The sequence below is a fragment of the Candidatus Edwardsbacteria bacterium genome, assembly GCA_031082425.1.
GTDB lineage: Bacteria > Edwardsbacteria > AC1 > AC1 > EtOH8 > UBA2226.
This window is the reverse complement of the sequence record JAVHLB010000003.1, coordinates 1-114,706: the sequence shown is the minus strand read 5'-3', so window position 1 is coordinate 114,706 and position 114,706 is coordinate 1. Positions and strand designations below refer to the sequence as shown.

Here is a 114,706-nt window from a genome sequence, read left to right as displayed (position 1 = left end):
GACTATCAGCCCCAGCTTTTCGGCCTCTTCCCGGGCGGTCTCGAACACCACATGCAGCGGGGTGGTGTTGTAGTTGATGAGATTTATGGACACCTGGGCCTGCCGGTACTGCTCGATATACCAGCCGATGGCCCGCACCGCCTTGAGGCGGCCGGGGACCTTGACCGTGTTTCCCTTCTCGTCCTTGACCAGCTTGCCGGAGGCGTCCTTCTTAGCCCGGCCGCCCTCGCGGATGTTCAGGGCGATCTCGTTGGCCAGCTTTTTGTCCTTGGTGTTGACGTTGACGTTGTAGGCGATCAAAAATTCCCGGGCTCCCACCACGCTGGCCCCCCATTTGTGTTTGAACTTGGCCGGCCCGAAATCGGGCTTCCATTTGGGGTCCTTCAGTTTCTCCTCCAGCGCTTCGTATTCCCCGGTGCGGATATCGGCCAGGCTCTGGCGCTCGGGCGAAGCGGCGGCGAACTCGTAGAGGTAGACCGGGATATCCAGTTCCTCCCCCAGCCGCTTGCCCAGGTCTTTGGCGATCTGGACGCATTCTTCCATGGTCACTCCGGAGACCGGCACGAAGGGGCAGACGTCCATGGCCCCCATTCGGGGATGGGCCCCGCTGTGAGTGGACATGTCTATCAGCTCGTGGGCCTTCTTGGCCGCCTGAAAGGCGGCCTCCTTGACCCCTTCCGGTGTGCCCACCAGGGTGTAAACCGTGCGGTTGGTGTCGGCTCCGGGGTCGACGTCCAAAAGCTTGACGTCGGACACCGAACGGACGGCATCGGAAATGGCATCGATGATCTTACGGTCGCGGCCCTCGGAAAAATTAGGGACGCATTCTACCAGCTTGGTCATGTAGCCTCCTGCATATATATTGACATTAATTGTAATTAATCGACATTAGGCCTGTCTTTTGTGCCTGTGGCATTGATGTAATTGTTCAGTTTTATGGCCAGAGCTGTATGTCTCTTCAGGTATTCATCAAGTATTTGCTGGGATACATATCCGCGCTTATTGCTGAAAAGCATATGGGCTTTTGTCTCGTATAAGGAACCTCTGGCTATCCGGCAAAACTGTTTGTTCTCTTTGTAATGATATCTTCCGAAACCCTCGGCAATGTTACTGTAAACGGATGTCGCCGCTCTTCTGAGTTGCGATGTAAGATTATATTTCTCATCTTCCGGAAATTTGGCAGTAAGCTCATAAATCCAGTCAGCCAGGTCAACGGCCAATTGGTAAATTATCAAATCAGTAAAATCTTGTATCTTGCTCATCACAATAACCCAATGTCACCCAATGTCCATAAATGTCCATTTATTACCCCACAACGATCCGTCCCCTCTTGACCACCGTCTTGACGTAATTCACCCCGTAATGGTACGGAATATACCGGTAATTGGGAATATCCATGATCAGCAGGTCGGCCTGCTTGCCTTCCTCGATTGAGCCGATCCGGTCCCCGCGCTTGAGGGCGCAGGCCGCGTTGTAGGTTGCCGCGCAGATGGCCTCGGCCGGGGTCAGCCCCAGGTACAGGCAGGCCAGCCCGATGATGAACGGCAGGTTCTCGATGGTACAGGAGCCCGGGTTGTGGTCCGTTGCCAATGCCACCGGAATGCCCATCTCTATCATTTTCCTGGCCGGGGCGTAGTTCTTCTTGATGGTCAGACTGGTGCCCGGCAGCAGCACGGCGATGGTTCCGGCCTGTTTCATCAGTTCCAATCCGGTCTGCGAGGGGTAAAGCAGATGCTCGGCGCTGACAGCCTTGACCTTGCCGGCCGCCTCGGCCGCGCCGACAGAGGCCAGCTCGTCGGCGTGGATCTTGGGATACATTCCGTAATTGCTGGCGGCCTCCAGTATCTTTATGGCTTCTTCCGGGGTGAACACCCCCTGGTCGCAGAACACGTCGCAGAACTCGGCCAGTTTCATCTCGGCGATCTTGGGTATCATCTCCTCGCAGATCAGCCTGACGTATCCCGCCCGGTCCACTGTCCCTGGTCCCCGAGCTGAGTCGAGGGGCTGACTTCTGTATTCTTCCGGAAACTCATGCGCACCCATGAACGTTGGAACGACCTCTATAACCTGTAATTCATTTAGATCTTTCACAACCTCCAGTTGTTTGATCTCTGTCTTGGTCTCCAACCCATAGCCGCTTTTAGCCTCGACCGTGGTTGTTCCCCAAAGCAGCATCCGATCCAGGCGTCTCATGGCATCGCGTTTTAAGACCTCGCGGGAAGCCAGCCTGGTGGCTTTGACCGTGGAGCGTATTCCCCCGCCTTTGGCCGCGATCTCCTGGTAAGAGACGCCGGAGGCCCGCATCTCAAACTCGTCCTCCCGGGAGCCGCCGTAGACCAGGTGGGTGTGGCAGTCCACAAAGCCGGGCATGACCACTTGATTTTCGGCGTCGATGACCTTGGTGTGAGGCAGAAGTTTGAGCTTGGGTTTGAGGTCGGAGGTCTTGCCCACCGCCACGATCTTGTCGTTCTCGATGGCCACCAGGCCGTCCTCGATGATGCCGAGGTCGGACATGGCGGAGCCCACCCGACCTAACCCCTTCACCCCTTCCCTCGAGGGAAGGGGACGGGGGTTGGGTTTGCCCTCACCCCGTACCTCTCCAAATGAATTTGGAGAGGGAGAAAGCGTCAGCAGTTGGCCGATATGTTGAATGATGAGGTGCATTGGTTTTATTTGGCGGTTTTATAAAAACTCCATATAGAACTGTTGGTAACGCCCCCAAAACGATCCTTTGCCACAATCTTCCAATAATACGTTTTGGCATTGGTTATTGTACTTAAGGTATACTGTGATGAAGAAAGGTTGGATACCTGGAGTTTTACCGGAGGATTCAATGTATCTAAGTACATGTCGTATGACAGGGTATCATAGGGTATATCGGGATCAGTGCAATCCCAATCGAAATTTATCGGTGAGTAATAACAAGTGGAGCCGTCACTGGGATAAACATAATAATTTGAGAAGCTTGGGTTTGCGTTGATTATCGTAATTGAGGTTTGTGCTGACCAAAGACTGGTATCGCCATATATGTCCATGGCTTGAACACGAATGGGAAATGTGCCCAAGGCCTTAAAGGTGTGGGGCAATGCATAAGTGCTCCACCCATAATAATCATTGGTCCAAATCATCGGAGTACCATCGCTCCAATCAGCCCGGAAATAAAGCGGATCGCCGTCAGGATCTGAGCAGGTGAAATCGAATTCGTATGATTGATTCCGGAAACCGGTAGCGGGACCGATCGGAGTTGTCGGTTGGTTTGGCTTTGTATTGCCGGTGGCCGATGAACCGGTGGCAAATCTCCACACCGCAGACCAGGCCGAAGTCCCTATGGAATTGCTGGCATTGACCCTCCAGTAATAGGTGGTGGATTCGGCCAATGATGGGGACGCGAAACAATTGATATATAAACCGGCCTGACCGGCGGCCAATATCGTGAAGCTGCTGTCCTTTGCTATCTGTATGCAATAACTGGCGGCGCCGCTGCTGGGATTCCAATTGAAAGTCGGGCACAGCACGACCGATGAAACGGTATCGTGCGGGGTGACCAGCACTGGAACCGATGGAACCGCTGTCACCACGACCAGGGCTAAGTTTGCGTTGGTTATTTTTCCGGCATCGACCGTGACATTGGCCGTAGCGCTGGTATATCCGGATTTGGCAGCCAGCACCGTATATGCCCCGGCCTTGATTTCATCGATCTGGTAATAACCGTCGTCACCGGTTGTCACCGAACTGCTGGCCGGAGAGGTAGAGATCACAACGCCCGCAATCGCTCCGTTGGTGGCCGCATCGGAAATCTTGCCTTTGATGGTTCCGGTGCTTATCCCGGTTGGGTCTTTGCCGCAGCCCAATTGGAGGGCTATCATAAACGCGATGGCGATGAGGGAGAACTTTTTCATTGACGATCTCCTTTGGCTAAAGTTTGGTTGATACTAATAAAATTGAATAGCATAGCAGTTGGCCGATATGTTGGATGATGGGGTGCATTATAACTGGAAAATTCATTTCATCATCGGTATCTTGACCTTTTTCTTTTTCGCCACCTGCTTGGCAATGCCATATCCCGCGTCCACGTGGCGCAGAATGCCCATTCCCGGGTCGTTGGTCAGCACCCGCTCTATCCGCTTGGCCATCTCCTTGGTCCCGTCGGCCACCGTCACCTGGCCGGCGTGGATGGAATACCCTATCCCCACTCCCCCGCCGTGGTGGATGGAGACCCAGGAGGCCCCGGAAGCCACGTTGACCATGGCGTTCAGCAGCGGCCAGTCGGCGATGGCGTCACTGCCGTCCTTCATGGCCTCGGTCTCGCGGTTGGGCGAGGCCACCGAGCCGCAGTCCAGGTGGTCCCGGCCGATGACGATGGGAGCCTTGATCTTTCCCTTTTTCACCAGGTCGTTGAACAGCAGGCCGGCCTTGTCGCGTTCACCATATCCCAGCCAGCATATTCTGGCCGGCAGGCCCTGGAAATGCACTTTCTTCTGGGCCATCTTGATCCAGCGGGCCAGATGGGCATTCTTGGGGAAAAGCTTCAACACCGCTTCGTCGGTCACCGCGATATCCCTGGGGTCTCCGGACAGCGCCGCCCAGCGGAACGGCCCCTTGCCCTCGCAGAACAGGTCGCGGATGTACTCCGGCACGAATCCCGGCACGTCGAAGGCGTTCTTGACCCCGTGCTTCACCGCCTGGCCCCGGATATTGTTGCCGTAGTCGAAGGCGATGGCTCCCTGCTTCTGCATGTCCAGCATGGCCTGCATGTGGATGGCCATGGCCTCGTAGGATTTCCGCTTATAAGCTTCGGGATCGTTCTTTCTTAATTCGTTGGCCTGGGCCAGGGTCATCCGGTGCGGCACGTAGCCGTTCAGCTCGTCGTGGGCCGAGGTCTGGTCGGTGACCACGTCGGGGATCACGCCCCGCCGCACCAGTTCCGGATGCACCTCGGCGCAATTGCCCACCAGACCGATGGAAAGGGGCTCCCCCTTTTTTACATATTCGAAGACCAGCTTTAGGGCCTTGTCCAGATCATCCACCATCACATCGCAGTAACCGCTGTCCAAGCGCTTCTGGATTCGGGACGGGTCCACCTCCACGTCCAGGATCACGCCCTCATTCATGGTAACGGACAAGGGCTGGGCCCCGGACATCCCGCCCATGCCGCCGGTCAGCACCCACTTTCCCTTTAGAGTGCCGCCGAAATGTTTTTGAGCCAGGGCCCCGAAGGTCTCGTAAGTGCCTTGGAGAATGCCTTGGGTTCCGATGTATATCCAGCTGCCGGCGGTCATCTGGCCGTACATGATCAGGCCCAGCGCCTCCAGCTTGCGGAAATAATCCCAGTTGGCCCAATGGGGCACCAGGTTGGAGTTGGCGATCAGCACCCGGGGGCAATGGGGATGGGTCTGCAGGATGCCCACCGGCTTGCCGGACTGCACCAGCAGTGTCTCGTCCTCCTTAAGTTTCTTGAGGGACTTGATGATGGCCTGGTAGCAGTCCCAGTTGCGGGCCGCCCGGCCGTTGCCGCCGTAGACTATCAGGTCCTCCGGCCTCTCGGCCACCGCCGGGTCCAGGTTGTTCATCAGCATCCGCATGGCAGCTTCCTGCTGCCAGCCCTGGCAGGAGATCCTGGTGCCGTGGGGGGAATGGATCATCTTGGGCATTTATCTGGTCCTCGATCTATGTTACTTTATTGTCGGGGCAATTCATGAATTGCCCTTACGTGTTATTTCGTCTATGGCCTTCAGCCTGGCCAGCAGCGGCGGGTGGGAATAGTGGAAGATCACATATAACGGGTGCGGGAACAGATTGCTCAGGTTCTTCTGGCTTAATTTTATCAATGCCCCCTTCATATCCGCCGCTGAGGGGTTCAGTTTCAGTGAATAGGCATCGGATTGGTACTCATATCTGCGGGACAGCCAGTTCATGATCGGCGATAGCAGAAGATTCAGCGGCTCGAACAATATGGCCGCCACATACAATGCCACCCCGACCAGGGCCCCGTTGAAGCCTATCCTTTCGAAAAGATCCCCCAGGCCGATGGCGTTGTATATCCAGGGATGAACCAGTATCCGCGATGCCAAGAACAGCAAGATGCCGGAGAAAACCGATACGGTTAATATCAGCTTGAAAACGTGCTTCTCTTTCCAGTGCCCGATCTCGTGGCCCATCACCGACAAGAGTTCCTGGTGGCTGTAGCTTTTTACCATGGTATCATAAAACACTATCCGCCGGGTATTCCCCATTCCGGTGAAAAAGGCGTTGTCATGGGTGCTGCGCTTGGAGGCGTCCATCTGGAAGACCCCGGCCAGGGGGAAATCGGCTTTCTTTGCCATGTCGAGTATATTGTTCTTAAGCTCCTCGTCCTCCAGCGGCACGAACTTGTTGAACAGCGGCATCAAAACCACCGGCGACAGGAATATCATGAGGAAAGTGAATGCCACCACCAGTCCCCAGGCCGCCAGCCACCACCAGTTTCCCAGCCAGTTGATGAAAAGGTAGAAACCGGAGAACAGCAGGCCCATCAAAACGCCCGAGACCAGCAAACTCTTTACCTGATCCCCCAGCCAGGTCTTGATGGTGATGGTGGAAAACCCGTATTTCTTTTCCAACTTAAAATCGGAATAGAGCGAGGCTGGCAGGCCTGTAAGGTAGCCGATCAGCATCAAAATAAGCATTACCGCCAGGCCCTGCAGCAGCGGGGCGACTGCCAGCGCATCGGCCCATAGCGTTATCTGCGGTACTATCCCGGCGGCAAACAGAATTATCACCACCGCGGTTGACACGAACTCGCTCCCGTATCCCAGCCTGGTCTTGGCCCCGGTATACTCGGCGATCTGAGCCACCTTTGTGGCATCAAACAGATCCGAGACCTCCGGTGGCAGGCCCCTCTGGATGCTGGCGTTGAGGTGCGCCAGGTTCAACCCGGACAGCAGGCTGGAGACCAGGTAGCCGAAGACCAGGATGCCGATTATTAAAATCATATTTCAGATAATTGCCGTCAAGTTTTGTTGCATTAATTTCATAACCTCTCCCTTTCCCTCCCTTCGAGGGGAGGGAGGGAAAGGGTGGGGTTATTCCAGGCTCCCCACGGCCTTCTCCACTTCCTCCAGCACTTCTCCCGACCTGACCAGCTCCTTCATGGCGGTGTGGTCCTTGTATAGCGGCCGGTCGATCTCCAGGAAATCCACCTGTTTGCGGACGATCTCTTTGGCCTTGGCGGTGCCGGTTCCGAACTTGTAGTCGCGCAGATCCAGGGCCTGGGCGGCGGCCATCATTTCGATGCCCAATATGCCATAGGCGTTGTCCAGTATCTGGAAATTCTTGATGGCGGTGTTCATGCCCATGGAGACGAAATCCTCCTGGTCGGCCGCCGCCGGGATGGACTGGATCGAGGCCGGGGTGGAAAGGATCTTCTGCTCCACTATCAGGGTGTCGGCGGTGTACTGGGAAAGCATCAGTCCGGAGAACATTCCTCCGCTTTTGGTCAAAAATGCCGGCAGTCCCACGCTGAGGGCCGGGTTGTTGAGCCGGTTCATCCGGCGCTCGGACAGGGCGCTGACCATGGTGATGCAGTATCCGGCCATGTCCATCGGCACCCCCACCGGCGAACCCTGGAAATTGGCCCCGGACAGTTGGAGGTTCTCCTCCGGGAAGAAGATGGGATTGTCCCCCACCCCGTTCAGTTCGATCTCCACCTGGGACCGGGCGTAGGCCAAGGCATCGTGGGCCGCCCCGATCACCTGGGGGGTGGAGCGCATGGAATAGGCGTCCTGGACCTTGCACTTGACCCGGCCCTCGTTGAGGTCGCCGTCGGCCACCATCTTGCGGATGGCCGCCGCGCTGCGCACCGCACCCTTGAAGCCCCGGGCCTCGTGCAGTTTTGCGATGTACGGCTTCATGTTGGCTTTCAGGGCCTCCAGCGACATGGCGGCCGCGATCTCGGCCTGCTTAAGCCAGCGGTTGGCGTCATACAGGAAGATGGCGCTCATGGCGGTCAGCACGTTGGAGCCGTTGATGGTGCCCAGCCCGTCCCGGGCCTGCAGGCCGGGGATCTTGATGCCGGCCTGGTCCATGGCCTCTTTGCCCGGCAACAGCTGTCCCTGGTAATAGGCCTGGCCCTCTCCCAAAAGAAGCAGGGCTATCTGGGACATGGGCGCCAGGTCGCCGCAGGCACCGACCGAACCCTTCTGGCAGACATAAGGCGTGACCCCCTTGTTCAGCATCTCCACCAAGGTCAGAGTGATCTCGGGGCGGATGCCGGAGTTGCCGTGGGCGTGGACGTTGATCCGCCCGGCCATGGCGCCGCGAACATATTCGATGGGAGCCGGATCGCCGATCCCGGCGGCGTGATTGTATATCAGGTACTTTTGGAAATCCCTGACCTGGTCGTCGTTTAAAACTACTTCGGAGAATTCTCCGATCCCGGTGTTGACTCCGTACATGATCTCATGGGCTTCGATCTTCTTCTCCAGCATGGCCCGGCATTTCTTGATCCGTTCCAGGGCCTCGGGGGCCAGCTCCACCTTTTCGTTGTGCCGGGCGATCCTGACCATTTTTTCGATGGTCAAACCGGAACCGTTGAGTATGATGGACATTTTATTGTTCTCCTGCAATCTATTCTTTAAACTCATCCCCTCTCTCCCCTTCTCTTGCAATAGAAGTGGCAGGGGGTTGAGTTGGGTTATTTGAGTTTTCCTATGCTCTTCTCCACCGCTTCCAATAACGACCGGTCCAGGATCATGTCATTGATCGCTTCAATGTCCAGGTGAAACTCCCGGTCATGCTTGAACGCTTTCACTGCTGAACGAACGGCCGCATAGGCCGCCCCCACCCCCTTACCCGGTTTCAGCGGTTTGAGGAACTCCAGGCCCTGGGCGGCGGCCAGCAGTTCGCAGGCCAGCACATAGCGCACGTTGTCGCAGATCTGCCCGGCCTTGCGGGCTCCGATGGTGCCCATGGAGACATGGTCCTCCTGGTTGGCCGAGGTGGGGATGGAGTCCACCGAGGAGGGATGGGCCAGGACCTTGTTCTCGGAGACCAGAGAGGCGGCGGTGTTCTGGATTATCATCAGCCCGGAATTCAAGCCGCCCTGCTGGGTCAAAAAGCCCGGCAGGCCGGACAGCGAAGCGTCCAAAAGCCTGGCCAGACGGCGCTCGGAGATGTCGGCCAGTTCGGCCGCAGCGATGCCCAGGTAATCCATGGCCAGGGCCACCGGCTGCCCGTGGAAATTCCCGCCCGAGAGCACTTCGTGCTCTTTCACAAATACCAGTGGATTGTCGGTGACCGAGTTGATCTCCGTTTCCAGCACCTGGCGGACATGCATCAAAGCGGTCTTGGTGGCCCCGTGCACCTGGGGCATGCAGCGCAGGGAGTAGGGATCCTGCACCTTTTGACAATCCTTATGGGACTTTCTTATCTGACTGCCGGCCAGAAGCCTCCTGAGGTTCTCGGCAGATTCCTGCTGCCCGCGGTGCGGCCGCAAGGCATGGATCCGGGGGTCAAAGGCCTTGTCGGTGCCCCGCAGGGCCTCCAAAGACATGGCCCCGGCGATATCGGATATTTTGCAGAGTTTTACGGCCTCCAGCAGGTTCAGTATGCCCACCGCGGTCATCACCTCGGTGCCGTTGGTGATGGCCAGGCCCTCCTTGGCTTTGAGCACCAGCGGTCTCATTCCGGCCTTTTTCAGGGCCTCGGCGCCGCTGACTATCCGGCCCATATAAAAGGCCCGCCCCCGGCCGATCAGCACCAGCCCGATATGGGCCATGGGGGAAAGGTCCCCCGAGGCCCCCACCGAACCCTGCTGCGGGACCAGCGGGATGATGTCGTTGTTCAAAAGCCCCAATAGCTGCTGGACCACCACCGGCCGTACGCCGGAAGCCCCCTTGGCCAGCTGGTTGGCCTGCAGCAGCATGACGGCCCGAACCTGATAAGGCTGGAACAGCCGCCCTACCCCGGTGGCGTGGCTCCTGATAAGGTTCTCCTGGAGCTTGTCTATCTCTTCCAATGAGATCCTGACCTCGGCGAACTTGCCGAACCCGGTGGTGATGCCGTATACCGTCCGGTTCTCCTTGATGATCTTCTCCACCACCCTGCGTCCGGAATTGATACGGGCCAGCGCCTGCGGAGACAATGAAATGACCGCCGGCTCCAAGGCAATCTTCTCCAGTATTTCCGGCTTCAGGCTATTGCCGGCAAGGACAAGTCTTTGTTTCATAAGCATTTTACTGATATAGGTTAATTAATTATTTTAGCCCAAAGTCATCAAGAAGTCAAATAAAAAAGAGCCTCTCCCCGGGAGGCCCTTTTTAAAAAGACAACTCAAAAATCACTGATATATTGCCGATACTCGGGGTCGGTCTTCTCCTCGGAAGTTTTGGAATAAATCAGCTCGAATTTGCCAATTCCCGCCTTATCAAAGAAGATGAACTTCCTCCCGTTATCATAGCTCCAGATGTCATGAGGCCGGTTCTGGAGGGCGTTGGTGGTGATCTCCCGGTCGTCCCAGGGGCCGTATTTGATATAGATCCGTCCTCTTTCGGTCTGGCTGCCTTTAAGGCCGCCGGCAAAGTTTTCGGTAAAATTCTGATCGGCATATCTGCAGCGTTGGGCATGGGCGATCAGCGCCTCATTTTCTTTTGTTTCCGGAACCGGGTCGCGTTGTTTCCAGAATCTTCTCAACAATTCTTTTTTGCCGTTCTCATCAAGCTTGCTCAGCAGATCGATCTGTTGCTTGACCCCGATATGTTCTATCCGGGCGGAATAACCCCCGCCGTCCCGCTCCATCTGGGCGATCTCCCCGGCGATCTTCTCCTTTTCAGCCAGCATAACCATCCCGGGGTGGGTGATCTCAAAATTGACGTAGCTGCTGGCTAGGATCCTGGAACCCTCGATCAGCTGAGCCCGTAAACGATACCGTCCCTCCGGCAGATCGTCGATCCTCAGGCCTCCATAGTCGGACAGCGGGCCGGGGATCGCTGCAATCTCCTTGTGGCTGATGATCTTCTGGGCAGGGTCCTTTTCCGAAAAATATAAAACCCTAAGATACCTTTTGTTCAGAGTGTCGACAGCTGCCGCCAGGTTGTAGATCTCATAATAATAATACAATTCATCGTCAAAGACCCTGCTGGGCCAGGGTTTTACCGTCAGTGACCCTTTTTTAAACCGGCCCGGACTGGAGTCAACTGCGATGCCGGAGGACAGCTCTATATGGCTGAGGCCCAGATCCCCGTATCCCGGCACATCGAAAATAGTGTCCACCAGGCCCTGTTTTCCCCCGGCCAGGTCGGTGATGGTCATAAGCAAATTATAACTGCCTGGTTTCAGCCTCCGGGCCTCGACCTGGTCCAGCATCACCATATCCTTCTGCTTCAGCATCTGCTCGGTGGGCATGGGGGACAATGAATTCCAGCCTTCTCTCAGCACCAGGGTGCCTTTCTGGTCTTTAAGCAGTATCTCCGTCCGGAAGAGTGCCATTTTCCGCCCCAGGGTGTCCCTGGCCGTAAAGTCGCCGGCCCTTATGCTCCAGTAGATCTCCTGCCAGGTCTGGCCGCTGTCGCTGGCAAAGGACGCCCCATCCACCCAGAATTCCAGCGTTCCTTTGGATTTTAGGGGAAAGGCCCCGGCCAGGCCGGAAAAGAGAATCAGAACACCAGCGGCCCAGGCGGCAATTTTGATCTGCCTCATTTCTAGATCTCCTTGTTAGCGTAAACTATCCGGTAATCCCCGAACCCGTGGCGGTCCAGGAAAATTATCTTCAGCCCCTCCTGGTAATAATACCATGTCTCATAGGGCGGGGAATCGATTTCAAAGGGATGCTTCTCGGTCTCGTCGGGCTGTCCGTATTTAATGTATATCCGCCCCATGTCGGTTCTCCAGCCGGGCCTGATGCTGGAGCCGAAGTTGCTGTTGGCGTAGTTGATCTTCTCATAATAGGCATCGCGGTATTCGTTCTTGTCGGTGTCCGGAGTGGGATCGCGGGACTTCCAAAAGGTTTTCCACAGGCTGTCCCGCTGTTCGGGTCCGGCCTTCCTCAGACTGTCGAATTCGCTTCGCCTGGAAATATATTCCACCTGGGCGATCTTTTCCTCGAAATCGCCCCTGGTAAGCAAGGCCGGGTTCTGTACCATCACCTGATACTGGCTCTGCCATAGCAGGTTTTTTTTATGGTCGCTAATAACCAGGCCCAGCCGGTAGTTGCCGTCCGGAAAGCTGTCGACCGGGATGATCGTTCGGGCCTCGCGGCCAGGCCGATCGGTGATCCCCTGGGTCTTCTGCCAGACCGTCTTCTGGGTCCGGGGATCGCTGAGGCTGGCTTTCAAGTCCAGGCTGTCGGACCCTTGGTGATATAGATCCACCCGGAATATTATCGGCCCGGCGCCATCGCCGTATATCCGATTGGGCCAGGGGATCAGGCTGCCGTGGTAGTCGCGCTCAAACTTCACCCCGCCGATATAATTACCGCTGGAAAGGAACGGGACCGTCAACTGCTGGTCGAATTGGCCCATCCGGTCCGAATTTTCATCCCGGCAGGTTATCTTGGCCCGGTACCCGCCGGGGGGCAGCGGCAGGATCAGGGTGTCGGCCAAAATGCTGTCGCCTCTCTGCAGCTGGTGATAATTTGGGATCTTAACCGTCCTCTCCCAGCTATCGCCGGCTGTTTGCTGGCCGTCCTGGTCATAGATGATCACGGAGATGGCATAGCCCGCTTGGTAATTTTCCCCCTCGGCTATGAACTGCAGCTGGTCCATGGCCAGCGAATAGGAGAATTCAATGTTGCTCCGCCCCAGGCTGTCCCGGAACAGGACCCTCTGCAGGTAGAATCTCAGGGATCCCTGGCTGGCCTCGGTGTACTCGGTCATCATCTCCGGCCGGCGGCCCATGGCCCCGGCAGATGGAACGGCAATGAACAGAGAACCAAGGAGGACCATGATATACTTGGGTTTTATTCTCATCGTTTCAGTTTAATTGATTTTGATCGTATTATCAAGTGCCGCCGGAGAATAATTTTTTGGCTTATTTTATCCGGGGCTTCAGCAGGAGGTAACAGATGAGGCCCAGAAGGACCGGCAATAAAACCAGCAGCAGGGGGTTGATCTCCCGGCTCTGGGCGGTCATCACCAGCCCGCCCCGGGCCGAAGCATCCATGGGCCGCAGCCAGACGACCCGGGAGCCCGATAACGAGTCCCCGTTGCTGGAATATACCTGCCCCGGCAGGGTCAGGCTGTTCTTGATCCAGGTGCCTCCGGCGGCCGGCAGGTTGCTGGTGTCCCGGCGGGGCAGGTAGCGTTCGTAATAGCTGTAATATATCCACCATTTGACGGCCCTCTTGGAGAAGATCACGGTGTCGGTTTGGCTGGAGAAATCATCCAAACGGGATGAACGGTAGGACCACACCAGCTCCAGCGATCCGTCCTCTCCCGGGATCTCCTGCTTGGAGACGGCGCTGACGCCTTTTTGCTTCTCCAGGTCCTGCCCGGGGAGATCGAACATTTTGGCCGAGGCCCCCGCCCGGTAAAACCTGGCCAGCATGGGCTCCAGTGTTATCCTATAGGTCCGGCTGCCCGAGAGGTCCCGGCCGGCCTTGGTCTGGACCTCCACCGAAACGCAGCCGGATAAAAAAAGCCAGCAGGAAAGGCCTGCCAGCAGACGGGAACAAAGGCGAACCTGTCTCATTCGCCTTTGTTCTTTATCAGTTTGAGCCGGAAGACATCCTCCCTCTCCCTCTGCTCCAGGACGCTTTTGATGTAGGCCATCTGGCGGTACAGCCGGGGGATCACGATCTGTTCCAGGGCGTTGACCCGGCGGGTGGTCTTCTTTATCTCCTGGCCCAGTTTTTTCAGGCGGGTCTCCCGCCCGGCCACCTCCACCAGCAGGTCGATCATCTCCTCGAAATTATCGGCGGTCTTTATCACCCGGCCCGGGGCGGTGGCGGCGTTGTACCCTCTCTGGAAGGGGTCCCTTTTCAGGCTATGGGCGGTGGAGACCTCGGGGATCTTGATGCCCCAGACGTTCTTCTCCGCCACCTGCAGCATCACCTGGCGCTTGCCGGCCAGGGCCGCCGATTCCAGCAGGGGCTTGCCCTCTATGGAGGCCGCAATGTTCAACTGATTGACGGCCTCCTGGGCCGCCGCGTTAAGCTTGTTGCGCGATTCCAGCGTGTTCCGGACCACGCCGAAGAACTCCGCCACCAGGGCGTCGCGTTTCTTCTTCAGCAGGTCCACCCCCTGTTTGGCCAATGATACCTGGGCCTTTCGGGCCAGCAGGTTCATCCTGGTTGGCGATACGTTTTCCATCTGATGCAAATTTTGCTTATAATTTCAAATTTTAGAACAAACCCTTTTTGCCGCCGAACAACGATCCCAGCACTCCCCTGATGATGGCCCTTCCCGCCTGGCTGGCGGCGGCCCGGGCGGCGCTTTTGACCATGGCCTCTCCCAGGCCCTGGCGCTGGCGGCCGGCCGGTTTTGTCCCCGGGGCAGGGGCCGCCTGCTGCACCCGCATGGCCTTGGCCTTCAGCATCTCATAGGCCGACTCCCGGTCGATGTCCTTTTCGTAATGGCCGAACAGCACCGAACCTTTTATCAACCGGTCCCTCTGTTCGGCGGTGATCGGACCGATCTGGCCGGAGGGTGGAAGGATCAGGGCCCGTTCCGCTATGGCCGGGCTGCCTTTTTCCTCCAAAAATGATATCAGGGCCTCGCCCACCTCCAGCTGGGTGATGGCCTGTTCGATGTCCAGCTTGGGGTTCAGGCGGAAGGTCTGGGCCGCGGCCCTGATCGCTTTCTGGTCGTTGGCGCTGAAGGCCCTTAAGGCATGCTGCACCCGGTTGCCCAGCTGGCCCAGGATCTGGTCGGGGAGGTCGCTGGAATTCTGGGTGATGAAATAAACCCCCACCCCCTTGGAGCGGATCAGCCGCACCACCTGCTCGATCTTCTCCAACAGGGCCTCCGGGGCGTCGTTGAACAACAGGTGGGCCTCGTCAAAGAAAAAGACCAGTTTGGGTTTGGGCAGGTCGCCCACCTCGGGCAGCTGCTCAAACAGCTCCGACAGGATCCACAGCAAAAAGGTGGCGTAGGTTTTTGGCGAATTCATCAGCCGGTCGGCCGACAGGATGTTGACCACCCCCCGCCCCTGGGGATCGGTCTGGATGATATCGTCCAGATCGAGGGCCGGTTCGCCGAACAATTTATCGGCCCCCTGCTCCTCCAGGGCCAGCAAGGCCCGCTGGATGGCGCCGATGCTGGCCGCCGAGATCTTTCCGTATTCGGTGGTGAACTCCGAGGCGTGATCGCCGGCATATTGGAGCATGGACCGCAGGTCCTTCATGTCCAGCAGCAGCAGTCCGTCATCGTCGGCGATCCTGAACACCAGCGAAAGGACGCCGCTCTGGATCTCGTTCAGGTTCAACAGGCGGGACAGCAGCAGCGGGCCCATCTCCGACACCGTGGTCCTTACTGGATGGCCCGAGACTCCGAACACGTCCCAGCAAGCCACCGGGCTGGCCGAAAACTGGAATCCTTCCAGGCCGAGTTTTTTAAGCCGTTGGTCGATCTTGGGGTTCGAAGCTCCCGGCTGGCTGAGCCCCGCCAGGTCGCCCTTGACGTCGGCCATGAAGACCGGCACCCCGATCCGGCTGAAGCTCTGGGCCAGCACCTGCAGGGTGACGGTCTTGCCGGTGCCGGTGGCCCCGGCTATCAGGCCGTGGCGGTTGGCCATCTGGGGAAGCAGAAAAAGCTCTTTTTCCCCCTTGGCGACCAGGATGGGAGTTATGCTCATGGTCCGGTGCTGCGTTTATGATCTATGTTTTAAAATTCGAAGCCGGTCAGCTCTTGGTGCTTTTTGGCTACCTCCTGCCGCAATTTTTGGCGATAGGCGGAAGTGGTATCGGCCGGTTTTTTATTTGCTTCCAGCTTTTCAAATACGAAATCGCTGTCGGCCGAGGCAAAACTGTATTCCGGGTCAGCCCGATATTCATAGATGGTGGTCTTCCCCGGTAGTATTTCCGCTTCGACCAGGTTCCCGTTGGGATCCAATCCCCTGCCGTCAATGATGCTGGCTGTGATCCTGATGCTGTGCCGGCCGGCCGGAAGTTTTAACAGATAGAGAAAATGCTTGGGCAGGTTGTTGTATCTTTTCTTCACTTCCCTGATATTGGGCAGGAGGGAAAAATCCGTGCTATCCTTCATCGCCACCAGGGCGGTGAATCTGCCGCCGGCGTCCAGCGGCCGGCCGTCCAGCTGGAAGGTCACCGGCACGCTGTAGATGTTCATCAATAAAAGCAGGACCCCGCTGTCGGCCTCGGAAGATGATTGCTTGGGCTGGACCTGAACCTTGCCGGTGAGCACTATCTGATAGGTGCCGTCCTGCAGGTAGCCGATGTCCATGATCTGGAAACCGGGCAGCAGGACCGCCTTGGCGTTGGATTCTATGAAATCCTCCTGCAGAACGGCGTTCTTTACTGTTGACTTCGATTCCACCGTCACCCCGGCCTGCTCGATGGCCTGGCGCTTGGCGTCCAGCACCGCCTGCTTGTAATCCTGCTGGCGGGAGGTCTTCTTGCCGTCGTCCAGGCCCTTGATGGTGACGTCCAGGGTCTCGGCAGTAGCTGGAGAAACTAGTAGTAACACAGTAAAGATGTAAAAAATGCCGGCGCATATTGATATAAGATTTCTTCTCTTCATTAATTTCCTCATTACTAGAAATGGTATTGGTAACCTACGTTTATATCACCATTCACTTCATTTATATCAAAATAATATGGCGTTTCGGCATACATATTAAGCGTCTTGAGATCAAAACCGATAACACCCAACATTAAAGCCCTGCCCAAAATCAAGCATAATATGCCCAGAGGCCGCGAAGAAACCATTTTTGTGGTATCTACCTCGTTGCGCCAATAAAATGGTTTTATCGTTAAATACAAAGCGTCCAGATCCAATAAAATATACCCGATCCCCATGGTCCAAGTCGTGTTTTTGGGAATCATGGGATTGCTGTAACAATACATAATGCCTAAACCAGGATTCAGCATTGAAATTCCCAACGCCTTTGCGCTGGACTTTTTAGGCAAACGGCGATCAGTGATCGGACCCCTTTGTAAAAGGGAGATCTCCTGCTGCATCGCCGAGACAGTGATATATGCAAAGTCATTGGCCGGGGCCTTACCGCTATTACCGTAACCACCCCACTGCACAGCTTTTGATACCATTTTGAGACTGTCGCCGCTGCGGCGGGTTAAAAATCTTACTTCTCTCGTTGATTCAAAGGCATTTAGAGGCCATTGGGTAATCTGGTACACCGAGTCGTTTTGCTTCTCAGTTTGCAGCTTCAGGTTATTGGCCACGTGCACCAAGGCGCTATCGAATTCCGAAGAGGTACAAACCACTTCGCGGATTTGGGGCACAGGTGGTTTGATCCCAGCACACCCTACAAAAATCAAACAGATGGTTGCACAAACCGCAATAAGGATAACTCTACTTGTTTTCATTTTAACCACAACTGCATTACACAATTGAAACCCTAAAACGATTCTAGAATCACCGTTCTTCCCTGCCGTACATCTTCTCCATGGTCTCGCCGTGGTAATACTTGTGAATGTGGTCCTTGCTGATGCGTTTTAGCTCCTTGGCCGGCAGTTCGGACATCAGGTCCCAGCCGATCTGCAATGTCTCCTCGATGCTGCGGTCGGTCTGTCCCTGGTTGATCATCACCTTCTCGAAACCCTCGGCGAACTTGAGGTACTTGCGGTCGATCTCGGTAAGGGCCTCCTCGCCGATGATGGCCACCAGCTTGCGCAGGTCGCGGCCCGAGGCATAGGCGGCATACAGCTGGTTGGCCCACTCCCGGTGGTCCTTGCGGGTGTGACCCTCGCCGATGCCGTTGTTCATCAGGCGGGACAGCGAGGGCAGGGGATCGATGGGCGGGTAGCAGCCGATGCGGTGCAGCTGGCGGGACAGCACCAGCTGGCCCTCGGTGATGTATCCGGTCAGGTCGGCGATGGGGTGGGTGATGTCGTCGTCCGGCATGGTCAGGATGGGGATCTGGGTGATGGAACCCTTGCGCCCGTGGATGCGGCCGGCCCGCTCATAGATCTGGGCCAGGTCGGTGTACATGTAGCCGGGATAGCCGCGCCGCCCCGGGATCTCCTCGCGGGCGGTGCCCACCTCGCGCAGGGCTTCGCAGTAGTTGGTCATGTCGGTCAGGATCACCAGCACCTGCATGCCGTGGTCATAGGCCAGGTGCTCGGCGCAGGTCAGGGCGCAGCGCGGGGTCAGGATACGCTCGATGGTGGGATCGTCGGCCTTGTTCATGAAGACCACCGTCTTGGCCAGGGCCCCGGACTCCTCGAACTCGGTGATGAAGAAGGCCGCCTCGCGGGAGGTGATGCCCATGGCGGCGAACACCACCGCAAACTCCTCCTTGGCCCCCAGCACCTTGGCCTGCTTGACGATCTGGGCGGCGATCTCGTTGGCCGGCAGTCCGGCCCCGGAGAAGATGGGCAGTTTTTGGCCCCGCACCAGGGTGGCGAAGCCGTCGATGGTGGAGATACCGGTCTGGATGAACTCCTCCGGCTTGGCCCGGGAGGTCGGGTTCATGGGCTGACCGATGATCTCCAGCCGCTTCTCTGGGATGATGGGCGGCAGGCCGTCTATCGGCTCGCCCAGGCCGTTGAAGCGCCGGCCGATCATGTCGCGCGACACCGGAATCCGGGCCACGTCTTCTTTTAAGCTGACCGAGCTCTTGGCCAGGTCCAGCCCCCGGGTCTCCTCGAACACCTGGATCACGGCGTATTTCTCCGAGACCTCGATGGTCTGCCCGCCCTTTTTGCTGCCGTCGGGCAGTTCGATCTCCACTATGGACCCGTAGGACAGCCCCTTGGCGTTGTCCACGAACAGCAACGGCCCGGAGATGTAGGAAATGCTCTGGTATTTCTTGGTGGTTAAGTCCATGAATGCCTCGTAATTTTATATATCAATTTATTTTAACTTCTATTTAACGCGACACCATGAATGATATCGCTGGATATTCATCAAGGCTTATTCAAAGCCTTCCTTATTAGGCCGCACCGGCGGCCTTGTTGGTTGGCAAGCGATAGGTTTTCAACCTATCGCAATTAATCGTGAATGGAATCTACCCGTCGGCCTTGATCTGCTTCACTAATTCGGCCAGCACCTCCTCGGCCTTCTCGGCCGGCACCTGGCAGGTCCCAACCTTGTCATGCCCGCCGCCGCCGTACTTCAGCATCAGCGAGCCCACCTTGGTCTGGGAGGTCCGGTTGATGATGCTGTGCCCCACCGCGAACACCACGTTCTGCTTCTTGAGGCCCCACATCACCCGGATGGAGATGTTGATATTGGGGAACATCCCGTATTCCACGAAACGGTTGCCGCTGGGGATCTCCTCCATCTGGCGCAGGTCCACCACCAGCACCTTGTCCTCCACCCTGGAGTGGCCCTTGATCATTTCTTTGTACATCCACTCCGATTCGTGGTAGCGCTTGACCCGCTCCTTGACGTCCGGCTGCTCCAGGATCTCCTCGATGGGCATGGTCCGGCAGGATTCCATCAGGTCCTGCATCAGCTGCAGGTTGCTGATCCGGTAGTCGCTGTAGCGGCCCAGGCCGGTGCGGGGGTCCATCACCACCGCCAGCAGCAGCCAGCCCCGGGGCTCGGCCACCTCCTCGATGCTTAGGTCGCCGGAGTCGGACTTGTCCACCGCGGTCATCATCTCGGTGAAGCGGGGGAACTTGTCGGCCCCGCCGTAATGCTTGTAGATCACCCGGGCGCAGCTCTTCTCCGGGCTGGACCAGCCCTTGTAATCGGCCGGGAAGGCCTTGCGCTCCAGCTCGGACATGTGATGGTCGAACCACATCCCGCAGCCCTTGGCATAGGGCACGTTGGCCAGCACGTCGTCGGCCGTGACCTCGACCTTGCCGTCCTGGACGTCCTTGGGGTGGACGAACAGAATATTGTCGATGATGCCGGCCTCCTTCAACAGGACGCCGCAGATCAATCCATCGAAATCCGCTCTGGTTACTAGACGCATAATTCACCTATACTGTTATGTTTATTCTACTATCTATCATCCTGAGATTCCTGCGGTGCGCCACAGGCTGAAGGATGACAGTGTCACCCGTTCACCCTGCCAAGCGAAATTGCCCTCTCAGGGTGACATCTGATGGGAAGTCGATTATTTCCCGGCGAAGGTATCGGCCAGGCCGGCCATGAATTTATCCATATGGGCCTTGAATTCCTTCTGGGGAACCTCTTTGAACCGGGCGCACTGTTCTATCTGCTGGAGATTGAGAATATCGTTGATATGCATCTTGCCGTGGGAGATGGCCTTTTGGCACTCGTCGTACAGGGCCAGGATCCCTTTCAGCATCCAGTAGCCCTTGTCCAGCGAGCAGTGGCCGTCCACCTCGGAGAAGGCGTGCTGCTGCAGAAAATCCTCCCGCAGCATCTTGCCCACCTCGATGATCATCCGCTCGTTGTCCTGCAGGGCGTCCGGGCCCACCAGCTGGACCACCTCCTGCAGCTCGGCCTCCTTCTGCAGCAGCTCCATGGCCCGCCGGCGGACCAGGTCGTAGTCGCCCACCACGTTCTCCTTCAGCCAGCCGGTGAGCATCTCGGCGTACAGCGAATAGGACCGGTTCCAGTTGATGGCCGGAAAATGCCGGCGCTGGGCCAGGCTGGCATCCAGGGCCCAAAAAGTGCCCACGATCCGCAGGGTGCTCTGGGTGACCGGCTCGGAGAAATCGCCCCCCGGAGGCGACACCGCGCCCACCACGGTCACCGACCCGATGCGGCCGTCCGAGCCCAGGCACACCGTCCGGCCGGCCCTTTCGTAGAAGGCGGCCAGCTTGGAGGACAGGTAGGTGGGATAGCCCTCCTCGCCGGGCATCTCCTCCAGCCGGGAGGATATCTCGCGCAGGGCCTCGGCCCAGCGGCTGGTGGAGTCGGCCATCATGGCCACCGAGAAGCCCATGTCCCTAAAATATTCGGCCAGGGTGATGCCGGTGTAGATGGAGGCCTCCCGGGCCGCCACCGGCATGTTGGAGGTGTTGGCTATCAGCACCGTCCGTTCCATCAGAGGACGTCCGGTCTTGGGATCCTTCAATTCCGGGAATTCGGTCAGCACCTCGGTCATCTCGTTGCCCCGCTCGCCGCAGCCCACGTAGATGATCACCTGGGCGTTGGAGTGCTTGGCCAGGGTCTGCTGCACCACCGTCTTGCCGGAGCCGAAGGGCCCGGGGATGGCGGCGGTCCCGCCCATGGCCACCGGGAACAGGGTGTCCAATATCCGCTGGCCGGTGATGAACATCTCGTTGGGGTCCATCTTTTTCTTGAAGGGCCGCGGCTCGCGCACCGGCCAGGCATGCATCATCTGCAGCTTGGTGCCGTCATCCAGGGTGGCGATGTCGTCGGTCACGGTGTAATCGCCCTCTTTGACGATGTCCTTTATCTTCCCCGTGATCTTGGGCGGCACCATCACATTATGCACGAACCATTCGTTCTCCTGCACCCGGCCCAGCAGGTCGCCGCCGGAGACCTGGTCTCCCTTCTTGGCGGCCGGCTGGAAATGCCATTTCTTCTCCCGGTCCAGGCTGGGAACCTCCACCCCGCGGGCGATGAAGTCGCCCTCCATTTTCTTGATCTGATCCAGGGGACGCTGGATGCCGTCGAAGATGGCCTCCAGCAGGCCCGGCCCCAGCTCCACCATCAGCGGCTGGCCGGTGGTCTCCACCTTCTCGCCCACGAACAGGCCGGAGGTGTCCTCGTAGACCTGGATGAAGGCGGTGTCGCCGTCCAGCCGGATGATCTCGCCCACCAGCCCCAGCTTGCCCACCCTGACTATGTCGTACATCCGGGCGCCCATCATGCCCTTGGCAATGACCGCCGGCCCGGATATCTTCTGAATGATGCCCTGCATAAAAACTCCTGGAACGATTTATATAAAGATGTTATTTACTTGTTCGGTTAAAATTTATAATGTAATGTCCGGCGGACACCATTATACCACCACCAAATATTGACGGCAGAACTATCTATGGTCGTAAGGGTATCGGAAGCGGCAAGGACGCTAGTTGTTGTGTCAGAAACCCAGCTATCATAGGTCGTTCTAGTAAAAAGGCCTAAATAATATTCGTCACTCTGTGCCCCGGGCCCATTAGATGGCTCGGTTAATATCTTCCCGTTATTCAGATAAACTGTGAACTTATCCGAATCCGACCCTGATTTAATACCGGAATAATTCTGGATTTTATAAATTAAAGTTACATTTACTTGGCATTCATTATAATAGGCATTAATCGTATCCGTTAAGCTTACTTCTGTAAGCACAGGCTCACTTGTCGATTCTGTTGGCTTGCTGCATCCCCATATTGCAATCGATATAATAAGGGAAAGGCAATATTTTGCTAGCCGTTTCATCCTGTATGGAAACAATCTCTTTTCGATTAATTATAAAACCTTACTCCCAGCTCCAGCAATTTGTCCTTGGGCCTGACCTCCAGCTGATCCAGAATATTATAATTCATGAACAGCATCGACCCGCCGGCCCCCCGCCGGAAGTGGCCCTCCAGCCCCAGGACGTATGTCTGCAGAACATGGCCGTCCCGCCTCACGTTGGCATTGGCCAGCGTTTTTATATTGACCAGCCAGTCGCGGCTCCGGAAAAAGGCCCAGCGGTTCTCCTGGGTCAGTTCCCATCTATAATTATGTCCACCGCCCAGCACCGCCTCCGGCAGCAGACCGAAGGCCCTTTTGATATACAAGCCCAGCTTGGTGCTGTTGGATAACCGGTTGCCTTGGTCCCAGCTTCCCTCCGCGATCAGGCGACGGCGGTATTCTCCCAGGCGAAAATTATTGGAAAAGATCTCAAGGAACTCTTTGTTCCAGTATTCGGTGACCCCGTCGTTCCGATCGATATCGTGAAAACAAAAATGCTCCAGTCCGGCCCGGAGGTTGGCCTTTTTCAGCCGGATCTCCAGCGAAGGGGTAATCCCGTAGCGGACATCGCGGGGATCGAAGATCACCGCCCCGTCCTGGCGCCCCATGCCGGTCTTCATGTACAGGAACCAGTCGGAGTAGATCAGGCCGCGGTAGGAGAAGAACACGAACTCCAGGTCGGAATTGGTCTCGATGAAATAACGCCGGCGGTATTCGGCATCCTTGTGATTGGCAAAGGCCATCACGTCGCCCACCATATGATATTCCGGCATGAACTGGAACCGGTCCAGTACCCGCTCCAGCAGGTCCAGGCCGGGGACACTCTCGGCACAAACGGGATAAATAAAAATTATTAAAAGAACGAAAGACAAAATTATTTTCTTGAAGAAGCCTGACCGATAATTATCCGCGTTCATCCCTGCCCTAAAAAGATCATTTCAACTTAACGTAGAACCCGATGGCCTGCTTGACTAATTTGGAAAGATAGGCCTCGCCCGACTCCACCACCCCGCCCTGGGGAACCGGGAACGGCAAAATAACCGGCAGGGCCCGGCCCTTGATCAGGCGGTTGATGTCATCCCCCAGGTCCCCGCCCAGGTCCTCGTTGACCGCTATCATGCCGTAGCTGTCGCTCTTCATCAGCTCCAGCACCTTGCTGCGCATCTGGTGGATGTCGGCCACCTCATGGGTCTCTATGCCCGCCATCCGGAATCCGGTGGCGGTGCAGGGGTCGGTTATCACGGCCAATCTTTCCATCGCTTATTTTATCGCCTTCCTTATCTGTTCGGCCATCTCCCTGGCCTTCTCCGGCCCGGTGATCATCAGGGCCGCCTTCTCCAGGCCGGCGGCCAGCTTCTCCAGCTGCTCGGGCTGGGGGTTCTTCTCGTCCAGCCCGGCCTGCTTGACCTGAATCATCAGGGCGGTGTCGGCAAAGTCGGTCAGGTATTCGGAGGCTATCTTCCGCACCTTGCCCATCACATCCCCGGTCCCGGCAGCCGGCCCGGCCTCCGATGATGACAGGGCCCGATCCAGGAAACTCATTGCCGCGGGGATGTCCGGATTCTGGTCCAGCATCAGCCCGGCCTGCCCCTGTGAGGTTGTTTTAGTGACAAAGGTTCCGTTCCCGGCGCTGACCCACAGGGTGTCCAGCGAAGACAGTCCGACGATGTCGTATATCTGCTTGGCGAACTGGGTGCTCTGCAGGATGGCCGATTCATCCCCTCCCTGCTGCTGACACTTGCCTGATCCATCTATCACGAAGGCCGCCTTCTGCCCGGCCAGCTTGGTCTTTAAAGCGTCTTGTAAAGACATCACATCTTCCTCCTTACTTCGGCGGAGATGCTCTTCCAGTTGGCCTTGGGATCCAGTTCGCACAGGACGGTCTTATCGGGGGACATCACCATCAGCACCTGGCGGTCCTTCCCGCCGACCGCCACCTCTTTGACCTCCCCCAGGTTCAGATTGTTTGATATCACCGAAGCGGCGTTGGCCCAGAACTGCTCTATGTCCGAGGCCTTGTCGCCCAGCTTCCCCTTGGCCGAGCCGGACACCTGGCTGTCGCTGACGTAGACCGCAAAGCCCAGCACCCCTTTTATTCCGGTCAGATCTTCCATAATTACATCCCCCTTAAAATTTCAGGGCCCCGGCGGCTCATTTGACCAGATGGAGCCACTCGTACACCAGGAAATGCAGCCGGCCGATCAGCAGCGAGATGCGGGCCATCACGGTGTAGCCGAAGCTGGCCCCGAAGGCCACCATGATAAAGACCATTCCCAGCCGGGCCCCGTGCTTGACCAGGCCCTGGTGGGCGATGGAAAAATAAAAATAGACCAGGGTGGCGATCACCCCGATCACCATGATAACGTTGTTTACGGAGGTCAGCGGGACCAATGTGCCCTGGATCTGGGGCAGCAGGATCCCCTGGATCTGGCCGGTGATGCCCAGCCCGGCGGCGATCCCCACCGTCAGGGCGATGGACCAGCGGGACAGCCAGGAGATCTTGGGTATCCAGCGTGACAGCATGATCAGGCCGAAGACCGCCGGGATCAGTATGATCCAGCGCTCGGCCCCCTGCTCGGTGATGAACTTCTCGATCAGCAGCGGCTTGACGTCGAAATAAAAGACATACAGTATGGCGTAGGCGGCCGAGACCCCCACATAGAGGTGCTCGGCGAACTTGTAGAAGGGGTTGTCCTTATAGAGGAATGAGAATATGGCCAGGGTCAGCCCGGCCGCTATCCAGGTCCCGATTATCTGCATCATGCTTGTTTCCTCCTTCTGATCACGAAATAGCCCACATTGCCTATCAGGATGAACCCCAACAGCAGCAGATGGGCGTAAGACTGGGCCACCATCCCGGCGATGCCGGTCCCGGCGTGCTTGACCAGGGTCTCGTATTCGGCTGCCCCCTGCAGGCCGCCCACCAGGCCCTTGATCTGCTTGGCCTGCAGATAGTGGAACATGTCGGGGGCGATGACCCCGGTGGCCCCGACGATGATGTTGATCCCGTAGCGGGCCCCGGCGAACTGGATCCACTCATCGCCGGCCTGCCCGGCCTCCAGGCCCACCAGCAGGTCGATGTCGTTGTAGTTGTGGATGCCCTTCATCAGGGGGATTTCATCGACCGGCGTGCCCTTGTAGTCAGTGGCGAAGAAGTCGCGGATCTCCCGCCCCATCCCCACCATCTGGGCCCGGTATCCCGGGCGGTAGCCCAGGTTGACGTAATCCACCCCGTATCGGGCGGCGAACTGGGGGGCGATCTCGTTGAGGCCGATCTCGCCGAACGGCAGGCCCAGGGCCCACTGTCCCAGCAACACCACCTTGTGCTTCCGGGAAAAGGCGTGCCGCAAGGTGGCCAGCAGCATCGGCTGGATCTCGGGCGCCGAGGAGGCGTCGTAATCCACCGAGAAAAGGATCACCGAACCCTCCGGTAGTTTCTCGATGGAATCATAGGCCGCCTGGACCGGCTCCGAAACCCTTACCGGCAGGACCATTTTAAACATCACCGGGATCAGCACCACGATGAACAGCAACAGATAGATGATCCGGCTGTCTATATTGGCTATCTTTTCGAAGAACTTCATTTCACCATCTCCTTTATTACCTTATTTATGAAAGGTAGGTTCTTTCCAGTCCCAAAATGACCCGCAGCGACATGGCCACGGTGCCCAAGGCAATGCCGATAAAGATGCCCCTCTTGGCCGCCATCTGGGGAACCTCCATGATCCAGTCCTGCATTACCGGCAGTTTGTCCCAGATCTCGACACCCACCGGCACCCGGCCCAGCATCACGATGGCCGCCGTTATTAAAAGCAAGGTGGCTTCCAGGGAACGGGCCCGGAAGGCCCTGTAGGCGGCCGAGGCGATGAAGAAGGCCAGCAGGGAGAACATGGTGGCCTGCAGGGGAATGATGAAATAGGTGTAGACGTACATGAAGGATGACCCCAGACTCAGCAGGGATTCGCTGGTGGCCCAGGTGTAGATGCCGGCGATCAGGGTCCCCAAAAAACCGATGATCAGCACCAGGGCGAAGGGCCAGCCCGGGGCCTTGCGGACTATCTTCTGGATGTTGCTGCGCAGCAGGCTGTCCATTCCCAGCAGCATGGTGAAGCCCAGCACTATGGAATACCACAACAACAGCCTCTGCTGCATGGTCCCCAGCGGCTGGTGGGGGATGAAGAAGGTCACGATGATTATCAGCCCGGTGATGAAGGTTATGGCCAAAGGTATCTCTTTTTTCATTTTGTATCTCCTCTGCCGGAATCTAACCGGTTATGAACCAGTTCTTGACGGCCTGGAAGACGTTCATCATCCAGGGGTTTCCCGCATTGTTCAAAATATATCCCGCCGTGCCCCAGACGGCCATCAGGGCAAAGCCGATTATCAGAAAGGCCTTGACGAAATCCTCCCCCTTGAGGCTGCCCAGCAGCTGGGGATCTCTTTTGAGGTAGCAGGAGGCCGCCAGCATCTCCTCGCCGATCAGGGTGTAATCGCAGGAGGCGATGAAGAACGGCAGCTGGGTGATGGCGGTGGTGCCGGCTATCTGGATGGCCCCGATGGAATGGCCGGTCTCTGACATCAGCAGGGCCTCGGCGTAGAAATAGCCCATGAAGAACACCGCCCCCGGTTTCTGCCGGAGCATCATCCCGTCCACCCCGGCGGCGTAGCCGAACTGGTCGGAGGTCAGAAAGCTGACGTTGCCCTCCTTGTATAGGTCGGGCCGGCCCGGCTCGGAATAGGCCTGCTGCACGGTCTCCTGGGCGGCGGCCATCACCAGCGGGTCCCAGTTGGGGACCAGCAGTTCGGTGCCGTGCTGGGCGCAGCGCACCGCCACCTGGCGCAGGATGGCCAGGGCGGCCACCGTCACGATGTCCTTGATCTCGCCCAGGCCGAAGGAGAACATGATGGGTTTGCCCAGCTCGGTGGAACGGCCCACCGCCTCGTCGATGGCATCCAGCCCCTGGATCTTGCGGATGAACAGTTCCTCGCCCTTCTTGGCCCGCTCGATATACCAGATGATCAGGAAACAGAGGATGATGGTCAGTATCAGCACGTTGGTCCGGCTGCTGTCGAACCACTGGGCGGTGGCGGCGGCCGGGCCGGTCAGGACCGCATTCGAAGAATCCGGGAAGGCGACCGCCCGGACCTGGTAATAATAACTTTTATGGCTCTCGACATTGTCGCGGAAATCGTTCTTGCCGCAGATGACGAAGCCGGCCTCAACAAAGGGTCCTTTGTCATTCTCCGCCCGCAGGATCTGGTAGCCCTTGAAGACGGTGGCATCCCCCTGATCCTGGGGCGACCTTCCCCAGCTTACGGTGATGGAACTCCCCTCGTCGTTGGGAGTATCCACCGCCTTGACATCCACCGGCGGCTCCAGGGCCCGGGCCGGGGACAGCAGACAGGCCAGCGTCAGAACCATGAATAACTTTTTCATAGGACACCTATCTTTGTGTTTCCGTTTTATATCTGGTCCGGGGATATCTAGGCCGTCAACAGCTGATGTCTGATATCCTCGGCTGGGATCCCGTACTGCTTTCCCCGGGCGATAAGTTTCAAATTGGCCACTTCGAAATACTTCTGCCACAAAAAGCCCACCGCCACATCGATCCCCAGCGGATCCCCCCGGTAGGCCAGGGCCTTTTGGCGCCATTCCTCCCTGTCCAGCTTCTCCTCCCGCCCCCCCCGGCTATCGTCGGCCAGCAACAGCCGGTGCAGGTAAGTTCCCCGGATGGAGCGCAGGGCCTTTTTGGATTCCTTGGGATCCAGCAGGGCGGCGTATTTTTCCCGGGTCAGCAGCTTGCCGCCCGGCAGATAATTCCTGACCGCCTCCGGCAGACCGATCCCCTCCCGGGCCATCAGCCGCCGCAGCCCCTTGGCATTCAACAGGTCGATCTCCCGGCGCAGCAGTTCACGGACCAGGCTTTTGTTGTAATCCAGGCCGGCCAGGCCCTTCAAAGCCTGGCGGTAGAAGAACTGGTCCAGGGCCAGCTCCAGGCCGGCCAGTTGATGCTCCCTCTGGTATTCCGGCAGGGCCAGGGTGAGGGGCCCGGCCAGCTCCTCGCCCCAGGTGGCCAGGGTGTCGGCCAGCTCCCGAAGGTCGGCCTTCCGGCAGAGCTCTTTCAATTTCACCTTATCCAGGTTCCCGGCCGGCAGCACCGCCCGAAAAATTTCATCGCTGTCCCAGTGGTTATGAATGCCCCGGACAACAGCCTTGACATTTTCCAGGTCCCATCTCCGGAGGATGATGCCTATCAGTTTATTGGGGCCGCCATCGGAGATCTTCCGCATCAGCCGGGTCGAGGAATTGAAGTTGGCAGCCAGGGCCTCCTCGGCCGCCGCCAGCCCGGCAAACCGGGTTTGGGCCTCCTGCCACTCCTTGGAATAGGGGCTGGTGGCCAGCCACTTGGCAAAAGCGTTAAAATCGGGCAGGCCCAGCAGCTCCTCGTAGGCCCCCGGTTTCAATAGTCTGCTGTGCTGCCCTTTAAGCCTGGCGTTGATATATCCGTAATCGCTGGGCATCTGCTATCCCCACAATGTTTCAGAGATACGGGCCACCAGGGAGGGTCGGGCCCTTTCCAGCCGGTCGGAGAACCGGTTGAGAACCGAATGGCTGCCGCTTTTATCGCTCATGATGATCCCCTCGCTCACCTGGGGGTCCGGCCTCACCTCGGCCTTCAGCTTGGCGGCCTTCACCAGCTCCTGGACCACCTTCAGATCGCCCGGGCTGGTCAACACCACCGTTTCGCCGGGCAGATCCTCCGCCGCTTCCCGCAGCATACTCTTCAAGGCCTGGCGGTATCTCTCCGGCGGGGTTTTTTTGATCTTCTGGTAGGCCGATTGGAACACCCCGTCAATGATCCGGCTTTTAACCTCCAGCAGGATGGCCATGGCCTGAAGATTGGCGGCGCTGTCGGCCTTGGCCATTTCGGTCTTTTCCAGGGCCTGGTTGTCGGCCAAAGACCTCCGCTCCAGCTCCGCGGCCTGGGCCCGGGCCTGTTGGATTATCTCGCCGGCGCTTTTTTGCGAAGTCTCCAAGATCCTCTGGCGCTCGGCTTCGGCCTCCCGTTCGATGACTTTTATCAGTTCAGAATTCATTTTTACGGCATATAGTTGATTGTTGGATCATTTTTTACATTCAAAACCGCACTGCGGAGCAGGGGTCTCCATCGGAATGCCCAGTGAATCAAATATCCTTCCTTCCCTGCCGAGCAGGGAAGGAAGGATGCAACTATAACATCACGATTATCAAAAGGGCGATAACGAAACCGAGGATGATGATGGTCTCGGGCAAAGCCTCCAGGACGATCAGGGTTCCGCCCACTTCGGGCTTCTCGGCCAGAGCGCCGGATGCGGCGGCGCCGATACGGCTCTGGGCCAAGGCCGTGGCGAAAGCGGCAAACCCGATGGCCAGAGCGGCGCCCAGGGCCTTGTAGAGGGTAAGCATGTTATCCTTGGCCGCCGGGGCCTGCTGTGTGGCGGTTGCATCGGCCGCCGGAGCAGCGGCATCGGAAGCCAGGGCGATGGTTGCCCAGGGCAGGATCACAGCCAGCAGCAGAACGATAGCCAGAACTTTTTTCATTTAGTCACCTCCTATTGTTTTAAATGGTTTGTATGGTTTTCCGGGATTATCGAAATATTTGAATTTGGTGAAGAATTCCACGAATTGAAGACGGGCCGGCTGGACGATCGGGCTGATCAGCCCGATGGCGAAGAACAAAGGATGAAACACCAGCGCCGCCAGGACCGAGCCCAGTATCACCGCCCACAATTTTCCCGAGACCCCTATCAGGCTTCCCAGTTTATTGGCGGCAAACGCCAGGTAGACGGCGGAAAGACCGATGGCAAAAAGACGGGCATAGGAAAGGATGTTGCCCACCGCCCCGAAGATCTCAATGGGACCGGCCACCCCCACCAGATAGGCCATCATCCCGGTGCTGGCGGCAAATAGGATGATGCCCGGCAGCAGCAGGACTTTGGGCAAGATACCAATGAAACAGGCTATGATGCCGAAGATGCTCAAAAGCCCGGTCATGAAGGCTATCGGCTCCAGAATATGATGCCGGTCCTTTTGGCGGATACCGTTTACCAGGGCGATAATAAAACCGGTGAATACCTGTATCACGCCGAAAGCCAGGGATATCCCCAGCAGAAGGAAAACGGATCCTTTTTTCATGCGGTTGAAATTTTCCGTGATCGGCTGGATGATATGCAGATGCTCCCCCACCTCGCCGAACAGTTCGCCGAAGATCACTCCAAAAACGATGGTCCAAAATGAACAGAGGATAAAGATGGTGGACAGGGACCGGAAGATTTCTTTTTCCTTAAATTTGAAGAAGAAGAACAGGCTGAGCAGGCCCATTATGGCCCCGTATCCCACGTCGCCGATGATGAAGCCGAAATAGATGGGAAAGAAAATGGCGATGAACGGGGTGGGGTCTATCGAGCCGTACTGAGGCGGGGTAAATATGGAAAGCAACATCTCGAACGGTTTTACCAGCGGGTTGTTCTTCAGGATCACCGGGGTTTTGCCGCCGTCATGTGGCCCGATGGCCAGTTCCTTTATGCTTACCTTATCGGCGAAATTATCATGAAGCAGTTCTTTCAAAGTGGGCAGATCCTCGGCCGGCAGATATCCCTGAAGGTAAAAAGCCAGACGGCCCTCAGGCAGCTCCTCCTTGGCCTGCAGCCGGCCCAGTTCGTCCCGGACCATCCGGCGATAGGACTCGAATAACGGCCCCTCCTGGCCCGAGATGTCTTTTATCTTGTTATTGGTTTGTGCGATCAGCCCCGGCAGTTGGCGGCTTTTCTCCTTCAGCTGACTGACCGCCTCGGCCATGCCCAGCGAGGCCATCGCCGAGGGAAGTTTCAGTTCGTTGACCCCGGCCTTGGCGAACAAGCCCCGCACTTTTTCGGCATCGTTCACATGGAAAGCCACCAGCACCGCCATTTTGCTGTCGTCCAATTGGCGGCTGTAGAATTCGATCCGTCCCTCGGTCAGCTTTTTCAGCTCCTTGTGCAGGGCCTCTACCGCAGAGATCTCCGATACCCTGGCTATAAAGCCGAAGGCCTTTATCCTCCGGCTGGATTCCAGTTTTGACATCAGCGGGGACAGGGCCTCAAAGGCCGCCCGGTAATTTTCGACCAGCGCCAGTTCGTCGCCCAGATCCAGCTTCTGTTTTACCAGCTGGTTGATCTCGGCCCGCTGCACAATCAGGTCGGCCAGCAGCTTTTCCCAATCGGACGGCAGGGCGGTTTTGACCGGGCGCCCGTGGAATCCCATCAATGTCAGCAGACCGTCCAGTTCCTGCTGCAGCCGTTCCATGGTATGCTTCAATTGGGCCTCCTCGGCGTCAAGCTCGCCATGGCGGATCAGGCCCTGGGGCTTGGCCTGGGCAATATGCAGTCGGCCCATTTTGTGCAACGACCTTATCACTTCTGAGCTTATTATCTTCGGGCCCACTATCAGCACCCGGCTCATGGCGACGATCATCTATCCGTTCTCCGGGAAAACCTGTTTGATGATCAGCTCCACGGCCTGGTCCTGTTTGGCCGCAGCCTGCTGCTCCAGCCGGCCGGCCTGGGCGGCGGCCTGTTTCTTTTTCTGTTCTATGAGCTGCAGCGCTTTTTGGGCCGTCTCTTTTTTGCCGCTCAGGTTATTTTCATCCATGCGGGAGCGGGCGTTGTTTAAAATGGCGGAAGCCTCGGCTTTGGCTTTTTCGATTATTCGATCGGCCTCGGCTTTGGCTTCTTCGGTCTTCTGCTGAAGTTCCTGCTCCCTCTGTGCCAGGCTGCTGATTATCTGTTGTGCCTGATCCTGTTGGTCGTTATGCTTTTCCGATGACACAATCTGCTCCCGTTCAATATAAAATGTTTTTGAGTTCTTCGGAGGCCCTTCTCAGGAGCAGCCGGGCCATTCCCAGGTTTCCGGCCCCCTGCTGCATGACCACGCTCAGGTAGAAATCCGTCCCCACCATCTTGATCAGGACGGTCAGCTTTTCGGTGGCGATGGTCTGTTCGGAGATGCTCCCCAGCGAAAGGTTCTCGGCCGCCCGCCGGGAGGCGGACAGCATGGTGGCGAACTCGGCGTCGGCCAGGGTGGGATCCAGGTCCAGCCCGGATTGATGGAATGTTATCCCGATGCCGTCGGTCCCGGTAAGGCTGGCGCATAGGGCTCCCGGGATATTATCCACCAGTTCCTTCACTCTTTGTTCGTATCCCTGGGTCATGGTCTGCTCTCCCTCCCTAAGTTTTTTTTAACTGAACCGGATCAGAGACGGGCCTATTTTTTGAACAAGTTGCCGAAGATCCCCTTTTTGGTCTCCTTCTCCACAATGGCGTATCGCTGTCTGGCCTGGCTGTTATTGGGGTCCCACTTGAGGGCCTCCTTGTACTGCTCCTTGGCCTTCTCGGCCATTCCGGCCAGCTGGTAGATTATGCCCAGGCTCAGGTAATGCTCGGCGTTGTATATCTCCATCTGAATTGCCTTGTCGCAGTACATCTTGGCTTCCTCCAGCGGTCCGCCGGCCTTGATCACGGCTATCCCCAGCCGGTCGTAATAGATGGCCTTCTTGGGGTTGAGCTTGGCGGCCGCCCGGAAATACTCCACCGCCCGTTTGAATTCGTTGGCCTTGTAGGCCTCCACCCCGTGGCGGTAGGCCATGTCCGCTTGGTTGTCCTGGACCGAGTGGGCCTGGACCCCGGCGGCCTTTTCGGCCAGCATTTTATTGTACTGGGCCCGCCGGGCCTTGTCTATCAATGTATGGTAGGCCTCGTTGATGTCCTGGAAGGCGGAATTGGCCAGCCCCTCCTTTGATTCTGCGGGATTCTTGTCGGGATGATATTGCATGGCCAGCTTCCGGTAGGCTTGTTTTATCTCGGTCTCGCTGACCAGCCGGTCCACCCCCAATATGGAATAATAATCCTTCAGTTGGGTCATTTTTTAATTCTTCCTGGTTTTTTGGCGGTGGTTTTTTGACAGAGCCTTTCCAGGGTTTCGGCCGCCAGAATGTTCTTCGGCTCCAGCTTGGCGGCCTTTTTGCAGGCAGTCACTGCCTGGGCATTCCTTTCCAGCTTCTCGCTGACTATGCACAGGTTCAGCCAGGCCCGGGTGAAATGCGGGGCCAGCTTTACCGCCTGTTTTAGCAACCTGGCGGCTTTGCTCCATTCCCCGGTATGGGTGTAACACACCCCCAGCAGGTTGTAGATATCGGCATAGCCCGGTTTTAATTTTTTGGCCTGCAGGAAATACTTGACCGCCTCCTGGCAGCTATTGTCCCGCAATGCATCCTGGCCCAGCGCGCACAGGGTCTCGGCCCGGTCGGGCGATGTTTTGAAGGCCAGGTTGAAATCCTTGACTGCCTTGGCCAGGTTTCCCTGGTTGACCTCGGCCAGGGCTTTGTCGAACAGCTCCTGCTTGTAAAAGTGGGTCTTGGCTGATAACCCGATGAAAAGCTCCACGGCTTTTTCGTGTCGGCCCTGCTCTGCGGCCAGATAAGCCTGGGAAAGGATGGCCTCGATATAATTGGGATTGATCTCCAGGGCTTTTTTAAAGGAATTTTCGGCCAGCGGGTATTCATGCCGTCCGGCATAGATGCGGCCCAGGGACAGGTGAAGATCGGCGTATTTGGGGGCCAGCTTTATGGCCTCCTGATATTCCTCGATGGCCGCAATGGCATTGCCCTGCTTCCAGTAGAGCTTGGCCATGGCCACCCTGGCCTCGATGAGATAGAAGGTGACCACGTCGCTGCATTTATGGCCCACCGTCTGGTCGTGCTGCCGGATCATCTCCAGCGATTCGATGGTCTGATGATAATTGCCTTCGTTGAATGATTTCAGAGCCAGTTTGAGGAACTGGTTCAGGCAATGCTGATCTAAAATCTCCCTGACAAAAGCCATATGGCACCTGTTTGTTTATTTTTGAACGGTGGGGTTATGGAAGGATAATGAGAAGATTGATCATCTGGTGCCGGGAGGGGGAGTCGAACCCCCACAGCTTGCGCCATACGCACCTCAAACGTACGTGTCTACCAGTTCCACCATCCCGGCTGTTTTGCTGACTAAGGCAATATACCGATTATAGTTCCGCTTCCGGTCGGCAAGCTGTTATTTTAATCTAAATCCACCCATCTGTCAACAGAAAATTCCCGGGTGATGTCCCGGCCGCCGGCCAAATCGGTTATCTTGAATTGGGAGACATTGTCCAGGTTGTCCCGCTTCAGCCGGAGGTCGACCTTATACCGCTTTTTAACATCGTCGGCCAGCTTCCGCCCCTGTCGCTCCAGATAATCTATGAACAGGGGATGGGCCGACACCTCCAGCCGGCGGTTCCTGATGTTCCGGTCGGCCTGCAGGAACCAGCGCTCCAGCCTGGCGGCCATGGTCTCGGGCGACAGCACCCGCCCGGTGCCCTGGCAGGTGGGACAGCTGTGCGAGAAGGCCTGCCACAGGCTGGGCCGGACCCGTTTTCGGCTCATCTCCACCAAGCCCAGCGGTGAGATCTCGTAGACCTTGGGCTTGGAGCGGTCATCCTTGAGGGCCTCCTTCAGTTCGGCCAGCACCTTGCGGCGGTTGGCCTCCCGGTCCATGTCGATGAAATCTATCACGATGATGCCCCCGATGTCCCGCAGCCTCAGCTGACGGGCTATCTCCCGGGCCGCTTCGACGTTGACCCGGGTGATGGTGCCCTCGGCGTCCCGCTTGCCGGTGTACCGCCCGGAATTGACGTCCACCGTCACCAGGGCCTCGGTCTGCTCGATCACGATCCGTCCGCCGCTTTTCAGCCACACTTTCTGCTGCAGGGCTTTTTCGATCTGGGCCTCGATATCATAGGCCTCGAACAGCGGGATGTCCTCCCGGTACAACAGCAGGCGCTTCCTCAGGGCCGGGTCCAGGTTTTTGACGTATTCGGCTATCTGGTCGTGGGTCCGCTTGTCGTCCACCACCAGGCTGCCGATCTCCATGGCCGCCAGCTCCCGCAGGAAGCTGATCACCATGGGCGGCTCGGAATAAACCCGGGATGATATCTTGGCCTTGCGGTAATCCCGCTTGACCTGCTGCCAGGTCTTCAGCAGGATCTTCAGGTCCCGACCGAAGCCCTTCTCATCTTCGCCCTCGGCGGCGGTGCGGATCACCAGGCCGTAGCCCTGGGGCAGGTGTTTTAAAAATTCCTCCTTGAGCCGGCGTCGCTCGGCCCGGTCCTCCACCCGGCGGGAGACGCCCACCCTTTCCTCGTTGGGGACCAGAACGCAGAAACGCCCGGCAAAGGAGACATGGGAGGTAAGCCGGGGGCCCTTGCTGCCGATGGGCTCCTTGGAAACCTGGACCATCACCTCCTGGCCGCTTTTCAGGGCGTCCTCGATCCGCCGGGCGGGTTTGGCCTGGGACCGGTCATCCTGCTCCAGGTCGCCGGGATCGAAGGCGGTGTCGGAAAAGGCCAGGAACCCGCTCTTGCCGAAGCCGATGTCCACGAAGGCCGCCTGCAGGCCCGGCAGGACCTTCTCCACCCGGCCCTTGTAGATGTCCCCCACCATCCGCTGTTCGGCGCTGCGCTCCAGCCACAACTCCACCAGCCGCCCCTCTTCCAAAAGGGCGATCCTGGTTTCGTGGGTGGTGGTGTTGATGATGATATCTGTTGCCATGTTTTTCTTCCATTTCTTATTGTTTTATCTCGGCCGGATCTGATGATGTTCTAAAGCAGCCGAGTTTTTTGGTTTTTTATTTCCTTCAGAAGCAGGTCGATCCCCTTCAGGGTCAGCAGTTCATCAGCCCGGCATCCCCTGAACTCCGGAGCAAAACAGGAACCCAGCCCGCCGGTGAAAATCACCCGGGGATTGGGTTTGGCATCCCGGGATATCCGGCCGACCAGTTCTTTGATCATCCCCACGGTCCCCCAGTAAAGGCCTGACTGAATGCATTCCTCGGTATCCCGCCCCGCCGGCCGCGGTTTCTGTTTCAACTTGACCAACGGCAGGGCCGCAGTATGCTCGGTCAGGGCCCGGGCCATGATGCCGGGGCCGGGGGCGATGGCCCCGCCCAAATATTCTCCCTTGGCTGTGACCGCGTCCCAGGTGATGGCGGTCCCGATGTCCACCACCAGGGCCGGCCCTCCGTATAGCCGGTATGCCGCATAGGCGTTGATCAGCCGGTCGATCCCCAGCTTCCCTGGATTGCGGTAGCGGATATCCATCGTTTTAAGGTCCGAACAGGTGATCACCTTAAGCCGGATATCCGGCAGTCCGGTGAAGGCTTTGCGAACCCGGGCCGTAAGGGCCGGAGATACCGAGATCAGGCCGGCCCGGTCTATGGTATGCTGGCCGGCAAGTTTGCGGATAAAGGCGCCCAGCTTTGATGCGCTGGTATCCGGTCCGTAATGCAATGTCCCATCGGCCGCCGGCCGGCCGGTTCCGAAGACCACCGCCCGGATCTTGCTGTTGCCTATGTCCAGGCACAGGTTCATGGCTCCATCTCCATAACGGTCCCGGAACTGCATTTTACCGTCCGGCCCCGGTCATCGGCCAGCAGCAGGCCGCCGTCGCTGTCGAATCCGATCACCACTCCCTTCATCTGGGTGCTCAGGCCGTCCTGGACCCAGGCCCGTTTGCCCTTGAGGAAGAACCTTCCGGACAGCCTGTCGGCAAAAGCAGCCAAGCCCTGTTTGGCAAAGGTCCGGTAATCGTCCTCCAGTCGGGTTAAAAAGCCTATCAGCAGCTCCTCGCGGGAGCAGGTCATTCCGGCCTCCAGCAGCAGCGAGGAGGCAATACCCTTCAGTTCCGGCGGGACCGACTGGTTGTTGACGTTCAGGCCGATCCCGACGACGGCGTTATCTATCAGTCCGCCGTGGGACTGCATCTCGGTCAGTATCCCCCCCACCTTGCGGCTGTTGCAATACAGGTCGTTGGGCCATTTGACCGCTATCGGATTTTTGACGACCTCTTCTATCGCTTCCGCCGCCGAACATCCCAGGGCCAGGGTCAGGCCGGAAAGCTTGATGGACGGCAGTTTGGGCTTCAGCAGCAGAGAGAGATACAGCCCCGGCCCCGGCGGCGAGTACCAGCTGTTGCCCTGCCGGCCCCGCCCGGCGGTCTGCTGTTCGGCGATCACCACGGTGCCCTGCCCGGCGAAACCCTTTGATAGCTCCGCCAGGTGGTTGCTGGTGGAATCCAGCCGTTCGAAATAGAAAAGCTTCCGGCCGAATTCGCTGGTCTTTAGGTTCTTTTGGATGTAGCTTATATCGAGGTTTTTCATATCTTATCAATGTTCAGAATGTAATTAATGATACATCAAATCGGATATTTTATCAATAAAAAACCCTCTCCAGATTAATTTGGAGAGGGTCAGCGTGTTCGTCCGGCCAGGCTTCTACTTCACTTCGTCAATGAACGAAGTATCAAACCCGTCGCGTTTCAGCTGATTCAAAAGATCCAGTTTGTCCATGGATTTTATGTAGGCGTCCTTGGGCTCCACCTGCTTCTTCTTGACGAAATCCATAAGGGACTCGTTCAACATCACCATCCCCATCTTGCGGTTGGTCTGGATGATGGACGGCAGCTGGTAGGTCTTGCCCTCCCGGATCAGGTTGGATACCGCCGGGATCCCTAGCAGCACCTCCATGGCGGCCACCCGGCCACCCCCGATCTTCTTGCACAGGGTCTGGGCTACCACCCCCTTCAGGGATTCGGACAGCATAACCCGGATCTGCTCCTGGCGATCGGGCGGGAATTGTTCTATCACCCGGTCCACGGTGCTGGCGGCGGTGGAGGTGTGCAGGGTGCCGAACACCAGATGCCCGGTCTCGGCGGTCTCGATGGCTATGGAGATGGTCTCCAGATCGCGCATCTCGCCCACCAACACGATGTCCGGGTCCTCCCGCAGGGCCGCCCGCAGGGCGTTCTTGAAGGAGTCGGTGTGGCTGCCGATCTCCCGCTGGTTGACCAGGCACTTCTTGTTCTCATGGACGAACTCGATGGGGTCCTCCAGGGTGATTATATGGTCGCTCCGGGTGCGGTTGATCAGGTCCACCAGGGCGCATAGGGTGGTGGACTTGCCGGACCCGGTGGGCCCGGTCACCAGCACCAAACCCTTGGAGAGGTAGCACAGATTCTGGATGGCATGGGAGAGATTCAGATCATCCACTGTCACGGTCTTGGTCGGGATCACCCGCAGCACCCCTCCCATCCCCCGGCGGTCGGAGAAATAATTCACCCGGAACCTGGCCAGCCCTGGGATCTCGTAGGCGAAATCGGTGTCGTTGTGCTCCTCATACTGCTGGCGATATCTGGCCCCGGCTATTTCCAACAGGATCCGCCGGGTGTCGGCTGGGGACAATGCCGGGTATTCCTGCAGTTTTCTGATCTCTCCGTCAATGCGGACGCAGGGTTTCTCGCCGGCCGACAGGTGCAGGTCCGAGCCCTTGCGTTCCACCAGCAGATGCAGGAATTTGTCTATCTCGGCCGGTTTGTACGTTCCGCCGGCCGGGGTCGCCGGAGTAGATGCCGGCGCGCCGGCGGCCTGGGCGGCTGCCGGGGCTTCTTGGTGCGGGGCGGCGGCACCGGCCGGCAGGAACACCGCCTTTATGCTGTGGCCCTGCATGCTTACCGTTCCCCGGTATTCGCCCAGCCCCGGGCTCTTGTAGGTGAATTCCACCGTCGGCTGGTCCATCAGCTTTTCCCGCTCGACCGGGGACATGATCTCCGACAGCAATCCCATCACCTCCTGGTTTGAAAACTTCTGCTTGGAGACGGCCTGGATGCCGGATGCTGTTTTGAACTGCGGCTCCGATTCGCTGGCCAGGTAAAATTCGGTGGCCCGGTGATCGTTCATCGCCTTGAAAAATACGTCTATCTTTGCCATTCTTATCTCCCTGGTATTACATAACTGATGTGTCGGCGGTTGACTATATGGGCGGTATGATCGGTGACCAGCAAAAAGAATCTCTCGCTCTGGTTTAAAAAATCTATGGTCCGGGATTTCTCCGGCGGCAGATCGATGTAAGCCTTCCCGCTCAGCTTGAAATTATCGTTGAACACCGCCGTCATCGGCTCCTCCTTGATTCCCATGGCCTCCCGCTCCAGGTCGGCGGCCTCCACCTCCAGGGCCACCGACACCTCCATGATCCTGGCCTTGTTGATGATGTTGATGGAGGGGGCGGTGGCCACCTTGAGCACGAAGAATTCCTCCGGCTCATTCATGAAGTCCAGCACCGTCTCCTGGCCGACATGGTTCTTGGCCATCAGGCTTAAAAAAAGATCCCCTTTGATCACCTGCTGATCCCGGCATCGCATGGTGACCGTGACCTGTTTTTTCTCCACTACTAGGTGTTGCATCATATCTTCCCCTTAAGGATTTTACGAGTTCATCCAGTTCCAAGTATTGCTCTCGGAACGCTCCAGCCAGTCCCCGCTGCTGGTCAGGTAGGCATAGACATTGGACAGCGCCTCGTAGTGCTTGGTCTCCTCCTCCAGCAGCCGCTTGAAAAATTCCTTCTCCGGGCCGTCCAACGCGGCGGAGAAGAATTTCTGGTACATCTTATAGCTGTACCATTCCATGTCCATGGCCACTTTCAGGCCCGAGACATTGTCCGGTTTCTCCCGGGGTTTGCTGTGATTGATCCGGGCGAAGACCTTCTTCATCTCGGCCTCCAGGTAGCCGATCTTCTTTCCCTTGGGCTCGGGCCAGGCCTGCCCCTGGGTGATGGCCGAGTAGATCTCGTTTATCCGGCCGATGTGCTCCACCTCCTGCATGGCCAGCTGGTCGAACAGCCTCTTGGCCAGGATGTTGCCGGTCTTCTCCGACATCTTCAGGTAGAAGGCGGTCCCCTTTCGCTCCAGCTTCAGTGCGGCCTGCAGGGCTTTGGGCATGGATTTTTTTTTGATTTTCATATCCTTTTCCTTTTCAATAATCCGCCTGGTTGTCGTAGCCCCGGCTCTCCCAGAAACCGCGATAGGTGGAATCGCTGGAGACCTGGATCCGTTTCAGCCACTTAACCCACTTGTATCCCAGCTTGTCCTCGGCTATCAGCTGAAAGGGAAAGCCCGACCGGGCGGTTAGGGTTTGGTTGTTTATCTTGTGGGCCAGCAGGAGCTTTTTGTCCAGCACGGTCCTCAGCGGCAGGGAAGAGCTGTATCCGTCGGCGGCATGGAAGATCAGGATGTTGGCCCCCGGCCGGACAACTGCCAGTTTTAAAATATCCTCCACCAGCACCCCCTCGAAAAGCCCCTGGGCGCTCCATCCCTCGACACAGTGCAGGGTAATCAGTTTTTGATACCGTTCCATCCCCAGCACCTGGTGATAACTCAATTCCTGTTTGGCCGACACCAGGCCGTCGATTATCAGGCGGTATTTGACGGTATCCACCTCCTGCGGCCCCTGAATGGAGTTGTCCCGCAGCTTCTCGAAATCGGTCAGCCGCTGGCCCTGGTATTTTTTTATCCCCACCCGCCCCAGGTCCCGGGCCTTCTGCAAAGCCGTTCGATTGCTGTCATCGGCCGATGAAGAGCAACCGGAGACTGTCAGCAACACAACCCCCAGAAGAATGGCCGAGGACTTTATGATACCCATGGGGCCCTCCGTCAGAACCTATGATACAATAATTGGCCGCAGTAGTCAATTGAAAACCCTGGGAAATAGGTTCAGCCCGTCAGATGGTTGATCCCAGGCTCTCGATCTTCATCAGCAGTTCGGACTGCCCCTCCGAAGTGTTGACATCGGCCACGGTGAACAGGGGATCCAGTTTTTTCACCGCATCCAGCGAGGCGCCAAAGCTGCCCAGTTTATAGTAACATTCGGCCAGCAGCAGGTTCAGTTCTTGGTAATCCATTATCTGATCGGCCGACAATAAATACCTGTGGGAAAATTTCCACAAGCTGTCCGAGGCCAGCACCAGGCTGTCGTTCTGGACGGCCGCCTGGCAGCTGTCAAATGAGGCGTATACGAAGGCCAGCCCGGCCCTCATCTCGTTGTTGGACGCCTGCCTGGACAGGCCGCTGTTGAAGCTGGTCAGGGCTTCGTTCTTATAACCCAAAATGCCCTGGCACCAGCCGGTGCCGTTATAGGCATCAACCAAAGAGGCGTCCTTGGACTTGGCCTGCTGGAAACTGCTCAGAGCGGCGGAGAAACTGCCGGCGTTGAAATATGTCCAGCCCTGGGATAGCAGCTGGGCGGCTGTCAACTCGGGCTCCGGTGCGGTGGTCTCCTTGCTGCACCCCAGAATCGCTGCCGTCAGCGCCGCCAATGAATATATCAGGATCTTCTTCATCATCATCTCCTTATTTCACCAATACCATCCGGCCGGTTTGATCGGGGGAAGCGCCACTCACCCTGTAATAATATATGCCCGGGGCCGCCTGGCGTCCGTTGCCGTCCCGGCCATCCCAACTGAAATCATGATCCCCGGCCGGCCGGTATCCCCGGAAGACCTGGTTTACTTGCTGCCCCAAGATATTGTATATCGAGATACTGATGGTCCCCTGGTGCTTGATCTGGTATCTGACCCTGACCGTTGAGCGGAAGGGGTTGGGCCAGACGGCAGGGTTTGCCGCATCCTTGAACTCCGCCAGGGCCGGATTGCCGGCATCCCAGGACAGAGCATAGATCCCCAGGCTATTTATGGACCCAATGACCTTATGGCCTTTTTTATCGATCTGCCCCGGCAGGTATTCCCAGGCGCCGTCTTTCAATTGATGGAGGCCCAGACGCAATTCGTCCCTTTCGCCAAGGGAGGCGTGATCATAGGATAATTCCAGGATCGCCGGTTTCAGCAGAAACATCCCGGCCGGCCCGATCTGAACCGGGTTCATTATCAAAGTGCCGGGAGGGCTGCCTGCCTGGGGTTCGAATATTGCCAGATACAGGTCCCGGGCCAGGGCCCCGGCCGGGAGGTTCAGCGTAATGGGGGCGGATCTGGGGCTGACTGTATTGCCCGCAGTTTTGGCCGCCACCACCTCAAAAAACCGGTCGCCGCTGCGCCAGGTTCCTCCGGAATCCACTGCGGCCAGATGCAGATGGTGCTGGCCTTCTGTTTTGAGCTGGTATTCGCATTTATATGTCCAATCGGATATCTTGGCAAAGCCTAGGGTCTCCACCTGGGCCGAGACCGTCATCAAGGCGGTATCCAGGGCCGGAGTTGATGGCATGAGATTGCCGGAGACCGCCGCCAGATTCAGGTACTGGGTGAAGGCCGGATTCTGCATTATCCCGATGTTGAAATCGGACCCGCCACCTGGGATGACGTACATGTTGCAGCCCATGGCGGCCGAGGCGGCAGAGATGCCCATCACGGCGATCCCCGAACGGGTGCTGTTGTTGTTCAGATACGATACCGGATAGCCGGTTCCCAGGCTGTCGAAATCGGCCTGGGTGGCCGAACTCCAGAGGTCCACCGCCTCGCCGTAATTGGCCCCGATCCACAGTTCGGAGCTGTAGCCCAGGGCTCCGATATCGGTCTCCTCCAGGGCCACCCCGTAGGGGCGGTTCTGTGAGGTGCCATTGGTGGAGTTTCTATTAACCTGATTGCTAGAAAAATATGTGCCACTGGTATATAAACTGTCGATATGATAGATCGCCAGGCCCTGGGATAGCAGATTGGCGTCCCAGGCCACTCCGCTGAACGGCCCGGCGGCAGTCTTCCAGCGATTCTCCACTAGCCAGAACTGCATGGTCCCCTCGCTGCCCATTTGGGCCAGATGGTAGGAGCTGTTGCTGGCCGTGGCCAAAGTGTTGTTGACGGTAACTGTGCCGTTGGTTTTGATCATCACCGGAGCCAGCCAGCCCAAAAATCTCTTGCACCAAACATCAAGGCTGACCGGAGTGGCCCCGCTATTGTAATCGCCGCCCCAGGAGCCGGCCGCCATCAGGGAAAAAAGCCCCAGTCCGCTGCCGGAGATGCTGAAGCCGCCGGTATCATAAAGGTCCGGCAATCCCAGGGCATGACCGAATTCGTGAGCAAATACACCAGCGCCGATCATCTCGGTAGTTGATCCGTTTCCGTCGGCATAATTGGTCCGCTCCGGCATGATGATATATTTGTCGAGCCTGACCGGATTGCCGGTATAGGTGCTGATATCGTTGGTAACATAATAGGTTCCACCAGTCCAGCCCGTTAGCTGAAAACTGTGCGACCAGATAGGATCGCTGCCCCCCTCCTCGCCCCCTTTTCCTGCATGAACCACCCATAGCACATCCACATAACCGTCGTGATTCAGGTCGTAATCCGGCGAGGAAAAATCGAAAACGGAATCGGCCCTGTCCAGGGTCCGCAGGATGAATTCATAGGTATTCCTGGTGGTCCCATCGGTCAGCCCATTGGTCCCGTTGCCGTAATAGCTGACGAAATTGCTACTGCTTGCCCAATCGGCCACGCTGCCGGAACAGCTCACGACTCCGTAGGACATGTCACGGTAATAATTGTTGACCGATTTCACTCCGGCTGCCGAACTGAATAGCATCGACTGGAAATCGCCGGAGCTGTGAATATTGACCAGCCCAGGGAAATATCCCATCACCACCGGATAACTGCGACTGCCGCTGATCTTGGCCGCGGCATCCTTGGTCCACAGCTGCTGGATCAGGCCGTCCCGCGGACTATCCAGCCCCTTGAGCCGCAGGGCCGCCAGCGAGGCCGGCTCGCTCACCCCGGGACGGGGGGGCATGGCCCCGGCCGTGACTGCCAGCAGGGCCCCCAGGATCAGGCCGTATAAGATCTCAGTTCTCATCGGTCCCCTCCCGGCCGATGATCTCCTCGGCCTTCTCCACCCGGAGGATCAATTTTCCGCTCTGGTCCTCCAGCCGCCCGGTCAGCCGCATCCTCCTGTCCAGAAAATCGGACATCACTTTGGGCCGGCGGGCCCGGTTGGGACCCGGCCGGGGCGGAGGCACCTCCAGGGGGGCCCAGGCGGCCACCGCGATCTCCCCCCCTTTATTTCCGGTCAGGACCAGCCTCAGGTCGGTGAAATAATTGCCGCCGGCATTTTTCAGGACCCCTTCGGTTTCCAGCAGCCGATCCGAAAATTTTGCGGGATCTTTGGCAATCACTTCAATTTCAACCTTGAGAGATGTTCCCGCCGGAACAACAGTTTTCTGGTGACAGCAGGAAGCGACCGATAACGCCAACCAGATGGCCGCCAGGCTGGTGATTTTTGACATCATTTTCCCCCGATCAATGAAATTGAACGTTCTTCCGAAAACAGACGGAACGAGGTTGGATGTTCCAACCTCGTTCCGTCAAAATCGGTTAAAAAGACTTGGCTATGGCGAAGATATTTTTCAGCTTGTCGTTGGTGTCCCGCAGGCGGGTGGAGAGGGTTTTTATGAATACCGCCATCAGCTTGTAGGCCATCTCCTTTTCCTCGGCCATCAGTTTTTTGAAATCCCGCTTGTAGATGGCCAGCAGCCTTACCTCGCCCTCGTGGGCGATGGCCGCCGCCGAGCGGGGAAAATCGTCGATCAGGGCCATCTCTCCGAAATAATCCCCCGGCCGCAGGATCTTCAGCGCCTCTTCCCCAACCCCCGGGACCATGGTGGATATCCGGACCTGCCCCTGGTCGACGATGTAGAGGGCGTCTCCTATCTCGCCCTCCTGGAAGACGGCGGTCTCCTTTTCGTAGGTTTTCTCATAGGCCAGGGTCAGGATCTTCTCCAGCTCCGGCTGGGTCAGATCGTTGAACAGGTATACTTTCTTGAGCAGATCGGGGTTTTTATTGGATGCTCCCATTTTGCTGCCTTCCCGCCCGTCTGGGCAAATCATTCCATCCTCTGAATATCCAGAGCCCGGTTGACATCATCGTTGGTGATATACCCCAGATCGACCAGACACTCCCCCAATCGCTTGGCGGAATTATCCATCTGGCTCCGTCTGGCCTGGTTGATCTGCTCCAGCGAGACATGGCCCAGGGAAACCATTATTTCTCCGATCATTTTTTTCTGTCCCATTTTCTTGAACTATCCTATGTCAGTTCAACAATGGTCACCTGGTGGGGACCTGTTTGATGAGCCGGATCTTCTCCCCCGCCACAATATCCTCCACCTTGGAATTGGTGATCACCGCGGCCGAGGTGTTGTTCCGGGCCGATAACACCTGCAGCTGTCCGATTATAAGTTCGGGAAGGATGTTTTTACCGCCCCGGTCGGGATCGCTGGCCTTGGTTCCGGAGCGGTATATCTCGAAAACGTCGCCCGGCATGATCCCGTTGGCCAGCCCCTGGTCGATATATACCACCTTGTACTCGGTGGCGGTGGCGTTGGTCTGCTTGAAAGCCACGATGCATCCCTGGTTGGATTTTTGCACCGGCAACGGGGACACATCCTTGGGAACTATTATCTGGACATAAGGCCGGAAGGCCTCCTTGCGGGAAATGCCGTCATAGGTCTTTACCAGTTTGGCCCGGGAGGTTTTCTCCTCGACATCCGTCACCTCCAGAACGCCCACTATATTGATGACCCTGCCCAGGCTCTTTCCGTTCTGGGGGTGCTTCACCTTCTGCCCCACCCGGTACAGGGCGTGCTTGTCGCCCGGCTTGGCTCCGTCGCGCGATCCCAGGTTGATATACACCGGATCGTTGACCATCATGGCTTCGATATCCTTGCGGTCGCTGCCGATGATATGGCCGGTGGGCTTGTCCATCTCATCGCTGATGAAGCCGGCCTCGAAAGCCATCAGCTCCGACACCACCGGGGTCGGTCTTTTAACATAGCCCATGGCCTGGGTTTTTCTTACCGCGACCGCCGGGGCCTCCTTGGCCGGCTCCGGCTCATAGGCCATCTCCTCGGCCGGAGCCTCCTCCTGTGGCGCTGCCTCGGCCGGCATCTCTGGTTGGGCGGCTGCAGTGTCGGGCGCGGTCACCTGGCCCGAAAGGGTCTGGGGAGGGATCACCAGGTCCTGGCCGGGATAGATCCAGTGGGGATCGGCGACGATCTCCTTGTTGGCCTCCCAGATCAGGGGCCAGGAGAAGGAATTCTGAAAATACCTCCCGGCCAGCTCCCACAGGGTTTCCCCCTCCACCACTTTATGGACCAGGTTGCCCTGCTGGGCGGAAATGATCCCGGCGCTGAAAAGAAACCCGGCTATAACCAGCAACGCCAACATTGACCTGTTCTTAAACATGCTCCGCTCCTTTTCCAAATAAGTTTATTTTTTCTCGTTCTGGGAGGTCGCCCGGACGAACTTCATGCGCAGATCGTACAGCAGCTCGTCCAGCAGCCTGGATTCATCCGATGTAAGGTTTCCGGCGGTCTTTTTCTGCAGTGCCCCCAGGGTGTCGATATTGTGTTTGGCCAGCTCCAGGTTGACTGTGGTCTTCTGGTTTGTGGGGTCTGGCACCTGCCCCAAATTTACCATCGCCGATGTGGCCAGCATGTAGAAAAGGGATTCTATGCTGGCCGGCGGCAGCGGTTGTTTAATTTCATCAGCCATAATGCTTTACCTCTATGCTATCTTATACTTTTACCATATTTTTACCCAAAAAGCAATATTTTTTTTAAAAAAACTTGCAACCCGTGTGCGATTAGTAGTAGAATAACATAAACTTGCCGACAGGATAAGGTTATATGAATAAAAATATCAATTGGGTGGAGATCGACTGGCCGGCATTGCTGGGAAATATCCGGGCTTTCCGAAAGCTGCTGGGACCGCAGGCCAAATTCATGCCGGTGATAAAATCCAACGCCTACGGGCATGGCCTGCCGGAAGTGGCGTCAATACTGGCCGGATCGAAGCTGGTGGACTGGCTGGGGCTGAATTCTTTGGATGAGGCGGTGGCCTTGAGAGAACGGGGTATCATAAAACCGTTGTTGCTGCTGGGCTATGTGCCCTCAAGCCGCCTGACCGAAGCGGCCAGGAACGATGTCCGTCTGACGGTATATAACAAGGAGACCGTCCTGGCTCTGGCAAAAATAAAAAGCAAGAAAAAGATCCCCCTCCACATAAAGCTGGAGACCGGCACCCACCGCCAGGGAGTCGGCTTGGATGAGGCCGTAAAGTTGGCCAGGTTGATAAAAAAATACCCTCACCTTTTATTGGAGGGCTATTCCACCCACTTCGCCAACATAGAGGACACCACCGACCGGAGCTATCCCGATTTCCAAAAGGAGAATTACCAGAGGATGATCGCCCGGCTGGAAAAGCTGGGACACGCCGCTCCGGTGAATCATGTGGCCTGCACCGCAGCCGCTCTGATATTCCCCGACACCCATAAGAATCTGGCCCGGATCGGCATCGGCCTCTACGGGCTGTGGCCCTCCCGGGAGACCATGCTGGCCGTCCGGGACCTCGATCCCCGGTTTGGCCTTGCGCCGGTGCTGTCCTGGAAGACCCGGGTGGCCCAGATCAAGACCGTCCCCTCCGGCTCGTTCATCAGCTACGGCTGCACCTACCGCACCACCCGAAAGACCGGGCTGGCGGTCCTGCCGGTCGGTTATTACGACGGGTACGACAGCAGGCTCTCCAACACCGCCCATGTGCTGATCAAGGGAAAACGGGCCCCCATCAGGGGGCGGGTGTGCATGAACCTCTGCCTGGCCGACATCACCGACATCCCGGGGGTCAAGCTGGAGGATGAAGTGGTGCTGCTGGGAAGGCAGGGCCAGGAGCATATATCAGCCGAACAGCTGGCCCAGTGGATCGGCACCATCAATTACGAAGTGGTCACCAGGATCAACCCCCTGCTGCCCAGGATAATAGTTAACAGGTAAAGGTATCAAATGCAAATCAAAAATAAAACCAACACTAACCGTAAACCGATCAACAGTAAACCACACACTAAAAAGAACTTCGATGACCTGATCTCCCTGTTCGCCCGCCTGCGGGCGCCGGGCGGCTGTCCCTGGGACCGGGCCCAGGACCACCGCACCCTGAAGCCTTACATCATCGAGGAGGCCTATGAGGTGGTGGAGGCCATCGAGGAGGAGGATCCCAAAAAGATGCGGGAGGAACTGGGCGATCTGCTGGGTCAGGTGATCTTCCATGCCCAGATAGCCCGGGAGGCCGGGTTGTTCGGCATCCAAGAGGTGATCGCCGGGCAGATGGAGAAGATGACCCGCCGCCATCCCCATATATTCGCCAAGACCAAGGTTAAGGACGCCGCCGAGGTCCTGCTCAACTGGGAGGAGATAAAGTACCGGGAAAAGAAGCAGGACCGCCCCTCGGCCCTGGACGGGGTGCCCAAGCATCTGCCGGCCCTGCTCAAGGCCCATAGGATACAGGACAAGGCCGCCCGGCTGGGCTTCGACTGGGAGCATATTGACGGGGCCTTCGCCAAGCTGGAGGAGGAGCTGGAGGAATTCTCCCGGGCCTATGCCGGGGGGCGTAAGAAGGAGATCACCGATGAATTGGGGGATATTCTTTTCACCCTGGTGAATCTCTCCCGCTTTCTCAATGTGGATCCCGAAGGGGCTTTGCGGGGGACCATAGACAAGTTCACCTCCCGTTTCCAGCACATCGAAAGGTCCCTGAAAAAATCCAGGAAGTCCTTCAAGGATGTATCGCTGGACGAGATGGAGGCCCTCTGGCAGCAGTCCAAGAAAAGAAACCTTGGCAAAAGATCGAGAAAAAATAACCGGCTAAAATAATTCATTTTATCTGTAGGGGCGATCCAAGAATCGCCCCTTTCCCTTAGGCAAAAAAAAGACCCGCATTACTGCGGGTCTTTTTTTGGGTCGGGTATGCCGGTTATTCGACCACGTTGATCTCTATGCGGCGGTTCTCGGCCCGACCAGCCTTGGTCTTGTTGCTGGCAATAGGCATGTCCTCGCCGTAACCCTTGGCGGTCATCTGGCACTTGACATTCTGGGTGACCAGCCAGGCCACCACGGCATCGGCCCTGGCCTGGGACAGCTTGCGGTTGACGATGCCGGATCCCAGGGCGTCGGTGTGTCCGCCGATCTCGACCTTCATGTCCGGGTTGTCCAACAGCACCTTCAGCAGGGGCTGGAGGGCGGTCTCGATGGCCGGGGTGATGTCTGCTTTGCCCGAGGCAAAATTGATGTTGCTGAAGGTGAATTTCTCTTTCTTCTTCACCATTCCGGTGTTCTGGGCCACCGGTTTGCCGTCCTTGGCCACTACGTTGAAGTTGGCATTGTTGTAGCCCTCGGCCACGGCGCTGACTGCGTAGGTGCCGGGCTCAAGAATGGCCTTGTAGTTGCCGTTGGCGTCGGCGGTGGCGGTGACGGTGGTCTTCTGGCTCTTGAAGGTCAGCACGGCGGGAACCGGGTTGCTGCTCTTGTAGTCGATGATGGTGCCGGTGATCTCGCTGGGCGGAATGGGCTTGAGCTCCAGGGTGAAGTCCTGCATGGCAGGAACCTTCTTGTTCTTCTTGCTTAGCATGATGGAGGCCTGCTTGGCGATGTAGCCCTTGGCGTCGGCCTTGATCTCCACCGGGGCTTTGTCGATCAGCACTCCGCTGAGGGTGTAGGCGCCGGTGGCCGGGTCGGTGTTGGCGGTGATGCCGCCGGCCATGACCATGGCGGCCAGGCCCTTGCCGGCCTTGTCGGTGACCTTGCCGGAGATGATAGCGGTGGCCGGGACCTTGGGACCAAGGTTGCACTTGGTGTAGGCCAGGCCCATGAACACCTGCCAGTCCAACTGGCGGGTCATGGTCGGATTCAGGATGGTGGAGTCGTCGGTCTGCATGTTCATTTCGCCGCCCAGATCCATCTTGACGGAACCGAAGTCGAAGCGCAGTCCGCCGGTGACCCAGAAGGGATTGTTCATGATGCCGCGGCTGATGCTGTCAAACCCGGTGTCGGTAACCTGCAGGTATTTGCTGGTGTCGATGCCGGCCTTGCCGGTGACTTCCAGGAACGGGGTCACCATCCCGGCGTTGTAGGACAGGCCCAGACCGAACGGGATCCCGATGTTCGGATAGATCCTGTTGACGCCATCACCGAAATCATACTTGTCCAGGTTCATGGCCATGCCCAGGTTGAGGTGGGCCTTGAAGTTGCCGGCGTTGTAACCGGGGATCAGGGTGAAATGGATCGCGCCGGTCGGTGTGTAATTGGAATCCTTCTCCCAAGCCTCATCGACCCAGGCATAATATCCGCTGAACTTCTTGTTCCAGCGGTAGTCGTATCCCAGATAGGCGCCCATGTTGAAGCCCTCTCCCCGCAGGAAGGTGGCCTTCAGGCCGATCCGGGTGTCCTTGGAGCCGCTTCTCCAGGCGGAGGTGTCCGGGGTGGTCATGGACCACTGATTGAAAGTGTAGGTCGGGGCGATCGACAGCTCCAGCATGTCGTTGAAGGCAAGGTTGCCCATGGGAACCATATCGATGTTCATCCAGGAAAAGTTGGTGTCATAATCGCCCATGGAGAGGAACCCGCGAAAACCGATCCCGAAGCTCATCGGGCCGCAGTTGTCGGGAGCTATGGTCCTTACCAGACCGGTGCTTCCGTACATCGAGGGGGTTGCCATAGCCAGACCGGCTACCATCATCAGAACCGCGAATACCGATACAATTCGCTTCATTTTGTTTGACCTCCTAAATTGTGTTGGTTAATTTAGATTAGCTTCATTTGATACACCCGGCACAACAATATATGGTGCCGTTTGTTTAGGGAAACACTATTGTTCAGTGAATTAAGATAACCCTACAGAATTAGGAATACCGGTCCCTCACCTCCTTAAAGCTTGAATATATTTAAAATATATTTCATCAGGTCTTAATTCAGGGCTAATAATAGCAATTTACCAGGCCGGTTGTCAAGTGCTTTTTATTTTTTTTTATCCTTGGCGCCCAACGGCTTGGTTCGAGATCACACCGGGCACCGATCAAGGGGAAACACCAAACCGCTGGATCCAAGGTGGTGGCACGGCACAAAAAATGGCGTCCCCAACCCCGATTCCATCGGGGTGCCGCATTCCTCAGTTCAAGGTGGTGGCACGGCACAAAAAATGGCGTCCCCAACGGGATTCGAACCCGTGCCGCCACCTTGAAAGAGTGGTGACCTAACCGCTAGTCGATGGGGACATCATTTTGTGACTGGACTATTTTACGTGGCTGTGGATGTACAGCCGGCGGAACTGCTCGTTGTCAACGATCGCCCGGTTGATCAGGAAATAGGTCTCCAGGTTCTCGTTGGTGGACTGGATCCGGTCGCACAGGATCTCGGAGATGGCCAGCAGCATCCGGGCGGAGAGCTGGGGCTCCTTCATCAGCAGCCTCTGGAACTCCTCCTTGGACAGGGCATAGATCTCGCTGTCGATGGCGGCGGTGGCGGTGGCGGTGCGGGGTTTGTCGGTGATCAGGGCCATCTCCCCGAAGAAGGAGCTCTCCCCCAGTTCGGCCAGCACCAGCTTGGATTCGTTTCGCTTGATGCTGATCTCCACCTCTCCGCTGGTGATCAGGTACATCTCGTTGCCGGCGCTTCCCTCCTGGAATATCGCCGTGTCCTTGGCAACCTTGCGCTTCTCCAGCTTGCTCTCCAGGGATTCCAGCTCGGCGGGCGAGAGGTATTTGAACAGGACTACCTTTTTCAAAACATCCTGAGGCGCCATTTTACACCTCCATATATAGATTATTGATGACCGAAGTGGTGAGCCAGATGGGAATCGAACCCATGACTCCCGCCTTAAAAGGGCGGTGCTCTGCCGGCTGAGCTACTGGCTCTCTTTCAAAATATCACGCTTTTGAAGGAATTTGTTAATTTTACAATAAAAGACCCATCAGGTCAAGCAAATAAAGTGACCAACCTAGGCCCGGAAGATGGTGGCCTCGCGATCCGGGCCCACCGAGACGATGGAGATCTTGGCCCCGGTGAGCTTTTCGATGGTCTGCAGGTATCTTTTGGCGTTGGCCGGCAGTTTGGCGTAGCTGCGGACCCCGCCGGTGGGCTGGTCCCAGCCCGGCAGGGTGAGGTATCTCACCCGGCAGCGGGCCAGCTCCTCGGTGGTCCAGGGATAGCCCCCGCCCTTGATCCCGTAGGAGACCGCTATCTTGATCTGCTTGATCCCGTCCAGCACGTCCAATTTGGTCACCGCCAGCTGGTCCGCCCCGTTGACCTGCACTGCCCGCTTGATCATCACCGCATCGAACCAGCCGCAGCGTCGGGGGCGGCCGGTGGTCCGGCCGAACTCATCGCCGGCCTTTCGCCGGATGAAATCGGCCATCTTTGGATCGAACTCGGCCGGGAAGGGTCCGTTCCCCACCCTGGTGGTGTAGGCCTTGGCCACCAGAAGGACGCTGCCTACCGCTGCCGGTCCGATGCCCAGCCCGGTGCAGGTCCCTCCCGATATGGTGGAGGACGAGGTGACGAAGGGATAGGTGCCGAAATCGATGTCCAGAAAAGTGCCCTGGGCCCCTTCGAACAGCACCTTTTTGCCTGCCGCGATCAATTGGTTCAGCAGCAGGGAGACGTCGGCCGTATAGGGCTTGAGCAGGGCCGGATATTTGCGGTATTCCTTGATGATGGCGTCATGGGATGCCGGCGAAGCCCGGTAATAATTTTTTAGCAGGAAATTCTTTTCCCTGAGGTTCTCTTTGAGTTTCTGGGCGAAAACATCGAACTGAAGAAGGTCCCCCAGCCTGATGCCCAGACGGCCAACCTTGTCGATGTAGCTGGGGCCGATGCCGCGGCCGGTGGTTCCGATGGCGCCGGCGCCCTGCGATTCCCGGGCCCGGTCCAGCATCTTGTGATAGGGCATGGTCAGGTTGCACAGCGGGCTGATCTTCAGCCGGCCCTCGACCCTGATGCCCTGGGACCTCACCTGGGCGATCTCCTCCATCAGGCTCTGGGGGTCCAGCACCACGCCGTTGCCGATGAAGCACGGCTTTTGGGGATGGACGATGCCCGACGGCAGCAGATGCAGCACGAATTCCCGGCCATTGGCCTTGACGGTATGCCCGGCGTTGGCCCCGCCCTGGAAACGTGCCACCGCATCGGCCTGCCGGGCCAGCAGGTCGACGATCTTGCCCTTGCCCTCGTCCCCCCACTGGGCCCCGATGACCACGGTGTTCTTCTTCATTATATATTCCTTTGTCTGATGTTTCAAAAGCGCTTCAGATCCGCAAGCAAATTGGACAGGATCAACATGATTCAATTGTGGTACCAAGGGCAGTCATTCCTGCGCTTCATTGCATTCAGTGCGGACTCCGGCAGGGATCCGGAAAGACAAAATACCGGATTCCGGGTCAAGCCCGGAATGACAATTAAAGTCCCGAATCAGGCGGCCGCCTCCTGCTCGTCCTTCATGATGTACCGCGGCGGCTGCTTGCCCACCACCACCTCCCGCCCGATGATGCACTTGGCGATGTTCTTGTTGGATGGCAGCTGGTACATGATGTCCAGCATGGTCCCCTCCAGAACCGCCCGCAGGCCCCGGGCCCCGGTGTTGCGCTTCAGGGCCTCCTCGGACACCGCCTCCAGGGCCTCGGGCAGGAACTCCAGCTCCACCCCCTCCAGGCTGAAGTAGGTCTGGTACTGCTTGACCAAGGCATTCTTGGGCTTGGTCAGGATATCGATCATGGCGTCCTTGTCCAGGTCGTTCAGGGTGCAGATCACCGGCAGGCGCCCGATCAGCTCCGGGATCAGCCCGAACTTCAGCAGGTCGTCCGGCTGGACCTTGGCCAGCACCTCTCCGATGGGCACCTTGCCCTTCTCCCGCAGCTCGGCCCCGAAGCCCAGGCTCTTGGTCCCTATCCGGGAGCTGATGATCTTCTCCAGCCCGTCGAAGGTCCCGCCGCAGACGAACAGGATGTTCTTGGTGTTCACCGGCACCAAGGGCTGTTCGGGATGCTTCCGGCCGCCCTGGGGCGGCACGTGGGCCAGGGTGCCCTCCAGGATCTTGAGCAGGGCCTGCTGGACCCCCTCGCCGGAGACGTCGCGGGTGATGGAGGGCCCCTCGGACTTGCGGGTGATCTTGTCTATCTCGTCGATGTAGACGATGCCGATCTCGGTCTTCTTCAGGTCGTAGTTGGCCGACTGCAGCAGCCGCACCAGGATGTTCTCCACGTCCTCGCCCACGTATCCGGCCTCGGTCAGGGTGGTGGCGTCGGCGATGGCGAACGGCACCTTCAGCAGGCGGGCCATGGTCTGGGCCAGCATGGTCTTTCCGGTGCCGGTGGGCCCGATCACCAGGATGTTGCTCTTGTCCAGCTCCACCTCGGGATTGGTGCCGGCGCAGAGTATCCTCTTGTAGTGATTGTAGACCGCCACCGCCAGGGCCTTTTTGGCCCGGTCCTGCCCGATGACGTACTCGTCCAGCACCGCCTTGATCTCCACCGGAATGGGCAGTTCCTCCTTGGTGAGAAAACCGTTGATCTTCTTCTCCTTGCTCAGGATGTCGCTGCAGATTATGGCGCAATCACCGCAGATGGCGGCCTCCCGGCCGTCTATCAGGTGCGCCACCTCGCTGGCGGCCCGTCCGCAGAAGGAACAGCGGTTATGCTGGGAAGTGGTCTTGTCCATGGCCATGGGATCACCTCGCAATTATATTCCAATTTTTATTTCTTGCCGTTTAATATGTTTTACCACAGAGACACTGAATTTACCAAAATGGAGTTAAGCCGCAACCACCGGATCGAAAACATTTATATATTTCAGGACTTCCGTATTTCAGCGGTCAGTTTGATGTCTATCTCTTCTTGTCGTTTGAATTATTGCCGCACTCGCCGCCCGTTCCCCGCAGTATCTCGATGGCATGGGGCAGCACCGGCAGGATCACCTCCAGGTTCTCTTTCACCGCCCTGACGCTGCCGGGCAGGTTGATGATAAGGGTCCGGCCCCGGATGCCGGCCGCCGCCCGGGAGATCATGGCCATCGGGGTCTTGCCCAAAGAGGCCGCCCGCATGGCCTCGGGGATGCCCGGCACCGGGCGGTCTATCACCTCCAGGGTGGCCTCGGGAGTGACGTCCCGCGGGGAAAAGCCGGTGCCCCCGGTGGTCAGGATCAGGTCGCAGCAGGCCTTGTCGGCGTGGTGTATCAGCCTTTCGGCGATCAGTATCCGCTCATCGGGGATGATCTCGGCGGCCGCGATCTCGGCGTCCAGCGATGCCAGCATTTCTTTGATGGCCGGGCCGGAGAGATCCTCCCGCTGTCCGGCCGCGCCTTTATCGCTGATGGTAAGAACAGAAATTTTAAATTTTAAATTTTGCATTTTAAATTTCAAAATTGATTTGATCGCCGGTTTTTATCTCTCCCCCTTTTATCACCCTGGCAAACACGCCCTCCCGTGGCATCACGCAGTCGCCCACCTGCTGTTTTATGGCGCAGCCGTCATGGCACTCCTTGCCGATCTGGGTTATCTCCAAGATTATCTCCGACCCGATCTTCAGCCTCTGCCCGATCTTCAAACATTTCAGATCAATGCCCTCAATGGTCAGGTTCTCGGCAAAATCCCCGGGGTGCAGTTCCACCCCCCTGCCCCGCATCTTGTCCACGCTATCCGCCGCCAACAGGCTCACCTGGCGGTGCCAGTCCCCGGCATGGGCATCGCCCACTATCCCGTGGTTCTCTTTAAGGACGGCGGTTTGAACCCTGGTCTTCTTCTCCCCCTTGCGAGTGCTGATATTTATGGATAATATTTTGCCCATATTCCTTAAATTCCCCTCTAATTAAGAGGGGTCAGGGGTGTGTTATTTCCCCTCTAACAAGAGGGGTCAGGGGTGTGTCCCTCCCCTCTAAAAAGAGGGGAACAAGAGGTGTGTCCAACTATGTACTGCTTGATCACATTCAACACCGAATCGATATCGTGAAAAATCTCTCCATCCTTAAAGCGCAAAACGGTTATGCCTAAATCTTCAATATAGTCTTGCTTTTTATGATCCTTTTTTACAACCTCCTCAAATCTATGGGTATATCCGTCGACTTCAATTGCCAAATTCAGTTTGGGACAGAAAAAATCTGCAATATAATTACCAATCGGTTTCTGTCGGTGAAAATCATAGCCCATTATTTTTTTGTCTCGGAGATGCATCCATAGCCTGATTTCCGCTTTTGTGCTGTTATTTCGCAGCTGACGGGCTTTCTCTTTAAGGTTGGCATTGTAATATATTCTCATGGATACACCCCTAAATCCCCTCTTAATAGAGGGGATTTTCATCTCTTCCAATCCCCGCTCTTCCCGCCCCGCTTCACCAGCAGTTTGACATCCGAGATCACCATCCCCTTGTCCGCCGCCTTGGCCATGTCGTAGATGGTCAGGCAGGCCACCGCCGCCGCGGTCAGGGCCTCCATCTCCACCCCGGTGCGGTCGGCACAGCACACAGTGCTGGTTACTTCAACCAATGATTTTATTTTATTCACCCGGCACTCGACATCCACCTGGGTCAGCCCCAGCGGGTGGCACAGCGGGATCAGCTCATGGGCCCGCTTGGCAGCCTGGATCCCGGCGATCCTGGCCACGCCCAGCACATCGCCCTTGGCGATGCGATTTTTTATGATCAGATCGAGGGTGGCCGGCTTCATCTTCACCCGGCCGGAGGCCGCGGCCATCCGTCGGGTCCTTTCTTTTTCGGTGACGTCCACCATCCGGGCCCGGCCATTGGAGCCAACATGAGTCAATTTGACAATACCTTTGATTTTTGATTCTTCATTTTTCATTTTTCATCATCCTCCCACCTCGGCCATATGCCGGGTATTGTCCGAGAATCCCTGGTCCATCTTATGGGCCTTGGGTTTCAGCCGCATGGCCTCATAAAAAACCCGGCGCAGTTCGTTGCCGGCGTGCCCGGCCCGAACCGGGACCTTGATGTTGACCTCGTACTTGGAGGCCAGGCAAGGCTTCAGGAAGCCGTCGGCCGTCAGGCGCAGACGGTTGCAGCCGCGGCAGAAGGAATGCGACAGGGGGGAAATAAAACCCAGGGTGGCCGGGCTGCCCACTATCTGATATTCCTCGGCGACCGAATTTTTCAAAGGAGGCAGCGAAACGATGGCGGTGATTTTTGATATCCGCTCTATCAGCTGCTTTGAATTCAGCTGTTTGCCCTTCTCCCAAAATTTATTGCCCACCGGCATGAATTCGATGAACCGAAGCTGTATCGGCTTGTCCATGGCGTATTTGACGAAGTCCTCCACCTCGTCGTCATTATAGCCGGCTATCGCCACCACATTGAGCTTCACCTGTTCAAAGCCCGCCGTCAGGGCCTTCTCGAACCCCTCCTTGGCCTGCTGCCACTGGTCGCTGCCGGTCATCTGTTTGAACCTTTCGGGCTTAAGGGTGTCCAGGCTGACGTTGACCCGCTTGATGCCGGCCTGCTTCAGTTCCCGGGCCAGGGGCCCCAGCAAAATGCCGTTGCTGGTCAGGGCCAGGTCCTTGAGGCCCTCGATGGCCGCCAGTTTTTTCACCAGCTCCGGAAAGCCCTTTCGCAACAGGGGTTCGCCGCCGGTCAGGCGCACCTTGTTGATGCCCAGCTCCACCCCGGCCCGGACGATGGTCTCGATCTCCTCGAAGCTCAGCATATCATCGTGCTTTTTCAACGATACGCCATCCTGGGGGATGCAGTAGCGGCAACGCAGGTTGCAGCGGTCGGTGACCGACACCCGGAGATAGTTCACTTTTCTGCCGAATTGGTCTGATAGCATCTGTCTGAAAATTCCTGAAGGTATTTATTTATTGAAACTGATCTTGAGGCTGACGATCTCCGGGCTGTTCCCGATCCGCACCGGCGGCCCCCAGGTGCCGGCCCCGCTGGAGATATAATAATGGGTGCTTCCTTTTCTCAGATATCCCCAGCTTTTTTCATAGACCCGGTTGGTGATGAGGTTCAGCGGCCACAGCTGTCCGTGATGGGTGTGGCCCGACAGCTGAAGGTCGATGCCGTTGGACACGGCATCTTCCAGAGCGAAGGGCTGGTGGTCCAGCAGGATCACCGGCAAATTTTGATCGAGGCCGGAGAGGATATCTTTCAACGGCTTTCTGGGGCTTCCGTCGAACCTGGCCCCGCTGCGGTCCTTGCGTCCCACTATCCATAGAGCATCGGCGATCAGCACCTTGTCATCCATCAGCATTTTTATGCCGTGGGCCTCCAGGTATTCCCCCGCCTTCTTGACCCCGCCGATATATTCGTGGTTTCCGGTGATGCCGATCACACCGTAGCGGGCCTGTATTTCCTTGAGCCTCTGGCCCATGTCCCCGCGGATCACCGGCCCGATGTCCTCGTCCACGATGTCCCCGGCCAGGATCACCAGGTCCGGCTCGGTGGCGTTGATCTTGTCCACCAGCCTTCCCAGCCGCCCGTTGCCGATGATGGTGCCCAGATGGATGTCCGAGGCCATGGTAATGTTCAATTCTTTGAGCTGCCCGGCATTTTTCGGGATATTCAGTTCCAGCTTCTTGACCCGGACATTGCAGGCGTTTAAGAACCCGGCCAGGGTGATGATCAGTATCAGCCCGGCAACAGCAATGAATGTCCACAATTTTCCGGCGATACCGGTCAGCAGAAACTGGAGTGTCTTAACCTTAAACAGATTTGCCGCCAAGAGCAGGATATCGGACAGCACCGAGGCCAGAAAGCCGTACAGCATCACCGCCAGCCATAACGAGCCCGTCCATACCAAAATATCGGTAAAAACGCTGCTGCCTGCCCTCTCCAAGAATCGTCCGGCTATGAACGACAGGGCAAGGGCGATGAAGACCACCCCATAGGCCAGCCGCCATTCCCGGCGGACGCCGTCCAGTGACTGCCACCCCTTGGAAAAGATATAGAAATTGACCAGGGCGTAGATCAGGATGGCCAGGGAGATGAATATGAAGATCATGAAAGAACGCATGGCAGAATCAGCCGCCGGTTATCAGATGGATGGCCTGGACGTCGTCGCCCTGGTTGACGGCTGTTTTATCGTAATCCTCGCCGGGAACGTATTTGTCGTTGACCCTGACGATGATGGCGTGAAATATGTAATTCTTTTCCTTTAACAGCAGGGCCACGGTCAGCCCCGGATGCCAGGGATGGTCCTGCCCGTTGACCTTCAGCATCTTTCCCCTTTGGGTTGTTTTATATTCAAAAGATTTTGTTTTTCCTGTTCGACGAAGCTCTGGATCCTGGGATCCGGCCCCAGCAGGATCTCCAGCGCCTGGTTGGCCTCCATGCAGGCGGCCAGGCCCACCCGGGGAGCCATCAGGCCCATGCCCGGCCCGGCCTCGCTGACCTCGTCGCCGCAGATGTGGATATTTCCCACTTTCCGGGTCCTTAAAAGATTGTTGTCGCCCCAGCCGGCCATGCCGTTGCCGATCACCAGGGGCTTGTCCGGCATCTGTTTCTGGACCGCCTCGGCCAGCATCAGCTTCTGGTCGGCCAGGTCGAAGGCTTCAACGATAATATCGGCCGTTTTATAAAGATGGGCTACATTATCCGGGGTGATGCGCACCTGATGGCATTCCACCTCGGCAAAGGGATTGGCCTTTTGGATGATCTCCTTAAGGGCCTCCACCTTGGGCTGGCCGATGTGCTCCACGAAATACTGCTGGCGGTTCAGGTTGGACGGCTCCACCACATCGAAATCGGCGATGATCAGTTTGCCGATCCCCGCCCGGGCCAGGGCCACGGCGGCGGTGGATCCCAGCCCGCCGCACCCGGCGATGCCCACCGTGGCGTTCTTCAGCCGCTCGTGGACCCCGGGAGTGTGCCGGGCCATCAGCAGATGCTCCAGCTCCTCGCGTTTGGGCATCTCGCCCTTTTTGATCAGCACCAGCCGGTCGCCGTCCTCCAGCCTGACGTCCCGGCCGCAGGGGAATCCGTTGCGGATGAACAGATCGGCGTTGTTCTTGTAAAGCCGGGCGGCATCGGACACCAGCGAACCGGAAGCTATCTCCTGGGCTATTTCGTTGACGAGGATCTTCATACTATCACTTCCCAATAATTATCCTCTCTCCTTTCGGGGGAGAGGCTGGAGAGGGGTCAAAACAATTTCACTTTCTTATTTCCCTTTACCACCCGGCCGATCACATACGGTTTGGTCGTTTTAAACGGTTTCAACGTTTCGTTCGCATCCCTCTCGGCCACTATCAAAACAAATCCTATCCCCATGTTGAACGTCCGGTACATGTCGTCCTGCGGAACCTTGCCCTTCTTTTGCAGAAGGTCGAATATCGGCAGGACCGGCCAGGAGCCGAGAGAGATCTCCACCCCGCATTTCTCCGGCAGGACCCGGGGGATGTTGTCCAAAAACCCGCCGCCGGTGATATGGGCCATACCCTTGATCAGACCCTTGTCCAACAGCGGAGAGACCGCCCCCAGGAAGGACGGATGGACCTTGAGCATGGCCTCGCCCGCGGTGGACTTTATTTCCGGAAGATAGGTATTGGTCTGGTATCGGCATTTTTCAAAGAGGATCTTGCGGGCCAGCGAATAGCCGTTGGTCTGCAGTCCGTTGGTGGACAGGCCTATCACCAGGTCTCCGGGCTTGATGCTCCTTCCGGTGATCAGCTTCTTCTTCTCCACCACCCCCACGATGAACCCCGCCAGGTCGTAATCGCCGATGGCATACATGCCGGGCATCTCGGCGGTCTCCCCGCCGATCAGCGAACAGCCGTTCTCCTGGCAGGCCTTGGCAAAGCCCTTTACCACCTGCTCCAGGATCCTGGGATCCAGCCGCCCGAAGGCGGCGTAATCCATGAAGAACAGCGGCCGTGCTCCCTGCACCAGGATGTCGTTGACGCAGTGGTTGACCAGGTCCTGGCCCACCGTGTCGTGCCTGTTGGCCATCAGGGCCACTTTGAGCTTGGTGCCCACCCCGTCGCAGGAGGAGACCAGCACCGGTTCCCGGTAGCCCTTCAGCGAGCCGTCGAACAGGGCGCCGAAGCCGCCGATGTCGGTCAGCACGTTCCTGGTGAAGGTGGAGCGGACCAGTTTTTTTATCCTTTGGACCGATTCGGTCCCGGCGTCGATGTTGACGCCCGCATCTTTGTAGCGCATGGTTCCCTTCTTGTCTTTTCCGAGTAAAATGAAATTCAGTTATTTGCCCGCCAGCACCAGCAAATTGTCCTGGTCATCCTGGTTGTCCTTTACCTCCCGAACCTCTTGCTTCAAGATATTAAAACCTTCTTTTTCCAATTCCTTTATAATATCCCCGGGCTTCCCTAAATACCTGTTTACTATCCCGTTGAACATCAGGAGCCGCGTTTCCGGATCAAAAGCTTCCCTTATCTCCGAGATTCTCGGTTCACCGCACATGGTGCATACGTAAAAGACACCCTTTGGCTTCAGCACCCGGTAAGTTTCCTTGAGAACCTTAGCCCTGTCCCCGCCGATGATGCAGTGAAGGCAGTGTCCGTCGATCACGATGTCAAACTCCTCGTCTTTCCATCTTCCCAGGTTCGTAACATCACCGACTTCAAAATCCGCTTTAATGCCTGCCTTGAGAGCCTTCTCTCTGGCCCACTCGACGGCTGTTGGAGCAATGTCAATACCCGATACTTGATATCCTTTTTCCGCAAATAACAGGGCCACATCCCCGGCCCCGCAGCCCAGCTCCAGAACTTTTCCCGCCTTGGGAAAATCGGCTGAAGTGATCAAGCCGAGTATTTCCGCCCGCCATTCGCTCCAGTCCTTGTCATCATTCCAACCATTCAAACCCTTAGCCTTCTTCCGTTGGTACTGGGCTTCGTGTTGAAAGTAATCTGGGTTATGATTCATATATCGACCTCACATCTTCTCCGGGGCGCTGACCCCCAAAAGCCCCAGCCCGTTGGCGAACACTATCCGGGCGGCGTCGCACAGGTCCAGCCGGGCCTGGGTCAGGCCGGCGTCGTCGGTGACCACCCGGTGCTGATGATAAAAAGCATGGAACACCCCGGCCAGATCCTGAAGGTAGGTCGGCAGGCGGTGCGGCTCCCGGGCCAGGGCCGCCCCCAGCACCACCTCGGGAAACTCCAGCAGGGTTTTGATAAGGTTTATCTCCTCCTTCTCCTTGAGCAGACTCAGATCGCTCTTGGCCCGGGCGATGCCCTTCTCCCGGGCATGGTCGATGATGCTGCAGATCCGGGCATGGGCGTACTGAACGTAGAACACCGGATTCTCGTCCGAGTGCTTGCGGGCCAGGTCCAGGTCGAAATCGAACTGGCTCTCGCTGCGCCGCATCAGAAAGAAATACCGCATCACGTCCGGCCCCACCTCGTCCCGCAGTTCGTCCAGGGTGACGATCACCCCGCTGCGCTTGGAGAACTTGACCTCCCGGCCCTCCTCGATCAGGCGGACCATCTGCATCAGGATGAACTCCAGCGAATCCGGATCGTGCCCCAGGGCCTTAGCGGCGCCCTTCATGCGGGGAACGTCCCCGTGGTGGTCGGCCCCCCAGACGTAGATCAGCCTTTTGAACCCCCGGCCGAACTTGTTCAGCATGTAGGCGATGTCGGCCGCAAAGTAGGTGTGCTCGCCGGTGGATTTTATCACCACCCGGTCCTTCTCGTCGCCAAACTCGCTGGCCTTGAAGAACTGCGCCCCGTCCTGATCGTAGAGATAGCCCTTCTTCTTCAGTTCTTCCAATGATCTGCTGATGGCCCCGGATCCCACCAGGCCGACCTCGGAGAACCATTCATCGAACTCCACCTTCAGGTCTTTTAACGACAGCTTCAGGTTCTCCAGCATGCCGTCCCGCGAGATCCTGGTGGCCTCGGACAGCAGTTGGTCGGGCGGAAGGGCCTTTAGCCGGTCACCCTGCTCGGAATCCAGCCGGGCGGCGAAATCCTTGAGGTACTCGCCCTGATATCCCCCCTCGGGAAACTCAAAGGACCGGCCCCAGATCTGATTCAAGCGGGCCAGCACCGAGCGGCCCAGCTTGTCGATCTGGTTGCCGGCGTCGTTTATGTAATACTCCCTATGGACCTGGTAGCCCACGCACTGCAACAGCCGGGTGATGGCATCGCCCACGAAGGCTCCCCTTCCGTGGCCCACGTGCAGGGGCCCGGTGGGATTGACCGAGACGAACTCCACCTGTACCTTTTCCCCTTTCCCGTGGTCGCAGCAGCCGAAGGAATTCTTCCTGTCCAGCAGGGTCACCAGCTCGCTGTACAGCCAGCCGGAGGCCAGCTTGAAATTTATGAAGCCCGGCCCGGCCACCTCGGTCTGGGACACCAGCTCGGGATCAAGCTTCAGCGAGGCCGTGATCCTGTCGGCCAGCTTCCGGGGATTCTCCTTCAGGCTCTTGGACAGGTTCAGGGCGATATTGGTGGACCAATCGCCATGTCCATCCTGCTTGGGCTTCTCCAGCCCGATCTCAGCCAGCGGGATATTAACCCCCAGAATCTGTTCGATGGTTTGGGATATGTTCTTGCGCAGGTAGTCTTTTATCATAAAATATAGCAACCTCTCCCTTCCCTGGCGGGGAAGGGTCGGGGTTAGGTCACTCCTTTATTTCTTCCCTGGGGGCGTCGCCCCACAGGGCTTCCAGGTTGTAATAATCGCGCACCCGGGGCTGCATGATATGCACCACCACGTCCACGTAATCCATCAGCAGCCAGGAGGCGGTCTTTTCGCCCTCGATGTGCAGGGCCTTAATGCCCTTGGGCTGCAGGCCCTCCTCGATGGCCCGGCGGATGGCCCGGATCTGGATGTCGGTGGCGCCGGAGGCGATCACGAAAAAGTCCGCGGCGGTGGAAAGCCCCCTGACGTCCAGCACCGTCACATCGAAGGCCTTCTTGTTGAGGGTCAGCTGGGCGATCTCCCTGGCCAGCAGCTGGCCGGGGCCGGCGACCAGAACCTTGGCCGGGGTTTTGATTTTGGGCGCCGCCGGTTTCTTCCGGGCCAGGCTCTTGGCCTTGGCGGTGCCGGGTTTGATCCTGGACCTTGCTGCAGGCCTCTTCTTCAAGACATCAGAAGCTGATGCCGAGGAAGCCTTTTTTCTTTTCTTTAAGATGATCTTGGCCAATTATTACTGTGACCTCCAATAATGATGTTGGTTCTATTTGGGGTATTATGTTTTTGCATCTGAGCTCCTTGGCCACCAGAATGGCGTTGCTCTGTCCGTCGTCGGCCCGGTCCACCACCACCGTCTCCGGGAAGCTGTCGTTCTCGGCGTTGGCGATGTCCACCACGTCGAAGCCGCTTTTGCGCAGCTGCTGGGCCACTTCCTGTCCCAGGCCGCTTTTCTTGGTCCCGTTGAGCACCTCAACCCGGATCTGGGCCTTTCTCTGCTTGAGATCGGCCTGCCGGTTCTGCCGCCATCGCAGATAGACCGAACCGCCGATGACCGCCAGTACGATGATCAGGAATATCACCGCCAGTGGCAGGTATTTGTTGCGGCCGGTCTTGGCCGGGCGATTTTTAAAATCAACCGGAGACATTTATAACCTTTATTTCCTTTCAAGCATTTTGAACATTTGTCTTAAGATATTTTTCGCACTCCACCAACTCCTCCGGGGTGTTGATGCCCAGCACCTCCCGGCTGTCCTCGACGATCTGGGCCGCGATCTTCATCCCTTTTGCTCTGAATATCCCGATCACGTCGGTCAGATAATATTCGCCCTGCTTGTTATTGGGCTTTAACTGTGAGAGGGCCTCTACCAACTTCTGATTTTCAAAGGAATAGATGGCGGGGTTGATCTCCCTGACCGCCAGCTCTTCCGGCGATGCGTCCCTGGCCTCCACGATCTTGGTTACGGAGCCGCCGGCATCCCGGATCACCCGGCCGTAACCACCCGGCTGGTCGATGATCGTGCTTAGCATGGTGCAGGCGTTGCGCTCTTCCCGGTGTTTTTTGAGCAATGAGATGATGGTGGCCGGCTTGATCAGCGGCACGTCGCCGTAGAGCACCAGCAGTTCGCCGGCGAATTTTTCGATGATGGGCAGGGCCTGCATCACCGCGTGGCCGGTGCCCTTCTGTTCGGGCTGAAGCACGAACTCGACTTTGAGATCATTCAGCGCTTCTCTGACCTTATCGGCCTGGTGGCCGACGATGACCACGGTCCGGGCCACCCCGGCCTTCTGGGCCGAGCGCACCACGTGCTCCACCAGCGGCTTTCCGCACAGGGGATGCAGCACCTTGGCCAGGCCGGACTTCATCCTGGTTCCCTGGCCCGCCGCCAGTATCAGGCAGATGCAGTCTCTCATAGCTTGGTCTTTTTGGCGATGCGGTTCCTGTCGTCCACGCAAACGATCTTCGGTTTGTGCTTCCTGGCCTCGGCGTCCTCCTTGTAGCAGGAGGAGATGATGATGATCTTGTCGCCGGCCAAGCCCAGCCGCGCCGCCGCCCCGTTGAGGGTGATGGTGCCGGACCTCTTGGGGGCCTTGATGACATAGGTCTCGAAGCGGTTCCCGTTGTTGATATTCACCACCTGCACGATCTCGTTGGGCAGGATGTCGGCCGCTTCCATCAGCAGTTCGTCGACGGCGATGGAGCCGGAGTAGTGCAGGTTGGCCCCGCTTAGGGTGGCGCGGTGGATCTTGGATTTGCAGAGAATGCGGAACATGGGTGCCTTTCTATGTTATAAGCAATTATATTATGACTTGAAATATTACTTCGTAGACAATATTTTTGTTATGCTGTAATAAATCCAACACAATATGCTAACAAACAGTATCATAGAAATAATGTATAAGTTCATTTCGACAGAAGGTTTTTGCTGTAGGGTTTTTTGAAATAATAACGCCAATGAATCTATAACCATGCCTATGACAAGTAATATCATGGGGATTTTATAGTTAATTTTAATTTCGTTGATTGCTTTTATGCTATCAAACCATTTTTGGTAATGATGAATTTCAGTAAAACCACTAGTATTAGTTTTCATTTCTTTTTTAATATCAATAAATTTTTGCTTATCTTCAATATTACTTTCATCAAATTTAGTAACTGCAATAATATTACCTTGCGAAGAAGCAATGAAGTTTTTGCATGTTTCAATTATTTGGCTGCTCATTTGTATTTTGAAAACAATAAACAGACCATATATTGAAAATATCGCAGCTTTTACTTGAATTAAAGAACTGTAGAAATAAAAACCAGTGCTATCAGAACCGTTATTAAAAAGCCAAATCATTTTATCACCGTATTATCAATTAGGCGAGCATTGGGAAATTTGATAGCAATTGCGATCAGAGTATTACCCTGAATTAGTTTTACAGGTTTTAAAGATACGTTATCGACGATCTCGATATAATCTATCTCCCCCAGCGGCGCATCACGATACAACAACTTGACCATCTCCGCCTTTACTGCCTTTACCACCTTTACCCCGTTTCTTACTTTTAGTTGCGCCAAGTATAGCGCCCTGCTCAGAGCCACCGCCTGCTTCCTTTCCTCCAATGTCAGATACGCATTGCGCGAGCTCATGGCCAGGCCGTCCGCTTCCCGGACTATCGGCCCGCCGAGGATCTTCACCGGCAGGTCCAGGTCCTTTGTCATCTGCCTGATCACCGCCAGCTGCTGGGCGTCCTTCTGCCCGAAGACCGCCGCGTCCGGCTGGACGATGTTGAACAGTTTGCTTACCACCGTGGCCACGCCCCTGAAATGTCCGGGTCGCGAGGCCCCGCATAACCCTAGGGTCAACCCTTCGACATTAATAAATGTGGAAAAACCTTCGGGATAGACTTCTTTGACATTTGGGGAAAAGATCAGATCGGCCCCGGCGGACTGGCAGAGCGCGGCATCCTTCTTCAGGTTCCGGGGATATTTCTTGTAATCCTCCTTGGGGCCGAACTGGGTGGGATTCACAAAAATAGAAACCACCACAAAGTCCGAATTCTTCCTGGCCAGCCGTATCAGTGACAGATGCCCGTGGTGCAACGCCCCCATGGTGGGCACAAAGCCTATCCGCTTGCCCCGCTTCTTCTGCAGAGCAATGATCTGTCTGACTTGTTTTATGGTTTTAATTATCTTCATAAAATTTAACCGCGAAGACGCTAAGTTCGCTAAGGTTTCTTATACTTATAGGTTATTGACAATACGTTTGATGCCATCTTTCATGATCGTTACGTTCCAATTAAATAAAAAACCTAAGTTCATCCCGCTTAGTTTCAGATAAGTCAACAACTGGGCCTGGTGTATTGGCATTATTTTTTCAACTGTTTTATTTTCAATTACTATTAACCCATCTACCACAATATCCATTCTATAACCCGCATCGATCTTCATCCCATCATACGTTACAGGCATTGCCACCTCAGAATCCACCTTCAGCCCTCTTTTCTTTAACTCATATATCAAACATTGCTGGTAGGCTGATTCCAACAGACCTGGCCCAAGCGCCTTGTGCACCTTGATGGCTGCATCAACTATCTCACTGGCAATTTATTCTATGTCCATAGCTATTTTTCCGTGCCATTATTATTAAATACTTCGCGGCCTTTGCGTCTTTGCGGTTCAGTTAGACCTATTCCTCCGAGAAACTCTCCTCCATGTTCGGAAAACTCTTCCCCTTGACATCCCCGATGTACCCCTTGAACGCCTGCCTCATGTCCTTGGCTATGTGAGCATACTGCCGCACGAACTTGGGGACAAAGTCCTCGAACCGCCCGTCCATGTCGTCCACCACCAGGATCTGCCCGTCGCAGTGCGGCCCGGCCCCTATGCCGATGGTGGGGATGCTGAGTTCCTGGCTGACCTTCTGGGCCACCTGGTGGGGGATCTTCTCCAGCACTATGGCGAAACAGCCGGCGCTCTCCAGGGCCTTGGCCGCCGCCAGCAGGCGCTCGGCCGACTCCTTGTCCTTGGCCTGCAGCTGGTAGCCCCCGAACTTGTGGATGGACTGGGGGGTCAGCCCCAGGTGGCCCATCACCGGGATGCCGCGCTCCACCAGGTTCTTGACGATGGGGGCCGCCACCCGGCCGCCCTCGATCTTGACCGCCTCGGCCCCCGATTCCTTGAGGAACCGGCCGGCGTTGTAGGCCGCGTCGGCGATGGAGGTCTGGTAGGAAAGGAACGGCATGTCGGCCACCACCATGGCCCGCTTGACCCCGCGCTTGACCGCGGCGGTATGGTACAGCATGGCCTCCATGGTGATCGGCAGGGTGTTCTCGTAGCCGGCGAAGACCATGGCCGCCGAGTCGCCCACCAGGATCAGGTCTATCCCGCACTCATCCAGCAGCCGGGCGGTAAGAAAATCGTAGGCCGTCAGGCTGGCTATCTTCTCGCCCTTCTGCTTCATTTTAAGCAGTGTCCGGGTGGTTACTTTATCGGTATTCATCTGTCTTACCACCTTAAATGTTATTTCGTTTCTGATTTCGGCCTAAATACAAATATGTCATTCAATTACGAAACCAAAACCCCTAGCAAGAATACACCAAAACGACATAAAAATCAAGCAAAAAAGCCCCTGGGGAAAAGCCCGGGAGATTTTTACTTTTCGTTTTTTCTTGACTTTAAAATATAAGATGGTATCATTGAACTGTATGAAATTAGCACAGATTTTTCCCTATCTGTCCCACCTTTCCCTGACCCCCAGGCAGATAGCCGGCTTCAACCGGATGATAACCCGCGGCACCGCCTATGCCGGAAGGCTGACCGCCCAGGAGAGGGCGATCCTGATCCGCCTGTTGCGCGAGGAGGATGTGCTGCCCGGGATGTCCCATGTGATCACCGAGAAAGTATCGGCGGAAAAGGGCAATAACGACCTGCCGTCTCTGTTGTTCGGAGTGCTGGCCCCTGACTGGGCCGGGCTGGCTGACGCCTGCCTGGGGACGGTGCATGAGGCTGGCCTGAACATTGCCTATACCCACGGCTTTATTCTGCGGAGAAACCGGGAGAAACTGGGGGTGGTGTTGATGGAGGTGGAACTGCCCCCCCATTTGACCCAGAAGGCCCTGGATATAGCCCGGGCCAAGATCCAGGAAAGGCTGAGCATCATCGCCTCCGAGGATGCCGCCAAACGGACCCTTCAGCGTCAGGAGGCCAGGAGGCTCTACGCATTCACCACCGTCACCGACCTGCTGCGGGGCAAACTGTCGGCCGATGACCTGAAGGAGATCATGGGCGACGGCGGCGAGGCCCTCAAGTTTTTCATGTCGCGGCATGAATCATACATCAATCAGCGCACTCTGGGATCCATTGCCGATCAGATCCTGGGAAATTATGTCATGAAGAAGAGCATCCGGTCCGGGCATTCTTCGCTGGAAATTTCTTTCCAACAGGTGCCATACAACAGCAAGACCCTGAACGGAGTGACGGTCATCACCAAGGAACAGAGCATCACCTTCGAACGATTGATGAGACTGATAAATGAGCTGGTACCCCAGAACCACCGCTATGACGATTATGCCTACTTCACCGCCGACAAATTATCCGTCTTTCATGTGGAGATGACCAACCAGCAGGACCAGCCGATAGTCCTGGATCTTCAGGACAAACTGGCTGAAGCTATCCGGGAGATCCCGTCGCAAAAGGAGACTCTGGGCCCCACCCCGGGGGTGGAGCTGATCCGCCGCAAGATAGTTCCGCTGATGATAGACGAGGAAAAGGATATCAAGATCCCCCAGGGCTATATCCACCCCCATGCCCCGGATCATTTCAAGGCTATAATCGTGGCCTCCGGCAACGACAAGGGCTTCGGGCTGGAAGTGGTGGGGGCCCTGACCTCGGTGCCGGGATTCTCGGCCGCCATGCCGGATAAGCCCAACATCATGACCAATATTCAGAACGGCAAGGAGCACCAGCAGGAGATATCCATCATTGATATCTGGATCGACCGCAGGACCCTGTTCGGGATCAAGCGGGAGAATTGGAACGACGAGGAGATCTACAACCGGATCGAACAGGCCATCAAGACCATCCCTGGGTTCGGTCCCAAGCTCCGGATATTCGACCGCACCAGCCGGGCCCTGCGCCAGATGCGCCTGAAGGCTGTCTCCGAACTGGCTGAAAAACTGAACATCCCGGGTGATCAAATAAAATCCCTCTTCTACAGCATCGGCGACCGATGCCTGCTCAACCCGGAGGTCACCAACGATGCCATCTTCGCCCAGGTCAAGCTGGAGTATCAGGCCCATAACCAGCTTCTCTCCGGGCGGCCGATCTCCGTTATTTTTAAGCAGATGAAACTGACCGATAACGATCCCAGTTTCACGGCCCTGGCCGTGGCCTTCAGGTACAATCAGGACCGGCTTAAGGGGATATTTGAGGCCGTAAAAAAATACCAGGCCAACTCCGTCTGCCGGACAGATTTTGAGGATATCACCCTGCTGCTTTTCAACCTCACCTCCGGCTCCGCCCCACTGAAGCCGGCCCAGATCGAAAGCCTGAGCTCTGTTCTGGAGGGGCTGGCCTAGCATGAACCAGTTCATCACCTTTGACCTCTGGGAGACCCTGATCGCCGATTCGCCGGAACTGGACGGCAGCCGGGCCGAATATCGGGTAAAAAACATTCATTCTCTGCTGTCGCAAATGCAGCCCGGGATAGATATCAATGACATATACCGGGCCCACGAAAAAACCTGGCAGGAATGTTCGGTCTTATGGGAAAAAGCCCGGGACCTGGCCTTTCCCGACCAGGTCCGGCTTTTTGTTGGGCTGATAGGCGGCAATTTATTGACCACACTGAACCAACGCGATTTCCAGACGATTGCAGAGGCTTACTCCGGAGCCGTCCTTCAATTCCGGCCCCGGCTGATCGCAGGCGCCCGGGAGACATTGGCCCAGCTGGCTTACCGGGGTTGCAAGATGGGACTGATCTGTAATACCGGAAGGACTCCCGGGTTCATATTGAGAAAGCTGCTTGAAGATTATGATATATTAAGATACTTTAATAGCGCCCTGTTCTCAGACGAGACCATCATCCGCAAGCCCGACGCCGCAATTTTTGAAACGGCCCTCCGGGAGCTGGGGGCCGATAGGGGGCAGACGGTACATGTGGGGGACAGCTGGGAGAATGACATCCTGGGAGCCCGGGCCTCCGGGATCAGGACGGTTTGGGTCTCCCCTCAAGGCCAGGGACCGGGTGGTTGCCCGGTTATCAAAAGCGTTGCCGAACTGCCGGAGGCTTTGGATAAAATCTGAACGATCAATAAAAAAAGCCCGGTCCTTTTGGGACCGGGCTTTTAAAATCCTGGATCATTTTTTTGCCGTCTCCTCGGGCAAAGACTGATTGAGCTTTGCCATCAATTCATCGACATCAATGCCATGGGCTGCCGCCCCCTGCTCCACCGTCTCCCGATAAGCCACGTTGCAGCCGATGCAAAAAAGTCCATGCTCGAAAAATACCTTTATGCTTTGGGGATATTTATTGACCACATCCATGATGGTCATATCCCTGGTTATCTTTTCCATCATCTCTCATCCCTTAAATATTCTTAAGTTTTGAATGGTATAATAAAATGTCCTGATTGTCAAGGGTTAAATCAAACATAAAAGCGACAGCCGCAAACTGGCTGTCGCTTTTTTAATACTGTTCCCTATTGCTTTTTCATGGGCTGGCCGCAGCACTCCTTGGGAAGGCTGGATGTCTGGCCGCATTTTTCGCATTTATAGGTCAGCTTGCTTCCGCAACCGCAGGAATTGCACATCTTCAATCTCCTTTTTTCTATTATTGTTTGACTTTTCAATTCGGCATTCAATTATCCCCCCAAAATCCCGCTTTGTCAAGCCCCTCCTGTTTTCAGACCATTCAATCCCAATAATCTATCCCCCGCGTCAAGCTACCACCCTGATCCTTCCCGGCTGGCCATATTCCGGGCCCACCAGGATGGCCCCCAAACGTTTCATGGTTTCCAGGTATTCCACCGCCTGGTGGGTTATGCGCTCGCCGGGAACGATCACCGGGATCCCCGGCGGATAAACGGTGAAGAACTCGGTGGATATCTCGCCCACCGCCTCTTTCAGCTTGACCATCTTATAGGTCGAGAAGAAAGCTTCGCGCGGGGTCAGCGACATGGCCGGGTAATTGGAGGGGAATTGGATATCCAGTTTTTGCAGCGGGCCGCGGCCATACTGCGACGAGGCCATGGCCTTCAGGGCCCGCAGCAGCCGGTCGGCCTCGGGCTTCCCGTCGGCTATGGAGAATATGAACGCCACATGGTCCCAGTCGGCCATCTCGGCCTGGATGTTGTATCTCTCGTTCAGTATCCTGCTGGCCTGATAACCGGTAAGTCCCAGCTTGTCCACGAACACGATCAGCTTGGTGGGATCAAGTTTGAACGGTTTGACGTCCTCCGGATTCAGGCAGTACAGCCCCTTTATTTTGTTTATGGAATTGCGCAGTTTGACCGAGATGGCGATGGACCTTTCCAAAAGCTCCTGCCCATTGATGGCCATCTGGCGCCGGGCCAGGTCCAGCGAGGTCATCAGCAGATATGACGGGCTGGTGCTCTGGGTAAGCAACAAGACCTCCTCCAGGTCCCGGATATCGATGTTGGGGCCCTTGACGTGCAGCATGGAGGCCTGGGTCAGCCCCGATATTATTTTGTGCGAACTCTCCACGCAGATATCGGCTCCCGCCTCCATGGCCGAAACAGGCAATGCGGGATGAAATAACAGGTGCGGGCCGTGGGCCTGGTCCACCATCACTATCCGGTCGTTGAGATGGGAGAGCTTGACGATCTTCCCCAGGTCGCAGCAGATGCCGTGATAGGTGGGCGAGGAGACGAATACCGCCCGGGCGCCGGGGTTTTTGATCAGGGCCTTTTCCACCGCCTGGGGCGAGACGTTCATAATAAGGCCCCATTCCCGGTTGACCTCGGGATGGATGTAGATGGGCAGGGCCCCGGACATGATCAGCCCGGATATCACCGATTTGTGGGTATGGCGGGGAACAATGATCTTGTCGCCGGGAAACAGCACCCCCATCAGCATGCTCAAATTGCCGCCGGTGGAACCGTTGATCAGAAAATAGCTTCTATCGGCATGATAGGCCCCTGCCGCCAAAGCCTGGGCCTGCTTGATGACCCCGGTGGGGTGGAACAGGCAGTCGGTCTCGGGCAGCACCGTCAGGTCCATTCTGAAGATATCATCGCCCACCAGCCGGCGCCAGGCCTTATCGATCCCCCGGCCTTGTTTGTGGCCGGGAGTGTGGAACGGCACCTTGGGCTGTTTGATGTATGAGGCCAGGGCTTCGAACAGCGGCGCCCGGCTTTGGGGCGAATTATGGGGCGATGGACGGTGCTTCATCAGTATCTTAGTGATTTAAAGGTTAGGCGAACTTGGCGGTCAGCAGGTTCTTATCGGTTATCACCCTCTGCTGTTTATCGAAATCTTTACGCAGGAACTTCGGCAGGGCGAACATGCTTAAATGGGTGATGCCGTCATAGTAATCCAGTTTTTTTAGCCCCCGTTTTTTAATCAGGGCATCGATCTGGTCCGGGGAATAGACCAATGGGTCGGCGCCTTTGGAGCCCAGGATGAAACCCCAGGGCAGGCCGAATGAGGGGATTATCACCTGGTATATCCTGGTGACCGGGAAGGCGCTGGAGATGGTGCGGGCGACGGCGGTCAGCATCTGGGTGTCGCCGCTGCGGGTGGTGCCGGCCTGCAGGGTGATCAGGCCCTGAGGCGAAAGCCGCCGGTTCAGCAGTTGGTAGAACTCCCGGGTGTAAAGCTTGAACGAAGGCCCGCCCTCTATGGGCTCGGTCAGGTCGATGATTATCACATCGAAGGTCTCCCGGGTCTTCTGCAGGTAGGCCCGGGCATCCATATAATGCACCTTGGAGCGGCGGTCCTTGAAAGCCCCCCCGGCCCACTGCGGCAGCTCCTTCCGGCAGAACTCCACCAGCTGCTGGTCGATGTCCACCATCACCACCTGCTTGACCGATTTGTGCTTTAGGATGTCGCGCAGGGTCTCGCCCTCGCCGCCGCCCACGATCATCACCTTTTGGGGGTCGGGATGCAGCAACAGAGGGGGGTGCACCAGCGCCTCATGGTAGATGAAAGAATCGCGCTCCGAACTCTGCATCCTTTCGTCAAGGAACAGACAGCGCCCGTAATTATATGTATCGACGATGTCTATCTTCTGGTATTTGGTCTGGGTGCTGACCACCGTTTTTTTAACACCGTGCAGATGCATCTCGTCCATCCAGTGTTCAAGGTAATAATTGCTGACCGTCATTTTTCTCCTCCGTTTTGCAGTCTGTTTGGGGAATGTTTACCTTGATCATTATACAATAAACCCCGGTATTTATTCAATCCATAAAACCATATCCATGAAAATGCGGCCCCGGAATGATGGGGCCGCATTGAATAAACCGGCCGGGTCAGAACATAGTGATGAATTTTTCGACCAGAACGGGATCGAACTGGGTCCCGGCAAATTTTTTAAGTTCGGCAACAGACTCTCCATGGCTCATGGCCTTGCTATGGGGCCTATCGCTGGTCATGGCCTCGTAGGCTTCGGCTATGGCCAGCATCCTGCATTCCAGCGGAATGTCCCCGCCGGACAAACCCAGGGGATATCCCTGCCCATTCCACCATTCATGGTGTTTCAGAACCAGATCGGCAACCGGGATCAGATCCGAAGAGAACCGGGCCACATGATAGCCTATCTCGCAATGCCTTTTCATTTCGGCCAGCTCCTGAGGATCCAGCGATTGGGATTTCAACAGTATCTTATCCGATATCCCGATCTTGCCGATATCGCAAAAATTGGCCAACAGCTTCATTTCTTTTATATCGATCTCCGACAGTCCCATGGCCATGGCAAAATGGGTGATCAGATTTTCCAGGCGGATTATCCTTCCCCCGGAGATCACGCCACGGGTCTTTAAGGCTTTGATGAAATTCTGTATCAACAGATCATGATTATCCTGCTTCTGGCGGTACATGATGTTGTCAGCTTCCTTGAAAAGGTCGGTGATGCCCACATTAGCATGGCTGCGTAAAGTATGGCCTATCGATATGCTTAAGGGAAGTTCGGGGTTCTCGGCATTATAGGTGCGGATGGTATGCTTTATCCGGTGACAGATGCCGTCCAGGTCGGCCTGGTTGATATTGGGCAGCAACACCGCAAATTCATCCCCGCCCAGCCTGGCTACCAGATCTCCCCTCCGGCAGGCGTCCCGGATGATGCCCGAAACTGCCATCAGCAGTCCGTCCCCGGTCTTGTGGCCCATAATATCGTTGACCAGCTTCAGGCCGTCCACATCGCACATGATCATGCCCACCGACTCGATCCGTTCCAAATCCAAGCGGCGCATCTCCTCCTCGAAGAAAGCCCGGTTATAGAGCCCGGTCAGGGGATCGTGCAGGCTGATATATTTGAGCTGGTCCTCGGCCTTGCGCCGCTGCAGGGCGACCGAGGCCTGGTTGGAGAAAGTTTCCATCAGGCTGACATTAAAAGGCGGGGCCTGGCTGGGCGATAATATGGCGATATTGCCGAACAGCTCCTCGCTATGGCACAATCCTATGGTGAAAATGTTTTTTAGGGACAGCAGGGATTCGATCTTGCTGCACACCTTTTTGGATATTTTCTTATAGGTAAGGTTATGGAGATCTATCGGTGCATCGACCACCTCGCCGGAGAGATACGCCTCCTTCGCTTCCCGGCTGAGCTTGAAGTCCATGCCTACCGGGTCTGCTTTGATAAGTTTCAAAACGGCATGGTAGTGTTCCTCTATCCCTAGGATATATTTTACCCGAAGCATGTCCGACGATTCGCTATAGGAGCTTACTATCACCATCGAGCTTCCGGCTATCGATTTCACCTTCTCGGCAATATACTTGAACAGATCCTGCTCAACCGGCATCCTGACAAAGTCCATGGCCGTTTTGGACAGGAAATCCAGATCGCCGGAGTATTTGCGCTGTTTTTCCTCCGCCCTCTTCCGGTCGGTGACCTTCCTCACTATGGCGATGATCTGTGAAGCCGACAGGGGCAGCAGCCGGGCCTCGTAGAAGTCCTGCTCACCATCCTTGGTCAGGGAATACTCGGTGACGGTCAGCAGGCCTTTCTCCCTTACCTCACGCAGGGCCTGCCCGACGATCCCGGCGGCTGGTTCCGGCAGGATCTCCCCGATCTTCTTGCCCAGAAATCTCTCGGGCGGCACCAGCAGGTCCGAAAGCCGGCTGGTGTTGTAGTCCAGGATGGTGCCCTCATTATCCAGCAGGAAGAACATGTCTGGCAGGGCTTCAAATATGGCCTTAAGCTCCTGATGGGCCTTGCGGAGGGCCTCCTCGGCCGCTTTTCTGTCGGTAATATCCCTGGCGTTTATCACGATCCCGGAGACCTCGGGGTCGTTCAGCATATTGTTGGCAATGGCTTCGAAAGATCGCCAGCTCCCGTTCTTGTGCCTGGCCCTTACTTCGAAGGCCGGAGAAGCGCCGGGGATCTTTTTCCTTTGCTCCAGGATGCCGCCTATGCCATCGGCATCGTCGGGGTGGATGAAGTCCCGCCCCCCTTTGCCCAGGTATTCGTCAGGCTTATAGCCCAGAATGTTTTCTATCGAAGGTGAGCCGTATTCAAAGACCCCGTTGCTGCCGATAACCAGAATTATATCCGATCCGTTCTCGATCAAGAACCTGAAGTGCTTTTCTTTATCCTTCAGCCGGGAAATATTTTTATGCTTCTCCAGTGCTATCTCGATTGCCGCGACCAGTTCCCGCTCTTCAAACGGTTTGATGAGATATCCGTAGGGCTCGGTTTTTTTAGCCCTGGACAATGTATCGGGATCGGCATAAGCCGTCAAAAATACCACCGGAATATTAAGAAGGGTATGGATTGCATCTGCCGCTGAGATACCATCCATACCCCCTTTTAATACTATATCCATCAACACCAGATCCGGCAGGATATTTTTGGCTTTTTCCACAGCCTCTTCGCCGGAGGTTACTAAATCCAGCACATTGTAGCCCAGAATTTTCAATCGTTTCTCGATATCGGAAGCTACAATTCGCTCATCCTCCACCACCATTATCTGAGCTTTGGGCATAGCTGTCTGCCTTAAATTTTTGTGGTTTTAGATATAACTATCTACAATCTAGTTATTGTTTTATATATCATACTGATATGAATATCAATCCTTATTGATAATTATAAGTTCGTAAAATACAATGAAACAATCAGTTAACCTGCCAAGCAATATTTGGGAAATATAAATATATAATCACCAAACTTATAATATATGCATATTTAATACCTAGGCAGCTATTTATTGCTCCGTCCGCTTAGGATCTCTTCTACCCTTTTGACTAATTCTGGCGGGGAGAACGGCTTGCAAATGTAATCGACAGCGTTCTCCTTGATGGCGGCCATGCGGTCGCCGAAATCTGTTTTGGCCGTCAGCATGGCAATAGGGATGGTGGAGGAGAAATCCATGATCTTCAGGATCTTGATCAGTTCCATGCCGTCCAGCTCCGGCATCATGATATCCAGCAATATCAGGTCCGGCTTGACATGATAGAGTGTCTGCAGTGCCTCGTGGCCTGAAAGCGCGGTTATCACCGTGTAGCCGGCCTCCTCCAGGACCATTTTAACCAGCCCTAAAATATCCTCCTCATCGTCCACCGCCAGAATGATAATTTTGCCCGAAGCATCTGGTGCCATGGCGCTCTCCCCTTATTTATTCCAAAGGCAATTTAAAAGTAAAACAGCTGCCCTTCCCGGCCTGGCTGGTAACTTCAATGGCGCTTTGATGGGCGTCCAGAATGGATTTGACTATGGCCAAACCCAAACCAACTCCGCCATATTTCCTGGTGGAGGATCCATCCAGCTGATGGAACCTCTCGAATATCCGGGGCACCGATTCCTGGGGAATTCCGACTCCGCTGTCAGATACCTCGATCCTAGCTGCCCTCTCCCCGTCAGGTTGGGCCTTGAGTTTGATGTAGCCCCGGGAGGTGAATTTCAGGGCATTCATTACCAGGTTATCGATCACCTGCAGGATCCGGTCCCGGTCCCCGATGACATTCAGTTTTTCGGGAGCATCGATGACGATTTCCAGCTTCTTCTTGTCCAGCTCCGCCTGATAGTTGGCGGCCGTCTCGTCCAAAAGCGCCCGGATGTCAAAAGGATGCTGGTCCACCGCAAAATGCCCGGACTCTATGGTGATAAAATCCAGCAGGTCCTTTATCTGCCTGGTCAGCCGCTTGATGTTCCTCCGCATCACCTCGATCCCCTTGCGCTGGGTCTCGGTCAGGGGGCCCAGTTTTTCCATGGCCAGATAATCGGCATAACCCGAAATGGTGGTCAGGGGGGTCTTGAGCTCATGGGAAACATTGGCGATGAAGTTGCTTTTCAGCCGGTCCAGCTCCATAAGTTCGGCGTTGGCCTGGGACAAACGGTCGTAGGACTCGGACAGGGCCTCCAGATTGACCTTCAGCTGCCTGGTCATGATGTTGAAGTTATCGGCCAGGGAGCCGATCTCATCGTCGGTTTTGACGTTCACCTCTTTATCCAGTTTCCCGGCCCCGATTTCCCGGGTGGCGATGGTCAGCTGGCTGATGGGATCGGTGATGCTCCGGGCCATGAAATAAGCCAGGACGCTCCCCAGCAGGACGAACAATAGCCCGGTTATCAAAACCTGTCTCAGGCTGCTTCGGATCAAATATCCCAGGGCAGCGAAGGAGCCGACGAACCTTACCGATAATCTGTGCCGGCCCCATTCTTCGATATAGGGCATCACCACCGAAATGGCTTCCTGGTCATCGGCGGTGCTGATTATCTTATAGCTCAGATCCAGTCTCTTCACCCTCTCCATAAGGCCGGACTCGTACAGTTCCGGCTTCTTGGGAATAGCGGAATGTTCAATATCCATTTGCCGGGAATCGAATTTCACTTCGCCGTTGACGTCGATTATCTGGATTTCGGTGATGTTGCCGTTCATCCTTAGAAAATTTGACAGGCTGCCCCTGAATTTGAAATAACCCGAGGTGTAATATAAATAATAGCTCTGGCAGATGGGAGCCACGGTCATCTGGGCAAAGGCAATGACCCCGCCCTGTATCTCGTTTTTCAGCTGTTCCCGCCTGGCAAGCACCGAAATCAACGAATACACCGTAATGATTATTATCACTAACAGGCTGGCGGCGATGGCCAGTTTTATTTTAAGGCTTTTAAACATCTTATATTCCCCGGTGCCGCTAGGCTGTCACCCTATAGCTTGTAATATATTTCGAACACTTTGATCCTTCCATCCTGGCGGGGCAGGAAAATGATGTTTCTGTCCCGGCCATATATCCGGTTCCTGGCAAAGATGGGAATAAAGGGGTAGTCCGACATGGCCAGTTCCATGGCCTGCTTTAAGAACTCTATCCTCTCCTTGTTGTCCAGCACCTGGTTGCTTTTCTCGATCACCGAATCCAGCCTCCGGTTGCTGTATACCCCCCAGTTGGCACTGCCATAATTCTTGCCATCGCTGGTGTGCAGGCAGGCATCGAAAAGATCCGAAGCATCGCCGGAACTGCAGGACCATCCCACCAGGAAAAACGGGATCTGGCGCCGATCAAGCCGGCTGGAGAAATCCGGCCAGTCGCTCCCGGTCAGGGCTACCTTGATGCCGATCCTGCCCAATTGCTTGGCCAGGATATCCCCGGTGGTGGACGCCGCCGTCCTGGACATCTCCAGAGACACCTTGAAACCGCCGGCATAACCGGCCTCGGCCAGCAATTTTCTGGCCCTGGCCAGGTCCGGCCTTTTCATGGATATGGCGGGATTATATCCCACGATGTATGGGGAGACCAGCTGATCTATCGGCAGGGCATCCCAGCCTGAAGCCTTTATTGCCTCATCGGGATCTATCGCCCAATAGATCGCCTCCCGCACTTTACGGGCCGACAACGGCCCCTTCCCGGTGAAATTGATCCCCAGCATGCTGACCCCCAGGCCGGGGCTGTTGACAAAATTGATTTTGGGGTTGGTGCGGTTTTGGTCGGCTTTGTTCTTATCGACATCGCGGATCAACTGCACCTTGCCGTCAAGCAGGGCCTGCAGGCGGTCCTGTTCCCCGGGAATGATCTTAAATATGACCCTTTTGATCGTCGGGCGGCCCTTCCAGTGTTTTTCATTGGCTTTCAGCTCTATCTGGCTTCCGGCCTGGTATCTTACAAAATGGTATGGCCCGGTCCCGACCGGCGTGGTGACAGGGTCAGCGGTGCCCTCCGGCATGATGGCGATGAAGGTAAGTTTGTTCAGCAGGACCGGCGATGGCTTGCTGGTCTTTATTTCCAGCGTCAAATCATCGATCACAGTTATGCTTTGAAGGGTTGCCAGATAATGGCATACCTTGCCCAGCCGGGCCCTTTCCAGGCTGTATTTGACATCTTTCGAGGCCAGCTGGCGGCCGTCATGGAAGAACACATTGGGCCTAAGGGTGAACCTCCAGGTGAGATCGTCGGGGTTTTCCCAGCTGATGGCCAGAGCCGGCTCCACTTTCATGTCCCGGTCGAAGCTGACCAAAGCATCATAGATATTGCTGAGTATCGAATGAGTGATGCTGTCGTCATGCAAATATGGATCAAGGGTTATCAGCTCGTCTTCCATGGCCAGGGTCAGCAGCCGGCCGTCGGGGCTGTTACCGGCGCAGGAGCAAAGCAGGCCTATTAACAATACCGCGGTGATTCTTTTCAACATCGGACTGACTCCATTATAGATTGTTTTGAGGGCGGATATCTTTGACCAGCATCGCCGCCGCCGTCTTCTGCTGCCAGATCAGGCCCCGGCGCAGTCCGTAGCTGCTGTCCCGGATATACAGAGGAATTAAGGGAAGGTCCTTGGTGGTCAGCAGGATGGCCTGCTGCAGCAACTGTTTGCGCAAAAGGGGATCGAATTCACGGTCCGCTTTCTCCAGGATTTTATCCAGGTTTTCGTTGGAATATCCCGAAAGATTGCGGATGCCAAAATCCCGGGCGCCGCCCTTGGAATGGACCATATCGTTCAACAACTCGCTGGCATCTCCAAAGCTGTAAGCAAACCCCATCAGGTAGAATTGGGCCTGGCCGCTCTCGATGGAGCTATATAATTCCGTCCAGGACAGGGAGTCTACTGTCAGCTTGATGCCTATCGGCGCCAGGAATTCCGCCAGGAGCTGTCCCTCGAACCAGGCTGCTGACGATACCTTTATGGTCAGTTCGATCGGATCGGATGTCTTCAAGGGACCGATTATCTGGCGGGCTTTTTCGATATTCTGTTCAATTTCGGGGAGTTCCGGATCGTAGCCTAATATGGCCTGGGTCGCTATCTGGTTGGCGGGGACGGCGTACCCGTGGCAGACCCTGGCGACCATCTCCCGGCGGTTTATGGCCAGGGAGATCGCCTGGCGCAGACGCACATCGGAAAGGGGGTTATCCTTGAACTTGCCGGAGGTATTCAACCCCAGAACGGTAATGGTGGTGCCGGGTTTGGTCACCATATTCACCCTGCTGTCGCCGGACAGTCTGGTGCGGAAGCTTTCCGGGACATTGGCATTGATATCCATCATGCCGTTCAGCAGTTTTTCCATCCGTTGGGAGTCATCTGTTATAATATGGAACTCCGTCTTATTGAAGAACGGCTCCTCCCCCCAATAGCCCTTGAACTGGTTCAAATACAGGATGTCCCGGCCGTTGAATCCAGACAGGGAATAGGGTCCGGTGCCTACCGGCTGTCCGGCCGGGTCGGATCGGGCGGGGATGATGTTTATCATGGTCAGTATATTCATCAGGTTGGGCCGGGGCTTGGCGGTGGATATCTCGATGGTCAGGCTGTCAATTTTTTCTATCTTCTCTATCACTGCCAGCATGCTTTTAAAGACCGACGCCTGATGGTTGCCGGCCCTCTCCAGACTGAAGATGGCATCCTCCGCCGTCAGTGGTTTCCCGTTATGGAACTTTACCCCCGGCCGGAGGTAAAAACGCCAGGTGCGGTCGTCGACATTGCTGTATCCGGTGCACAGCATCGGAACAAGCTGCATGTCGGCATCAAAGGTCACCAAACTTTCGTAGCAGTTGCCCAGTATCTCCACGGTGACCGCCTCGTCCTGGGTATGGGGATCGAAGCTTATCAGTCCTTCGCTGGCAGCTATCCGCAGGGGCTGCTGCGGATAGCTGCAGGAAAGAGAGGCCAGCAGGGAAAAGGCCAGAATGATCTTTTTCATGGGACTCCTTTATCTTCAGGACAGGTGAATGGCCCGGCCCAGCGCATTGAGGGCCGCCTCCAGGAACGACTCGTGGAGGGTGGGGTGGGAATGGACGGTTTGAATGACATCCTCCAGCCGGAGTTTCGATGATATCGCCAGTGAGGCCTCGGAGATCAGTTCGGTGGCAGCGGGCCCGGCGATAACGCACCCCAGAAGTTGATGGGTTTCCCTGTCGGCCAGGATCTTGACAAAACCCTCCAGTTCCCCGATACAGCTGGCCTTGCCGCTGGCCGAAAAGGGAAACTTGCCTGTCAGGATATTTTTATCCGCCTGCGGAGAAGCAGGTATTCCTGCCGAGGCTATCTCGGGGTGGGTATAGACACAGCGGGGCACGGCATGGTATTCCATGACCGCCTCAGGCCCCAGCATGTTCTCCACGGCGATCTCGGCCTCCCGGGAGGCCACATGGGCCAGCAGCCATCCGCCGATGCAGTCCCCGGCCGCATAAACACCGGGAATATTGGTTTCCATCCGGCCGTTGACCTTGATGCAGCCCTTTTCAATGGCGATCCCGGCCTCCTCCAGCCCCAGGCCCTGAATGGATGCCTTGCGGCCCACCGACACCAATACCCTGGCGGCCTTGATTTTTGTTTTTCCGCCTTCATTTCCGGCCACTTCAACCTCGATCAGATCCCCGTTCTTTGTCAGACCGTTCACCCGGGAATCAAGCTTAATATCCACCCCTTTTTTGATCAGCGCCTTATACAGCACCTCCACCGCCTCCGGATCCTCCCCGGGGATCAGCTGGGGCATCATCTCGACGATGGTCACCCTCGAGCCGAAGGTGCTGTAGACCTCGGCCATCTCGCAGCCGATCACCCCGCCGCCGATGATCAGCAGGCTTTCCGGGACCGCATCCAGGGCCAGGGCCCCGGTGCTGTCCAGCACCCCGGGCAGGTCAATGCCGGGGATGGGCGGGATCACCGGCTGGGAGCCGGTGGCTATCAGCAGTTTGTCGTATCCGATCTCCCGTCCTTCGGCTTCCAGCAGTATCTTTCCCCTTCCGGAAAGACGGGCCGGGGATTTGATGACCTCCACCTGTTTTGCTTTCAGGAGCATTCCCACCCCGGCGGTGGCCTTTTTGACCACCCGGTCCTTCCTTTTCTGGATGTCGGCCCAGTTGAAGCTGACGCCCTCTGTTTTGATACCGAACTGCCCGGCGGCTTTGGTATGCTGCATGACGGAGGCCGATGCCAGCAGGGCTTTGGTGGGAATGCAGCCCACGTTGAGGCAGGTGCCGCCCAGGGTACTCTTCTCAATCACAGTGACCCTGGCCCCCAGCTGGGCGGCCCTGATGGCGCCCACGTATCCTGCCGGCCCCCCGCCTATGATGACGATATGCTGGTCCATATTGGTGCAATATCCTTATAATTGATTGTTGGTAAGTGCGTAACTGAGGAATTCCAGGTCCAGACCCAGGTTGACCCTCCGCAGGGCGGTCCCTTTGGGGATCAATATCTGGCTGGAGGGAAAGAACAGGATGGCCTTGACCCCGGCGGCCGTAAGCCTGTCGACCGCCGACTGGGCGGCCTGGGGCGGCACGGCTATGATCCCGATCTGGATCTTTTTCTGGTTGACGGTTTGCTCGATCTGGTCCATCAATTGAATGGCCATCCCCGGTTTGAGCGTCTGGCCCGCCTTTTTGGGATCGGAGTCGAACACCGCCACAATGTTGAATCCCCGCTGTTTAAAGTCCTGATAGCGGTACATGGCCAGGCCGATGTTTCCGGCCCCCACCAGGCAGATGTTCCAGCTGCGGTCCAGCCCCAAAATGGCGCCCAGCTTGTCCATCAGTTTGGCGACATTGTACCCCCGGCCCCGACGCCCGAAAGCGCCGAAATAGGAGAGGTCCTTGCGCACCTGGAACGGTTCCAGCCCGTAGACCGTGGCGATCTCTCGCGAGGAGATGGTCTCCACGCCCAGCTCCTTCAAGGATGCCAGATGGTGGAAATACATGGACAGCCGGCGGATGGCCGATTCCGGGATCTTAACTGGCGACTTCATCGAATATCTTCCCCGGGTTCAGTATATGGTTTGGATCCAGGCTTTTTTTGATTTCCCTCATGGCCTTTATGGCCGGGGCATCCACCGCCAGCGGCAGATATTTTTTCTTTACATAGCCTATGCCGTGCTCTCCGGAGATGGTCCCGCCCAGCTCCACCACCCTGGCGAACATCTCGCCGAGCAGGACGGGCAGGGCCTCCTGCCATCTATCGGTCTGGAATTCCCCTTTGAGGATGTTGACATGGATGTTCCCGTCCCCGATATGACCGAAGGAGACTATCTCCAGGGAATATTTCTTCTGCAAAATTTCCAGTTCCTTAAAAAGCTGCGGTATTTTTGACTTGGGCACCACCACGTCCTCCCGCTCCCGGACCGGGCTTTTGGCGGTCAGCGCTTCGGAAAGGGAGCGGCGGATCTCCCACAGCCGGTCCTGCGAAGGCCGGTCCTCGGCCACCAGCACGTCCAGCGCGCCATGGTCGGAGACTATCTGGCCGATCCTTTCGTACAGCTTCTGCAGATCCTCCCGGGCCTCGCCGTCCAGCTGGACCAGCAGGTGGGCTTCGGCCTCCCGGTAGGGCGCCTTCTTTTCCAAAAAAGCCTCGGCCGCCAGGACGGCCTTCTTCTCCATGAATTCCATGGTGGCGGGGATTATCCTCTCCCGGATCACGGCATTGGTGGCCTTGACAGCATCATCAATGGAGGAGAACGGGATCAGAAGGTCGGTCTGGAATTTGGGCTTGGGCAGCAGCCGGAGGGTGATCTCGGTGATCACGGCCAGGGTGCCTTCCGATCCGCATATCAAATGCATCAGGTCGTAACCCGAAACATCCTTGATGATCCTGCCCCCCAGCCGGGAGATATCGCCGTTGGGCCAGACGACCTCCAATCCGCAAAGATAGTGCCGGGTGACCCCGTATTTGAAGGCCCTGGCCCCGCCGGCGTTCTCGGCAATGTTGCCGCCGATGGAACAGGAATCCAAACTGGCTGGGTCCGGCGGATAGAACAATCCCCTCTCTTCTACTTCTTTCTGAAGTTGTCCGGTTATCACCGCCGGTTGGGTGACCACCATCAGGTTATCTTCGTCAATCTCCAGGATCTTGTTGAATCTCTCCAATGACAGCAGAATGCCACCGCACACCGGCAGGGCGCCCCCGGACAGTCCGGTGCCGGCCCCCCGGGGGGTAAGCGGGACCTTTTCGGCATCGGCCAATTTCATTATGGCCGAGACCTGGGGGGTATCGGCCGGTTTTACCACTACCGCGGGCATGAATTTGTGATGCAGGGTCTCATCGTGGGAATAGGGTTCCATGTCGTCGTCCAGGGTTATCAGATACTTTTCTCCGACGATCTCTTTCAGCCGTTGTTCGATGTTCGGGCTTATCTTATTATATTGGCTCATTTTCCTATCTTTTACTGCGAGTATTTTCAGTTGATTCGCCGCCGGGGCATACTGCACAACAGCCGCCAAAGATTCAATTCCCGGCCGCCCCGTTGCTACCCCCCCGGCTATTGTCACCCGCCGCATCTAAGGCGGCCAGGATGCTGGTCACGTTCTCCCGTTTTTGGGGCCGGGCTGTATCCAGGGCCAGCAGAAGCTGGCCAAAATGGCGGCATTGCTCGGCGCATCCCGGTTGGTTTCTCATCTCGTAATACGTCTTTGCCAGGCCTTCCAAACTGGTGTCCAGGTAGGATCGGAGGTTAAGCGATTGCTTCATCAGAAGGCTCTTATAAAAATGATCCGCGGCTTTGGGATAATTCCCGGTTTTGTAGCTTACTTCACCCATGTTGTTCTCGATCATAGCCTCGGTGGCTTTGTCCCCCAATCTCTTGCTGATCACCAGGGCCTTCTCCCAAAGCCCCAGCCCGGAATCGATATCATCCGACTGGACCATTACATTGCCCAGATTCAGGTAGGAGGTGCATATGGCACCCGGATCGTGGAACTCCCTCCGGAGGTGCAGGGACCTTTGGTGCTGGTCCCTTGCTTCGTCCAGCCTTTCCATATCGGAATAAACCAGTCCCAGGTTGTTGTGAGCTGTGGCCTGAAGCACGGGATTTGAACCGCTCGCTGTCCACTCCAAAACCTTTTGAAAACAGCCCACCGCATCCTGATAGCGGCCCATGCGCCAAAACGTATGGCCCAGGCTGTTAAGCCAGTTGAAACGGGATTCTTGGTCAATAGCTGGGATTTTGCTTAACCGTTCCTGGACCGCCAAAGCTTCCTCATAGCGGCCCAGCTGGCGGAGAACTATTGCCTGGCAATGGTCGTTGCGGCAGCTGACTTCAAAAGGATCATCTTCTGATAGGTCCTGGGACACGGCACTGTGTTCGGCCAGAGCCTCCATCAGTTTTCCCAGCATTGTCAGCCGATACCCCACCTCTACCCAGGCACGCAGAAGTTGGTTGCGATCCCCCAAGGCCTTTGCCAGCCTTTTCATGGTCCGGTAATTGTCCAAAGACTGCTGGAAACCGATGGTCTTGTCCAACACCTCGCCCCGGTTATAATATAATTGGAATAATATCGAAAGGATATCTGAGGCGTTCTTTTTTTTTGACCTATCTTTCACAGGAATATTCAAACCGTTCGAAAAACTCCTTGATCTGCATGGGGTCCATTCTCCGACCCAGCAGTATCATCAGCTTGATCCGGGCCTTCTGTCCCGGCAGGTGTCCGCCCAGGATGACCCCTTTTTTGATCAGCTGAGCCCCGCCGCCGGGATAGGCATAGGTTCCCAGCACCCTGCCCCCTATGCAGCGGGAACAGAGGACGACCGGGATCTTCTTGGCAATGGCGTATTCTATCCCGGGCACTACATCCGGCGGAATATTTCCCCGCCCCATGCCCTCTACCACTAGTCCCTTGGCCCCGGAATCGACCGCGTATTTGACAAGGCGGGAGTCCATCCCCACCGCCATTTTAAAAAGATCCACCCGGGGCTCTATTCTCCTGACCGGGTAATGCTCGCGGTACATCGGCTGGCGGTAGAACAGCACCCGGTCCTGGTCCACCCAGCCCAGCGGGCCCAGGTCGGGACTGCGGAAGGTCTCGAAGGAATCGGTGCTGGTCTTGGTCACCTCCCCGGCCGAATTGATGGTGTTGTTCAGAAAGACCAGGACCCCCTTGTTTCGGGCATCCGGCGAGACCGCCGTCCGGGCGGCGCCCATCAGGTTGGCCGGACCGTCCCAGCCCAGCTCGGTGCAGTCCTTCATGGCCCCCACCACCACCACCGGCTTGGGCGAGTGTATGGTCAGGTCAAGAAAGTAGGCGGTCTCCTCCAGGGTGTCGGTGCCGTGGGTGACGATCAGGCCCATGATGTCGGGCCGGGCCAGGTATTTTCTGGCGATCAGGGATATCTCCAGCATCATCTCCGGCGTGATATGCGGCCCCGGGTATTGCCCGAAATCATGCACCTCTATCTTGAAATTCTTGTTGATCACCGGCAGGAGCTTGAGGATGTCCCGCCCCTTGAAGGCCGGAACCGCGCCCCCGCTCTTTTTGCTGGATTTCATGGAGATGGTCCCGCCGGTGAAGATGATGGCTAATTTTGGTTTTTTCATTTTCCCCATAAATGTATTTGCCACAAAGACACAAAGATTCAAACGTTTCTGTTACTATGCCGCGAATTTTTGTAGTGTCTTTCCTATCACAAGTTACAAAGACATCTTGAGCCTTTGCGTCCTTCGCGTCTTGGCGGTTAAAAAAGTAAGCATTATAAGCGGACCCAATACAATTGAATATTACCGCAAAACCGCCCGGCTTTCAAGAAAAAACGAGGCGATCTTATCGCCCCGTTTTTTGGTTGTATGGAATTATTTCTGCTTCTCTTCCTTTTCCTTCTTGGCCTCTTCGATGATCTTCTGGGTGGCCTCGAAAGGCACCGGATCGTAATGGGAGAACTCCATCTCGAAGCTGCCCCGGCCCTGGGTCATGGAGCGCAGGGAGGTGGAATACTTGTACATCTCGCCCTGGGGCACGGTGGCCTTGATCACCTGCAGGCCCTTGGCCGAGTCCATGCCGCTGATGCGGCCCCGGCGGGAGTTGAGGTCGCCCATCACCTGGCCGGCGAATTCCTCGGGAATGGCCACCTCCAGTTTCATGATGGGCTCCAGCAGGACCGGCGAGGCTTCCAGCACGCCCTTTTTGAGGGCCATGGAACCGGCGATCTCGAAGCTGGTGCCGGAGGAGTCCACCGGGTGATAGGAGCCGAAATAGATGGCCGCCTTCAGGTCCACGATGTGGTAGCCCGCCACCGCCCCTTCCAGCATGGCCGCCTTGACCCCCTTCTCCACCGAGGGGATGAAGTTGCCGGGCACCACCCCGCCCACCACCTCGTCCACGAACTCGAAGCCCCCGCCCCGGGGCAGCGGCTCCAGGCGCAGCCAGACGTCGCCGTACTGTCCGTGTCCCCCAGATTGTTTCTTGTGCTTGCCCTGGATCTCCACCTTCTTGGAGATGGTCTCGCGGTAGGGTATCCGGGGCTTGATGATGGTGACCTCCACCCCGAACTTCCGCTTCAAGCGCCCCACCATGATGTCCAGATGCAGCTCGCCCAGGCCGTTGATCAGGGTCTGCCGGATCTCGGGCACGAAGCCGTAGGTGAAGGTGGGGTCCTCCTCGTTAAGGCGGGACAGCCCCACCGATATCTTGCCTTCGTCATCCTTGGATTTGGCCTCCACCGCCACCGATATCGACGGCTTGGGCAGGATGGTCTTGGGAAGGATGACCTGATGATTCTTGGTGCTGATGGTGTCCCCGGTGCCGGATTCCTTCAGCTTTACCGCGATGCCGATATCGCCGCAGCTGATTTTGGCGGCATCGATGCGGTCCTTGCCGTTGGGAAAATAGAACTGCCCGAATTTTTCCGCCTTGCTGAGGGAGGCGTTATAAAGCTCTATCCCCGGCTCCAGCGAGCCGGAATACATCCGGAAGTAGTTCAGATTTCCGGCATGGGGTTCGATGAAGGTTTTGAACATGAACAGCACCGGCGGCCCGTTGGGATCGCACTTGACGATTATCTCCTCGTCGCTGCCGGCCTTTTGGGCCACCACTTCCTGGGTATCGGCCGCGGTCGGAAAGAAGGCTACGATGGAATTCAACATGGCGTTGACCCCCACCTGGAAGTAACCGTCTCCGGCGAACACCGGCACCAGGCTCCCTTTTCTGATGCCTGTTTTCAAACCATCGGATATTTCCTGATCGGTCAGGCTCTCGCCGTTCAAAAATTTCTCCATCAGGCTGTCGTCGGATTCGGCCACCGCCTCCACCAGTTTGTCCCGGTATTCCTTGGCTTTTTCGGCCATTTGGCTCGGGATCTCGCCGATGGTGGATTTTCCCTCGCTCTCGAGAAAGGCCTTCATCACCGTGAGATCGACCACTCCCTTCAGGTTCAGCTGGTCGCCGATGGGCAGGGTCAGGGGCACCGCCTGGTGGCCGAATTTATCGCGGGCCTGGTCCAGCGATTTATAAAAATCGGAATGCTCCTTCAGCAAACGGGTCAGGAAGATGGCCCGGGGGAGCTTCAGCTCGTCCGAGTACTTCCAGCACTTGTCGGTGCCCACCTCTATCCCGGACACCCCCTGGGCCACTATGATCACGCAGTCGGCCACCCGCATTCCGGCCTTGACCTCGCCGGCAAAATCGGCGTAGCCCGGGGTGTCTATCACATTAAGCTTGTGGTCCTGGTGTTCGCAGGCCGCCAGGGATGAGAAGATGGATATCTTGCGGGTGGTCTCGTCGATGTCGAAATCGAAGATGGAGTTGCCGTCGTCCACCCGCCCCAGGCGCCCGGTGGGATTGCCGGCATGGACCATGGCTTCGGCCAGGGTGGTCTTTCCGCAGCCGCCGTGGCCGGCCAATACAATGTTGTGGATCTTGTCCGCTGTATAATTCTTCAAAACGTCCCTCCCGATATATGAAATTTTGTTGTTTTATAAAGTAAACAGATTCCGGATTATAACAATCTTGGCGCCTAAAAGTCAATAAATTATTTGGGGACAGCCCTTTACAATGCAACCAGGATCTCGGTCAAAGTATCGCCCCGGGCCACCGACCGGGCTATCTTCACCTCGTGGTCCCGATTGTTGCAGATCAGCAACGCTCCGTTTATCCAGCCGCAGATCCGGTGCTCGAACAGCAGGTCCGAATCGTCGATGTCCAGAATGTGGAAGGCCAGGTGGTGCTGGTCCTGGGATGCCACTTCCATCCTCCCCGGGGTGTAATAGGTCTTGAAGATGTTGGCCGTCCGCTCCATTATGAAATTGACCGAGGCCACCCTGGCAAAGGCCTTGTAAATGCCCCTGAGTGATTGTTCGGCGCTGTAACGGCCGATCTCCCTGGCCCCCAGTTCGTTGCCGCCGTAGAAGCTGTTGCAGATCATCCTGGTGGGCTCGACAAAACCGGCCTGAAAGGGATACCAGTTGTTGGCCAGTATGGCCTGGTCAAATATCTTCCTCGATTCCCCAGGCAGGCTTTCCAGCCATGCTTTTTGTGCCTCCGGGCCGAACTTGTGATTGACGAAATTCTTGGTGGCCAGCACCGAGGTGCCCTTGACCTCCATGGTTGCCCTCCGATGGTTGAGATTTGAAAGCTATTTGGCCTGTTCTATCTGCTGGCTGTTCTTCTTGACCGCTGAGTGCCGGCTGAATATCTTCATGCCGTCGTTGAGAATGGTGAACAGCATCAGCATGATCAGGATGGCTATCCCGATCTGCTGGATCACCACCTGCACTTTTACCGGCAGGGTCCTTTTCCTTACCCCCTCCAGCAGGCTGAAGAAGATCACCCCGCCGTCCAGCACCGGCAGGGGCAGGAGATTGAGAACCATCAAACTGATGGAAAGAAGCGCCACCAAAAGCATCAGGTCGCTGAAGCCTTTTTTGGCGGTGCTTCCGGCCATCTCTCCTATCATCAGGATGCCGCCCAGCTGCTTGGCCGAGGAGGGTTTTACCACGATCTTGTACAACACGCCGTAAGTGCGGGCCACCAAGCCTCCGGTGCTGACCGTGGCATTGGTCACCGAGGCCCAAAGGCCCAGACGAAGTTTATAGCTCCCGAACACCGGGGCAGTGACCCCAATGACCCCGACCGGGCCCTGGCCCGGGTAATCCTGCTCCACCGGTGTGATTCGGACGCTGAGGGTATCGGACCCCCGTTCGACCAGAAGCCTGGACTCCCGCCCGGCATTTTGGTTGATGATCTCCCTCATGCCGTCCCAGGTCTTTACCGGCTTATCGTCAATGGATAGGATGATGTCTCCGGCGTTGAGTCCGGCCTGGTAGGCCGGCAGGCTGGAATAGACCTCGCCCAGCTGAGCCGGCACCGCCGGTTCGATATTCTCCAGGAATTTCATCCGACGGGATGAGGGGATATTAAGGACTATTCTCTTTCCGGCCCGGTCCAGGGTGAGGGATATCGAGTCGGCTGTTCTCTCGGCCTGCAGCTCCTGCCACAGGCCATGCCAGGTTTTAACTTCTTTCCCGTCGATCGAAACCACCCGGTCGCCCTCAGTTACCCCTATCTGCTGGGCCAGGCTTCCCGACCCCACCTTGCCGACCGAGGTGGAATAATCCGGGGCGTTAAAACCGACCAGCCCCAGCATGACGAAGATCAGAAAGGCGGTAACCAGGTTGGCCATCGGGCCGGCCAGGGCCATCAGCACCCGGCCCCACCAGGGGGCGGCCATATAATCGCCCGGCTTGGGGACATAGCCCTCCTCGAAGGCGTCCTCCCCGTCCAATTTCACATACCCCCCCAGGGGGAGGGCCGAGATCAGATACTGGGTATCGCCTTTTTTGAATCCGAATAATTTGGGGCCGAAACCCAAAGAGAATTTCAAGACCCTGATGCCCACCTTCTTGGCCACGTAAAAATGGCCCAGCTCATGGACAAAGACCATGATCCCCAGAACGAACAATGTGGCCAGAACTGTTGTCACCATTATGACTCCTGTATAATGCTTTTACTTCTATTTGACGATCTCAAAGGCCTGCTTTAAAAAGGCCTCTCCCTCGGACATCTTTTCCTGGGCAAAGCACAATCGGGACAGCATCTTCAGCATCTCCCCCACCTTGAAGTGTTTGGGTCCGTATCCTTTCTGCCAGATGGCCATCGAACGGTGGCAGAGGGCCTCGGCCTCTTTGTTTCGGCCCTGTCCGTGCTGCAGCTCCGCCAGCCGGGCCAGGGGCTCCGCCACCTCGGGATGATCCGGCCCCAGGGTGCGCTCAGAAATGGAGACCGCCCGGAGATAATAGGCCTCGGCTTTATCATAATATCCCTGGACCGAAGAAAGGGTGGCCAGGTTTTTATAGGTGGTGGCCAGGTTCGGGCTTTCCTGGGGCAAATGGGCCTCGTCTATCTCCAACGCCCGGCGGTAGATGGTTTCGGCCTCCACGAATTTCTGCTGCGACCGGTAGAGGTCGCCCAGATTGTTGAGGTACATTGCGATCTCCGGATGCCCGGGGCCCTGCACCTTTTCCTTCATCTCTATAGCCCTGATGTAAAGCTCTTCGGCCTCGTCCTTCCTTCCCTGGGCGGCATAAACCTCGGCCAGGTTGTTGTAGCATAAGGCTATTTGCGGGTGTTCGGGGCCGTAGGCGTTCAATGACATTTCGATGGCCGTGCTGCACAGGGACTCGGCCTCCGGCAGGCGGTTCAGATCGCGATACAGCCCGGCCAGATTTATCAGTATTCCCGCCAGCATTGGATCATTGCCGCCGGATCCCTTTTGGAATATCTCCCGGGCCTTCAGCAAGATTTCCTCGGCCGGAAGGTGCCGCCCCAGGATCTTATACACCGTCCCGATATTGGCCATCAGTCTGGCCTGCACCAGGACTTCGCTCGGTGCCAGTTTTTTATTCAGATTGAGGGATCTCTCATAAAACGGCAGGGCCTCGTAATAACGCCCCTGAACGCTGTACAAAACTGCCAGGCGGTTAAAGCAAGCAGCGACCTCCAGGCTCTCCGGGCCCGATTCCCTGATGGTTAATTGAATGGCTCTGCGGTACAGGCTGTCGGCCAGGGAAAATCTTCCCCAGTGGATATAGACCTCGGCCAGTTCTTTTAGCCGGGGAAGCAATTCGGGATTGTCCGGGCCGAGCCTTGCCTCCGCCTCCCTCAGCTCATGCTCTTTGCTTTTTATTTGTTCCCTGTCCTCGGTCATAAACCAGTCCCTTTCGGTCTTTAACTAAGTGGGTTATTATAACATAAAATCGGATTTATTTTAACAAAAATTCCAGCTCGATTCCCAGCTCGGTGTCTTGGTCGACCTGGCCCTGGTAATCCCTTAGCTGCCTGGCTATTTTCAGATAGCCGGCCCCGGAGCGGCCCAAGGCACATCTCAAAAATAAAGCATCCCTCCGCCCCAGGCCCCAGTAGCCGTGAAAGCTCCCCCCCGATCTTAGCTCCGGCTCCGCCAGATAAAGCCTGGCATCGTAACTGGGTGCGTAGTAAAATACCGTCTGGCCTTGGATGGTGATGTCCCTTGGCAGTTGGGCCTTTAAGGCCAGGGACAGCAGTTCCCCACGTTTTCTGTCTTCATGCCGGGAATCCCCGAAAAAGGATGCTTGATGCCTGCCGGTGGCGCTGAACTGCTTTCCCAATCGCCAATGCAGGCCGGCCTTGAAGGTAAGGTTCGAGGTATGATATATCGGGGCTCCGGATTGTTCATCAATAAAATATTCTTTCTGCAGGGATCTGATCCGAAGGTCGGCCAGGAGACCCTGGAATATTTTTTTATCCAGCCTGGCTTCATAGCGCACCCCCCGGTACCCCTGGGATGAAAGGGGAAATGGTTGCCAGGGATAGAACTGGTTGTATATGGCCGAAATATCGCAGCCCAACGGAGCCCGGTACCAGCCGGCGATAGTGATCCCCCTCTCATCATCGCCGCCGAAATAATTATCCGCATTAAAACGGGGAGGTTTGAATTTCGGGGAATATCCGTAAATATCGATCCGGCCGGCATAGTCCCGCACCATAAACCCTACCTCCCCGGTATACCCGCCGACCGCCCCCTCTCCCTTGGCCAGCTCAAGCCAGGCCCAATTTTTATCCAATGCAGTTCTGGCATCCAGGCTGACCAAAAAGGCATTATATAGTCCTTCGGCCGTCGTTTTATCGAAGGCCCGGTTATAGCCGGTTATCCCGATGTCGCAGGAGCGGCCGGGGCTAAAGCCCACCCGTCCGCCGATGATGGTCTCGGCCGAATTGTTTTTCCTTTCCAGCTCCGCATGGCTGCGATGATATCCGTCGTCATAGATGCTGGTTATGCGGTCCATCGAATCTATTTTGGCATCCATCCGCCGTCGGGAGGCAAAACAGATAATGTTCAAGTTGTCTGCTAATGGGTGTTTCAGGCAAAGCCCCCGCAAACCCCGGTATTCGTGGGAGGAAAAATACTGGCGGACCGCTGCGGCGTCAAGTTGGGCCGAGCCGGACCAGTAGCTGGAGAATATGCGGGGCGAGCTGCCGCCGAATAACAGCCCCTGGCCGATCTTCATTTGATAATCCCCGATTATCACCTGCTTGGTTCCTTGGTCATCCGACCACCATAGATTGCCGGAATAATAGTCGTTCCAGGCCGGCTCGCCCACGTCATGCTGGCATTGCCCGTATATCTCCCAGTTTTCATCCGGACGGAACCACATCCGGGTCCGGCTCTCCAGCGGCGAACCGTTAAAACTGCCCTCGGCAATTCCCTCCGCCTCCGGCCACTTTCTCTGCAATCTGGAGGAAAGCTTTAATTTGACGCTATTGGCGGGGAGGTGGAAATCAAGGCAGACGTACGGCAGCAGGGATTCCAGAGCCTGGGGGTCCAAAATGGAATCCCTGACCAGGAGCAAGGGGTCGCTCAATTTGGGATGGCTTTTTAAATATCGGTCCAGCCGGAGGGCCTGGTAGGGAGTGATCCCCGGAAGGGTCATCAGCTGGTCAAGGTCGGCATGGTTGAGATTTACCGGGTGCTCCTGCAGATAGATCATCTGCTCGGCAAGGTCCTGCGAGGCCTGCTGGTCCTCGATGTCGGGCATCTCCTGTGCCCCGGCATATAGGGGGATTGCCAGCAGCAGCAGGCCCTTCAGAAGTTGGTTCATGGCCCGATAGTGATAAGATTCTTTATCTCCTCGTAGGCCTTCCGCCCGATGCCCTTAACGTTCATTACTTCCTCAGGGTTCCGGAAGGGCCCGTTCTTTTGGCGGTAGGCGATGATATCCCCGGCGGTTTTGGGCCCGATGGCAGGTAGGGTTGCCAATTCCTGGGCCGAGGCCTGATTGATATTAACAGCCAGCGGGATGCCGGGTTTGTATTCCAGGGTCATATAGGGGGCCATTCTCTCCAGCAACGACCGGCCGATCCCATTGACCTCGGCCAGATCATCGAGGTGTTTGAACGGCCCGATGCTGTCGCGAAAAGCAATGATGTCCGCAGCTGCTTGGGGCCCGATGCCCGGCAGAAGGCAGAGGTCGTCAAATGAAGCGCTGTTGGGATCAATCTTTTCAATGATCTTGACGGTTTGGCTGCCCTTCATTCTGACCTCCTCTGGCCGGGCAAATATCCTCTGAGTTATATAGTTCAGGCTCAGGCAGTGCGAAAACCCCAGATCGGGATGGGTCCTGATGGCATAATCCAGCCTTATTTTTTTATGAATCACTCCGAAGCCCAGGCTGGCTGCATTTGGCTGATTGCAAAACCCAGCCCTGAGGGCCAAAAGATTGCGATAGCGATATTCCTGCCCGATGCGGATCTGGCAGGGCCAATCCCGCTGGTCATTAAGCTCAACGAGAAGCGTAATTTCGTCTAAGGGTTCCAACGCCGCGCCCAGCGAAAGGTTTTGCGAAAGCTCCTCACCATTTTGACCGATGGTCGGCCGGTTCACGTTGCCAGCCACCATTCCCAGCGCCAGCCATTCTGCCGGCTTGCCCAGCACTCCCAGATCCAGTCCCATTCCGGCCCCTGAACCGTATCTTTCGACGTTCAACTGATAGCAGTTAAGGGAAACACCAACTGCCGCCTTTTCTATCAGGCGATAGGAGAAGGTCCCTTTTAAAATATTTTCCCGGTAAAGGCCATTGCCTAAAGTGGATAGTACAGCGGCCACCCCTATTTTGTCCTTTCGATGGGCATAGGCTCCGGAGAAGGCCGTCAGATCTGTCAGCCCGAATGGGATCGAGCTGCCGCTGCAGGCAGAGAGGTCCGGGGCCAGGGCCGGGAGTGCCGGATTATACAGATCGCTGCCGGTCAGGTCGGATAGCGCCACCCCGGCCCCGGCCAGGCCGTAGATCCGGGCATCGGTCTGGAACTCTTCAAAGGAGGCAACGGCTAGGATGGGGGGAAAAAGAATTATTAGTGTTATGACTATTATGGTTTTCATGATCTGTTAGGAAAGGCGTTTATTTTGTGATCGCCCGGCTGGGATTTTCGTCGTCCTGCGCCCAATATAAAGGGTTCTCAATTATATATTGTCTGATTTTATCGTATGATTTATCGTTTCGGATGACCTGTTCGTAATAATTTCGTTGCCATATTTTATGATCCGGGGCATTACGCAATTTATTTATATGACGGGTCACCGCCGCGGTGTAACAACGGATGATGGTCGGCAATGATCCGGCGACGGGTTTACCAAAATGTTCGGTTGTACCCGTAGGGGCACGATGCATCGTGCCCCTGCAATGGTCATCATCGTTTATTATCAATATCCCATGAATATGATTCGGCATAATCACAAATACATCCGGAATCACATAGGGCCGTAATTTGCCGGTTTTAATCCATTCGTTGCGGGCAATTTCTCCGAATGGGTTTAATACCATCAGCCCATCGGTGATTTCGCCGAATATACATTTCCGGTCTTGGGCGCAAATGGTTATGTAGTACGCCCCTTCCCGGGAATAATTGTATCCCGGCAGACGGATGGATCGGCGTTTGTGTTTGGGATTGTTTACGGACATAACAATCTTGGTTTCTATGCTTTTGTGCCCGCAGGGACCCGATGCATCATGGCTCTGCAAATTCAGTTTTATGATATAGACATTGTCATTTGGATCATACTAATATAATTTGTTAAAATTTGTCAATGACCCAACTGAAGATTTTTTGAAATATTAGTGGAACGGGAACGGGAAATAAAAAAGCCCCATCCAAATATGGATGGGGCCAAATAAAGGAGGGACCAAGCCGCTTCCGGCCATCTGCCGAAGAGATAGCAGACAGGCCCGGCTTATAAAATATTAGCTTTTTTGTTATCTGTGAACCGAGATCCTTTTTAGTCCATCAATCGGCGCATGTAGGTGGGTATCTCCAGGTCGTCCTGCTTCACCGCGCTGACCTGGCCCTTGGTGACTATGGTCTGGATGTTGGAGCGCTGGTCCTTGCGCTGGAAGGTCCCCGGAGCCAGGTTCTCCTTGCGGAAGGACTGGGGAAAGTCTATCCGGTTGTTGTCGGGGAGGTCCTTCTCCACCTTGGGCGCGCCGCCGCCCAGGCCGGTGGCTATCACGGTCACGCTCATATTGTCTCCGGCCTCGGGATCTATCACCGTTCCGAATATCAGGTTGGCCTCCTCTCCGGCCGCGCTGCGGATCACCGACGCCACTTCGTTGACCTCGGTCAGGGTCAGCTCATCGGAGGCCGAGATGTTCAGCAGGATGGCCTTGGCCCCCTTGATGGAAATTCCCTCCAGCAGGGTGTTGGCGATGGCCTCCTCGGCCGCAGTGATGGAGCGGTTCTCGCCGGTGCCGATGCCCACGCCCATCAGGGCGTCGCCCCGCTCCAGCATCACCGAGCGGACGTCGGCGAAGTCCACGTTGACCAGGCCGGGAACGGTGATCAGGTCGGAGATGCCCCGGGTGGCCTTGAGCAGCACGTCGTCTATGATCCGGAAAGATTCCGTCAGCTTGGTCTGCTTGCCCACCACCGAAAGCACCCGCTGGTTGGGGATGACGATCAGGGTGTCCACCCGCTCTTTCAGGTCCCGGATGCCCTCCTCGGACTGCAGGATCCTCTTGCGGCCCTCCCACTCGAAGGGCTTGGTGACCACCGCCACGGTCAGGATGTTCATCTCCCGGGCCAGGTCGGCCACCATCGGGGCGGCCCCGGTCCCGGTGCCCCCGCCCATCCCGGCGGTGATGAACAGCATGTCGCTGCCCGAGATCATTTCGGCCACCCGGGCCTTGTCCTCCTCGAAGGCCCGGCGCCCGATCTCGGGATTGCCCCCCGAGCCCAGGCCCCTGGTCAGCTTGTGCCCGATCTGAAGCTTCTGGTCGGCCAGTGATTTTCTCAGCACCTGCAGGTCGGTGTTGACGGCTATGAAATCCACTCCGTTCAGACCGGCCTCCACCATCCGGTTGACGGCGTTGCCGCCGCCGCCGCCCACTCCCACCACCTTGATGTTGCAGCGTTCGCTGATAACATCCTCTTCGAATTCCAGCATACTCTCTTCTCCTTTATTTATTTTCTTGGGTTCGTTCTGAATGATGCCATACAACGGCTCGGCGATCGCTTCGGCGATCTGCTGTTCCAAAAGTTTTATCGGTTCGGCCATGATCGGACCTCCTGATTTTCGTTTTCCCTGATGACGGATTGTATGTGATATTGTTTTTTTACCCGTTGAAAAGATCGCCGAACCAGCCCTTCATCTTGCCCAGGATCGATTCGAAGGGGTTGCTCTCGTCTATGGAGTCCCCTTTGAACCTCCGCTCGTAGCCGTACAGCACCAGCCCCACCCCGGTGGCGTACATGGGGTCCTTGATCAGATCCACCACCCCGCTGATGCCGCGCGGCTCGCCCACCCGGGCCGGCTGGTTGAAGACCTGCTCCGCCAGGGAGGCCGCCCCGGGCAGTTTGGCGGCCCCTCCGGTGAGGACCACCCCGGCCCCCAGCATCTCGCCGTAGTCGGAGCGCTTGATCTCCCGGCTGGCCAGGCTGAAGATCTCCTCCATCCGGGGCTCGATTATCTGGGCCAGCACCTGGCGGGAGACCTCCCGCTCCTCTCGCCCGGCCACCCCGAACACCCCGATCATCTCGTCCTCCTTTACCTGGGACAGGGTGGCGCAGCCGTATTTCTTCTTGATGCTCTCGGCCTGTTCGGTGGGGGTCCGGAGGCCGATGGCGATGTCGCTGGTCAGGTTGTTGCCGCCCAGTCCAATCACCGCCGTATGGCGGATGGAATCCTCGAAGAACATGGCGATGTCGGTGGTCCCGCCCCCGATGTCCAGCAGCGCCACCCCCAAAGATTTCTCGTCCGGGGTCAGCACCGCATAGCTGGAGGCCAGCGGCTGCAGCACCAGGTCGTCCACCTTGAGCCCCGCCCGCTTGATGCTTTTGTAGATGTTCTCGGCCGAGGCCACCGCCCCGGTGACTATATGGACCTCCACCTCCAGCCGCACCCCGGCCATCCCGATGGGGTCCTTGATGCCCTTCTGGTCGTCGACGATGAAGCCCTGGGGGATCACATGCAGTATCTCCCGGTCCATGGGAATGGCCACCGCCTGGGCGGCGTCTATCACCCGGTCCACGTCGGCCTGGGAGATCTCGTTGCCCCCCCGGGAGACCGCGATCACCCCCCGCGAATTGATGGAGCGGATATGATCCCCGGCGATGCCGGCATAGACCGAGTTTATCTTGACCCCGGCCATCAGCTCGGCCTCGGAGACCGCCTTCTCAATGGACCGGGCGGTCTTCTCCAGGTTGACCACCACCCCCCTTCGCAGGCCCTCCTCCGAAGAGCAGGTGCCGACGCCCACTATTTTAAGCTGATCCCGGTCGACCTCGGCGATTATGCAGGCGATCTTGGTGGTGCCCAGGTCCAAGCCCACGATCGTATTAGCCATTTCCGGCCTCCTTTATGATGATCTTGACGATTTATTATAATAATATTAATTGCTTCCGGCTTCATCTGCCATTCCCTGGACCAGTGCCTGTCCCTTGATGATGGCCTGCCCGTTGAAACGCAGGTCTATCTCGGTGGCGGTGAGATTCTCCCTCTTCAGGTTTTCCAGCACCTCTCCCAGCTTCTGCCATTCTTTTTTGAAGTGGCCGTTGCCGAAGTGCACCGCTACCCCGCCCGGAAGCCACAGTTTTATGTCCTTCTCATCGGTCGGGTCGAACAGCCACTGGTTCTCCAGCCAGGGGGCCGCCTCCATCAGCCTCAGGGCCCGCCAGACGCCATGGGCGCCGGCACCGTTGGTTTTAAGGCGGGGGAGTTTTTCCCGGTCGCGGTCAGCGGGCATCCGGGCGGCCCTGAAGATCACTCCTTCAGGGTCAATGACCAGCTGGCCATCGTGCTGCAGCTCGGCCAGGGGCTTCCGCTCGGTGATATGGAGATCCGCTATCCCCCAGGGCCATACCGTGAATTTGGCTCTTTTTACCGCCGGATATTTTTGGCAGATCCGGACCGCGGCCTTGCGGTATTCTGCTCTCCACAGGACCCGGCCGCTCAGCTCTCCGGCTATTTCCATGATCCCGGCGGTATCGGCCATCCGGTTCCCGCTGATATTGACCTGTTTGATGTTAAAGATCCCTTTTTCAAGCCCCTGCCTATAGCCATAGATCCCGGCCGCCAGCGTTGCCGATAAAACGATCAAACCCAATATGGCCTTCAGCTTCCCTTTTTGCCGGTGTTTTTTACGCAGCCGCCCGGCGCTCTTCCGGTCGAAATACGCGGTCATGGTTCCCCGACGGTCTTTACTTCGGGAGTCAGTTCGACGCCGATAGTTTTATAGGTTCTTTCCCTTATTATCTCGATCAGCTTCAGCACATCGGACGCCCTGGCCCCGCCATGGTTAACGATAAAATTGGCATGCTTGCTGGAGACCTTGGCCCCGCCTATCTTTCTCCCCCTCAGGCCGGCCACTCCTATCAGCCGGCGGGCTGAATCATTGACCGGATTTTTGAAGATGCAGCCGGCCGAGGGCAGGCTCAATGGCTGGTTCCGCTGTCTTTTTTCCATCCACTGTTTCATGGCGGATTTTATCCTGTTTTTTCGTCCCTCCAGCATTTCCAGCTCGGCCCCGGTGATCACGTAGCCCTCCGGGTATTCGGAATGGCGGTAGCCGAAATTTATCTGGCCGGCCCGCAGGGTCAGCCGGTCGCCGGATCGGGTGCATCCCCAGACCTTTTTGACTATATCCGACATCTGGCCGCCGTAGGCCCCGGCATTCATTACCAGCGCCCCGCCCACCGAACCGGGGATGCCCACCCCCCACTCCAGCCCGGCCAGGCTCATTTCGGCCGATCCCTCCACCAGCCGGGGAAGAGCGTATCCGGCGCCGACCTTGAGGGTGTTTTCCTTTCTTTCCGCCTGCCGAAAACCGGCGGTCATCTTGATCACCACCCCCCGGATGCCGCCGTCCAGCACCAGCAGGTTGGTGCCGTTTCCCAGGACCAGGCATGGCACCCCTGACCTATATATCCCGGCCAGCAGGTTCTGCAGGTCGGCCTCGTCAGCCGGGACCACCAGCAGATCGGCCGGGCCGCCTATCCTGAAAGAGGTATGGCGGGACATCGGCTCGCTGAAGCGGCACTGTCCCTTGGCCCTGGCGGCCAGCTGTTTTAATATATTTGCTGGGATCTTCATCTATTAAGGAATTCTTCCCCGTATTTATATATATCCCCGGCCCCCAGGGTGATCACGATGTCGTTGGGCTTTACCAGTTTCTCCAGCTGGCCCGGGATATCTTTTTTATCGGCCACATAGTGAACATTGCGGTGGCCCTTCTCCCTGGCGGCTTTGGCGATCAGCTCCCCTGTCACCCCCTGGATCGGTTCCTCCCGGGCCGGGTAGACGTCGGTGACCAGGAGCACATCGGCCTGGAAGAAGGCCCCGCCGAACTCAGTGTGGAAATCCCTGGTCCGGCTGTACAGGTGGGGCTGGAAGACCGCCACCACCCGGCGGGAGAAGCCGTCCTTGGCCGCCTTGAGGGTGGCCTCGATCTCGGTGGGGTGATGTCCGTAGTCGTCGATCACCAGAGCCCCGTTCCTTTCGCCCTTGATCTCGAACCGGCGGTAGACACCGTTGAATTCCGACAGGGCCTGGGCGATGACCTCGAATGGTATCTCCATGTCCAGTCCCACCGCGATGGCCGCCAGGGAGTTCTTGACATTGTGCACCCCGGGCAGATTCAGTTTGATGGTGCCCATAAGCCCTCGGCCGTTATGCACCTCGAAGCTGGTCTTCATCCCGTCGAACCGCAAGTCCCTGGCCTGCAGGTCGGCCTGCGATGACAGGCCGTAGGTGATGCACCTTTTCTCCAGCCGCGGCATGATGGCCTGTACCCCCCGCTCGTCCAGGCAGGCGATGATGGCGCCGTAGAACGGCACCTTGTTGGCGAATTCCACAAAGGCGTTCTTGATCTCGTCCAGGTCCTTGTAGCAGTCCAGGTGCTCGGCCTCGATGGTGGTGATGACCGCTATCACCGGGGCCAGCTTTAAAAATGATCGGTCGAACTCGTCGGCCTCGGCCACCAGATATTCTCCGGTGCCTAGCTTGGCGTTGCTGCCCAGGTAGCGTACCTTCCCGCCGATCACCAGGGTGGGGTCCAGGCCGGCCTGGGTCAGCACCTGGCCGATCATGGAGGTGGTGGAGGTCTTGCCGTGGGTCCCGGCTATCCCGATGCCCACTTTCAGGCGCATCAGCTCGGCCAGCATCTCGGCCCGGCGGATCACCGGGATCTTTTTCTCCCGGGCGGCTTTGACCTCGGGGTTATCATCGTGAACCGCCGATGAGGTGACCACCACTTCGGCCTGGCCCACATTCTCGGCCCGGTGTCCCTCGACAATTGTCGCTCCCAGCTTCTGCAGATGCTCGGTCACCTCGGAAAACTTGAGGTCGGAGCCCGAGATCGTGTAGCCCAGGTTGAGAAGCACCTCGGCGATCCCGCTCATGCCTATTCCGCCGATGCCCACGAAATGTATCTTTTTTATTTTTCCGAACATTGCTTTCCCGTCATTCTTATTATATTGTCGGCGATTTTGTCAGCCGCCTCCGGCCGGGCCAGAGTTTTGGCGGCCTGGGCCATCAGGTCATATTTTTTCTGGTCGAATAAAATATCCGATATCTTTTCCGCCAATACTTGCCCGTTCATATCCTGGTCCAATATCATTTCTGCTGCACCAGCTTTTTCCAGACTTCGGGCATTGTATTCCTGGTGGTTGCTGGCGGCATGGGGGTAAGGTATCAGTATCGAAGGCAGGCCGCAGGCCAGGGTTTCCGAGATCCCGGCCCCGGAACGGCTGATCACCAGGTCGGCGGCCGCCAGGGCGTAGGGCATTTGATCGATATAGGCCAGGACCTTTATCCCTGCCGAATATTGTTTGACGGCCTCTGAGATCTGCTCCCGGTCGTTTTTCCCGGTCTGGAATATTACCTGAAGGTCTTTTAGCTTTCCGTTTTGATCGAGCATCTTCAGGACTTCCAGCATGGCAAGATTGATGCTGTGGGCTCCCTGGCTTCCGCCGAAGACCAGGATGGTCCTTTTATTTCCGTTCAAGTCGAATTTCTCTACCCCCTTTTCCCGGGGTATGTTGCCAATCTCCGGTCGGATGGGGTTTCCGGTGAATAGCACCCGGGAACTTTTATCGAGGTAATTTGAGCATTCCGGAAATCCCCCGTATATCCGATCGGCGAACCGGGCCAGAAACCTTACCGCCTGGCTGGGCATCACATCCAAAGCCAGCAGCGAAATGGGTATTCTTAATATCCAGGCGGCCATCACCGGAGGGGCCGAGACATATCCCCCTGTGCCCAGAATCACATCTGGCCTGCATTTTGACAGATAAAAGAGCGACTGGATGACCCCGGACATCATGTACAGCGGGAAAAAGAATTGAGCAGTCCTGTTTTTCCCCAAAAATCCCTGGGCCGAGATGTATCTGATCCCATAGCCGGTCCCCGGCAGCACCCGCGATTCTATTCCCCGCCTGGTGCCGTAGAATGTGATCTTGGCCTGAGGGTTCGCCCGCTTAACGGCGGCGGCTACGGCCAGACCAGGATAGAGATGACCTCCCGTCCCTCCACCGGCTATCGCTAACTCCATTGTTCTTCCTGATAAAGGTTTGTCCGGACTTCTCCCCCCGGTGCTTCGAGATGTTCAATATCAGGCCCACCGACACCGCATTGGCCAGCAGGGCCGATCCCCCGTAGCTCAAGAAAGGCAGGGGCAGGCCGGTGATGGGGAAGATCCCCAGCGCCACGCTGATGTTGATGACCGCATAGATGAATATTCCGCAGCTCAACCCCAGAACCGTCAGGGACTCGAACCGGTCGCTAAGCTGCAGAGAGAGCTTGATCCCCCGCCACAGGATGACCAGAAAGACCAGCAGGATTATCCCGGCGAACAGCAGTCCGCCCTCCTCCCCGATGATGGAGAAGATGAAATCGGTATGGGCCTCGCTGACGAACAAAAACTTCTGCCGGCTCTGTCCCAGCCCCACCCCGAAAAACCCGCCGGAACCGATCCCCAGGAGGGACTGATGGGTCTGCACCAGGGTGTTTTTGATGTGCCCCGAGGAGGATTCGATCAGGGCCGACAATTCCTCGGGCCTGGTCAGCCCCCACCAGAATCCGGTCAGCCGGCCCAGCACATGCTGTTTGGTCAGGGCCGCGGCCACAAATGCCACCGAGGCCAGGCCCAGCCCGCCCGCCCAGGCCAGCAGGTTGGCTCCGCCCAGGAACAGCATGGTATAGCCCAGAAGCGCCAGGGCCATAGCGCTCCCGAAATCCGGCTGCAGGGCAATGATTCCGGCCAGCAACACCACCACCGCCACCCCCGGAATATATCCCGCCTTAACTTTTTTAAAATCATCGCCCTTTTTGTCTATGAGATCGGCCAGAAACAACACCAGGGCGATCCTGGCAATCTCCACCGGCTGTATCCCCATTATCCAGCTGCGGGATCCCCTGACCGCCTGGGCCAGAACCAGGGTCAGAAGCATCACCCCCAGCATCACAACGAAGAATGGCACTATCAGGCTTCTTAATTTCCGGTAATTGATATTGAGAGCCACCAGGAAAAATACCAGCGCCAAGGCCACCCTTATCAGCTCCCGCTTGAAAAAGAACAGGCTGTCATTGGAGAATTTGGCCGAACTGCCGGACATGAAGCCACCGGCGCTGAAGCTCATGATCAGCCCGAACCCGGTCAGCACCAGCACCGCCACCAATAGGTGGTGATCAATTTCTCCGCCCCTGCTGTTCATCGGCCCTCCAAATCATGAACCGCCTGTTTGAACTGCTCCCCCCGGTCCTCAAAATCCCTGAACATATCGAAGCTGGCGCAGCCCGGCGCCAGTATCACCACATCGCCGGCTTTAGCCTGTTGGGATGCCAGCCTGACGGCATCGGACATGTTGCCGGCCAAAACAGCCCGGCTGAAGCCCAGGGAATCCAGCTCGGCTTTCAGCCTCTCCCGGGCCTCGCCTATCAGCACCGCCGCCCGGGCCCGCTTAGAGATCTCGGTCATGAACCCGGAGAGGTCGGTCCCTTTCTCCTTGCCGCCGGCTATCACCACCAGGGGAAAATCAAAGGCCCGCAAAGAGCTTATCCCGGCATCATTATTGGTGCACATGGAGTTGTTTATGTAGCGAACACCTTTTACCGTGGCCACCTCCTCCAGGCGATGAGGCACCCCCCGGAACGAAACCAGTCCTGCCGCCATATCTGACCAAGAAACGTCCAGGACGGAGGCCGCGGCTGTTGCCGCCAGGGCATTGGAGATGTTATGTTTTCCCGGGATTTTAAGCTCCGCTGTATCCAAAATTTTGCGGCTTTTTTTATCCTGTGTTAAATAGAGGCTTCGGCCGTCCCACCAGGAGCCGTTCTCCACGGGATCTATCAGGCTGAAGTCCAGCCTGCTTCCCCGGTACCCGCTGCAATATTTCTGAACATTGAGATCATCCAGATTTAGAATAGAATGATCGGTTTCATCCTGGTTTTTCAACAGCTCCCCTTTGAGCCGGGCATAGCTTTCGAAATCGGGGTGCCGGTCCAGGTGGTCCGGGGAGATATTGGTCACCACCCCGATGTAAGGTTTGAAGGTCTTTATGGTCTCTATCTGAAAAGTACTGACCTCTGCTACTATGATGCTGTCGGGCCTGGTTTCGCAGGCCAGCTGGCACAGGGGTCTTCCCGGGGCCAGGTTTCCGCCGATATGCACATCCTTCCCGGCTTTTTTCAGGATGCTGCCGATCATGGAGACGGTGGTGGATTTGCCGTTGGTCCCGGTGACTGCGATGATCCGGGATTCGATGGCCCGATAAGCCAGCTCGATTTCGCCTATCACTTCGATGCCCATCATGGCGGCCCTCAGTAAAATCGGGATATCCGCCCGGACCCCGGGGCTGATCACTATCATCTGGCTGTCGAGCAGTTTTTCGGTGTGCCCTCCTGCTTCATGGGCCACGCCCATACCGTCCAACTCTTTCAGCCCTTGGGGGGCGATGCTTTTGAAATCGGAGACAAAGACCTCCGCCCCGGATTTTTTCAAAAGCCTTACCGCCGCCATCCCGCTGCGGGCCAGGCCGACCACCGAAACTTTCTTATTTGCCAGATCGGGCTTCATTCTATCTTATCTTCAGGGTGCTCAGGGCCACCAGGGCGCAGATCAGTGCTATTATCCAGAATCGGGTGACTATCTTTTCCTCGCTCCAGCCCTGCAGGGTAAAATGATGATGAATGGGGGCCATTTTGAAGATCCGCTTGCCGGTCAGCTTGAAGGAGGCCACCTGCAGGATCACCGACAGGGCCTCCATCACGAATACCCCGCCCACGATCAACAGCAGTATCTCCTGTTTTATCAGCACGGCGGTGGTTCCTATGGCCCCGCCCAGGGCCAGTGAGCCGGTGTCGCCCATCATGATCTCGGCCGGGTGGGCGTTGTACCACAAAAAGCCCAGCGCCGCCCCGACCATGGAGGCGCAGAATACGGTCAGCTCCCCCGATCCCTTCATGAAGATGATGTTGAGGTAACTGGCCAGCTTGTAATTCCCGGCAAAATAACACATCACGGCATAGGCCGCAGCGGCGAACAGCACCACTCCGATGGCCAGGCCGTCCAGCCCGTCGGTAAGGTTGACGGCATTGGAGGTCCCCACGATGACCACCACCACAAAGGGAATGAACAACCACCAGGCCAGATCGACGAAGATGTTTTTAAAGAACAGAAAATTGGTCTTGGTGGCGAACTCCGGGTTCAGAGGATAGATGACCAGGATGGCCCCTATCACCAGGGACAGGATGATCTGTCCCGCCAGCTTTTTCCTGCCCACCAGGCCCTTGGGCTGTTTCTTGATAACTTTCAGATAATCGTCGCTGAAACCGATGGCCCCCAGGCACAGGGTGGCCAGAGAGGCTATCTGGATGTAACGGTTGCTCAGGTCGGCCCACAGCAGCACCGGGATCATTATGGCCGCCAGGATTATCAGCCCGCCCATGGTGGGGGTGCCGGCCTTTTTTCTATGATGGTCCGGGGCATCCTCCCGTCCGGTGTCGCCAATGCCGAGTTTTTTAAGCCACCGGATCATGTAGGGCCCGATCAGAAAGGATATCAGCAAGGCCGTCACCAGGGCATAGGCCGAGCGGAAAGTGATGTAGCGGAACAAATTGAAGAAGTGGATCTTATCGGCCAATGGGTATAACAGCAGATACAGCATCTATGATAATCCTTTTATGGCGTTGACGATCTCCTCGAAGTGCCGGCTGCGGGAGGCCTTTACCAGAATCACATCGCCCTTTTTCAAGATGGTTCCCAGCTCGGCTATCAAAGCGGCGTTGTCCTGATAATGGAGGCTGTTCTTCTTCAGGCCGGAGGCCCCCAGATGAATGAGTTCCCCCAGCGGCCCCACCGCCACCACCAGGTCGGAATTCTCTGCCGCCAAAACCCCGATATCGTGGTGCCTGGGTTTTTCGATCTCACCCAACTCCAGCATCTCTCCCAGGATGGCCACCTTGCGGCGGGAGGCATCCATTGAACCCAGCACCTTGAGGGCCGCCCTCATCGAAGGCGGATTGGCATTATAGGCATCGTTGATAATGGTGAATCTGCCGGCTTGTATTATCTCCAGACGCATGGGGGTTGGTTCCTGCCCGGCCAGCCTTTCGGCGGCGCTTTTGATATCCACCCCCAGGGCCTCCCCGGCGGCCAGGGCCGCCAGGCAATTATAAACATTGTGCAGTCCCGGTTGCCTGATGATGACCTGTTGTCCGTTCACCATGAAGCAGGTCCCCTCCGGGCGGCAGGTTATCTGTCCGGCCCTGTAATGGCAATCATCGCCCAGCCCGAATTTTATTATTTTGGCTCTGGTTCTGGCGGTCTGGGACATCACGTTGGCGTCATCGCCGTTGACCACCGCCAGCCCTCCTTTGGGAAGGGCCTCCAATAATTCGCCCTTGGCCCGGCCCACCGTTGGCAGGTCTTTCAGATACAGGGTATGGCCCTCGCCCACGTTGGTTATTATCCCGACCTCCGGCTCCACCAGGCGGCACAGATCGGCTATCTCCCCCAGGGCGCTCATCCCCAGCTCCATCACCCCGATCTGGTGTTCTCCGCTGAGCCTGAACAGCGACAGCGGGATGCCGTACTGGTTGTTCAGGTTCCCCTGATTCTTGAGAACCTGGTATCGGGCCGAAAGTACGGCCGCCGTCATCTCCTTGACCGAGGTCTTGCCATTGGTGCCGGTGATGCCTATCATTTTGGGATGATATTTTTTCCGATAAAAATATGCCAACTCTTTCAGCGCCCTCAGGGTGTCGGGTACCTTTATCAGGCCGGACTCTTTTTGGCCTTTCCAGTCTATGTTCCCGGAGGACATGATCCCGGAGGCCCCGCTCCTGACCGCCTGGGCGGCAAATCCCTGTCCGTCGAAATTGGGTCCCTTTATAGCTACGAACAGCTCCCCCGGCTTAATGGTGCGGGAGTCGATGCTGACCCCTTGGGCCAGGCCATCCGGGCCGGAAAGGTTCCCGCCCACCGCCTGGGCTATCTCCGACAGGTGCATGCCCTCCATTAGACGCCCAGCCTTTGCTTCAGGGCTTCCCCGGCGACCTCCCGGTCGTCAAAATGGATCTTGGCGGAGCCCAGAATCTGGTAATCCTCGTGGCCCTTGCCGGCGATGATCACCATGTCCCCTTTACGGGCCAGTTCGATGGATTTGTATATGGCCTCCTTGCGGTCGGGGAACAGGATATATTCCCGGCCGGACAGGCCGGGCAGAACATCGTTGATGATCCGGTCCGGGTCCTCGGTTCGGGGGTTGTCCGAGGTGAGCACCACGATGTCGGAATTCTTGGCCACCGCCCGGCCCATCAGGGGGCGCTTGCTGCGATCGCGGTCGCCTCCGCAGCCGAACACGGTTATGATCCTTCGGGGATTAAGCTCCCGGGCTGCATTCAGGAGGTGTTCCAATTCCTGAGAGGTATGGGCATAATCCACTATCACTGAAAAATCCTGGCCCAGGTTCACCGGCTCGAACCTCCCGGCCACTCTGTCGACCTTCTCCAGGCCGGTTTTGATCTCTTCCAGAGGCAGGCCGCGGGACAGGGCCCCCGCCGCCGCCGCCAGGGCGTTATAGATATTGTGCCGGCCGGCTATAGCCAGGTTTACTTCTGCCGACCGATCGCCGGTTCTTAATCTAAACTTTGATCCCTGGGGAGTGCTGCTGATTTCATCAGCCATGACATCAGCCTGGCTGTCTATTCCGAAGGTCAGGATTTTGGTCTTGACCGCTTCCCGCACCCGGCCGGCCGCCGGATCGTCCCGGTTGATCACCGCCGCAGCCCCTCCCCACAGGTTCTGGAAAAGCTTCAGTTTTGACCTCAGGTAGCTTTCCATATCCCGGTGGAAATCCAGATGGTCCTGGGAGAAATTGGTGAACACCGCGGTGGAAAAATTTATGCCGGCCACCCGGTCCAGCTCGATGCCGTGCGAGGAGGCCTCCATGATGGCGGTATCGGCCCCGGCGCTGACCATCCGGGACAGCAGATCCTGGAGGTCCAACGATTCCGGGGTGGTGTTGGGGGCCGAGAATTTTTGGTCCAGTATCCAGTAGTTGATGGTGCCCAGAAGGCCGGTCTTCCTGCCGGCCTCTTCCATGATGGAGCGCAGCAGGTAGGTGGTGGTGGTCTTCCCGGCGGTGCCGGTCACCGCGATCATGTCCAGCCGGTCCGCCGGCCGGCCCAGATAAGCGGCCGACATCAGGGCCATGGCCCGGCGGCAATTGGCCACCTTGATCCAGGGGATGCCGTCCGATATTCTGTTGTTCTCGCTGACGACCAGGCCGGCCCCGTTGGCCAGGGCCTGCCCCACGAACTTATTGCCGTCGGATTGATAGCCGGAGATGGCGAAGAACAGATTTCCCGCCTCTATCTTCCGGGAATCATAATGCATTCCGCTGATCTCCATATCCTCCGGCAGGGCTGACCGGGAGATGATCTGATCGGGGCAGGATTTTATGAGCTCGGCCGTCTTCATCACAATTTCGTATTTATCCCCCCATTGTTGGCCATCAGGTCCTGGGCGAAACCTCCGGGCAGGCTGATGATCCGCTTCATTATGCTGCGGCAGACGGGCGCCGCCACCTGGCCGCCATACACCCTGCCGTGCGGCTCGTTGATTATCACCGTCACCACCAGCCGGGGGGACTCCGCCGGGATAAAGCCGATGAAAGAGGCGATATATTTGTCCCGGTCATAGCCCTTGCGGCCCTGGGCCTTCTTCTGGGCGGTGCCGGTCTTGCCGGCGATCTTCCAGCCGTTGATGGCCGCCGGCTGGCCGGTGCCATTCTCCACGCACTGCTCCAGCATGGCCACCAGTTTTCTGGAGGTCTCCCGGGATATCACCCGGCGGAGGGTATCGGCCGGCTGGGATCCCGGCACCGCCTCACTGCTTTCCCCGTACCCCTTAAGCAGCCGCGGTTTCACCAGGAATCCCCCGTTGGCGATGGCGGCATAGGCTGCCGTCAGCTGAATGGCATTGACCGAGAGCCCCTGGCCGAAGCTGATGTTGGCACCCTGGATCACCGACCATTTATCCGGCCTCTCCATCACCCCCTCGGTCTCCCCGGGGAACTCAATTCCGGTCTTGCATCCGAAGCCGAAGGAACGGGCGTACTGGTAGAGCTTCTCCTTGCCCAATTCCTGGCCGACCTTGACCAGGCAGATGTTGCTGGAATGGACGATGGCCTCCGAGGCGGTTATCGGGCCGTATTTATGCTTCTCGGCCTCGCCGATCTTGTATCCGCCGATGCTGAAGAGGCCCTTTTCACCGTCGATGATATCCTCCGGTCCGGTCACCCCCTCCTCGACTGCGGCCGCCATGGTGATGATCTTGAAAGTGGAGCCGGGCTCGAACTGCTCCAGCACCGCCCGGTTGATATACGTTTCCCGGCCATAGCTGTTGAAGCGGTTGGGGTCGAACGGGGGGTAACTGGCAATGGCCAGTATCTCGCCGGTGCCGGGGTCGGAGATCACCACTGCGCCAGAGGCGGCCCGGGCTGATTTGGCCCCCCGGTCCAGCTCCTGGTCGGCTATGGCCTGGTATTCGGCATCGATGGTCAGGAAAACGCTGTGGCCGGCCTTGGCCGGGGACGAGGCATATTCCAAGGTGGCGTGGGTCCGGCCGGTGGCGTCTCGCTGCCTGATGGCCCAGCCGCTCTGCCCCCTCAGCAGATCGTCGTACAGCAGCTCCATTCCCTCCAGGCCCCGGCCGTCGTCTCCGATGAACCCCAGCAGCTGGGCCCCCATCGAACCATAGGGATAGGAACGCCGGCCATCAAAGGACAGTGCCAATGGCCGGCCGCAGCGATCATATATCCTCCCCCGTTCCGGCAGGATCCCTATCCTCTGCTGGTGCTGTTTTTGGGCCAGATATTTATAATGGCCGCCCCTGACTGCCTGCAGCCAGACCAAACGGCCAAACATAACGGACCAAATCACCAGGCCGGCTAACGCCAATATGGTAAGCCGGCCCCGGCTCATTGCTGCCCCCACGCGGTTGATGCCGGATTGAAGATCCCGGCCAGGTTGGAGGACCAACCGGCTTCATCCCGTCCCCTGGGCGGCTGGATGATGGCCACGATCTGCTGCTTCTCGGGATAGGCCAGCCCCAGACCGCCCATCGCCACCTGCTCTATCCTGCCCCGGAATGACAACTGCTGTTTTTCCACCGTCAGCATCTTCACCCGGTCGGAGGTCCTGCGGTTGGCCTCCTGGTAATATTCTATGGCCGCCACCTGCCGGGCCAGATATATCTTCTGCCATACATAGCAGAACAACACGGCAAAGAAGGCCAGGAAGATGGCCGCGATCAGCCAGCCGGTCTTGTTCCGGCCCGGCTGGTATTCGCCTCTATGTAAGTATCTGCTCATAATTTTTCCGCGGTTCTAAGATGGGCGCTTCGGGCCCTGGGATTCTGGAGGACCTCTTCATCCTCCGGCAATACCGGCTTGCGGTTAAGTATTTTTATCGCCGGCTTCCTGCCGCAGGCGCAGAAAGGCAATCCTTTGGGGCAGGTGCAGGGATCGGCCGCCTGGCGGAAAAGATCCTTGACCATTCCGTCCTCCAGCGAATGGTAGGTCAGCACCACCAGCCTTCCGCCCGGGGCCAGTATGTCCAGCGCCGCCTGCAGGCCTTTTTTCAAGGAGCCCAGTTCGTCGTTGACCTCTATCCTTATGGCCTGAAATATGCGGGAAAGTGTCTTGGTGGGCATCTCAGGCCGGGTGCTCTTGATGATTGACGCCAGTTGTCCGGTGGTGGTTATTCGGGATATCTCCCTGGCTTTGGCGATGGCCCTGGCTATCCTGCCGGAAAACCTTTCCTGTCCGTACTCCAGGAATATTCTCTTGAGTTCTTCGGGACCATACTGGTTTATGATATTTTCTGCCGTCAGGGTAGAATTTCCCATCCGCATGTCCAGCGGACCGTCCGCCTGGAAGGAGAAACCCCGCTCCTGCCGGTCGATCTGGGGAGAGGAGACGCCCAGGTCCAGCAGCACCCCGTGGATGTCAAAGGAGATGTCGGCCATGACCTCCGCCAGCTCCGAAAAATTTCTCTCAAAGAACAAAACCCGGTCACCGTAGATTTTCATATTTTCCCGGGCCGCCTTCAGGGCCGCGGGGTCGCGGTCCAATCCGATGAGTTTTCCGTCCGGCGAACTTTTCTCCAATATTCTTTTGCTGTGTCCGCCTCCGCCCAGGGTCCCGTCCAAATAGTTCCTTCCCGGCTGGACGGCCAGATGATCTATGCTTTGGTTTAAAAGAACCGGTCGATGTAGGAATGACTGGAGCATTATCGTTGGCTGTGATTCAAGCCACGGCCGACAACGGGGGATTCTCCTGGTCCGGATTCTCCTGGCGTTTGAAAAGGTCGCCCTGGGCGGCGGCATCGTTGTCCAGGATCTCGAAGGATTCGGCCGCCCCGGCCATCCGCAGAATGTTCACCAGGTAGGGGGACAGGCCGCTCAGGATCAGGTCGCCGCCATAGCTGCGCAGACGTTCGGCCCGCTTTAAAAGAATCTCCACTCCCCGGTAATCCATGTGTTTTACCTGGGACATATCCATCTCCACCCTGAAGCAGTTCCTCTTGATCACCTTCAAAATAGCTTCCTCGATCTGGAAAAAACCCTGGAGATTGATCATCCCGTTGACCTCTAGCTTGGTAGCGTTCTGTCCGGCCGGTAAAACCTGAATCCTCATCTCAAATCTCCCTATATGTGATGAAATGGTTTAAAGCTGTTTGACCAGTTCCTGGTAGTTGTCGCTGTTGTCGCCCAGGAATTTTTCGTAGGCCGAGGGGTTCCACAGTTCGATCTTGTCCATCACCCCGGCGATCACCACCTCTTTGCTGAGGTTGGCCTGCTTCTGGAACTGGGCGGGGACGATGATACGGCCCTGCGAATCTATCTCCACCGGAAAACTCTCGGCCGAGAAGATCCTGATGGCATTGCGGTTCTCCTCGGTGCGGGGCAGGGCGTTCAGCTCCTCCATCTTCCTCAGCCAGTTATCATTGGGATAGACGAACAGGCAGCCGTCCTTGAGGCCGCGGGTGATCCACAGCTGATTGTTGGCCTGGGCGGAGATCATCTTCCGAAGCTGGGCCGGGATGTTGAGCCGGCCCTTGGCATCGAGATTATGATGATAGGTTCCCCCGAAAATGGTCATAATGACACCTCCCGAGCCGCTTTGGTTGAGACGGCTTTTGATAGATATCAGGGCCTTGTCCGTAAGTTATTGAAAATATAGAGCTATGGGTTTAAATTCCACTCTAATCCACTATGCCCCACTTTGTCCCACTTCGAACCATTTTATATACATTTTGCCCCATTGTCAAGTAAAAAATGAAAATATTTTATATTTTTTTACCGGGCCTGATCTAATGTGAAAAGCCAATGAAAAAAGCCCCC

111 protein-coding genes and 3 tRNA genes (1 of these 114 cut by a window edge) are annotated in these 114,706 nt (G+C 56.8%); 4 read left to right on the top strand and 110 right to left on the bottom strand.

From position 1 onward, the window contains the following. The 49 genes from ftcD to RDU76_03650 all read right to left on the bottom strand — a co-directional run. On the bottom strand, positions 1-843 hold the 5' portion of the coding sequence (gene ftcD / locus RDU76_03890; GenBank protein ID MDQ7798072.1) for a glutamate formimidoyltransferase. The gene continues 831 nt to the left of window position 1, outside the view; only the first 843 of its 1,674 coding nucleotides appear in the window; its start codon is at positions 841-843; its stop codon lies beyond the left edge, outside the window. A gap of 35 nt (positions 844-878) precedes the next feature. After that, positions 879-1,262: a four helix bundle protein gene (locus tag RDU76_03885; GenBank protein ID MDQ7798071.1), complete on the bottom strand. Its 384-nt coding sequence runs from the start codon at positions 1,260-1,262 to the stop codon at positions 879-881. A 43-nt stretch (positions 1,263-1,305) separates the two neighbouring features. Beyond that, positions 1,306-2,544, bottom strand: coding sequence for an imidazolonepropionase (gene hutI, locus RDU76_03880; protein MDQ7798070.1), 1,239 nt, complete (start codon positions 2,542-2,544; stop codon positions 1,306-1,308). Between the two features lie 125 nt (positions 2,545-2,669). Continuing rightward, positions 2,670-3,899 (bottom strand): carboxypeptidase-like regulatory domain-containing protein, encoded by a 1,230-nt coding sequence (locus tag RDU76_03875; protein ID MDQ7798069.1) that lies wholly within the window; start codon positions 3,897-3,899, stop codon positions 2,670-2,672. 102 nt (positions 3,900-4,001) lie between these two features. After that, a complete protein-coding gene (gene hutU / locus RDU76_03870; protein ID MDQ7798068.1) occupies positions 4,002-5,651 on the bottom strand; it encodes a urocanate hydratase in 1,650 nt (549 codons plus the stop codon). Positions 5,652-5,693: 42 nt separating this feature from the next. After that, positions 5,694-6,971: a M48 family metallopeptidase gene (locus RDU76_03865; GenBank protein ID MDQ7798067.1), complete on the bottom strand. Its 1,278-nt coding sequence runs from the start codon at positions 6,969-6,971 to the stop codon at positions 5,694-5,696. 90 nt (positions 6,972-7,061) lie between these two features. Further along, complete coding sequence (locus RDU76_03860) at positions 7,062-8,585, bottom strand: aromatic amino acid ammonia-lyase (GenBank protein MDQ7798066.1); 1,524 nt, start codon at positions 8,583-8,585, stop codon at positions 7,062-7,064. 86 nt (positions 8,586-8,671) lie between these two features. Next, on the bottom strand, positions 8,672-10,204 hold the full coding sequence (gene hutH, locus RDU76_03855; GenBank protein MDQ7798065.1) for a histidine ammonia-lyase: 1,533 nt from the start codon (positions 10,202-10,204) through the stop codon (positions 8,672-8,674). A gap of 104 nt (positions 10,205-10,308) precedes the next feature. Continuing rightward, positions 10,309-11,673, bottom strand: coding sequence for a GWxTD domain-containing protein (locus RDU76_03850; protein MDQ7798064.1), 1,365 nt, complete (start codon positions 11,671-11,673; stop codon positions 10,309-10,311). A gap of 2 nt (positions 11,674-11,675) precedes the next feature. Beyond that, positions 11,676-12,941 carry a GWxTD domain-containing protein gene (locus RDU76_03845; GenBank protein ID MDQ7798063.1) on the bottom strand — a complete coding sequence of 422 codons (1,266 nt, stop codon included), beginning with the start codon at positions 12,939-12,941 and terminating at the stop codon, positions 11,676-11,678. Between the two features lie 61 nt (positions 12,942-13,002). Next, positions 13,003-13,662 (bottom strand): hypothetical protein, encoded by a 660-nt coding sequence (locus RDU76_03840; GenBank protein MDQ7798062.1) that lies wholly within the window; start codon positions 13,660-13,662, stop codon positions 13,003-13,005. Then, complete coding sequence (locus RDU76_03835; GenBank protein MDQ7798061.1) at positions 13,659-14,282, bottom strand: V-type ATP synthase subunit D; 624 nt, start codon at positions 14,280-14,282, stop codon at positions 13,659-13,661. The genes RDU76_03840 and RDU76_03835 overlap by 4 nt, the downstream gene beginning before the upstream one ends. A 31-nt stretch (positions 14,283-14,313) precedes the next feature. Then, on the bottom strand, positions 14,314-15,765 hold the full coding sequence (locus RDU76_03830; protein ID MDQ7798060.1) for a DUF853 family protein: 1,452 nt from the start codon (positions 15,763-15,765) through the stop codon (positions 14,314-14,316). A 29-nt stretch (positions 15,766-15,794) separates the two neighbouring features. Next, the gene (locus RDU76_03825) at positions 15,795-16,670 is read right to left on the bottom strand and encodes a hypothetical protein (GenBank protein ID MDQ7798059.1); all 876 of its coding nucleotides are present in this window, start codon (positions 16,668-16,670) and stop codon (positions 15,795-15,797) included. A 14-nt stretch (positions 16,671-16,684) separates the two neighbouring features. Next, positions 16,685-17,476, bottom strand: coding sequence for a hypothetical protein (locus RDU76_03820; protein MDQ7798058.1), 792 nt, complete (start codon positions 17,474-17,476; stop codon positions 16,685-16,687). A gap of 49 nt (positions 17,477-17,525) precedes the next feature. Continuing rightward, entirely contained in the window at positions 17,526-18,938 is a 1,413-nt protein-coding gene (locus RDU76_03815) for a V-type ATP synthase subunit B (protein ID MDQ7798057.1), read from the bottom strand. 181 nt (positions 18,939-19,119) lie between these two features. Next, a complete protein-coding gene (locus tag RDU76_03810; protein ID MDQ7798056.1) occupies positions 19,120-20,034 on the bottom strand; it encodes an exopolyphosphatase in 915 nt (304 codons plus the stop codon). A gap of 144 nt (positions 20,035-20,178) precedes the next feature. Then, on the bottom strand, positions 20,179-21,921 hold the full coding sequence (locus tag RDU76_03805; GenBank protein ID MDQ7798055.1) for a V-type ATP synthase subunit A: 1,743 nt from the start codon (positions 21,919-21,921) through the stop codon (positions 20,179-20,181). Between the two features lie 526 nt (positions 21,922-22,447). Then, complete coding sequence (locus RDU76_03800; protein MDQ7798054.1) at positions 22,448-23,356, bottom strand: hypothetical protein; 909 nt, start codon at positions 23,354-23,356, stop codon at positions 22,448-22,450. Positions 23,357-23,372: 16 nt separating this feature from the next. Next, a complete protein-coding gene (locus RDU76_03795; GenBank protein MDQ7798053.1) occupies positions 23,373-23,696 on the bottom strand; it encodes a V-type ATP synthase subunit F in 324 nt (107 codons plus the stop codon). 3 nt (positions 23,697-23,699) lie between these two features. Further along, positions 23,700-24,251: a hypothetical protein gene (locus tag RDU76_03790; protein ID MDQ7798052.1), complete on the bottom strand. Its 552-nt coding sequence runs from the start codon at positions 24,249-24,251 to the stop codon at positions 23,700-23,702. Beyond that, positions 24,251-24,553, bottom strand: coding sequence for a hypothetical protein (locus RDU76_03785; protein ID MDQ7798051.1), 303 nt, complete (start codon positions 24,551-24,553; stop codon positions 24,251-24,253). The genes RDU76_03790 and RDU76_03785 overlap by 1 nt, the downstream gene beginning before the upstream one ends. A 37-nt stretch (positions 24,554-24,590) precedes the next feature. Then, positions 24,591-25,202: a hypothetical protein gene (locus RDU76_03780; protein ID MDQ7798050.1), complete on the bottom strand. Its 612-nt coding sequence runs from the start codon at positions 25,200-25,202 to the stop codon at positions 24,591-24,593. Continuing rightward, a complete protein-coding gene (locus tag RDU76_03775) occupies positions 25,199-26,023 on the bottom strand; it encodes a hypothetical protein (GenBank protein MDQ7798049.1) in 825 nt (274 codons plus the stop codon). Before RDU76_03775 ends, RDU76_03780 begins: the two co-directional genes overlap by 4 nt. A gap of 25 nt (positions 26,024-26,048) precedes the next feature. After that, on the bottom strand, positions 26,049-26,681 hold the full coding sequence (locus tag RDU76_03770) for a hypothetical protein (GenBank protein ID MDQ7798048.1): 633 nt from the start codon (positions 26,679-26,681) through the stop codon (positions 26,049-26,051). A gap of 22 nt (positions 26,682-26,703) precedes the next feature. Continuing rightward, positions 26,704-27,876 carry a fibronectin type III domain-containing protein gene (locus RDU76_03765; protein ID MDQ7798047.1) on the bottom strand — a complete coding sequence of 391 codons (1,173 nt, stop codon included), beginning with the start codon at positions 27,874-27,876 and terminating at the stop codon, positions 26,704-26,706. A gap of 47 nt (positions 27,877-27,923) precedes the next feature. After that, positions 27,924-28,961: a V-type ATPase subunit gene (locus tag RDU76_03760; protein MDQ7798046.1), complete on the bottom strand. Its 1,038-nt coding sequence runs from the start codon at positions 28,959-28,961 to the stop codon at positions 27,924-27,926. Between the two features lie 3 nt (positions 28,962-28,964). After that, entirely contained in the window at positions 28,965-29,537 is a 573-nt protein-coding gene (locus tag RDU76_03755) for a V-type ATP synthase subunit E (GenBank protein MDQ7798045.1), read from the bottom strand. A gap of 133 nt (positions 29,538-29,670) precedes the next feature. Next, positions 29,671-29,886, bottom strand: coding sequence for an ATPase (locus RDU76_03750; protein ID MDQ7798044.1), 216 nt, complete (start codon positions 29,884-29,886; stop codon positions 29,671-29,673). Between the two features lie 135 nt (positions 29,887-30,021). Beyond that, on the bottom strand, positions 30,022-31,932 hold the full coding sequence (locus RDU76_03745; protein ID MDQ7798043.1) for a V-type ATPase 116kDa subunit family protein: 1,911 nt from the start codon (positions 31,930-31,932) through the stop codon (positions 30,022-30,024). Continuing rightward, entirely contained in the window at positions 31,933-32,286 is a 354-nt protein-coding gene (locus RDU76_03740; protein ID MDQ7798042.1) for a V-type ATPase subunit subunit G family protein, read from the bottom strand. Positions 32,287-32,299: 13 nt separating this feature from the next. Further along, a complete protein-coding gene (locus RDU76_03735) occupies positions 32,300-32,668 on the bottom strand; it encodes a hypothetical protein (GenBank protein ID MDQ7798041.1) in 369 nt (122 codons plus the stop codon). A 53-nt stretch (positions 32,669-32,721) separates the two neighbouring features. Next, positions 32,722-33,378: a DnaJ domain-containing protein gene (locus RDU76_03730; protein ID MDQ7798040.1), complete on the bottom strand. Its 657-nt coding sequence runs from the start codon at positions 33,376-33,378 to the stop codon at positions 32,722-32,724. Further along, entirely contained in the window at positions 33,375-34,337 is a 963-nt protein-coding gene (locus RDU76_03725) for a tetratricopeptide repeat protein (GenBank protein ID MDQ7798039.1), read from the bottom strand. The genes RDU76_03730 and RDU76_03725 overlap by 4 nt, the downstream gene beginning before the upstream one ends. Before the next feature lie 65 nt (positions 34,338-34,402). Continuing rightward, positions 34,403-34,487, bottom strand: a tRNA-Leu gene (locus RDU76_03720). A 62-nt stretch (positions 34,488-34,549) separates the two neighbouring features. Next, positions 34,550-36,079: an Rne/Rng family ribonuclease gene (locus RDU76_03715; GenBank protein ID MDQ7798038.1), complete on the bottom strand. Its 1,530-nt coding sequence runs from the start codon at positions 36,077-36,079 to the stop codon at positions 34,550-34,552. 50 nt (positions 36,080-36,129) lie between these two features. Beyond that, positions 36,130-36,897, bottom strand: a complete 768-nt coding sequence (locus RDU76_03710; protein MDQ7798037.1) for a type III pantothenate kinase — start codon at positions 36,895-36,897, stop codon at positions 36,130-36,132. Continuing rightward, positions 36,894-37,685: a biotin--[acetyl-CoA-carboxylase] ligase gene (locus RDU76_03705; protein MDQ7798036.1), complete on the bottom strand. Its 792-nt coding sequence runs from the start codon at positions 37,683-37,685 to the stop codon at positions 36,894-36,896. Before RDU76_03705 ends, RDU76_03710 begins: the two co-directional genes overlap by 4 nt. Before the next feature lie 114 nt (positions 37,686-37,799). Next, positions 37,800-39,290, bottom strand: coding sequence for a type IV pilus twitching motility protein PilT (locus tag RDU76_03700; GenBank protein ID MDQ7798035.1), 1,491 nt, complete (start codon positions 39,288-39,290; stop codon positions 37,800-37,802). A 2-nt stretch (positions 39,291-39,292) separates the two neighbouring features. Beyond that, positions 39,293-39,766 carry a hypothetical protein gene (locus RDU76_03695; protein MDQ7798034.1) on the bottom strand — a complete coding sequence of 158 codons (474 nt, stop codon included), beginning with the start codon at positions 39,764-39,766 and terminating at the stop codon, positions 39,293-39,295. Positions 39,767-39,784: 18 nt separating this feature from the next. Beyond that, the gene (locus RDU76_03690) at positions 39,785-40,318 is read right to left on the bottom strand and encodes a ferritin family protein (protein MDQ7798033.1); all 534 of its coding nucleotides are present in this window, start codon (positions 40,316-40,318) and stop codon (positions 39,785-39,787) included. Between the two features lie 13 nt (positions 40,319-40,331). Then, positions 40,332-40,997: a molybdopterin-dependent oxidoreductase gene (locus RDU76_03685; protein ID MDQ7798032.1), complete on the bottom strand. Its 666-nt coding sequence runs from the start codon at positions 40,995-40,997 to the stop codon at positions 40,332-40,334. 79 nt (positions 40,998-41,076) lie between these two features. Beyond that, positions 41,077-41,697: a hypothetical protein gene (locus tag RDU76_03680; protein ID MDQ7798031.1), complete on the bottom strand. Its 621-nt coding sequence runs from the start codon at positions 41,695-41,697 to the stop codon at positions 41,077-41,079. A 7-nt stretch (positions 41,698-41,704) separates the two neighbouring features. Next, on the bottom strand, positions 41,705-44,149 hold the full coding sequence (locus RDU76_03675) for a M6 family metalloprotease domain-containing protein (GenBank protein ID MDQ7798030.1): 2,445 nt from the start codon (positions 44,147-44,149) through the stop codon (positions 41,705-41,707). Continuing rightward, on the bottom strand, positions 44,139-44,582 hold the full coding sequence (locus RDU76_03670) for a hypothetical protein (protein MDQ7798029.1): 444 nt from the start codon (positions 44,580-44,582) through the stop codon (positions 44,139-44,141). The genes RDU76_03675 and RDU76_03670 overlap by 11 nt, the downstream gene beginning before the upstream one ends. Before the next feature lie 85 nt (positions 44,583-44,667). After that, complete coding sequence (locus RDU76_03665; protein ID MDQ7798028.1) at positions 44,668-45,147, bottom strand: cyclic nucleotide-binding domain-containing protein; 480 nt, start codon at positions 45,145-45,147, stop codon at positions 44,668-44,670. Positions 45,148-45,176: 29 nt separating this feature from the next. Then, on the bottom strand, positions 45,177-45,365 hold the full coding sequence (locus RDU76_03660; protein ID MDQ7798027.1) for a hypothetical protein: 189 nt from the start codon (positions 45,363-45,365) through the stop codon (positions 45,177-45,179). A 34-nt stretch (positions 45,366-45,399) separates the two neighbouring features. Beyond that, positions 45,400-46,536, bottom strand: a complete 1,137-nt coding sequence (locus tag RDU76_03655; protein ID MDQ7798026.1) for a LysM peptidoglycan-binding domain-containing protein — start codon at positions 46,534-46,536, stop codon at positions 45,400-45,402. 24 nt (positions 46,537-46,560) lie between these two features. Further along, complete coding sequence (locus RDU76_03650) at positions 46,561-46,845, bottom strand: DUF1844 domain-containing protein (GenBank protein ID MDQ7798025.1); 285 nt, start codon at positions 46,843-46,845, stop codon at positions 46,561-46,563. Between the two features lie 134 nt (positions 46,846-46,979). On the opposite strand from RDU76_03650, the gene alr reads away from it, so the two are divergent. Together alr and mazG are read left to right on the top strand one after the other, a co-directional pair. Further along, entirely contained in the window at positions 46,980-48,122 is a 1,143-nt protein-coding gene (gene alr / locus RDU76_03645; protein MDQ7798024.1) for an alanine racemase, read from the top strand. Positions 48,123-48,131: 9 nt separating this feature from the next. Next, a complete protein-coding gene (gene mazG, locus RDU76_03640) occupies positions 48,132-48,998 on the top strand; it encodes a nucleoside triphosphate pyrophosphohydrolase (protein ID MDQ7798023.1) in 867 nt (288 codons plus the stop codon). A gap of 100 nt (positions 48,999-49,098) precedes the next feature. Here mazG and RDU76_03635 read toward each other — a convergent pair whose 3' ends face one another. The 25 genes from RDU76_03635 to panB form a co-directional block, all read right to left on the bottom strand. Continuing rightward, entirely contained in the window at positions 49,099-50,892 is a 1,794-nt protein-coding gene (locus RDU76_03635; GenBank protein MDQ7798022.1) for an OmpA family protein, read from the bottom strand. Positions 50,893-51,319: 427 nt separating this feature from the next. Next, positions 51,320-51,394, bottom strand: a tRNA-Glu gene (locus tag RDU76_03630). A 17-nt stretch (positions 51,395-51,411) separates the two neighbouring features. Then, positions 51,412-51,903 carry a cyclic nucleotide-binding domain-containing protein gene (locus tag RDU76_03625; GenBank protein ID MDQ7798021.1) on the bottom strand — a complete coding sequence of 164 codons (492 nt, stop codon included), beginning with the start codon at positions 51,901-51,903 and terminating at the stop codon, positions 51,412-51,414. A gap of 54 nt (positions 51,904-51,957) precedes the next feature. Further along, positions 51,958-52,033, bottom strand: a tRNA-Lys gene (locus RDU76_03620). 83 nt (positions 52,034-52,116) lie between these two features. Beyond that, positions 52,117-53,388 carry an adenylosuccinate synthase gene (locus RDU76_03615; GenBank protein ID MDQ7798020.1) on the bottom strand — a complete coding sequence of 424 codons (1,272 nt, stop codon included), beginning with the start codon at positions 53,386-53,388 and terminating at the stop codon, positions 52,117-52,119. A 197-nt stretch (positions 53,389-53,585) separates the two neighbouring features. Then, the gene (gene clpX, locus RDU76_03610) at positions 53,586-54,830 is read right to left on the bottom strand and encodes an ATP-dependent Clp protease ATP-binding subunit ClpX (GenBank protein ID MDQ7798019.1); all 1,245 of its coding nucleotides are present in this window, start codon (positions 54,828-54,830) and stop codon (positions 53,586-53,588) included. 166 nt (positions 54,831-54,996) lie between these two features. Next, the gene (locus RDU76_03605) at positions 54,997-55,518 is read right to left on the bottom strand and encodes a MogA/MoaB family molybdenum cofactor biosynthesis protein (protein ID MDQ7798018.1); all 522 of its coding nucleotides are present in this window, start codon (positions 55,516-55,518) and stop codon (positions 54,997-54,999) included. Between the two features lies 1 nt (position 55,519). Then, complete coding sequence (locus tag RDU76_03600) at positions 55,520-55,954, bottom strand: MOSC domain-containing protein (protein ID MDQ7798017.1); 435 nt, start codon at positions 55,952-55,954, stop codon at positions 55,520-55,522. A 53-nt stretch (positions 55,955-56,007) separates the two neighbouring features. Continuing rightward, positions 56,008-56,463, bottom strand: coding sequence for an endonuclease domain-containing protein (locus RDU76_03595; GenBank protein ID MDQ7798016.1), 456 nt, complete (start codon positions 56,461-56,463; stop codon positions 56,008-56,010). After that, entirely contained in the window at positions 56,460-56,963 is a 504-nt protein-coding gene (moaC, locus tag RDU76_03590; protein ID MDQ7798015.1) for a cyclic pyranopterin monophosphate synthase MoaC, read from the bottom strand. Before moaC ends, RDU76_03595 begins: the two co-directional genes overlap by 4 nt. A 6-nt stretch (positions 56,964-56,969) precedes the next feature. Continuing rightward, positions 56,970-57,944: a GTP 3',8-cyclase MoaA gene (gene moaA / locus RDU76_03585; GenBank protein MDQ7798014.1), complete on the bottom strand. Its 975-nt coding sequence runs from the start codon at positions 57,942-57,944 to the stop codon at positions 56,970-56,972. A 24-nt stretch (positions 57,945-57,968) separates the two neighbouring features. Further along, positions 57,969-59,132 (bottom strand): metallophosphoesterase, encoded by a 1,164-nt coding sequence (locus RDU76_03580; GenBank protein MDQ7798013.1) that lies wholly within the window; start codon positions 59,130-59,132, stop codon positions 57,969-57,971. A 7-nt stretch (positions 59,133-59,139) separates the two neighbouring features. Continuing rightward, positions 59,140-59,337, bottom strand: coding sequence for a sulfur carrier protein ThiS (gene thiS / locus RDU76_03575; GenBank protein ID MDQ7798012.1), 198 nt, complete (start codon positions 59,335-59,337; stop codon positions 59,140-59,142). After that, positions 59,331-60,203, bottom strand: coding sequence for a sulfur carrier protein ThiS adenylyltransferase ThiF (gene thiF, locus RDU76_03570; protein MDQ7798011.1), 873 nt, complete (start codon positions 60,201-60,203; stop codon positions 59,331-59,333). Before thiF ends, thiS begins: the two co-directional genes overlap by 7 nt. Before the next feature lie 56 nt (positions 60,204-60,259). Further along, on the bottom strand, positions 60,260-61,276 hold the full coding sequence (gene purM / locus RDU76_03565; GenBank protein MDQ7798010.1) for a phosphoribosylformylglycinamidine cyclo-ligase: 1,017 nt from the start codon (positions 61,274-61,276) through the stop codon (positions 60,260-60,262). A gap of 39 nt (positions 61,277-61,315) precedes the next feature. Further along, a complete protein-coding gene (locus tag RDU76_03560) occupies positions 61,316-61,996 on the bottom strand; it encodes a methyltransferase domain-containing protein (GenBank protein MDQ7798009.1) in 681 nt (226 codons plus the stop codon). A gap of 9 nt (positions 61,997-62,005) precedes the next feature. Further along, positions 62,006-63,652, bottom strand: coding sequence for an arginine--tRNA ligase (argS, locus tag RDU76_03555; GenBank protein MDQ7798008.1), 1,647 nt, complete (start codon positions 63,650-63,652; stop codon positions 62,006-62,008). A gap of 49 nt (positions 63,653-63,701) precedes the next feature. Further along, positions 63,702-64,226: a ribosome silencing factor gene (gene rsfS, locus RDU76_03550; GenBank protein ID MDQ7798007.1), complete on the bottom strand. Its 525-nt coding sequence runs from the start codon at positions 64,224-64,226 to the stop codon at positions 63,702-63,704. Continuing rightward, positions 64,171-64,641 carry a LytR C-terminal domain-containing protein gene (locus RDU76_03545; protein ID MDQ7798006.1) on the bottom strand — a complete coding sequence of 157 codons (471 nt, stop codon included), beginning with the start codon at positions 64,639-64,641 and terminating at the stop codon, positions 64,171-64,173. The genes rsfS and RDU76_03545 overlap by 56 nt, the downstream gene beginning before the upstream one ends. Before the next feature lie 19 nt (positions 64,642-64,660). Next, the gene (locus RDU76_03540; protein MDQ7798005.1) at positions 64,661-65,407 is read right to left on the bottom strand and encodes an NTP transferase domain-containing protein; all 747 of its coding nucleotides are present in this window, start codon (positions 65,405-65,407) and stop codon (positions 64,661-64,663) included. After that, the gene (locus tag RDU76_03535; GenBank protein MDQ7798004.1) at positions 65,404-65,766 is read right to left on the bottom strand and encodes an aspartate 1-decarboxylase; all 363 of its coding nucleotides are present in this window, start codon (positions 65,764-65,766) and stop codon (positions 65,404-65,406) included. Before RDU76_03535 ends, RDU76_03540 begins: the two co-directional genes overlap by 4 nt. A gap of 45 nt (positions 65,767-65,811) precedes the next feature. Further along, a complete protein-coding gene (locus RDU76_03530) occupies positions 65,812-66,336 on the bottom strand; it encodes a hypothetical protein (protein ID MDQ7798003.1) in 525 nt (174 codons plus the stop codon). Further along, entirely contained in the window at positions 66,333-67,178 is an 846-nt protein-coding gene (gene panC / locus RDU76_03525) for a pantoate--beta-alanine ligase (GenBank protein ID MDQ7798002.1), read from the bottom strand. Before panC ends, RDU76_03530 begins: the two co-directional genes overlap by 4 nt. Positions 67,179-67,223: 45 nt before the next feature. Then, positions 67,224-67,574, bottom strand: a complete 351-nt coding sequence (locus RDU76_03520) for a GxxExxY protein (protein MDQ7798001.1) — start codon at positions 67,572-67,574, stop codon at positions 67,224-67,226. A gap of 94 nt (positions 67,575-67,668) precedes the next feature. Continuing rightward, positions 67,669-68,481 (bottom strand): 3-methyl-2-oxobutanoate hydroxymethyltransferase, encoded by an 813-nt coding sequence (gene panB, locus RDU76_03515; GenBank protein ID MDQ7798000.1) that lies wholly within the window; start codon positions 68,479-68,481, stop codon positions 67,669-67,671. A 205-nt stretch (positions 68,482-68,686) separates the two neighbouring features. Between panB and RDU76_03510 the strand changes: the two genes are divergently transcribed. Continuing rightward, entirely contained in the window at positions 68,687-70,558 is a 1,872-nt protein-coding gene (locus RDU76_03510) for a hypothetical protein (protein ID MDQ7797999.1), read from the top strand. 1 nt (position 70,559) lies between these two features. After that, positions 70,560-71,285 (top strand): HAD family hydrolase, encoded by a 726-nt coding sequence (locus tag RDU76_03505; protein MDQ7797998.1) that lies wholly within the window; start codon positions 70,560-70,562, stop codon positions 71,283-71,285. 54 nt (positions 71,286-71,339) lie between these two features. On the opposite strand, the gene RDU76_03500 is transcribed toward RDU76_03505, so the two are convergent. From RDU76_03500 to mraZ, 36 genes are all read right to left on the bottom strand, one after another. Further along, positions 71,340-71,558 carry a DUF1858 domain-containing protein gene (locus RDU76_03500; GenBank protein ID MDQ7797997.1) on the bottom strand — a complete coding sequence of 73 codons (219 nt, stop codon included), beginning with the start codon at positions 71,556-71,558 and terminating at the stop codon, positions 71,340-71,342. Between the two features lie 360 nt (positions 71,559-71,918). Then, the gene (locus RDU76_03495) at positions 71,919-73,391 is read right to left on the bottom strand and encodes an aminotransferase class I/II-fold pyridoxal phosphate-dependent enzyme (protein MDQ7797996.1); all 1,473 of its coding nucleotides are present in this window, start codon (positions 73,389-73,391) and stop codon (positions 71,919-71,921) included. A gap of 22 nt (positions 73,392-73,413) precedes the next feature. Continuing rightward, on the bottom strand, positions 73,414-74,325 hold the full coding sequence (gene speE / locus RDU76_03490; GenBank protein ID MDQ7797995.1) for a polyamine aminopropyltransferase: 912 nt from the start codon (positions 74,323-74,325) through the stop codon (positions 73,414-73,416). 145 nt (positions 74,326-74,470) lie between these two features. Beyond that, positions 74,471-77,140, bottom strand: coding sequence for a diguanylate cyclase (locus RDU76_03485; protein MDQ7797994.1), 2,670 nt, complete (start codon positions 77,138-77,140; stop codon positions 74,471-74,473). A 215-nt stretch (positions 77,141-77,355) separates the two neighbouring features. Further along, positions 77,356-77,754 carry a response regulator gene (locus tag RDU76_03480; protein ID MDQ7797993.1) on the bottom strand — a complete coding sequence of 133 codons (399 nt, stop codon included), beginning with the start codon at positions 77,752-77,754 and terminating at the stop codon, positions 77,356-77,358. Positions 77,755-77,770: 16 nt separating this feature from the next. Further along, positions 77,771-79,270 carry a HAMP domain-containing sensor histidine kinase gene (locus RDU76_03475; GenBank protein MDQ7797992.1) on the bottom strand — a complete coding sequence of 500 codons (1,500 nt, stop codon included), beginning with the start codon at positions 79,268-79,270 and terminating at the stop codon, positions 77,771-77,773. A gap of 32 nt (positions 79,271-79,302) precedes the next feature. After that, positions 79,303-80,778, bottom strand: a complete 1,476-nt coding sequence (locus RDU76_03470) for an ABC transporter substrate-binding protein (GenBank protein ID MDQ7797991.1) — start codon at positions 80,776-80,778, stop codon at positions 79,303-79,305. A gap of 13 nt (positions 80,779-80,791) precedes the next feature. Further along, positions 80,792-82,279, bottom strand: a complete 1,488-nt coding sequence (locus RDU76_03465; GenBank protein MDQ7797990.1) for an ABC transporter substrate-binding protein — start codon at positions 82,277-82,279, stop codon at positions 80,792-80,794. Positions 82,280-82,294: 15 nt separating this feature from the next. After that, a complete protein-coding gene (gene lpdA, locus RDU76_03460) occupies positions 82,295-83,671 on the bottom strand; it encodes a dihydrolipoyl dehydrogenase (GenBank protein MDQ7797989.1) in 1,377 nt (458 codons plus the stop codon). 15 nt (positions 83,672-83,686) lie between these two features. After that, a complete protein-coding gene (locus tag RDU76_03455) occupies positions 83,687-84,325 on the bottom strand; it encodes a redox-sensing transcriptional repressor Rex (GenBank protein MDQ7797988.1) in 639 nt (212 codons plus the stop codon). After that, positions 84,309-85,724 (bottom strand): FAD-linked oxidase C-terminal domain-containing protein, encoded by a 1,416-nt coding sequence (locus RDU76_03450; GenBank protein ID MDQ7797987.1) that lies wholly within the window; start codon positions 85,722-85,724, stop codon positions 84,309-84,311. Before RDU76_03450 ends, RDU76_03455 begins: the two co-directional genes overlap by 17 nt. A gap of 73 nt (positions 85,725-85,797) precedes the next feature. After that, positions 85,798-86,892 (bottom strand): tetratricopeptide repeat protein, encoded by a 1,095-nt coding sequence (locus RDU76_03445; GenBank protein MDQ7797986.1) that lies wholly within the window; start codon positions 86,890-86,892, stop codon positions 85,798-85,800. After that, positions 86,882-87,883 carry an asparaginase gene (locus RDU76_03440; GenBank protein ID MDQ7797985.1) on the bottom strand — a complete coding sequence of 334 codons (1,002 nt, stop codon included), beginning with the start codon at positions 87,881-87,883 and terminating at the stop codon, positions 86,882-86,884. Before RDU76_03440 ends, RDU76_03445 begins: the two co-directional genes overlap by 11 nt. Positions 87,884-88,135: 252 nt before the next feature. After that, positions 88,136-90,220, bottom strand: a complete 2,085-nt coding sequence (fusA, locus tag RDU76_03435) for an elongation factor G (GenBank protein ID MDQ7797984.1) — start codon at positions 90,218-90,220, stop codon at positions 88,136-88,138. Between the two features lie 107 nt (positions 90,221-90,327). Further along, complete coding sequence (locus RDU76_03430) at positions 90,328-90,882, bottom strand: hypothetical protein (protein ID MDQ7797983.1); 555 nt, start codon at positions 90,880-90,882, stop codon at positions 90,328-90,330. Between the two features lie 30 nt (positions 90,883-90,912). Beyond that, on the bottom strand, positions 90,913-92,262 hold the full coding sequence (gene rseP, locus RDU76_03425) for an RIP metalloprotease RseP (protein MDQ7797982.1): 1,350 nt from the start codon (positions 92,260-92,262) through the stop codon (positions 90,913-90,915). Positions 92,263-92,289: 27 nt separating this feature from the next. Further along, positions 92,290-93,483 carry a tetratricopeptide repeat protein gene (locus tag RDU76_03420; protein ID MDQ7797981.1) on the bottom strand — a complete coding sequence of 398 codons (1,194 nt, stop codon included), beginning with the start codon at positions 93,481-93,483 and terminating at the stop codon, positions 92,290-92,292. 55 nt (positions 93,484-93,538) lie between these two features. Then, entirely contained in the window at positions 93,539-95,413 is a 1,875-nt protein-coding gene (locus RDU76_03415; protein MDQ7797980.1) for a helix-hairpin-helix domain-containing protein, read from the bottom strand. Continuing rightward, positions 95,410-96,690: a helix-hairpin-helix domain-containing protein gene (locus RDU76_03410; protein ID MDQ7797979.1), complete on the bottom strand. Its 1,281-nt coding sequence runs from the start codon at positions 96,688-96,690 to the stop codon at positions 95,410-95,412. Before RDU76_03410 ends, RDU76_03415 begins: the two co-directional genes overlap by 4 nt. Positions 96,691-96,709: 19 nt before the next feature. Next, positions 96,710-97,270, bottom strand: coding sequence for a transposase (locus RDU76_03405; protein ID MDQ7797978.1), 561 nt, complete (start codon positions 97,268-97,270; stop codon positions 96,710-96,712). A gap of 314 nt (positions 97,271-97,584) precedes the next feature. Then, positions 97,585-98,748, bottom strand: a complete 1,164-nt coding sequence (ftsZ, locus tag RDU76_03400; protein ID MDQ7797977.1) for a cell division protein FtsZ — start codon at positions 98,746-98,748, stop codon at positions 97,585-97,587. A 169-nt stretch (positions 98,749-98,917) separates the two neighbouring features. Further along, positions 98,918-100,147, bottom strand: a complete 1,230-nt coding sequence (gene ftsA, locus RDU76_03395) for a cell division protein FtsA (protein ID MDQ7797976.1) — start codon at positions 100,145-100,147, stop codon at positions 98,918-98,920. A gap of 45 nt (positions 100,148-100,192) precedes the next feature. After that, entirely contained in the window at positions 100,193-100,984 is a 792-nt protein-coding gene (locus RDU76_03390; GenBank protein MDQ7797975.1) for a cell division protein FtsQ/DivIB, read from the bottom strand. Beyond that, positions 100,981-101,892, bottom strand: a complete 912-nt coding sequence (gene murB, locus RDU76_03385) for a UDP-N-acetylmuramate dehydrogenase (GenBank protein ID MDQ7797974.1) — start codon at positions 101,890-101,892, stop codon at positions 100,981-100,983. Before murB ends, RDU76_03390 begins: the two co-directional genes overlap by 4 nt. Next, positions 101,889-103,250 carry a UDP-N-acetylmuramate--L-alanine ligase gene (gene murC, locus RDU76_03380; GenBank protein ID MDQ7797973.1) on the bottom strand — a complete coding sequence of 454 codons (1,362 nt, stop codon included), beginning with the start codon at positions 103,248-103,250 and terminating at the stop codon, positions 101,889-101,891. Before murC ends, murB begins: the two co-directional genes overlap by 4 nt. Further along, positions 103,235-104,350 carry an undecaprenyldiphospho-muramoylpentapeptide beta-N-acetylglucosaminyltransferase gene (gene murG / locus RDU76_03375; GenBank protein ID MDQ7797972.1) on the bottom strand — a complete coding sequence of 372 codons (1,116 nt, stop codon included), beginning with the start codon at positions 104,348-104,350 and terminating at the stop codon, positions 103,235-103,237. The genes murC and murG overlap by 16 nt, the downstream gene beginning before the upstream one ends. Continuing rightward, positions 104,277-105,512, bottom strand: a complete 1,236-nt coding sequence (locus tag RDU76_03370) for a putative peptidoglycan glycosyltransferase FtsW (protein ID MDQ7797971.1) — start codon at positions 105,510-105,512, stop codon at positions 104,277-104,279. The genes murG and RDU76_03370 overlap by 74 nt, the downstream gene beginning before the upstream one ends. Then, positions 105,509-106,873, bottom strand: a complete 1,365-nt coding sequence (gene murD, locus RDU76_03365) for a UDP-N-acetylmuramoyl-L-alanine--D-glutamate ligase (GenBank protein MDQ7797970.1) — start codon at positions 106,871-106,873, stop codon at positions 105,509-105,511. The genes RDU76_03370 and murD overlap by 4 nt, the downstream gene beginning before the upstream one ends. A gap of 1 nt (position 106,874) precedes the next feature. After that, positions 106,875-107,963 carry a phospho-N-acetylmuramoyl-pentapeptide-transferase gene (mraY, locus tag RDU76_03360; protein ID MDQ7797969.1) on the bottom strand — a complete coding sequence of 363 codons (1,089 nt, stop codon included), beginning with the start codon at positions 107,961-107,963 and terminating at the stop codon, positions 106,875-106,877. After that, positions 107,964-109,316 carry a UDP-N-acetylmuramoyl-tripeptide--D-alanyl-D-alanine ligase gene (murF, locus tag RDU76_03355; GenBank protein MDQ7797968.1) on the bottom strand — a complete coding sequence of 451 codons (1,353 nt, stop codon included), beginning with the start codon at positions 109,314-109,316 and terminating at the stop codon, positions 107,964-107,966. It abuts the gene before it with no gap. Further along, positions 109,316-110,779 (bottom strand): UDP-N-acetylmuramoyl-L-alanyl-D-glutamate--2,6-diaminopimelate ligase, encoded by a 1,464-nt coding sequence (locus RDU76_03350; GenBank protein MDQ7797967.1) that lies wholly within the window; start codon positions 110,777-110,779, stop codon positions 109,316-109,318. The genes murF and RDU76_03350 overlap by 1 nt, the downstream gene beginning before the upstream one ends. Then, positions 110,779-112,227, bottom strand: a complete 1,449-nt coding sequence (locus RDU76_03345; protein MDQ7797966.1) for a penicillin-binding protein 2 — start codon at positions 112,225-112,227, stop codon at positions 110,779-110,781. Before RDU76_03345 ends, RDU76_03350 begins: the two co-directional genes overlap by 1 nt. Before the next feature lie 53 nt (positions 112,228-112,280). Then, a complete protein-coding gene (locus RDU76_03340) occupies positions 112,281-112,673 on the bottom strand; it encodes a cell division protein FtsL (protein ID MDQ7797965.1) in 393 nt (130 codons plus the stop codon). Next, entirely contained in the window at positions 112,670-113,593 is a 924-nt protein-coding gene (rsmH, locus tag RDU76_03335; GenBank protein ID MDQ7797964.1) for a 16S rRNA (cytosine(1402)-N(4))-methyltransferase RsmH, read from the bottom strand. The genes RDU76_03340 and rsmH overlap by 4 nt, the downstream gene beginning before the upstream one ends. 16 nt (positions 113,594-113,609) lie before the next feature. Continuing rightward, positions 113,610-113,999 carry an STAS domain-containing protein gene (locus RDU76_03330; GenBank protein ID MDQ7797963.1) on the bottom strand — a complete coding sequence of 130 codons (390 nt, stop codon included), beginning with the start codon at positions 113,997-113,999 and terminating at the stop codon, positions 113,610-113,612. A 30-nt stretch (positions 114,000-114,029) separates the two neighbouring features. Next, positions 114,030-114,464, bottom strand: a complete 435-nt coding sequence (mraZ, locus tag RDU76_03325; protein ID MDQ7797962.1) for a division/cell wall cluster transcriptional repressor MraZ — start codon at positions 114,462-114,464, stop codon at positions 114,030-114,032. Positions 114,465-114,706 lie beyond the last annotated feature (242 nt).

What these genes read in the sequence shown, in the direction of transcription:
- RDU76_03845 (MDQ7798063.1), bottom strand. Translation starts at nt 12,941, where the DNA reads ATGAGAATAAAACCCAAGTATATCATGGTCCTCCTTGGTTCTCTGTTC.
- clpX (MDQ7798019.1), bottom strand. Translation starts at nt 54,830, where the DNA reads ATGGACAAGACCACTTCCCAGCATAACCGCTGTTCCTTCTGCGGACGG.
- RDU76_03725 (MDQ7798039.1), bottom strand. Translation starts at nt 34,337, where the DNA reads ATGGCTTTTGTCAGGGAGATTTTAGATCAGCATTGCCTGAACCAGTTC.
- RDU76_03340 (MDQ7797965.1), bottom strand. Translation starts at nt 112,673, where the DNA reads ATGAGCAGATACTTACATAGAGGCGAATACCAGCCGGGCCGGAACAAG.
- rsmH (MDQ7797964.1), bottom strand. Translation starts at nt 113,593, where the DNA reads ATGCTCCAGTCATTCCTACATCGACCGGTTCTTTTAAACCAAAGCATA.
- rseP (MDQ7797982.1), bottom strand. Translation starts at nt 92,262, where the DNA reads ATGGTGACAACAGTTCTGGCCACATTGTTCGTTCTGGGGATCATGGTC.
- RDU76_03580 (MDQ7798013.1), bottom strand. Translation starts at nt 59,132, where the DNA reads ATGCGTTCTTTCATGATCTTCATATTCATCTCCCTGGCCATCCTGATC.
- RDU76_03680 (MDQ7798031.1), bottom strand. Translation starts at nt 41,697, where the DNA reads ATGATGAAGAAGATCCTGATATATTCATTGGCGGCGCTGACGGCAGCG.
- RDU76_03775 (MDQ7798049.1), bottom strand. Translation starts at nt 26,023, where the DNA reads ATGAAGTTCTTCGAAAAGATAGCCAATATAGACAGCCGGATCATCTAT.
- RDU76_03695 (MDQ7798034.1), bottom strand. Translation starts at nt 39,766, where the DNA reads ATGATGCAACACCTAGTAGTGGAGAAAAAACAGGTCACGGTCACCATG.
- RDU76_03780 (MDQ7798050.1), bottom strand. Translation starts at nt 25,202, where the DNA reads ATGATGCAGATAATCGGGACCTGGATAGCGGCCGGGCTGACCCTGGCC.
- RDU76_03345 (MDQ7797966.1), bottom strand. Translation starts at nt 112,227, where the DNA reads ATGTTTGGCCGTTTGGTCTGGCTGCAGGCAGTCAGGGGCGGCCATTAT.
- RDU76_03650 (MDQ7798025.1), bottom strand. Translation starts at nt 46,845, where the DNA reads ATGGCTGATGAAATTAAACAACCGCTGCCGCCGGCCAGCATAGAATCC.
- RDU76_03470 (MDQ7797991.1), bottom strand. Translation starts at nt 80,778, where the DNA reads ATGTTGAAAAGAATCACCGCGGTATTGTTAATAGGCCTGCTTTGCTCC.
- RDU76_03675 (MDQ7798030.1), bottom strand. Translation starts at nt 44,149, where the DNA reads ATGAGAACTGAGATCTTATACGGCCTGATCCTGGGGGCCCTGCTGGCA.
- lpdA (MDQ7797989.1), bottom strand. Translation starts at nt 83,671, where the DNA reads ATGGACCAGCATATCGTCATCATAGGCGGGGGGCCGGCAGGATACGTG.
- RDU76_03700 (MDQ7798035.1), bottom strand. Translation starts at nt 39,290, where the DNA reads ATGGCAAAGATAGACGTATTTTTCAAGGCGATGAACGATCACCGGGCC.
- RDU76_03755 (MDQ7798045.1), bottom strand. Translation starts at nt 29,537, where the DNA reads ATGAATTCTGAACTGATAAAAGTCATCGAACGGGAGGCCGAAGCCGAG.
- RDU76_03390 (MDQ7797975.1), bottom strand. Translation starts at nt 100,984, where the DNA reads ATGACCGCGTATTTCGACCGGAAGAGCGCCGGGCGGCTGCGTAAAAAA.
- RDU76_03600 (MDQ7798017.1), bottom strand. Translation starts at nt 55,954, where the DNA reads ATGGGCAAAATATTATCCATAAATATCAGCACTCGCAAGGGGGAGAAG.
- RDU76_03840 (MDQ7798062.1), bottom strand. Translation starts at nt 13,662, where the DNA reads ATGAGACAGGTTCGCCTTTGTTCCCGTCTGCTGGCAGGCCTTTCCTGC.
- RDU76_03510 (MDQ7797999.1), top strand. Translation starts at nt 68,687, where the DNA reads ATGAAATTAGCACAGATTTTTCCCTATCTGTCCCACCTTTCCCTGACC.
- RDU76_03865 (MDQ7798067.1), bottom strand. Translation starts at nt 6,971, where the DNA reads ATGATTTTAATAATCGGCATCCTGGTCTTCGGCTACCTGGTCTCCAGC.
- RDU76_03800 (MDQ7798054.1), bottom strand. Translation starts at nt 23,356, where the DNA reads ATGAACGCGGATAATTATCGGTCAGGCTTCTTCAAGAAAATAATTTTG.
- RDU76_03655 (MDQ7798026.1), bottom strand. Translation starts at nt 46,536, where the DNA reads ATGTTTAAGAACAGGTCAATGTTGGCGTTGCTGGTTATAGCCGGGTTT.
- thiS (MDQ7798012.1), bottom strand. Translation starts at nt 59,337, where the DNA reads ATGCTGAAGGTCAACGGGCAGGACCATCCCTGGCATCCGGGGCTGACC.
- RDU76_03885 (MDQ7798071.1), bottom strand. Translation starts at nt 1,262, where the DNA reads ATGAGCAAGATACAAGATTTTACTGATTTGATAATTTACCAATTGGCC.
- RDU76_03760 (MDQ7798046.1), bottom strand. Translation starts at nt 28,961, where the DNA reads ATGCCCAGCGATTACGGATATATCAACGCCAGGCTTAAAGGGCAGCAC.
- RDU76_03875 (MDQ7798069.1), bottom strand. Translation starts at nt 3,899, where the DNA reads ATGAAAAAGTTCTCCCTCATCGCCATCGCGTTTATGATAGCCCTCCAA.
- mraY (MDQ7797969.1), bottom strand. Translation starts at nt 107,963, where the DNA reads ATGCTGTATCTGCTGTTATACCCATTGGCCGATAAGATCCACTTCTTC.
- RDU76_03505 (MDQ7797998.1), top strand. Translation starts at nt 70,560, where the DNA reads ATGAACCAGTTCATCACCTTTGACCTCTGGGAGACCCTGATCGCCGAT.
- RDU76_03495 (MDQ7797996.1), bottom strand. Translation starts at nt 73,391, where the DNA reads ATGAAGCACCGTCCATCGCCCCATAATTCGCCCCAAAGCCGGGCGCCG.
- RDU76_03560 (MDQ7798009.1), bottom strand. Translation starts at nt 61,996, where the DNA reads ATGAATCATAACCCAGATTACTTTCAACACGAAGCCCAGTACCAACGG.
- RDU76_03480 (MDQ7797993.1), bottom strand. Translation starts at nt 77,754, where the DNA reads ATGGCACCAGATGCTTCGGGCAAAATTATCATTCTGGCGGTGGACGAT.
- RDU76_03410 (MDQ7797979.1), bottom strand. Translation starts at nt 96,690, where the DNA reads ATGAAAACCATAATAGTCATAACACTAATAATTCTTTTTCCCCCCATC.
- moaC (MDQ7798015.1), bottom strand. Translation starts at nt 56,963, where the DNA reads ATGAAAAATGAAGAATCAAAAATCAAAGGTATTGTCAAATTGACTCAT.
- RDU76_03795 (MDQ7798053.1), bottom strand. Translation starts at nt 23,696, where the DNA reads ATGGAAAGATTGGCCGTGATAACCGACCCCTGCACCGCCACCGGATTC.
- RDU76_03710 (MDQ7798037.1), bottom strand. Translation starts at nt 36,897, where the DNA reads ATGAACCTGTGCCTGGACATAGGCAACAGCAAGATCCGGGCGGTGGTC.
- RDU76_03735 (MDQ7798041.1), bottom strand. Translation starts at nt 32,668, where the DNA reads ATGACCCAGGGATACGAACAAAGAGTGAAGGAACTGGTGGATAATATC.
- RDU76_03790 (MDQ7798052.1), bottom strand. Translation starts at nt 24,251, where the DNA reads ATGTCTTTACAAGACGCTTTAAAGACCAAGCTGGCCGGGCAGAAGGCG.
- RDU76_03485 (MDQ7797994.1), bottom strand. Translation starts at nt 77,140, where the DNA reads ATGCCCAAAGCTCAGATAATGGTGGTGGAGGATGAGCGAATTGTAGCT.
- RDU76_03500 (MDQ7797997.1), bottom strand. Translation starts at nt 71,558, where the DNA reads ATGATGGAAAAGATAACCAGGGATATGACCATCATGGATGTGGTCAAT.
- speE (MDQ7797995.1), bottom strand. Translation starts at nt 74,325, where the DNA reads ATGACGGTCAGCAATTATTACCTTGAACACTGGATGGACGAGATGCAT.
- RDU76_03830 (MDQ7798060.1), bottom strand. Translation starts at nt 15,765, where the DNA reads ATGAGCATAACTCCCATCCTGGTCGCCAAGGGGGAAAAAGAGCTTTTT.
- hutU (MDQ7798068.1), bottom strand. Translation starts at nt 5,651, where the DNA reads ATGCCCAAGATGATCCATTCCCCCCACGGCACCAGGATCTCCTGCCAG.
- RDU76_03635 (MDQ7798022.1), bottom strand. Translation starts at nt 50,892, where the DNA reads ATGAAGCGAATTGTATCGGTATTCGCGGTTCTGATGATGGTAGCCGGT.
- RDU76_03455 (MDQ7797988.1), bottom strand. Translation starts at nt 84,325, where the DNA reads ATGAAGTCGCCAGTTAAGATCCCGGAATCGGCCATCCGCCGGCTGTCC.
- hutH (MDQ7798065.1), bottom strand. Translation starts at nt 10,204, where the DNA reads ATGAAACAAAGACTTGTCCTTGCCGGCAATAGCCTGAAGCCGGAAATA.
- RDU76_03750 (MDQ7798044.1), bottom strand. Translation starts at nt 29,886, where the DNA reads ATGCTTACCCTCTACAAGGCCCTGGGCGCCGCTCTGGCCATCGGGTTT.
- RDU76_03595 (MDQ7798016.1), bottom strand. Translation starts at nt 56,463, where the DNA reads ATGAAAATCCCCTCTATTAAGAGGGGATTTAGGGGTGTATCCATGAGA.
- RDU76_03715 (MDQ7798038.1), bottom strand. Translation starts at nt 36,079, where the DNA reads ATGGCAACAGATATCATCATCAACACCACCACCCACGAAACCAGGATC.
- argS (MDQ7798008.1), bottom strand. Translation starts at nt 63,652, where the DNA reads ATGATAAAAGACTACCTGCGCAAGAACATATCCCAAACCATCGAACAG.
- RDU76_03805 (MDQ7798055.1), bottom strand. Translation starts at nt 21,921, where the DNA reads ATGCAGGGCATCATTCAGAAGATATCCGGGCCGGCGGTCATTGCCAAG.
- RDU76_03545 (MDQ7798006.1), bottom strand. Translation starts at nt 64,641, where the DNA reads ATGTCTCCGGTTGATTTTAAAAATCGCCCGGCCAAGACCGGCCGCAAC.
- RDU76_03770 (MDQ7798048.1), bottom strand. Translation starts at nt 26,681, where the DNA reads ATGAAAAAAGAGATACCTTTGGCCATAACCTTCATCACCGGGCTGATA.
- RDU76_03820 (MDQ7798058.1), bottom strand. Translation starts at nt 17,476, where the DNA reads ATGAAAACAAGTAGAGTTATCCTTATTGCGGTTTGTGCAACCATCTGT.
- RDU76_03530 (MDQ7798003.1), bottom strand. Translation starts at nt 66,336, where the DNA reads ATGATTTGGCTTTTTAATAACGGTTCTGATAGCACTGGTTTTTATTTC.
- RDU76_03705 (MDQ7798036.1), bottom strand. Translation starts at nt 37,685, where the DNA reads ATGAAAAACCTCGATATAAGCTACATCCAAAAGAACCTAAAGACCAGC.
- murD (MDQ7797970.1), bottom strand. Translation starts at nt 106,873, where the DNA reads ATGAAGCCCGATCTGGCAAATAAGAAAGTTTCGGTGGTCGGCCTGGCC.
- mazG (MDQ7798023.1), top strand. Translation starts at nt 48,132, where the DNA reads ATGCAAATCAAAAATAAAACCAACACTAACCGTAAACCGATCAACAGT.
- murC (MDQ7797973.1), bottom strand. Translation starts at nt 103,250, where the DNA reads ATGTTCGGAAAAATAAAAAAGATACATTTCGTGGGCATCGGCGGAATA.
- moaA (MDQ7798014.1), bottom strand. Translation starts at nt 57,944, where the DNA reads ATGCTATCAGACCAATTCGGCAGAAAAGTGAACTATCTCCGGGTGTCG.
- RDU76_03860 (MDQ7798066.1), bottom strand. Translation starts at nt 8,585, where the DNA reads ATGTCCATCATACTCAACGGTTCCGGTTTGACCATCGAAAAAATGGTC.
- alr (MDQ7798024.1), top strand. Translation starts at nt 46,980, where the DNA reads ATGAATAAAAATATCAATTGGGTGGAGATCGACTGGCCGGCATTGCTG.
- RDU76_03370 (MDQ7797971.1), bottom strand. Translation starts at nt 105,512, where the DNA reads ATGAACAGCAGGGGCGGAGAAATTGATCACCACCTATTGGTGGCGGTG.
- RDU76_03785 (MDQ7798051.1), bottom strand. Translation starts at nt 24,553, where the DNA reads ATGGAAGATCTGACCGGAATAAAAGGGGTGCTGGGCTTTGCGGTCTAC.
- murF (MDQ7797968.1), bottom strand. Translation starts at nt 109,316, where the DNA reads ATGGAGGGCATGCACCTGTCGGAGATAGCCCAGGCGGTGGGCGGGAAC.
- ftsZ (MDQ7797977.1), bottom strand. Translation starts at nt 98,748, where the DNA reads ATGCTGGAATTCGAAGAGGATGTTATCAGCGAACGCTGCAACATCAAG.
- RDU76_03430 (MDQ7797983.1), bottom strand. Translation starts at nt 90,882, where the DNA reads ATGGAGGTCAAGGGCACCTCGGTGCTGGCCACCAAGAATTTCGTCAAT.
- RDU76_03615 (MDQ7798020.1), bottom strand. Translation starts at nt 53,388, where the DNA reads ATGAAGAAGAACACCGTGGTCATCGGGGCCCAGTGGGGGGACGAGGGC.
- RDU76_03745 (MDQ7798043.1), bottom strand. Translation starts at nt 31,932, where the DNA reads ATGATCGTCGCCATGAGCCGGGTGCTGATAGTGGGCCCGAAGATAATA.
- RDU76_03730 (MDQ7798040.1), bottom strand. Translation starts at nt 33,378, where the DNA reads ATGACCCAACTGAAGGATTATTATTCCATATTGGGGGTGGACCGGCTG.
- RDU76_03660 (MDQ7798027.1), bottom strand. Translation starts at nt 45,365, where the DNA reads ATGGGACAGAAAAAAATGATCGGAGAAATAATGGTTTCCCTGGGCCAT.
- RDU76_03350 (MDQ7797967.1), bottom strand. Translation starts at nt 110,779, where the DNA reads ATGAAGACGGCCGAGCTCATAAAATCCTGCCCCGATCAGATCATCTCC.
- panC (MDQ7798002.1), bottom strand. Translation starts at nt 67,178, where the DNA reads ATGAAGATAATTAAAACCATAAAACAAGTCAGACAGATCATTGCTCTG.
- RDU76_03815 (MDQ7798057.1), bottom strand. Translation starts at nt 18,938, where the DNA reads ATGGACTTAACCACCAAGAAATACCAGAGCATTTCCTACATCTCCGGG.
- murG (MDQ7797972.1), bottom strand. Translation starts at nt 104,350, where the DNA reads ATGGAGTTAGCGATAGCCGGTGGAGGGACGGGAGGTCATCTCTATCCT.
- RDU76_03415 (MDQ7797980.1), bottom strand. Translation starts at nt 95,413, where the DNA reads ATGAACCAACTTCTGAAGGGCCTGCTGCTGCTGGCAATCCCCCTATAT.
- RDU76_03810 (MDQ7798056.1), bottom strand. Translation starts at nt 20,034, where the DNA reads ATGCGTCTAGTAACCAGAGCGGATTTCGATGGATTGATCTGCGGCGTC.
- RDU76_03835 (MDQ7798061.1), bottom strand. Translation starts at nt 14,282, where the DNA reads ATGGAAAACGTATCGCCAACCAGGATGAACCTGCTGGCCCGAAAGGCC.
- RDU76_03765 (MDQ7798047.1), bottom strand. Translation starts at nt 27,876, where the DNA reads ATGAAAAAGTTATTCATGGTTCTGACGCTGGCCTGTCTGCTGTCCCCG.
- RDU76_03330 (MDQ7797963.1), bottom strand. Translation starts at nt 113,999, where the DNA reads ATGAGGATTCAGGTTTTACCGGCCGGACAGAACGCTACCAAGCTAGAG.
- RDU76_03665 (MDQ7798028.1), bottom strand. Translation starts at nt 45,147, where the DNA reads ATGGGAGCATCCAATAAAAACCCCGATCTGCTCAAGAAAGTATACCTG.
- panB (MDQ7798000.1), bottom strand. Translation starts at nt 68,481, where the DNA reads ATGAATACCGATAAAGTAACCACCCGGACACTGCTTAAAATGAAGCAG.
- RDU76_03825 (MDQ7798059.1), bottom strand. Translation starts at nt 16,670, where the DNA reads ATGAAGAGAAGAAATCTTATATCAATATGCGCCGGCATTTTTTACATC.
- RDU76_03690 (MDQ7798033.1), bottom strand. Translation starts at nt 40,318, where the DNA reads ATGAAAATCAAAAAAAAATCCATGCCCAAAGCCCTGCAGGCCGCACTG.
- mraZ (MDQ7797962.1), bottom strand. Translation starts at nt 114,464, where the DNA reads ATGACCATTTTCGGGGGAACCTATCATCATAATCTCGATGCCAAGGGC.
- RDU76_03475 (MDQ7797992.1), bottom strand. Translation starts at nt 79,270, where the DNA reads ATGTTTAAAAGCCTTAAAATAAAACTGGCCATCGCCGCCAGCCTGTTA.
- RDU76_03670 (MDQ7798029.1), bottom strand. Translation starts at nt 44,582, where the DNA reads ATGATGTCAAAAATCACCAGCCTGGCGGCCATCTGGTTGGCGTTATCG.
- thiF (MDQ7798011.1), bottom strand. Translation starts at nt 60,203, where the DNA reads ATGAAGATCCTCGTCAACGAAATAGCCCAGGAGATAGCTTCCGGTTCG.
- RDU76_03540 (MDQ7798005.1), bottom strand. Translation starts at nt 65,407, where the DNA reads ATGAGAGACTGCATCTGCCTGATACTGGCGGCGGGCCAGGGAACCAGG.
- murB (MDQ7797974.1), bottom strand. Translation starts at nt 101,892, where the DNA reads ATGAAGATCCCAGCAAATATATTAAAACAGCTGGCCGCCAGGGCCAAG.
- RDU76_03850 (MDQ7798064.1), bottom strand. Translation starts at nt 11,673, where the DNA reads ATGAGGCAGATCAAAATTGCCGCCTGGGCCGCTGGTGTTCTGATTCTC.
- RDU76_03405 (MDQ7797978.1), bottom strand. Translation starts at nt 97,270, where the DNA reads ATGTCCGTAAACAATCCCAAACACAAACGCCGATCCATCCGTCTGCCG.
- RDU76_03465 (MDQ7797990.1), bottom strand. Translation starts at nt 82,279, where the DNA reads ATGAAAAAGATCATTCTGGCCTTTTCCCTGCTGGCCTCTCTTTCCTGC.
- RDU76_03535 (MDQ7798004.1), bottom strand. Translation starts at nt 65,766, where the DNA reads ATGTTCCGCATTCTCTGCAAATCCAAGATCCACCGCGCCACCCTAAGC.
- RDU76_03450 (MDQ7797987.1), bottom strand. Translation starts at nt 85,724, where the DNA reads ATGAGCCAATATAATAAGATAAGCCCGAACATCGAACAACGGCTGAAA.
- RDU76_03440 (MDQ7797985.1), bottom strand. Translation starts at nt 87,883, where the DNA reads ATGAAAAAACCAAAATTAGCCATCATCTTCACCGGCGGGACCATCTCC.
- ftsA (MDQ7797976.1), bottom strand. Translation starts at nt 100,147, where the DNA reads ATGGCTAATACGATCGTGGGCTTGGACCTGGGCACCACCAAGATCGCC.
- RDU76_03420 (MDQ7797981.1), bottom strand. Translation starts at nt 93,483, where the DNA reads ATGACCGAGGACAGGGAACAAATAAAAAGCAAAGAGCATGAGCTGAGG.
- RDU76_03605 (MDQ7798018.1), bottom strand. Translation starts at nt 55,518, where the DNA reads ATGCAAAATTTAAAATTTAAAATTTCTGTTCTTACCATCAGCGATAAA.
- RDU76_03685 (MDQ7798032.1), bottom strand. Translation starts at nt 40,997, where the DNA reads ATGGGTATCATAAAGTCCTCGGCCATTCTTCTGGGGGTTGTGTTGCTG.
- purM (MDQ7798010.1), bottom strand. Translation starts at nt 61,276, where the DNA reads ATGCGCTACAAAGATGCGGGCGTCAACATCGACGCCGGGACCGAATCG.